The organism is Pseudomonas benzopyrenica, from assembly GCF_036884265.1.
GTDB lineage: Bacteria > Pseudomonadota > Gammaproteobacteria > Pseudomonadales > Pseudomonadaceae > Chryseomonas > Chryseomonas benzopyrenica.
Window position 1 is genome coordinate 4,972,941 of record NZ_CP145723.1, and the last position, 87,368, is coordinate 5,060,308.

The 87,368-nt window shown below is 65.3% G+C and carries 87 protein-coding genes (1 of these 87 only partly in view); 30 read left to right on the forward strand and 57 right to left on the reverse strand.

From position 1 onward, the window contains the following. Positions 1 to 421: the 3' portion of a hypothetical protein gene (locus V6W80_RS23440; RefSeq protein WP_338545504.1), read on the forward strand. Its footprint begins 101 nt before the window's first position; the window shows 421 of its 522 coding nt (coding positions 102-522); its start codon lies off the left edge, out of view; its stop codon occupies positions 419 to 421. A gap of 88 nt (positions 422 to 509) precedes the next feature. Here the strand turns inward: V6W80_RS23440 and V6W80_RS23445 are convergent, their stop codons facing one another. Further along, on the reverse strand, positions 510 to 1,181 hold the full coding sequence (locus tag V6W80_RS23445; protein ID WP_338545505.1) for a uracil-DNA glycosylase family protein: 672 nt from the start codon (positions 1,179 to 1,181) through the stop codon (positions 510 to 512). A 141-nt stretch (positions 1,182 to 1,322) separates the two neighbouring features. Here V6W80_RS23445 and V6W80_RS23450 point away from each other — a divergent pair, with 141 nt between their 5' ends. Further along, entirely contained in the window at positions 1,323 to 1,700 is a 378-nt protein-coding gene (locus V6W80_RS23450; RefSeq protein ID WP_068384497.1) for a glutaredoxin family protein, read from the forward strand. 96 nt (positions 1,701 to 1,796) lie between these two features. Here V6W80_RS23450 and V6W80_RS23455 read toward each other — a convergent pair whose 3' ends face one another. The 11 genes from V6W80_RS23455 to V6W80_RS23505 all read right to left on the reverse strand — a co-directional run bounded on the left by V6W80_RS23455 (position 1,797) and on the right by V6W80_RS23505 (position 11,025). After that, positions 1,797 to 2,345 (reverse strand): DUF3299 domain-containing protein, encoded by a 549-nt coding sequence (locus tag V6W80_RS23455; RefSeq protein ID WP_173148841.1) that lies wholly within the window; start codon positions 2,343 to 2,345, stop codon positions 1,797 to 1,799. A 166-nt stretch (positions 2,346 to 2,511) separates the two neighbouring features. Then, a complete protein-coding gene (locus V6W80_RS23460; protein WP_007160058.1) occupies positions 2,512 to 2,760 on the reverse strand; it encodes a GlsB/YeaQ/YmgE family stress response membrane protein in 249 nt (82 codons plus the stop codon). A gap of 129 nt (positions 2,761 to 2,889) precedes the next feature. Beyond that, positions 2,890 to 3,972, reverse strand: coding sequence for a 5-(carboxyamino)imidazole ribonucleotide synthase (locus V6W80_RS23465; RefSeq protein WP_338545506.1), 1,083 nt, complete (start codon positions 3,970 to 3,972; stop codon positions 2,890 to 2,892). After that, positions 3,969 to 4,463, reverse strand: coding sequence for a 5-(carboxyamino)imidazole ribonucleotide mutase (gene purE, locus V6W80_RS23470; RefSeq protein ID WP_007160060.1), 495 nt, complete (start codon positions 4,461 to 4,463; stop codon positions 3,969 to 3,971). Before purE ends, V6W80_RS23465 begins: the two co-directional genes overlap by 4 nt. A 332-nt stretch (positions 4,464 to 4,795) precedes the next feature. Further along, entirely contained in the window at positions 4,796 to 5,716 is a 921-nt protein-coding gene (locus V6W80_RS23475; protein ID WP_338545507.1) for a dihydrodipicolinate synthase family protein, read from the reverse strand. Further along, positions 5,713 to 6,504 (reverse strand): AraC family transcriptional regulator, encoded by a 792-nt coding sequence (locus V6W80_RS23480; protein ID WP_017639212.1) that lies wholly within the window; start codon positions 6,502 to 6,504, stop codon positions 5,713 to 5,715. Before V6W80_RS23480 ends, V6W80_RS23475 begins: the two co-directional genes overlap by 4 nt. Then, complete coding sequence (locus tag V6W80_RS23485; protein WP_338545508.1) at positions 6,501 to 7,736, reverse strand: FAD/NAD(P)-binding oxidoreductase; 1,236 nt, start codon at positions 7,734 to 7,736, stop codon at positions 6,501 to 6,503. The genes V6W80_RS23480 and V6W80_RS23485 overlap by 4 nt, the downstream gene beginning before the upstream one ends. Beyond that, positions 7,733 to 7,969 carry a (2Fe-2S)-binding protein gene (locus V6W80_RS23490; protein ID WP_064307664.1) on the reverse strand — a complete coding sequence of 79 codons (237 nt, stop codon included), beginning with the start codon at positions 7,967 to 7,969 and terminating at the stop codon, positions 7,733 to 7,735. The genes V6W80_RS23485 and V6W80_RS23490 overlap by 4 nt, the downstream gene beginning before the upstream one ends. Further along, a complete protein-coding gene (locus V6W80_RS23495) occupies positions 7,963 to 9,078 on the reverse strand; it encodes an NAD(P)/FAD-dependent oxidoreductase (protein WP_338545509.1) in 1,116 nt (371 codons plus the stop codon). The genes V6W80_RS23490 and V6W80_RS23495 overlap by 7 nt, the downstream gene beginning before the upstream one ends. Further along, on the reverse strand, positions 9,075 to 10,013 hold the full coding sequence (locus V6W80_RS23500) for a 4-hydroxyproline epimerase (RefSeq protein WP_338545510.1): 939 nt from the start codon (positions 10,011 to 10,013) through the stop codon (positions 9,075 to 9,077). Before V6W80_RS23500 ends, V6W80_RS23495 begins: the two co-directional genes overlap by 4 nt. A gap of 106 nt (positions 10,014 to 10,119) precedes the next feature. Further along, positions 10,120 to 11,025: a LysR substrate-binding domain-containing protein gene (locus V6W80_RS23505; RefSeq protein ID WP_184289401.1), complete on the reverse strand. Its 906-nt coding sequence runs from the start codon at positions 11,023 to 11,025 to the stop codon at positions 10,120 to 10,122. 154 nt (positions 11,026 to 11,179) lie between these two features. On the opposite strand from V6W80_RS23505, the gene V6W80_RS23510 reads away from it, so the two are divergent. The 6 genes from V6W80_RS23510 (at position 11,180) to V6W80_RS23535 (ending at position 17,738) form a co-directional block, all read left to right on the forward strand. Then, complete coding sequence (locus V6W80_RS23510) at positions 11,180 to 12,613, forward strand: aspartate ammonia-lyase (RefSeq protein ID WP_017639206.1); 1,434 nt, start codon at positions 11,180 to 11,182, stop codon at positions 12,611 to 12,613. Between the two features lie 98 nt (positions 12,614 to 12,711). Further along, positions 12,712 to 13,713: an AraC family transcriptional regulator gene (locus V6W80_RS23515; protein WP_338545511.1), complete on the forward strand. Its 1,002-nt coding sequence runs from the start codon at positions 12,712 to 12,714 to the stop codon at positions 13,711 to 13,713. 45 nt (positions 13,714 to 13,758) lie between these two features. After that, positions 13,759 to 14,118 (forward strand): cupin domain-containing protein, encoded by a 360-nt coding sequence (locus tag V6W80_RS23520; RefSeq protein WP_338545512.1) that lies wholly within the window; start codon positions 13,759 to 13,761, stop codon positions 14,116 to 14,118. A 114-nt stretch (positions 14,119 to 14,232) separates the two neighbouring features. Next, positions 14,233 to 15,264 (forward strand): histone deacetylase family protein, encoded by a 1,032-nt coding sequence (locus V6W80_RS23525; RefSeq protein WP_338545513.1) that lies wholly within the window; start codon positions 14,233 to 14,235, stop codon positions 15,262 to 15,264. 23 nt (positions 15,265 to 15,287) lie between these two features. Continuing rightward, a complete protein-coding gene (locus V6W80_RS23530; protein ID WP_338545514.1) occupies positions 15,288 to 16,388 on the forward strand; it encodes a polyamine ABC transporter substrate-binding protein in 1,101 nt (366 codons plus the stop codon). Between the two features lie 144 nt (positions 16,389 to 16,532). Beyond that, positions 16,533 to 17,738: a GGDEF domain-containing protein gene (locus V6W80_RS23535; RefSeq protein WP_338545515.1), complete on the forward strand. Its 1,206-nt coding sequence runs from the start codon at positions 16,533 to 16,535 to the stop codon at positions 17,736 to 17,738. On the opposite strand, the gene V6W80_RS23540 is transcribed toward V6W80_RS23535, so the two are convergent. Continuing rightward, positions 17,735 to 18,523 carry a helix-turn-helix domain-containing protein gene (locus V6W80_RS23540; RefSeq protein ID WP_271653444.1) on the reverse strand — a complete coding sequence of 263 codons (789 nt, stop codon included), beginning with the start codon at positions 18,521 to 18,523 and terminating at the stop codon, positions 17,735 to 17,737. The two genes, V6W80_RS23535 and V6W80_RS23540, sit on opposite strands and share 4 nt — an antisense overlap. Before the next feature lie 276 nt (positions 18,524 to 18,799). On the opposite strand from V6W80_RS23540, the gene V6W80_RS23545 reads away from it, so the two are divergent. Continuing rightward, positions 18,800 to 20,254, forward strand: coding sequence for an alanine/glycine:cation symporter family protein (locus tag V6W80_RS23545; protein ID WP_338545516.1), 1,455 nt, complete (start codon positions 18,800 to 18,802; stop codon positions 20,252 to 20,254). An 87-nt stretch (positions 20,255 to 20,341) separates the two neighbouring features. Beyond that, positions 20,342 to 21,325, forward strand: coding sequence for an asparaginase (locus V6W80_RS23550; protein WP_338545517.1), 984 nt, complete (start codon positions 20,342 to 20,344; stop codon positions 21,323 to 21,325). Positions 21,326 to 21,705: 380 nt separating this feature from the next. Here the strand turns inward: V6W80_RS23550 and V6W80_RS23555 are convergent, their stop codons facing one another. After that, the gene (locus tag V6W80_RS23555; protein WP_338545518.1) at positions 21,706 to 22,608 is read right to left on the reverse strand and encodes a D-hexose-6-phosphate mutarotase; all 903 of its coding nucleotides are present in this window, start codon (positions 22,606 to 22,608) and stop codon (positions 21,706 to 21,708) included. A gap of 170 nt (positions 22,609 to 22,778) precedes the next feature. Here V6W80_RS23555 and ampC point away from each other — a divergent pair, with 170 nt between their 5' ends. Continuing rightward, positions 22,779 to 23,927: a class C beta-lactamase gene (gene ampC, locus V6W80_RS23560; protein WP_338545519.1), complete on the forward strand. Its 1,149-nt coding sequence runs from the start codon at positions 22,779 to 22,781 to the stop codon at positions 23,925 to 23,927. 206 nt (positions 23,928 to 24,133) lie between these two features. Here ampC and V6W80_RS23565 read toward each other — a convergent pair whose 3' ends face one another. The 4 genes from V6W80_RS23565 to V6W80_RS23580 all read right to left on the reverse strand — a co-directional run bounded on the left by V6W80_RS23565 (position 24,134) and on the right by V6W80_RS23580 (position 29,530). Further along, entirely contained in the window at positions 24,134 to 25,804 is a 1,671-nt protein-coding gene (locus V6W80_RS23565; RefSeq protein WP_338545520.1) for a Na/Pi cotransporter family protein, read from the reverse strand. Positions 25,805 to 25,968: 164 nt separating this feature from the next. Continuing rightward, the gene (locus V6W80_RS23570; RefSeq protein WP_338545521.1) at positions 25,969 to 26,721 is read right to left on the reverse strand and encodes a TerC family protein; all 753 of its coding nucleotides are present in this window, start codon (positions 26,719 to 26,721) and stop codon (positions 25,969 to 25,971) included. A 116-nt stretch (positions 26,722 to 26,837) separates the two neighbouring features. Further along, the gene (locus V6W80_RS23575; RefSeq protein ID WP_007160081.1) at positions 26,838 to 28,172 is read right to left on the reverse strand and encodes a CitMHS family transporter; all 1,335 of its coding nucleotides are present in this window, start codon (positions 28,170 to 28,172) and stop codon (positions 26,838 to 26,840) included. Positions 28,173 to 28,627: 455 nt separating this feature from the next. After that, positions 28,628 to 29,530: a homocysteine S-methyltransferase family protein gene (locus V6W80_RS23580; protein ID WP_017639193.1), complete on the reverse strand. Its 903-nt coding sequence runs from the start codon at positions 29,528 to 29,530 to the stop codon at positions 28,628 to 28,630. A 100-nt stretch (positions 29,531 to 29,630) separates the two neighbouring features. On the opposite strand from V6W80_RS23580, the gene V6W80_RS23585 reads away from it, so the two are divergent. From V6W80_RS23585 to V6W80_RS23600, 4 genes are all read left to right on the forward strand, one after another. Beyond that, positions 29,631 to 30,452 carry a transporter substrate-binding domain-containing protein gene (locus V6W80_RS23585; protein ID WP_338545522.1) on the forward strand — a complete coding sequence of 274 codons (822 nt, stop codon included), beginning with the start codon at positions 29,631 to 29,633 and terminating at the stop codon, positions 30,450 to 30,452. Continuing rightward, the gene (locus tag V6W80_RS23590; protein ID WP_093253017.1) at positions 30,449 to 31,255 is read left to right on the forward strand and encodes an amino acid ABC transporter permease; all 807 of its coding nucleotides are present in this window, start codon (positions 30,449 to 30,451) and stop codon (positions 31,253 to 31,255) included. Before V6W80_RS23585 ends, V6W80_RS23590 begins: the two co-directional genes overlap by 4 nt. A gap of 63 nt (positions 31,256 to 31,318) precedes the next feature. Continuing rightward, positions 31,319 to 31,531, forward strand: a complete 213-nt coding sequence (locus V6W80_RS23595) for a DUF6434 domain-containing protein (protein WP_017639190.1) — start codon at positions 31,319 to 31,321, stop codon at positions 31,529 to 31,531. Between the two features lie 61 nt (positions 31,532 to 31,592). Beyond that, positions 31,593 to 31,886, forward strand: coding sequence for a hypothetical protein (locus V6W80_RS23600; RefSeq protein ID WP_153015330.1), 294 nt, complete (start codon positions 31,593 to 31,595; stop codon positions 31,884 to 31,886). 138 nt (positions 31,887 to 32,024) lie between these two features. Here V6W80_RS23600 and V6W80_RS23605 read toward each other — a convergent pair whose 3' ends face one another. The 4 genes from V6W80_RS23605 to V6W80_RS23620 all read right to left on the reverse strand — a co-directional run bounded on the left by V6W80_RS23605 (position 32,025) and on the right by V6W80_RS23620 (position 37,661). Further along, entirely contained in the window at positions 32,025 to 32,858 is an 834-nt protein-coding gene (locus V6W80_RS23605; RefSeq protein WP_026083629.1) for a hypothetical protein, read from the reverse strand. A 1-nt stretch (position 32,859) separates the two neighbouring features. After that, a complete protein-coding gene (locus V6W80_RS23610; protein WP_064307060.1) occupies positions 32,860 to 34,530 on the reverse strand; it encodes a hypothetical protein in 1,671 nt (556 codons plus the stop codon). 15 nt (positions 34,531 to 34,545) lie between these two features. After that, entirely contained in the window at positions 34,546 to 36,015 is a 1,470-nt protein-coding gene (locus V6W80_RS23615) for an OmpA family protein (protein ID WP_338545523.1), read from the reverse strand. 227 nt (positions 36,016 to 36,242) lie between these two features. Next, entirely contained in the window at positions 36,243 to 37,661 is a 1,419-nt protein-coding gene (locus V6W80_RS23620) for a PLP-dependent aminotransferase family protein (protein WP_338545524.1), read from the reverse strand. 90 nt (positions 37,662 to 37,751) lie between these two features. On the opposite strand from V6W80_RS23620, the gene V6W80_RS23625 reads away from it, so the two are divergent. From V6W80_RS23625 to V6W80_RS23645, 5 genes are all read left to right on the forward strand, one after another. After that, positions 37,752 to 38,384 carry an FMN-binding negative transcriptional regulator gene (locus tag V6W80_RS23625; protein WP_338545525.1) on the forward strand — a complete coding sequence of 211 codons (633 nt, stop codon included), beginning with the start codon at positions 37,752 to 37,754 and terminating at the stop codon, positions 38,382 to 38,384. 14 nt (positions 38,385 to 38,398) lie between these two features. Then, positions 38,399 to 38,848 (forward strand): GNAT family N-acetyltransferase, encoded by a 450-nt coding sequence (locus tag V6W80_RS23630; protein ID WP_338545526.1) that lies wholly within the window; start codon positions 38,399 to 38,401, stop codon positions 38,846 to 38,848. After that, positions 38,845 to 39,510: a GNAT family N-acetyltransferase gene (locus tag V6W80_RS23635; RefSeq protein ID WP_338545527.1), complete on the forward strand. Its 666-nt coding sequence runs from the start codon at positions 38,845 to 38,847 to the stop codon at positions 39,508 to 39,510. The genes V6W80_RS23630 and V6W80_RS23635 overlap by 4 nt, the downstream gene beginning before the upstream one ends. A 68-nt stretch (positions 39,511 to 39,578) precedes the next feature. Continuing rightward, a complete protein-coding gene (locus V6W80_RS23640) occupies positions 39,579 to 40,307 on the forward strand; it encodes a response regulator transcription factor (RefSeq protein WP_338545528.1) in 729 nt (242 codons plus the stop codon). Next, complete coding sequence (locus tag V6W80_RS23645) at positions 40,304 to 41,659, forward strand: sensor histidine kinase (protein ID WP_338545529.1); 1,356 nt, start codon at positions 40,304 to 40,306, stop codon at positions 41,657 to 41,659. Before V6W80_RS23640 ends, V6W80_RS23645 begins: the two co-directional genes overlap by 4 nt. 418 nt (positions 41,660 to 42,077) lie before the next feature. Here V6W80_RS23645 and V6W80_RS23650 read toward each other — a convergent pair whose 3' ends face one another. The 9 genes from V6W80_RS23650 to V6W80_RS23690 form a co-directional block, all read right to left on the reverse strand. Continuing rightward, positions 42,078 to 44,021 carry a TonB-dependent receptor domain-containing protein gene (locus V6W80_RS23650; protein ID WP_177344799.1) on the reverse strand — a complete coding sequence of 648 codons (1,944 nt, stop codon included), beginning with the start codon at positions 44,019 to 44,021 and terminating at the stop codon, positions 42,078 to 42,080. Positions 44,022 to 44,103: 82 nt separating this feature from the next. Beyond that, positions 44,104 to 44,538, reverse strand: coding sequence for a CBS domain-containing protein (locus tag V6W80_RS23655; protein WP_017639179.1), 435 nt, complete (start codon positions 44,536 to 44,538; stop codon positions 44,104 to 44,106). 66 nt (positions 44,539 to 44,604) lie between these two features. Beyond that, complete coding sequence (locus V6W80_RS23660; RefSeq protein ID WP_093252975.1) at positions 44,605 to 45,450, reverse strand: metal ABC transporter permease; 846 nt, start codon at positions 45,448 to 45,450, stop codon at positions 44,605 to 44,607. Beyond that, positions 45,450 to 46,304: a metal ABC transporter permease gene (locus V6W80_RS23665; RefSeq protein ID WP_338545530.1), complete on the reverse strand. Its 855-nt coding sequence runs from the start codon at positions 46,302 to 46,304 to the stop codon at positions 45,450 to 45,452. Before V6W80_RS23665 ends, V6W80_RS23660 begins: the two co-directional genes overlap by 1 nt. Continuing rightward, positions 46,304 to 47,074 carry a metal ABC transporter ATP-binding protein gene (locus V6W80_RS23670; protein ID WP_338545531.1) on the reverse strand — a complete coding sequence of 257 codons (771 nt, stop codon included), beginning with the start codon at positions 47,072 to 47,074 and terminating at the stop codon, positions 46,304 to 46,306. The genes V6W80_RS23665 and V6W80_RS23670 overlap by 1 nt, the downstream gene beginning before the upstream one ends. After that, a complete protein-coding gene (locus V6W80_RS23675; protein ID WP_338545532.1) occupies positions 47,071 to 47,964 on the reverse strand; it encodes a metal ABC transporter substrate-binding protein in 894 nt (297 codons plus the stop codon). Before V6W80_RS23675 ends, V6W80_RS23670 begins: the two co-directional genes overlap by 4 nt. Positions 47,965 to 48,151: 187 nt before the next feature. After that, positions 48,152 to 48,283: a hypothetical protein gene (locus V6W80_RS23680; protein WP_257704930.1), complete on the reverse strand. Its 132-nt coding sequence runs from the start codon at positions 48,281 to 48,283 to the stop codon at positions 48,152 to 48,154. Between the two features lie 147 nt (positions 48,284 to 48,430). Beyond that, complete coding sequence (gene oadA, locus V6W80_RS23685; RefSeq protein ID WP_338545533.1) at positions 48,431 to 50,236, reverse strand: sodium-extruding oxaloacetate decarboxylase subunit alpha; 1,806 nt, start codon at positions 50,234 to 50,236, stop codon at positions 48,431 to 48,433. A gap of 10 nt (positions 50,237 to 50,246) precedes the next feature. Continuing rightward, positions 50,247 to 51,662: an acetyl-CoA carboxylase biotin carboxylase subunit gene (locus V6W80_RS23690; protein WP_064307073.1), complete on the reverse strand. Its 1,416-nt coding sequence runs from the start codon at positions 51,660 to 51,662 to the stop codon at positions 50,247 to 50,249. Positions 51,663 to 51,800: 138 nt separating this feature from the next. On the opposite strand from V6W80_RS23690, the gene V6W80_RS23695 reads away from it, so the two are divergent. Further along, entirely contained in the window at positions 51,801 to 52,775 is a 975-nt protein-coding gene (locus V6W80_RS23695) for a LysR family transcriptional regulator (RefSeq protein ID WP_338547502.1), read from the forward strand. Here V6W80_RS23695 and V6W80_RS23700 read toward each other — a convergent pair. Continuing rightward, positions 52,705 to 52,926 carry a PA3496 family putative envelope integrity protein gene (locus V6W80_RS23700; RefSeq protein ID WP_081594569.1) on the reverse strand — a complete coding sequence of 74 codons (222 nt, stop codon included), beginning with the start codon at positions 52,924 to 52,926 and terminating at the stop codon, positions 52,705 to 52,707. The two genes, V6W80_RS23695 and V6W80_RS23700, sit on opposite strands and share 71 nt — an antisense overlap. A gap of 74 nt (positions 52,927 to 53,000) precedes the next feature. Beyond that, the gene (gene hexR, locus V6W80_RS23705) at positions 53,001 to 53,870 is read right to left on the reverse strand and encodes a transcriptional regulator HexR (protein WP_017639169.1); all 870 of its coding nucleotides are present in this window, start codon (positions 53,868 to 53,870) and stop codon (positions 53,001 to 53,003) included. Between the two features lie 340 nt (positions 53,871 to 54,210). Between hexR and V6W80_RS23710 the strand changes: the two genes are divergently transcribed. The 3 genes from V6W80_RS23710 (at position 54,211) to V6W80_RS23720 (ending at position 57,462) form a co-directional block, all read left to right on the forward strand. Further along, positions 54,211 to 54,729: an Hcp family type VI secretion system effector gene (locus tag V6W80_RS23710; RefSeq protein ID WP_017639168.1), complete on the forward strand. Its 519-nt coding sequence runs from the start codon at positions 54,211 to 54,213 to the stop codon at positions 54,727 to 54,729. Between the two features lie 132 nt (positions 54,730 to 54,861). Beyond that, positions 54,862 to 57,030 (forward strand): DNA helicase II, encoded by a 2,169-nt coding sequence (gene uvrD, locus V6W80_RS23715; protein WP_017639167.1) that lies wholly within the window; start codon positions 54,862 to 54,864, stop codon positions 57,028 to 57,030. A 3-nt stretch (positions 57,031 to 57,033) separates the two neighbouring features. Continuing rightward, positions 57,034 to 57,462, forward strand: a complete 429-nt coding sequence (locus V6W80_RS23720) for an EamA family transporter (protein WP_017639166.1) — start codon at positions 57,034 to 57,036, stop codon at positions 57,460 to 57,462. Between the two features lie 180 nt (positions 57,463 to 57,642). On the opposite strand, the gene V6W80_RS23725 is transcribed toward V6W80_RS23720, so the two are convergent. Further along, positions 57,643 to 59,403, reverse strand: a complete 1,761-nt coding sequence (locus tag V6W80_RS23725; RefSeq protein WP_026083623.1) for a cation:proton antiporter — start codon at positions 59,401 to 59,403, stop codon at positions 57,643 to 57,645. A 272-nt stretch (positions 59,404 to 59,675) separates the two neighbouring features. On the opposite strand from V6W80_RS23725, the gene V6W80_RS23730 reads away from it, so the two are divergent. From V6W80_RS23730 to ybaL, 5 genes are all read left to right on the forward strand, one after another. After that, the gene (locus V6W80_RS23730) at positions 59,676 to 60,533 is read left to right on the forward strand and encodes a Tim44 domain-containing protein (RefSeq protein WP_017639164.1); all 858 of its coding nucleotides are present in this window, start codon (positions 59,676 to 59,678) and stop codon (positions 60,531 to 60,533) included. 179 nt (positions 60,534 to 60,712) lie between these two features. Then, positions 60,713 to 61,114 carry an SMI1/KNR4 family protein gene (locus tag V6W80_RS23735; protein WP_017639163.1) on the forward strand — a complete coding sequence of 134 codons (402 nt, stop codon included), beginning with the start codon at positions 60,713 to 60,715 and terminating at the stop codon, positions 61,112 to 61,114. Between the two features lie 68 nt (positions 61,115 to 61,182). After that, positions 61,183 to 61,941, forward strand: coding sequence for an SDR family NAD(P)-dependent oxidoreductase (locus V6W80_RS23740; protein WP_007160108.1), 759 nt, complete (start codon positions 61,183 to 61,185; stop codon positions 61,939 to 61,941). Positions 61,942 to 62,002: 61 nt separating this feature from the next. Beyond that, a complete protein-coding gene (locus V6W80_RS23745; RefSeq protein WP_007160109.1) occupies positions 62,003 to 62,485 on the forward strand; it encodes an acyl-CoA thioesterase in 483 nt (160 codons plus the stop codon). Positions 62,486 to 62,559: 74 nt separating this feature from the next. After that, entirely contained in the window at positions 62,560 to 64,278 is a 1,719-nt protein-coding gene (gene ybaL / locus V6W80_RS23750; protein WP_338545535.1) for a YbaL family putative K(+) efflux transporter, read from the forward strand. Positions 64,279 to 64,282: 4 nt separating this feature from the next. On the opposite strand, the gene V6W80_RS23755 is transcribed toward ybaL, so the two are convergent. Both V6W80_RS23755 and V6W80_RS23760 read right to left on the reverse strand, forming a co-directional pair. Further along, on the reverse strand, positions 64,283 to 65,233 hold the full coding sequence (locus tag V6W80_RS23755) for an energy transducer TonB (RefSeq protein ID WP_338545536.1): 951 nt from the start codon (positions 65,231 to 65,233) through the stop codon (positions 64,283 to 64,285). A gap of 131 nt (positions 65,234 to 65,364) precedes the next feature. Beyond that, positions 65,365 to 66,321 carry a GTP-binding protein gene (locus V6W80_RS23760; protein WP_184289333.1) on the reverse strand — a complete coding sequence of 319 codons (957 nt, stop codon included), beginning with the start codon at positions 66,319 to 66,321 and terminating at the stop codon, positions 65,365 to 65,367. Positions 66,322 to 66,387: 66 nt separating this feature from the next. On the opposite strand from V6W80_RS23760, the gene V6W80_RS23765 reads away from it, so the two are divergent. Beyond that, complete coding sequence (locus V6W80_RS23765; RefSeq protein WP_371913868.1) at positions 66,388 to 66,723, forward strand: NADH:ubiquinone oxidoreductase; 336 nt, start codon at positions 66,388 to 66,390, stop codon at positions 66,721 to 66,723. Between the two features lie 18 nt (positions 66,724 to 66,741). Here V6W80_RS23765 and glmS read toward each other — a convergent pair whose 3' ends face one another. From glmS to rpmH, 21 genes are all read right to left on the reverse strand, one after another. Then, a complete protein-coding gene (gene glmS / locus V6W80_RS23770; RefSeq protein WP_338545537.1) occupies positions 66,742 to 68,577 on the reverse strand; it encodes a glutamine--fructose-6-phosphate transaminase (isomerizing) in 1,836 nt (611 codons plus the stop codon). A gap of 67 nt (positions 68,578 to 68,644) precedes the next feature. Next, the gene (locus tag V6W80_RS23775) at positions 68,645 to 69,415 is read right to left on the reverse strand and encodes a DeoR/GlpR family DNA-binding transcription regulator (protein ID WP_338545538.1); all 771 of its coding nucleotides are present in this window, start codon (positions 69,413 to 69,415) and stop codon (positions 68,645 to 68,647) included. A 54-nt stretch (positions 69,416 to 69,469) separates the two neighbouring features. Beyond that, positions 69,470 to 70,837 carry a bifunctional UDP-N-acetylglucosamine diphosphorylase/glucosamine-1-phosphate N-acetyltransferase GlmU gene (gene glmU / locus V6W80_RS23780; protein ID WP_338545539.1) on the reverse strand — a complete coding sequence of 456 codons (1,368 nt, stop codon included), beginning with the start codon at positions 70,835 to 70,837 and terminating at the stop codon, positions 69,470 to 69,472. Positions 70,838 to 70,991: 154 nt separating this feature from the next. Continuing rightward, a complete protein-coding gene (locus V6W80_RS23785; protein WP_007160117.1) occupies positions 70,992 to 71,417 on the reverse strand; it encodes a F0F1 ATP synthase subunit epsilon in 426 nt (141 codons plus the stop codon). Positions 71,418 to 71,455: 38 nt separating this feature from the next. Beyond that, entirely contained in the window at positions 71,456 to 72,832 is a 1,377-nt protein-coding gene (gene atpD / locus V6W80_RS23790; RefSeq protein WP_017641466.1) for a F0F1 ATP synthase subunit beta, read from the reverse strand. A 30-nt stretch (positions 72,833 to 72,862) separates the two neighbouring features. Beyond that, on the reverse strand, positions 72,863 to 73,726 hold the full coding sequence (gene atpG, locus V6W80_RS23795) for a F0F1 ATP synthase subunit gamma (protein ID WP_007160119.1): 864 nt from the start codon (positions 73,724 to 73,726) through the stop codon (positions 72,863 to 72,865). A 48-nt stretch (positions 73,727 to 73,774) separates the two neighbouring features. Beyond that, the gene (atpA, locus tag V6W80_RS23800; protein WP_017641467.1) at positions 73,775 to 75,319 is read right to left on the reverse strand and encodes a F0F1 ATP synthase subunit alpha; all 1,545 of its coding nucleotides are present in this window, start codon (positions 75,317 to 75,319) and stop codon (positions 73,775 to 73,777) included. A gap of 18 nt (positions 75,320 to 75,337) precedes the next feature. Further along, complete coding sequence (locus V6W80_RS23805; protein WP_017641468.1) at positions 75,338 to 75,874, reverse strand: F0F1 ATP synthase subunit delta; 537 nt, start codon at positions 75,872 to 75,874, stop codon at positions 75,338 to 75,340. A 12-nt stretch (positions 75,875 to 75,886) separates the two neighbouring features. Then, positions 75,887 to 76,357, reverse strand: coding sequence for a F0F1 ATP synthase subunit B (locus tag V6W80_RS23810; protein WP_007160122.1), 471 nt, complete (start codon positions 76,355 to 76,357; stop codon positions 75,887 to 75,889). A gap of 55 nt (positions 76,358 to 76,412) precedes the next feature. Then, a complete protein-coding gene (gene atpE / locus V6W80_RS23815) occupies positions 76,413 to 76,670 on the reverse strand; it encodes a F0F1 ATP synthase subunit C (protein ID WP_003097235.1) in 258 nt (85 codons plus the stop codon). Between the two features lie 139 nt (positions 76,671 to 76,809). After that, positions 76,810 to 77,673, reverse strand: coding sequence for a F0F1 ATP synthase subunit A (gene atpB / locus V6W80_RS23820; RefSeq protein ID WP_007160124.1), 864 nt, complete (start codon positions 77,671 to 77,673; stop codon positions 76,810 to 76,812). A 16-nt stretch (positions 77,674 to 77,689) separates the two neighbouring features. Next, entirely contained in the window at positions 77,690 to 78,094 is a 405-nt protein-coding gene (locus V6W80_RS23825) for a F0F1 ATP synthase subunit I (RefSeq protein WP_017641469.1), read from the reverse strand. Positions 78,095 to 78,240: 146 nt separating this feature from the next. Continuing rightward, positions 78,241 to 79,113: a ParB/RepB/Spo0J family partition protein gene (locus V6W80_RS23830; protein WP_338545540.1), complete on the reverse strand. Its 873-nt coding sequence runs from the start codon at positions 79,111 to 79,113 to the stop codon at positions 78,241 to 78,243. A gap of 9 nt (positions 79,114 to 79,122) precedes the next feature. Further along, entirely contained in the window at positions 79,123 to 79,917 is a 795-nt protein-coding gene (locus V6W80_RS23835) for a ParA family protein (RefSeq protein ID WP_007160127.1), read from the reverse strand. Between the two features lie 8 nt (positions 79,918 to 79,925). Then, positions 79,926 to 80,570: a 16S rRNA (guanine(527)-N(7))-methyltransferase RsmG gene (gene rsmG / locus V6W80_RS23840; protein ID WP_338545541.1), complete on the reverse strand. Its 645-nt coding sequence runs from the start codon at positions 80,568 to 80,570 to the stop codon at positions 79,926 to 79,928. Then, the gene (mnmG, locus tag V6W80_RS23845) at positions 80,570 to 82,462 is read right to left on the reverse strand and encodes a tRNA uridine-5-carboxymethylaminomethyl(34) synthesis enzyme MnmG (RefSeq protein ID WP_338545542.1); all 1,893 of its coding nucleotides are present in this window, start codon (positions 82,460 to 82,462) and stop codon (positions 80,570 to 80,572) included. Before mnmG ends, rsmG begins: the two co-directional genes overlap by 1 nt. 444 nt (positions 82,463 to 82,906) lie before the next feature. Continuing rightward, entirely contained in the window at positions 82,907 to 84,271 is a 1,365-nt protein-coding gene (mnmE, locus tag V6W80_RS23850; RefSeq protein WP_338545543.1) for a tRNA uridine-5-carboxymethylaminomethyl(34) synthesis GTPase MnmE, read from the reverse strand. A gap of 63 nt (positions 84,272 to 84,334) precedes the next feature. Beyond that, positions 84,335 to 86,050, reverse strand: a complete 1,716-nt coding sequence (yidC, locus tag V6W80_RS23855) for a membrane protein insertase YidC (protein WP_064307087.1) — start codon at positions 86,048 to 86,050, stop codon at positions 84,335 to 84,337. Positions 86,051 to 86,052: 2 nt separating this feature from the next. After that, the gene (gene yidD, locus V6W80_RS23860) at positions 86,053 to 86,301 is read right to left on the reverse strand and encodes a membrane protein insertion efficiency factor YidD (protein ID WP_081594596.1); all 249 of its coding nucleotides are present in this window, start codon (positions 86,299 to 86,301) and stop codon (positions 86,053 to 86,055) included. After that, positions 86,294 to 86,695 (reverse strand): ribonuclease P protein component, encoded by a 402-nt coding sequence (gene rnpA / locus V6W80_RS23865; protein WP_026083891.1) that lies wholly within the window; start codon positions 86,693 to 86,695, stop codon positions 86,294 to 86,296. Before rnpA ends, yidD begins: the two co-directional genes overlap by 8 nt. Before the next feature lie 12 nt (positions 86,696 to 86,707). Then, positions 86,708 to 86,842, reverse strand: a complete 135-nt coding sequence (gene rpmH / locus V6W80_RS23870; protein WP_017641476.1) for a 50S ribosomal protein L34 — start codon at positions 86,840 to 86,842, stop codon at positions 86,708 to 86,710. Positions 86,843 to 87,368: the final 526 nt, after the last annotated feature.

An 87,368-nucleotide genomic window follows, 5' to 3' on the forward strand; every position in this document is an offset into this window, starting at 1 on the left:
ATGCCAAAATAAAGAAAATATCATTTTATCGTTCAAAATGGCTCAAAGGCAAAAGCTCGTCTCTATTTGTGTAGGCCCTGAAAACAGCTACCTGGTCTACAGGTATGGGAACCCAGACCATGTAGAGCTTAGCTATCCTACAGCGCTGGATATCGAGTCATGGAAGAGATTCTCCTACAATAGCTATGCAAGAGCATCAGGAGAGTCGAATGACCCTAAAGGAAGTTACGAACTTTCCTTCTTCAACAACGATACAGAATACTTTGTCTATCAAGACTGGGGATCAGGAAACGATTATGAGGTCGGCATTATAATCGCCGATAAAGGTAAGAATTATAAAATATTAGGCATTCCTGAAAGCCAAACAGGATCTCTTTCACGACTCTATGCCTTTAAATATTTAACAATCAACCAGCAATAGAAAACAATAGGCATTTTAAACCAAAACTTTAATCATTTATAGCGTAAAAAACAACTACAAACATCATTTTCCGATGACCTTTGGAAAATTATTTTAGAAGCATCTTGATTCTGCTTTCTAACAACCCCGGAAACCTCGTATACCACGTCTGATTCAACGGCGACGGATGCGGTAGTGGATAGAGGGTCAGCGTCTTGCGGATGCCCTCCTCCGTTTCCAGGGTGACCTCGATGCTGCTTTCGAAGCGGTCTTCGCTCTTCCAGAAGGCTTCCAGGCGGGCGCGTTCTTCCTTGGGTTGGCCGATGCTGAACCAGAGGAAGGCCTCGCGACCGAAGGTGATGAGCTGGGTGCCGTGCCAGTGTTCCACCAGCAGGCGGCGCATCAGGGGGTGGAAGGTCTTTTTCACCCGCTCAGACCAGGCTTTGTTGCCGAGCGGCTTGTAGGGCACGGTGTTGGCCCAGAAAAATTGCTGGCTCAGGCTGCGACTGGCTTCGAAGTCGGCTGGGGGCTGGCCGTGCAGGTGGGTATAGAGGACCTTGCGGGCGATCTGGCCGCCGCTGCCGATGAAGGGCTCGCCGTACTTCACTTCCTCCCGCCCCGGATCGCGACCGAAGAAGCCCAGGGGAGCATCGGGATCGCCCAGACCGATGATGGGGTCCAGCGGGTCCTTGGCGAATTGTTGATAGACCGGAAGATCGACACCTGGAAGATCGGCAGCGAGCTGGCGAAAGGATTCGCGCTCTGCGGAAGACAGCGGCATGCAACAGCTCTCCATCGAGGAATTAATCCCTCTAGTAGAGCGCTGCCTGGCGGTTGACGTTCCGTAACGACTGGCGGAGCGGCAGCCCTGGGGCGATAGGGTAAACTGCCCGGCTCGAACGACCCCTCAAGGTGAATCCCGTTGATCAATCTGCTACGCAACGGCCTCGGCCAGGTGATCGTCGGCCTGGATCTGGTGACCCGGCCGCGCAAGCTCCAGCGCCCTGAGCAGGCTCAGGCTGCCATCGAGGCGGAGCTGGCAAATCTGTCGCTCTATCAGTTCCAGGCCTGCCCTTTTTGCGTGAAGACGCGGCGGGCGCTGCATCGGCTGAACCTGCCGATCCGCCTTAAGGACATCAAGAAGGATCCACAGCTGCGCGCCGAGCTGGAACAGGGCGGTGGCCGGGTGAAGGTGCCTTGCCTGCGCATCGACGAAGGCAGCCAGAGCGTATGGATGTACGAGTCGGACGACATCATCGCCTATCTGGAGCAGCGCTACGGCGAGCGGCAGCCGGGGTAACGTTCAGGTAGCGACTAGGATGGACAAGGCGGCGGCGTTGCTCAGGCTGACGCCTTGGCGTGTTGGGCTTCGCTGCGCTCAACCCAACCTACGGGGCTAGAGGTCGCTTTCTTCGACCTTGCGGACCTTGCTGGCGTCCAGGGTGTAGGAGGCTTCGGCGAGATCGTTGTCGACCGCCTCGGTGTGCAGGGTGCCGATGACCCAGTAGGGCTCGTAGATGTCAGGTAGCGGCACGCCCTTGGGGTAGCGCACCAGCACGATCTGGTTCGGCGGCGGCGGTGGCACGTGGATGCAGGCACCCGGATAGGGCACCAGGAAGAATTCACGGAAGTTGCCCTTGGCGTCGGTCTCAAGTGGCACCGGAAAACCACCCAGACGCACGTTCTTGCCATTCAGGGCGGCCACGGTGCGGGTGGAGTGCATCACCTCCGGCAGGCCATTGTCTTTCTGCTTGAGCCCGCCCGGCGAGCCGAAGCCGCCCGGCGCCTCCGGGCTGTTGTGGGTGATCTCGGGCATGGTCTCCAGGGCCCGACGATCTTCCGCGGTGAGCAGGTCCAGCCAGTTGGTTTCGGGCGGTTCGCCCTTGGCGGCGTGAGTCAGCAGGGGCAGGCTGGCGAGCAGCAGGGTGATGAGCAGTCTGGGCATGGTCGGCAGGCTAGGCGCAAAAGTCCGAGTGTGCGGCGCGGCGGTCCAAGGGTCCAGACCCACGACCGCCAACCAGAGCCTCTTCCATAAAAAAGCCCCCGGGTCGACGGGCGACTCCGAGGGCTGAAAACTGTGTAGCTAGGCTTCGCCGAGGCGAAGCGGCGTCTTAGCGACGCTTGGTCACCATGCCGTAGATGAACAGCACGATGATGGCACCGACCACGGCACCAATGAAGCCTGCGCCTTCACCGGCACGGTAGATGCCCAGTGCCTGGCCCAGGTAGGTGGCGACCACGGAGCCGACGATGCCCAGAATGATGGTCATGATCCAGCCCATGCTGTCGTCGCCCGGCTTCAGAAAGCGGGCAACCAGGCCGACGATGAGACCGATGATGATGGTTGCGATGATGCCCATGTGAAGAATCCCCTGTTTGAGTGCTGGTAAGACAACGCCGGTCAGCAGGCGTCGTTGTACTCTCCGACCACCGGTGATCGGCTGAGGTTCAGGGGGAAAACGGCTTCCGTACACGGAAGCCGTTTGGCATCAGTCCTGGATTAGGGCTTCCAGGGCGGCGATGCGGGTCTGCAGGGTCGCGGCGTCAGCACTGCGCAGGGTGGCGTGACCGACCTTGCGGCCGGCCTTGAAGGCCTTGCCGTAATGGTGCAGGTGGCAGTCTTCCAGAGCGGTGACGGCCGCTACCGGCGGCACCGAACCGATGAAGTTGACCATGGCGCTCTCGCCGACCTTGGCGGTGGAGCCCAGCGGCAGGCCAGCCACGGCGCGCAGGTGGTTCTCGAACTGGCTGCACTCGGCGCCTTCGATGGTCCAGTGCCCGGAGTTGTGCACGCGCGGCGCGATCTCGTTGGCTTTCAAGCCACCCTCGACCTCGAAGAACTCGAAAGCCAGCACGCCGACATAGTCGAGTTGCTCCAGCACGCGGCGGGCATAGTCTTCGGCCAGGGCCTGCAGCGGGTGGTTGGAACTGGCCACCGACAGGCGCAGGATGCCGCTTTCGTGGGTGTTGTGTACCAGCGGATAGCAGGCCACCTCGCCGTCACGACCGCGCACGGTCACCAGGGACACCTCGCCGGTGAAGGGCACGAAGCCTTCCAGCAGCAGGGGCACGCTGCCCAGTTCGGCGAAGGCGCCGGTGACGTCTTCCAGCTGACGCAGGACCTTCTGGCCCTTGCCGTCGTAGCCCAGGGTACGGGTCTTGAGCACCGCCGGCAGGCCGATACGGGCCACGGCGGCGTCCAGGTCGGCCTGGGAGAGCACGTCGGCGAAGGCTGGGGTGGGGATGCCCAGGTCGCGGAACATGGACTTCTCGAACAGGCGATCGCGGGCGATGCGCAGGGCTTCGGCGGACGGATAGACCGGCACGAATTGCGAGAGGAAGGCCACGGTCTCGGCCGGGACGCTCTCGAATTCGAAGGTCACCAGATCGACCTCGTCGGCCAGCTGGCGCAGGTGGTCCTGGTCGCCGTAATCGGCGCGCAGGTGCTCACCCAGGGCGGCGGCGCAGGCGTCCGGCGCCGGATCGAGAAAGGCGAAGTTCATGCCCAGCGGCGTGCCAGCCAGGGCGAGCATGCGGCCCAGCTGGCCGCCACCGATGACCCCGATCTTCATGCCTGCTCCCTCGGATCGGGATTGTCCAGCACGGTGCGGGTCTGCTCGTCACGGAAGGCGTTCAGCCGCTCGTGGTACTCGGGATACTTGCCGCCGAGGATGCTGGCGGACAGCAGCGCGGCGTTGATGGCGCCGGCCTTGCCGATGGCCAGGGTGGCGACCGGTACACCGGCGGGCATCTGCACGATGGACAGCAGGGAGTCGACGCCCGAGAGCATGGACGATTGCACGGGCACGCCGAGCACCGGCAGGTGGGTCTTGGCGGCGCACATGCCCGGCAGGTGGGCGGCGCCACCGGCACCGGCGATGATCACCTCGATACCGCGACCGGCGGCCTCTTCGGCGTACTGGAACAGCAGATCGGGGGTGCGGTGGGCGGAGACCACCTTCACTTCGTGGGGAATGCCCAGCTTGTCCAGCATGTCGGCGGTGTGGCTCAGGGTGGACCAGTCGGACTTGGAGCCCATGATCACGCCTACGAGTGCGCTCATCGTCGTGCCTCTGAAATGAAGAAGCCACGCGGCGGACGTGGCTTGGGAAATGAGCGGGACAGTATAGACGAAAGCGTGGCAGAGCGTGCCCCTGCGCCGGGTATCGCCTGTCGGTTGCAGGACAGGCTGTGGCGCCCTTGGGATGGGTGGTGGTGTGGGATGAAAGGTACGGGCCAGAGGCCTGGGGTGGGGCGTGGCGTTAGGGGGTTGGCTTTTATCGCGGCCATGGGCCGCTCCTACAGCAGCAGCCCCTACCGTATGAGCGGCCCATGGCCGCGATTAATGCAGAGCGGGCGCGTTAGCGGATCACCTTGGCCGCGATAAGCCCTGCCTCAGATCCCCACGTCCGGCAGTTGCGGGCGGGTTTCCAGGGCCTTGGCCATCAGGCGTTCGACGAAGGCGCGATCCGCGTCGGGCAGGGCCAGGCGGGGTGGGCGGGTCAGGGCGCGGCCGCGGCCGGCGAGTTCTTCGCAGAGTTTGATGCACTGCACCAGGTCCGGACGGGCGTCCAGGTGCAGCAGCGGCATGAACCACTCGTAGAGCGGCATGGCGTCGGCGAAGCGGCCAGCCTTGGCCAGGCGGAAGATGGTTTCGCCTTCGGTGGGGAAGATGTTGGACATGCCCGAGACCCAGCCCTCGGCGCCTACGGCGATGCTTTCCAGCACCACGTCGTCGAGGCCGGCGAAGAGCACGAAGCGGTCGCCCACCTCGTTGCGCACGTCGATGAAGCGACGGGTGTCGCCGGAGGAATCCTTGAAGCAGACGATGTTGTCGACATCGGCCAGGGAGATGAGGATGTCCGGGGTGACGTCGTTCTTATAGATCGGCGGGTTGTTGTAGACCATCAGCGGCAGGTCGAGGGCGCTGGCCACGCTGCGGAAGTGGGCGGCGGTCTCGTGGGGCTTGGCCGAGTAGACCAGCGCCGGCATCAGCATGATGCCATCGGCGCCGGCGCGACCCACCGCCTGGGCGGTGCGGGTGGCGTCGAGGCTGGTGAATTCGGCCACGCCGCAGATCACCGGCACGCGACCACCGGCGGCGTCCTTGGCGACCTCCACCAGGGCGATCTTCTCTTCCAGGGTCAGGGAGGTGTTCTCGCCCACGGTGCCGCACATCACCAAACCGGAGACGCCATCGCGCACCAGGTTGCTGATCACGCCATGGGTCTGGTCCAGATTGACCGAGAAGTCATCGTTGAATTGGGTGGTGACGGCGGGAAAAACGCCGCTCCAGTTGACGCGGGGAGTGCTCATGCAGGGGTTTCCTCCAGACGCAGACGGGGCTTGAGAGAGTCGCGGTATTGCCGGGGCGACAGGCCGGTGAGACGGCGGAACTGGCGGCTGAAGGCGCTGTGGTCGGTATAGCCACAGGCCAGGGCCACTTCGGTGACGGGCAGATCGCGGGCCAGCAGGCGCGAGGCGGCGTCGAGCCGGGCCTTATGCAGCAGTTGCTGGGGCGTGAGGCGCAGGATGCGTTTGCACTGGCGTTCGAGCTGGGAAACCGACAGGCCCACCCGCTGACTCAGTTCGCCCACCGAAAGCGGCTGGGCATAGTGTTCGCGCAGATAGCGATCGACCTCGGCCACCTTGGCGTGGGCCGGATGATCGGCAGCCGGCGCCTGCAGATCGTGGGAGATGCCCGCCATACCCATGAGTCGGCCCTGGGCATCGTGCAGCGGCAGCTTGCGGGTCAGGCACCAGCCGGGGGTACGGCCGGCATAGAGGTGCAGCTCCAGCTGGTCGTCCAGCGCCAGGCCCTCGCGCAGCACACGGCGATCCTGTTCGGCGTAGGCCCCACCCAGGGGGGCGGGAAAGACTTCCTCGGCAGTCTTGCCGAGCAGTTCGCTGACGTCTTCATAGCCGCAGCGCTGGGCCAGGGTCAGGTTGACCAGCACATAGCGCGCCTCCAGGTCCTTGACGAAGAACACCACGCCGGGAATGGCGTCGAGCAGCGGCGCCACCAGGCTCAGGCTCGCCAGCAGCGCGGGCAGGTCGGCGGGCCGGGCGCGGTTCAGGGCGTCCAGGTGGGCAGCGGCGTTCATCTCTCGTCCTCGGTCAGGGCCAGCAGGCTGTCGATACGGGTGGGTTGCAGGGGAAAGCGCGGCACCGGGGGCGTCCAGCCCAGCAAGACGCGGGTGGCCTGGCCGCAGATGCGGCCCTGGCAGGCACCCATGCCGCAACGACTGCGCAGCTTGGCCTGGGTCCAGTCGGCATGGCCAACCAGGGCACCAAGGGCCACGTCTTCGCAGCGGCAGACCAGGGTATCCGGCTGGGCCAGCCGGGCAATGGCCGGATTCAGAGCGAAGATGCGGGCCAGCTGGGCGGCGAAGCGGCGCCAGGCACGGGCCTCGGTCTGCACCCCAGCGATGGCGTCGAGCTGGCTGGTGGCGACCAAGCCAGCGATCCGCCCGGTGACCTGGGCCAGTTCGTTGCCGCCGATGCCGGTGCATTCGCCGGCCGCCAAGATGTGTGGCTGGCTGGTGCGCTGGTGTTCATCTACCGCCACAGCGCCGTCCAGGGTGGCGCAGCCCAAGCTCTGGGCCAGTTCGACATTGGGCACCAGGCCGTAGCCACAGGCCAGGCGGTCGCAAGCGATCTCCCAGCGACGCTCGCCCTGGCGCAGGCGCACGGCTTCGAGACGCTCGGTGCCGAGCGCCGCCTCGACCCAGGTGTCGGGGCTATAGCGGGAAGTGGCCAGCGTCAGCGCCTGGCGCAACTTGTTCGGCCAACGCCAGAGCCCCAGGCCGAAGTCGAGCACGGCGCGGCGCCTGGCCTGTTCGGCGACCAGGGCGATGCGGGCACCCGCTTGGCGCGCCGTGGCGGCACTGGCCAGCAGCAGCGGACCGGTACCGGCGACGACGATGCGTTCATCGGCGACTTCGACTCCACCCTTGATCAGTGCCTGCAGGCCGCCGGCACCGGTCACGCCGGGCAGGGTCCAGCCGGGAAACGGCAGCAGCAGTTCGCGGGCGCCGGTGCAGAGGATGAGCGTTTCGAACGCCAGGGTACGACTGCCACTGGCGTCTTCCAGCAGCAACTGGCGAGGCCCCAGAACCGCCGCGACCCGGGTGCCGCTCAGTAGCGTCACGTCGGCCGGCAAGCTGCCGACCTCGGCCGCAACCTGCCCGACTCTGGCACGCCAGATCTGGCCGCCGGGCAAGGGATTGTCGTCCAGCAGCACCAGGTTCAGGCCGCGGCCACTGGCGGCGCGGGCAGCGGCGAGACCGGCCGGGCCGGCGCCGATGATGAGCAGATCGCAGCGCGTGGCTTTCATGACAGGCGCTCCACCTGCATGCCGTCCTGGCAGCAGGTCTGGCACGCCAGACGGCGTACGCCATCGACCTGCACCCGGCATTCCTGGCAGACGCCCATGCCGCAGAAAGGTGCTCGGGCCTCCCCGGTCACCGAACGGCGCGCGGCGGGGTTGCCGCTCTTGGCCAGGGCGGCGGTGAGCAGGCTGCCGGGGCGGACCTGCAGGCGCTCACCATCGATGAACAGGGTCAGCATGCCTGGCTCCTCGGCGCGGTAGTGAAACGCGCCGGTGCGAAGGGTTCCACGTGGAACGTCGAAGACTCGCCGAACAGTCCATTGGCAATGGCTTCGGCAGTGGCTAGCGCGGTGGTGACGCCCAGGCCTTCGTGACCGACCGCCAGCCACAGACCGGGCTGGTCGGGGTGGGCGCCGATCAGCGGCAGGCCGTCGGGACTGGCGGCGCGCTGGCCGGTCCAGCCCCGGATCAGCGAGGCATGGGTCAGGCCCGGCAGGAAGTCCAGGGCGCGGCGCAACAGCTGGCCAACCACCGCGGGTTCCACGGCCATATCCGGACGCTCGAATTGCCGCGACGAACCGATCAGCAACTGGCCGGTGGGCCGCGGCTGGACATTGAAGGCCACCGAGGCGCCGCTGCTGGCGTGAGCGCTGGCGCCGTAACCGATTTCCACCAGCTGGTGGCGGACCTGCTCGGGATAGCGGTCGGTGATCAACAGATGCCCCTTCTTCGGCACCAGCGGAAGGTCCGGGCAGAGACTGGCGGCCTCCAGGCCGGCGGCGAGCACCACGGCATCGGCGCTCAGCCAGCGACCGTCGTCCAGGCGCACGCGCTGGCCTTCGACGGCAATCACGCGGGCGCGTTGGAATTCGATCAGCGGCGAGCGCTGCAGCAGCCAGGCGGCGACTACCGGGGCATAGAGCAGTCCGTCGCCCGGCACTTCCAGGCTGCCGGCCAGGGCAGTCAGTGCCGGTTCGGCGGCGGCAGTCGCCGCAGCGTCGAGTGGCTGGTTGGCGACGCCCTGGGCGTCCAGGCGCTGACGTTTTTCTTCGATCAGCTCCAGTTCGGCGGCGTCGCGGGCCAGCCAGAGGGTGCCGCAGTTGCGGTAGTCGGCGGCGCTGGGCAACTGGGGCACCAGCTCACGCCAGAGTGCCAGGGAGCGGGCGCTCAAGGTCAGTTCGGCGGGGTCGTCGTCCATCACCACCAGGTGGCCCATGCCAGCGGCGGAGGCGCCGGGCAGGCCGGCGTCCAGCACCCGCACGCGACAGCCCCGCGCGGCCAGGGCCGCGGCGCAGCTGGCCCCGACGATGCCGCCGCCGACGACGAGAACCTCCGCTACCGCCTTCACCCCGGGATGCCCCAGGAGAAGGGATCGTCGGCGGCCAGCAGCAGGGTCGCTTCGGCCATGACATGGGCGCGCCCACGGATCACTGGCAGGATGCGGCCCTCGTCGCCCGGCTGATAATGGGCCTCGAAACGACTGCCGATGACGCTGGCCTGCTGCCAGACGGCGCCGGGTTCGAGATCGCCGTCCGCCGCCAGGCACGCCAGCTTGGCGCTGGTGCCGGTGCCGCAGGGCGAGCGGTCATAGGCGCGGCCCGGGCAGAGCACATAGCTGCGGCTGTCGGCGCCGTCCGGGTCGTCGGCGAAGAGTTCGATGTGATCGATATGGCCGCCCTGCTCGCCAGTGATCCCCGCGGCCTCCAGGGCGCCCCGCAGGGCCAGGCTGAAGGTGAGCAACTCTTCAAGGTTATCGGCGGCGACGCGCTGGCCGTGATCGGCACAAAGGAAGAACCAGTTGCCACCCCAGGCGATGTCGCCAGTGACCGGGCCATGGCCGGGAATCTCCACCTGCACGCCCTGCCGGTAGCGATAGGCCGGGACGTTGCGCACGCTGACGCTGCCATCGTCGTGCAGGGTGGCGGTGACATCGCCCACCGGCGTCTCGATCAGATGATCGCCAGGGCCGATCCGGCCAAGATGGGCCAGAGAGACGACCAGGCCAATGGTGCCGTGGCCACACATCCCGAGGTAGCCGACCTCGTTGAAGAACACCACGCCAGCGCTGGCGGCAGGAGATACTGGCTCACAGAGCAGGGCGCCGACCAGCACCTCGTTGCCGCGCGGTTCACGCATGCAGGCCCGGCGGAAGGCGTCATGCTCCCCGGCCAGCCGGGTGCGGCGCTCGGCCATGCTGCCCTGGCCCAGATCGGGAAAACCATCGAGGACCAGGCGGGTGGGTTCACCGCCGGTGTGGGAGTCGATGACGCGGATGCGCTGCATGGCTGACCTCCGTGAGAGAGGCTCCAGTGTCGCGCAGACAGGCGTAAAAGGCTTGCAGGACGTCGGCTAGGTAAAAGCCGATATCGGCATAATCGCCTGCCGTCGATCAGCCGCCGTGGCTTTGACTTTCGAGATGTCGCCAAACCTGCTGCACCAACCGCTTGCGTAACAGGGCACAGCGGTAGAGGCGGATCTCCAGGCCGACCTGCCAGGCGGCGTCGCCGCAGATGGCCAGCTCGCCGCGGGCCAGTTCCGCCGCTACCGACAGCTGTGGCACCCAGGCCACGCCCAGGCCTTGCAGGGCCATGGTCTTGAGGCTGTCGGCCATGGCGGTTTCGTAGAGGGTCACGGCGCGCAGCTTGCGCTGGCGCAGGAGCAGATTCACCGAGCGGCCGAGAAAGGCACCGGCGCTGTAGGCCAGCAGGGGGACGCTGCTCTGCCCGTCCAGCTGGAACATCGGTCGGCCTTCGCCATCGGTGGCGCAGACCGGCAGCATGGCGGTGTGTGCCAGGTGCAGCGAAGGAAACAACTCCGGATCCATCTGCAGGGCGGCATCGGGATCGTGGAAGGCCAGCATCAGGTCGCAGGCGCCATCGCGCAGGGCATGGATGGCATCGCCGACGTTGGTGGCCACCAGTCGGCTGGCCAGCGCCAGGCCCTGGCCGCGCAGGCCGGCGATCCACTGCGGAAAGAAGCCCAGGGCCAGGGAGTGGGCGGCGGCGAATTGCAGCACCTCGCCCTGCCCGCCTTCCAGGTGATGCAGATGGCGCACCGTCTCGCCCAGTTGCTCCACCACGCTGCGCGCCGTGACCAGAAACAGCTGACCGGCCTCGGTAAGGCTGATCGGGGTGTGGGATCTGTCCACCAGGGTCAGGCCGACGCTTTCCTCCAGCGCGCGGATGCGTCGGCTGAAGGCGGGCTGGGTGACGAAACGTTTTTCGGCGGCCTGGGAAAAACTGTAGGTGGCCGCCAGGGCCACGAAGTCTTCCAGCCATTTGAATTCGATGTTCATGGCGCCCATACGTCGTCTGATCTCGCGAGGTCACAACCAGAGTTATGCCGATCCGGCATGAGGCTTGGCAGATCGGCATTGGCCGGGATCGGCTGGCAAGCCTAGATTCTAGGGCATCGCGGCGTCCGCCGCTCGATCGAAGCCCAACGCTATCATGTCCGACTCTGCATCATCCGTCCGCCTCGAAAAAGATCTCCTCGGTACCCTCGACGTCCCCGCCGATGCCTACTACGGCATCCAGACCCTGCGCGCCGTGCAGAACTTCCGCCTCTCCGGCGTACCCCTCGGTCACTATCCCAAGCTGGTGGTGGCCCTGGCCATGGTCAAGCAGGCGGCGGCCGACGCCAACCACCGGCTCGGCCACCTGCCAGCGGCAAAGCACCAGGCGATCAATGAGGCCTGCTCGCGCATCATTCGCGGCGAATTCCACGACCAGTTCGTGGTGGACATGATCCAGGGCGGGGCTGGCACCTCGACCAACATGAACGCCAACGAGGTGATCGCCAACGTCGCCCTGGAGCTGCTCGGCCATGCCAAGGGTGAGTATCGCCACCTGCACCCGAACAACGACGTCAACATGGCGCAGTCGACCAACGACGCCTACCCCACCGCCATCCGCCTGGGCCTGCTGCTCGGCCATGACGCCCTGCTCGCCAGCCTGGACAGCCTGATCACCGCCTTCGCCGCCAAGGGCGTGGAATTCGCCGAGGTGCTGAAGATGGGTCGCACCCAGCTGCAGGACGCGGTGCCCATGACCCTCGGCCAGGAATTCCACGCCTTCGCCACCACCCTGGGCGAAGACCTGGCGCGGCTGAAGAGCCTGGCGCCGGAGCTGCTCACCGAGGTCAACCTGGGCGGCACCGCCATCGGCACCGGCATCAACGCCGACCCCGGCTACCAGCTGCTGGCCGTGCAGCGCCTGGCGGACATCAGCGGCCAGCCGCTGACCCCGGCCGCCGACCTCATCGAGGCCACCTCGGACATGGGCGCCTTCGTGCTGTTTTCCGGCATGCTCAAGCGCACCGCGGTGAAGCTGTCGAAGATCTGCAACGACCTGCGCCTGCTCTCCAGCGGCCCGCGCACCGGCATCAACGAGATCAACCTGCCGCCGCGCCAGCCGGGCAGCTCGATCATGCCGGGCAAGGTCAATCCGGTGATCCCCGAGGCGGTCAACCAAGTGGCCTTCGAGATCATCGGCAACGACCTGGCGCTGACCCTGGCAGCCGAGGGCGGCCAGCTGCAGCTCAACGTCATGGAGCCGCTGATCGCCTACAAGATCTTCGACTCCATCCGCCTGCTGCAGCGCGCCATGGACATGCTGCGCGAGCACTGCATCACCGGCATCACCGCCAACGTCGAGCACTGCCGCCGCCAGGTGGAGCACTCCATCGGCCTGGTCACCGCGCTCAACCCCTACCTGGGCTACGAGACTTCCACCCGCATCGCCAAGACGGCGCTGGAAACCGGTCGCGGCGTACTGGAGCTGGTGCGCGAGGAAAACCTGCTGGACGAGGCGACCCTGGACGACATCCTGCGCCCGGAAAACATGATCGCCCCGCGGTTGGTGCCCTTGAAGGCCAAGGCCTGAGTCCCGCACGCCAGACTTGAGCGGTAAGCGCGGCAACTCCCCGTGGGCGCGGTATCCTTCTTGCTTGGAAGGCTGCCACCGCCCCGGGGAGTTTGCCCATGCGTCAGTCCGGTCTGATCAATCTCAACCTGGTGTCCCTGGTCCTCCAGCAACTGGCGGCCGACACGCCTGCCCGGGCGGAACCGCTGCTGGCCGGTAGCGGCCTGCAGCTGGACGACCTCGAACAGCCCCATCGCCTCATCACCCTGGCCCAGGAACAGCGGGTCATCGCCAACGCCCTGCCCGTCGCGCCACCCGAACTGGGCCTGCTGCTGGGCTGGCGGCTGCGGGTCTCCGGCTACGGTCTGCTCGGCTATGCCCTGCTCAGCGCTCCAACTCTGGGCGCGGCGCTGCAGGCAGCCCTGGCCCACCAGGGCCTGCTCGGTGCCTATTTCACCCTGCGCCTGGAGCGCCACGGCGAGCTGGCCTGGCTCAGGGCCGACGACCATCCCTTCGCGCCGGAACTGGAGCGCTGCAACGCCGAGTGCTGCCTGGCCTCGCTGCGGGCGATCTGCTGCGACCTCCTGGGGACGCCCTTGCCCTTGGTGCAGGTGGCCTTTCGGCACGCCGAGCCGGCCTATCGCGCGCGCTATGGCGACTGCTTCGGCGCCATACCCCTGGCCTTCAACGCGCCCTTCAATGGCCTGGCCTTTCCCGCCACCTGGCTGGAGCGCGGCCTGCCGCTGGCCGATCCGGTGACCCATCGCGACGCCCTGGAGCAGTGTGGTCGCCTGGCTCCGGAACAGGATCGCCAGCGCGCCCTGCTCGCCCGCATCCGCACCCTGCTGGGCGCCGACCTGGCTGCACCACCCTCCTTCGCGGCCCTGGCCGGCCACCTCGGCATGGCCCCGCGCAGCCTGCGCCGTCACCTGCAGGCCGGCGGCAGCGGCTATCAGCAACTGCTCGACGAGCTGCGCTTCGCGCGGGCGCGTGATCTGCTGGCCCAGGAACGCCTGCCCATCTATCGCATCGCCGAGGCGATGGGCTTCAGCGAGACGGCCAGTTTCCGCCATGCCTTTCGCCGCTGGAGCGGACAGTCGCCCCGGGGTTATCGGCTCTAGCGGCTGGCGTATGCTGGCGGCTCCTGCACAACGAGAGGCTCTGCCATGCCAGCCCTGCACCTGCTCGCCGCACGCGGCCAACCCACCGACCAATACCGCCTGCCGGCGGAAAAGCGCCTGGCAGGCGATCCGCTGCAGAGTCTCTGGCTCGACTACGAAGATGGCAGTGGTGTCTTCGCCGTCGGCCACTGGCACAGCGAGGTGGGCAAGTGGCGGGTGAGTTACACCGAGGAGGAGTACTGCCAGATCCTCGAAGGGGTGAGTCTGGTCACCGATGACCAGGGCCACGCCACCCGCCTCGAACCGGGCAACAGCTTTGTCGTGCCGCGTGGCTTCCAGGGGACCTGGGAGGTCGTGGAGCCGACCCTCAAGCGCTTCGTGGTCTACGAAGCCAAGGGCGGTTGATGGTCGACGCCGGGCACAATCTGGCCGGATCTATCCCCTTTTGGCCGTTGCGCCTCTCGTCGCGGGTCGCCGGGCTGGCAAGAATCTGGAGAGAGCCCGCCGCCCGGAGTCGCCATGCGCATCCACCACAGTCCCGATCACGCCCTGCACCACGGTCGCTGCGAATTGATCGACGGCCAGTTGCAGCCCTGTTTCGAAAAGCCCCAGCGCGTCGAATTCATCCTCGCCGAGTGTCACCGCCGGCAGCTCGGCGAGGTGGTGGCGCCCAGGGACTTCGGCCGGGCGCCTCTGGCGCGCATCCATAGCGCGGCCTATCTCGACTTTCTCGCCAGCGCCTGGGACGAATGGGCTGCCGCGGGCGAGACCGTGGACCTGCTGCCCTACACCTGGCCGGCACGTACCCTGCGCCAGGTGCTGCCGCCCACCAGCCTGCACGGGCGCCTGGGCTACTACAGTTTCGATGGCGGGGCGCCCATCACCGCCGGCACCTGGTCAGCCGCCTACAGCGCCGCCCAGGTGGCCTTGAGTGCCGGGGCCGAGATCGCCAGCGGCGCGCGCAGCGCCTTCGCCCTCTGCCGTCCGCCGGGCCATCACGCCGCGGCCGATGTCATGGGCGGCTACTGCTATCTGAACAACGCCGCCATCGCCGCCCAGGCCGCCCTCGACGGCGGCGCCCGGCGGGTCGCCATCCTCGATGTCGACTACCACCACGGCAACGGCACCCAGGACATCTTCTATGCCCGCGACGACGTGCTGTTCCTCTCGCTGCACGGTGATCCGGGTTTCGAATTCCCCTTCTTCCTCGGCTATGCCGACGAGACCGGCACCGGGGCGGGCCAGGGCTTCAACCTCAATCTGCCGCTGCCGGCCGGCAGCGCCTGGGACAGCTGGAGCGCCGCCTTGGAAGTAGCGCTGGCGCGACTCCAAAGCTATGCCCCGGACCTGCTGCTGGTCTCCCTGGGCGTGGATACCTTCAAGGCCGATCCCATTTCCCAGTTCAAGCTGGAGAGCGACGACTACCTGCGCCTGGGCGAACGCCTGGCGCGGCTCGGCCTGCCGACCCTGTTCGTCATGGAGGGCGGTTACGCCGTGGCGGAGATCGGCATCAACACGGTGAACGTCCTGGCCGCCTTCGACGGCGCCTGATCCCTATCGCGAGGAATCCGACCATGCACAGCCTCCTGCGTCCGCTCACCGCCCTGCTCGGTGGCGCCCTGCTCGCCACCGCCGTCCAGGCCGCCGATCCTGGCGAACTGCGGGTCTACAACTGGGCCGACTACATCCTGCCCGAGACGCCCAAGGACTTCGCCAAGCAGACCGGCATCCGTGTCACCTGGGACACCTTTGACAGCAACGAGTCGCTGGAGGCCAAGCTGCTCACCGGCCGCTCCGGCTACGACCTGGTGATCCCCTCCAACCAGTTCCTGGAAACCCAGATCAAGGCCGGAGTGTTCCAGAAGCTGGACAAGACCAAGCTGCCCAACTGGCAGAATCTCGATCCCGAGTTGCTCAAGCTGCTGGAGGTCAACGATCCGGGTAACCAGTACGGCGTGCCCTACATGTACGGCACCATCCTCATCGGCTTCAATCCGGCCAAGGTCAAGGCGGCGCTGGGCGCGGATGCCCCGGTGGACAGCTGGGACCTGGTGTTCAAGCCGGAGAACATGGCCAAGCTCAAGAGCTGCGGCGTGGCCATGCTGGATTCGCCTTCGGACATCCTGCCGGTGGTACTGCACTACCTGGGCCTGGACCCCAACAGCGCCAACGCCAAGGATTACGAAAAGGCCACGGCGCTGATGCTGAAGATCCGTCCCTACATGGCCTACTTCAATTCCACCAAGTACATGACCGATATCGCCAACGGTGACATCTGCGTGGCGGTGGGCTATTCGGGCAGCTTCTACCAGTTCGGCAACCGCGCCAAGGAGGCCGGCAACGGCGTGGTGGTGGACTGGCGCCTGCCGCGCGAGGGCGCGCCCATCTGGTTCGACACCTGGGCCATTCCGGCCAGCGCCGCCAACGTCGACCAGGCCCATGCCTTCATCGACTACCTGCTCGAACCGAAGGTGATCGCCGGGATCAGCGACTACCTCGGCTATCCCAACGCCAACAAGCCAGGCATGCCGCTGGTGACGCCCACGATCCGCGACAACCACGACCTGGTGCCCACCCCGGAAATGCTCAAGAAGCTCTATGTGGTGCAGCCCTTGCCACAACCCATCGAGCGGGTCCGCACCCGTGCCTGGAGTCGCATCAAGGCCGGCAACTAGCGGCAACGGCGTCCACAACCATCCGAATGGTAGCCAATGGCTACCATTCGGCGGTTACATCCCCGCGTCCGGGAACCCTCTATCGCGCTAAGGGACTTACTGTGCTGAAGTGACCCATTGGATTTACCTGCCAGGTACGGCGTCATGTCCCTCAGTCTCGCCCTCACCCGAGCGCTGGCTCGCCCTTTCTGGGCCCTGCGCTTCGAATCGGTATTGGAACGGCATTACCAGCACGACATCGCCCGTTCGCGCCGGCGGCACCTGCGCATCAGCCTGACCGTGGCCATCCTCGCCTACGCCAGCTTCTCGATCTGGGACTGGATCCTGATGAACGAGGCCTTCTGGCTCATCAGCCTGCTCAGCGCGCTGGTGGTGATTGGCGGCGGGCTGGTCTTGCTGGCGCTCGGGGTGATACCCGCCGAACATCCCGCGCGCGAGTGGCTGGGCATCCTGCCCTGTCTGCTGGCCTATCTCCCGCCGCTGCTCGACGTCGAGGCCACCGATGCCGCGCACCGCGCCCTCTGGCTGGCGACCATGCCGCTGATGACGCTCTTCACCAACAGCTGCATCGCGCCGCCCCTGCGCCAGGCCGCGGTCCACAGCCTGTTCGCCCTGCTGGCCATCGGCCTGGCCACCCAGATGCATACCCTGCCGCCTCTGGAGGCTTCGCTGGTCATGACCCTGGCGTTCGCCACCGCGAGCTTCACCCTGCTCAACAACTTCTGGATGGAGCGCGCCCGCCGTCAGGGCTATCTGCTGATCCTGCGCGACCGCTTACGCAACGAAGAGCTGGCCGCCACCAATCGCGTTCTGGAACAGCAATCGGCCACGGACCCCCTCACCGGCGTGGCCAACCGCCGGGCGCTGATGCAGGCCCTGGCCACCGCCCTGGCCCATCCCCCGCCCCGGCCATTGCTCCTGCTGATGATCGACGTCGATCACTTCAAGGCCTTCAATGACCGCTATGGGCATCCGGCCGGCGATCGCTGCCTGCAACAGGTCGCCACCGCCCTGGCCAATGAATTGCGCGCCGGCGACTGCCTGGCCCGCTACGGTGGCGAGGAGTTCGCCATCCTCTGCACCCCTTCGCGCGAGGAGGATGCCGGCAAACTGGCCCAGCGCCTGCTCGATGCGGTACGGCGCCTGGAGATTCCCCACCTCGGCCCCCCTGCCGGTCCGCGCGTGACCGTGAGCATCGGCGGCGCCTGCGCCCGACTGGACCACGACTGCGCCGAAACCTTTATCGAAGCCGCTGATCGCCAGCTCTACTGGGCCAAGCAGGCCGGGCGCGACCGCGCCATCCTGGAGGATTGCGATCGCTGCCAGACCCAGGTCGCTGAACCCAGCTAGCCCAGGCGATAGACCCGATCGACCAGAGTCGCGCTGGCCAGGCGCTGGCGCAGATCGTCGTCCAGGTGAGGGTCCTGCCAGTCGTAGAGACCGATGCGGCCATAGGCCTGACCGCGCCGGGGGCGGGTGCCCAGGTACTCCCAGACCACCCGGGTGCAGGCCGGCTCGCGACGGTCGGAGGCGCTGACGCCCAACTTGAGGCCGTTGAGGCGATCGATGCGATTGCGCGCGCTGGGCAACAGCACCGTCTGCGACAGCTCGTTGCCGGTGAGGGATTCGTAGTCGGTGAAGAACAGCCGGCTTTCCAGGCTCATGGCCAGGCCCAGGTAGCGAAAGCGTGCCTGGCTCGTGGCCTCGCCCTGACGACGCAGGCGTTCGAAACGCACATAGCGAAAGACGCCTTCCTCCTCGAACAGCCGCACCAGCCCACAAAGCACTACGCCTGGCGTGGAGAGCGACGGATAGTATTCGTGGTAGTAGCCCTGGTAACGGGCCAAGCCTTCCTGGCGTTCGCCGAACAGGGCCAGCGCCTGCCCCGCCCACCCCGTCTCCTGGCTGACCGGTGCCCCCAGGCGCGCCGCGAATTGCCGTTGCGGCAGCTGCAGATCACTGGCCGGCAGCCCGAAGAACTCCGCCAGTCGCTGCAGGTTGTAGGGCGACGGACGGCTCTGGCCGTTGAGGTAGCGATTGAACTGGGCACGGTTGATACCGACGGCGCGACAAACGGCGGCAATCGAGCGGTGGCGCTGGCAGAGCAGCTGCAAATTGGCGGAAAAATCGCTCATGAACCCTGCCCAAGCTTGACAGACGGCCGGAAAACTAGCATCAAGTCGCGCCATTTTGAAGCGAGGCGCGGAATTGTCCACGCCGGTGGGATAGCCGAACCTAGGCGGCCCGGTCCGTCTTACTGCCCGTTCCACCCGGACCGATCCGTCCCAGCGCCCTGTCCCGGTCGTCTCCCCATGATCGGGCGCGGTGTCGGGAGCGGGATATTCCACAATAATAGCCCCAAGGCTTGCGAGCCGGCCTTGGAGCATCACTAGCATGCTCGAGGATTCTTCATGCACTACCTAGAAATGCTCAATGACTTCCTGTCCGGCCACGTGCTCATCGTGCTGATCGTCGGCCTGGGCAGCTATTTCACCCTGCGCTCGCGATTCGTGCAGGTGCGTCATTTCCCGCACATGTTCACGGTGTTCAAGGACTCCCTGCGCAACAGCGGCGACGGCCTGAGTTCCTTCCAGGCGCTGATGCTCAGCCTGGCCGGCCGCGTGGGTGCCGGCAACATCGCCGGTGTGGGCCTGGCCGTGACCCTGGGTGGCCCCGGTGCGGTGTTCTGGATGTGGGTGACCGCCCTGGTCGGCATGGCCAGCAGCTTCTTCGAGTGCACCCTGGCGCAGGTCTACAAACGCGCCGATGGCGACGGCCTCTACATCGGTGGTCCGGCGTACTACATCCAGCACGGCCTCAACAAGCGCTGGATGGCGCTGATCTTCTCGGGCCTGCTGCTGGTAACCTACGGCTTCGCCTTCGTCGGCCTGCAGTCCTTCACCGTGACCCACTCGCTGGAAAACGCCTTCGGCCTGCCGGTGCAGTACACCGGGATCGCCCTGGCCATCCTGCTGGGCCTGGTGTTCATCGGTGGCATCAAGCGCATCGCCGCGGTCTCCGACGTCCTGGTGCCGGTCAAGACCCTGGCCTACATCGCCGTCACCCTCTATGTGATCGTCACCCAGATCGACCTGGTGCCCGGCACGCTGCTGACCATCGTCAAGAGCGCCTTCGGCCTGGAGCCGGCCTTCGCCGGTCTGCTGGGCGCCGCTATCACCATGGGCGTCAAGCGTGGCGTCTTCGCCAACGAAGCCGGTCTGGGCGCCGCGCCCAACGTCGCCGCCGTGGCCGCGGTCAAGCACCCGGCCGCCCAGGGCGTGGTGCAGGCCTTCAGCGTCTTCCTCGACACCTTCGTCATCTGCACCTGCACCGCGTTGCTGATCCTGCTCTCCGGCTTCTACGCCCCGGGCTTCGACGGCGACGGCATCGTGCTGACCCAGAACTCCCTGGCCGCGGTGGTCGGTGACTGGGGCCGCATCTTCATCAGCGTCGCCCTGTCGCTGTTCGTCTTCACCTGCATCCTCTACAACATCTACCTGGGCGAGAACGGCCTGCGCTACCTGCTCGGCCGCGGCAAGGCCGTGCTGCTGGGCTATCGCGGCCTGGTGCTGGTGCTGATCTGCTGGGGCTCCATGCAGAACCTGACCACGGTGTTCGCCTTCGCCGACATCACCATGACCTGCCTGGCCTTCGTCAACCTGATCGCCCTGGCCATGCTGATCAAGGTCGGCATGCGCATCCTCAACGACTACGACGCCCAGCGCCGCGCCGGTGTCGATCAGCCGGTGTTCGATGCCGACCAGTTCCGCGACCTGGACCTGGATCGCCAGGCCTGGCCGGCGCTGGATCGTCTGGAAGACACCATCGCCGAAGCCCGCGCCGCGCAGCCGCGCCAGGCGCACTGACCGCCGCCACCGGGTCGCCCTGACCCGGATCGCGACCGCTCTCCTGCCCCCACCTCGCGTGGGGGCAGTCTTATCAGGAAGTCCCCCATGACCTCACCCTACCTGCACATCCTCTACACCGGCGGCACCATCGGCATGCAGGCGACCGCCGCCGGCCTGGCTCCGGCCGCCGGGTTCGAGGCGCGTATCGAAGCCCTGCTGGCCAGCCGTCCGGAACTGGGCGATCCGGCCTGGCGGCTGCAGGAGCTGCTGCCGCTGATCGACAGCGCCAACATGACCCCCGCCGCCTGGGAGCGCATGGCCCAGGCCATCGTCGCCGCGGCCGCGGACCCGGCCTGTCGTGGAGTGCTAGTGCTGCACGGCACCGATACCCTGGCCTACAGCGCCGCCGCCCTGGCCTTCCGGCTGCTGGGCCTGGCCATTCCGGTGCTGCTGACCGGCTCCATGCTGCCGGCCGGCGTGCCGGACAGCGATGCCGACGGCAACCTGGCCGACAGCTTCGCCGCCTTTGCCAGTGGCCTGGCGCCGAGCGTCCAGGTGCAATTCCATGGCGAGCGCCTGCCGGCGGCGCGCTGCACCAAGCAGGCCAGCAGCGGCTGGAAGGCCTTCGTGGCAAGTGCCCGACCGCGCAGTGGTGACGCCCTGGTCGCCGCACCTGCGGCCCTGCGCTTCGACCAGCCGCGCCAGGCGGTACGGGTAGCGGTGCTGCCGCTGTTTCCGGGCGTCGATGGCGCCACCTTGCGCGGTCTGGCGGGCAGCGGCGTGCAGGGGCTGGTACTGGAGTGCTATGGCAGCGGTACGGGCCCCGCCGACGACGCCGACTTCCTCGCGGCGCTGGCCGAACTGCGCGATGCCGGGGTACCGGTGGTCGCCCTCAGTCAGGGTGCTCGCGGCACGGTGGAACTGGGCACCTACGCCGCCGGCAGCGGCCTGGCCGACGCCGGGGTGATCTCCGGTCGCGGCATGACCCGCGAAGCCGCCCTGGGCAAGCTGCACAGCCTGCTCGGCTGCGGGCTGGATCGTGCGGCGGTGGCCGAGTGGATCAGGCGTAATCTGTGCGAGGAGTTGTGATCTTCGGCTAGGTGCCGGCTGCTCCCTCACCCCGGCCCTCTCCCAGGGGGAGAGGGGGCGTTTGGGTAGACGCCGCAGCAAGGCAGTGACCCTGCCAAACCAGGAGTGAGTCCTGCGCACGCTCCAATATCCAACACGCCAAAGCCTATCGGAGCCTCCCCTCTCCCTCTGGGAGAGGGCCAGGGTGAGAGTCCGCTTGACGCCTGACAGCCCCAAGCCCTTCGCACCAAACTCCCCTGCGCGCCCCCTCTCCCCCCGGGAGAAGGCCGGGGGAAGGGCCCGCTTGACGCCTGACACAACGCACCAAGCTCCCCTTGAGCGCCCCCTCTCCCTTTGGGAGAGGGCGGGGGTGAGGGCAAACCCTGACGCCAAAATAGCCCCTACAGCGCCTCGCGCCACAGGCTCACCGCCATCTCGACCGAGGCGCCCGGCGCCACGGTCAGGACGTCGTCCATTACCCGGGCGGTCTCGATGCAGAGCATGCCGGTCCAGGCGTCGTCGGCGAACTGGCTCAGGCGCGCGGCCTTGTCGATCCAGGGATTCCACAGCACCGCCGAATGGCTGTTGCGGGTCTCCACGAACAGTCGGCGCTGCCACTGAGTATCGCGGATCGCCAGACGCGCCGGCAGACCGACATAGACCCGGTCGGTCTCGGCGGTGATGGTCGGCTCGCCGTTCTGCCGCTTGCGGGTCCAGCCGTCCAGGCAGTCGTAGTAGTCGGCGTTGGCCAGGCCTTCGATGCCCACTTCGCGCACGTCGCTCACGGCGAAATAGGTGTGTAGCGCCTGGCTCAGCACCAGCGGGTGATCTTCCAGATTGCGCACGCTTAGGGTCAGCTCCAGGCGTTCGCCCACACTCAGGCTCAGGGTCAGCTCGGTGGCATGGGGCCAGCCCGGAGTGGTCTCGGCGGAGGTGCGGTGGTGGAAGTCCAGGCGCACCCGGTCGGTATCCACCTCGACGCCACCGGCCTGCCAGGCGACCTGGCGCGCCAGGCCGTGAGCCGGGGCGTCCGCGGTGGTGGTGCACATCGCCTGGACTTCGGCCGGATTCTTCAGCAGGTCGCCGAACCAGGGCCAGCAGACCGGGATGCCGCCACGGATCGGGGTACCGGGCTCGAACACGGCTTCCGGATTGCCCCAGACGATGTCCGGCTCGCCGTCGAAGCCGTAGCGCAGCACATGGGCGCCCTGGCAGGCCACCAGGGCTTCGGCCTGGCCGACGCGGATGCGCCAGACGGGCAATTGGCCCAGTTGGATCTGTTCGACGAGGGGGGCAGCGGACATGGGATGACTCCTGGAAAAGGTGAGAGGCGACTGTAGTCCAGTCGAGGACCGGGCTCCAGCCAGCCATGGACAGCGCCGGCGGCAAAAGCTTCCAACGTCGCCCGCGTCTCATACCCGCGCGGCGGCGCTCGGCTAGACTCCTGGCCTCGTCCCCCAGGAGCCGCTCCGCCATGTTGGCTTTCCCGCGCCTTTCCGTTCTGCTCGGCCTGACCCTGCCGCTCCTGGCCAACGCGGCGACCTCTCTCGACGACGAGGTCCGCACCGCCGCCCGCGCGGTGATGGCCGAGCAGGACATCCCGGGGCTCGCGATAGGCGTCAGCGCCCCGGGGCTGCGCCGGCTCTACTACTTCGGCGTGGCCGACCGCCGCAGCAACCAGCCGGTGGACGCCGCCACCCTGTTCGAGATCGGCTCCCTGAGCAAGACCTACACCGCCGCCCTGGGTGGCTACGCGGCAGCGACCGGCCGCCTGCGGCTGGACGAAACGGTTGCGCAGGTTCGCCCGGCCCTGGCCGACAGCGCCATCGGCCAGGCCAGCCTGCTGCAACTGGCCACCTACAGCGCCGGCGGCCTGCCGCTGCAATTTCCCGACAGCGTCACCACAGACGACCAGACGACGGCCTTCTACCGCGCCTTCCAGCCGCCCTTCCCCGTCGGCAGCCGCCGCCTCTACTCCAATCCCAGCATCGGCCTGTTCGGCGCCCTGGCGGCCCAGCGGCTCGACGAGCCCTTCGCCCCGGCTCTGCAGCGCCACGTACTGACGCCCCTGGGGCTCAGCCATACCTATCTGCAGGTGCCGGCAGCGGCGCAGGACCACTACGCCTGGGGTCATGGCAAGAAAGGCGAGCCGCTGCGGGTCAATCCCGGCGTCTATGCCGAAGAGGCCTATGGCATCAAGACCACCGCGGGCGATCTGCTCGCCTTCGTCGAGGCGAATCTGCATCCCGGCCGGTTGCCGGCGCCCCTGGCCAAGGCGCTCGACGCCACCCAGCAGGGCTACTATCGCAGCGGCCCCATGACCCAGGGTCTGGCCTGGGAGGCCTACGCCTATCCGCTGCCCAAGGCCCAGCTGCTGGCCGGCAACACCCCGGCGATGGCCCTGCAGCCGCAACCGCTGGACTGGCAGCACCCGCCACTGCCGGCGAGCGGCGCCCGGCTGTTGAACAAGACCGGCTCCACCAACGGCTTCGGCGCCTATGCGCTGTATATCCCGGAGCGGCAGCTCGGCCTGGTGATCCTGGCCAATCGCAACTACCCGAATTCCGCGCGGATCGAGACGGCGTGGCGAATCTTGCAGAAGCTCGATAGCCGGGTGCAGTGAGCGAAGGGGTTATCGCGGCCATGGCGCTCCGCCGATGCGGCCGTAGGTTGGGTTGAGCGCAACGAAGCCCAACATCGCCTCAGGCCCAGGCAATGTTGGGCTTCGACGATGGTGCTGTCTCAACCCAACCTACGGCCCATGACCGCGATGATCGAAACAGCCCCGTAGCGTGGATGACGGCGCAGCCTCATCCACGAAACCCAACCTCAGGCCCCGTCCGCCTCCTCCCGCCCTTCCACCGGCAGTTCGTGCTCGGTGGCGTAGCCGGCATCGGCCGCCTCCAGCACGCCATGGGCGATGCTGCAGAACAGCGAATTGACCCGGCGCATGTCGCTGAGCAGGCCCAGGTGCAGGGAGCTGGTCTCGAAGCTCTCCACCACCTGCTGGTGCAGCCGCTCGACGTGGGCATGGGCATAGCGCCGCTCCAGCAGGCGGAAGCGCTGCTTGAGCCGGCGCAGGCGGCGCGCCGCGTCCAGGTCGCCGGAGAGATAAACCGACAGGCACAGCTTGAGGCTGTCGACCAGCAGCCGGTGCAGCGCGGAGAGTTCATCCACCCCGGAGGCCGAGAAGGACCGCCGCGCGGCGATCTTCTTGCTGTCCACGTCGCTGGCCATGCGCTCGATCAGATCGCCGGCTTGCTCCAGGTTGATCGCCAATTCGATGGTCTCCGCCCAGCGCCGGCTGTCGCGCTCGTCCAGGTCATCGCGGGGCATGCGCGCCAGGTACAGCTTGATCGCCGTGTAGAGGGCGTCGACATCGTCATCGAGGCGGCGCACCTCGCGGGCCAGCTGCTTGTCGCCGGCGTTGATCAGCACCAGCAGGTGCTGCAGCATCTGCTCGACGACGTCGCCCATGCGCAACAGTTCGCGGGAGGCGTTGGTCAGCGCCAGGGCCGGGGTGTCCAGGGCGGCGGTGTCCAGGTGGCGCGGCCGCAGGATGGTCTCGGCGCTGTCCTTGGCCGGCAGCATGGCGGTGCAGAAGCGCGCCAGGGGCCCGGTCAGCGGCAGGAACAGCAGGCAGCGCACCAGGTTGTAGGCGACGTGGAAACCGATCACCACCTCGGCGTCGTTGAAGTCGTAGCCCTGCAGCCAGTCGGCCAGCAGGCCGATCCAGGGCAGCACCAGGATGCAGCCGGCCAGCTTGAACAGCAGGCTGCCCACCGCCACCCGCCGCGCCTCGACGCCCTGCTTGGCGGCGCCCATCAGCGCCAGTACGCCGCTGCCCAGGTTGGCGCCCACCACCAGGCACAGCGCCACCTTGAGCGAGATGACCCCGGAGCCAGCCAGGGTAGCGGTGAGCAGCACCGCTGCCAGGCTGGAGTAGGACACCATGGCGAAGACCGCGCCGGTCAGGGCATCCAGTAGTTGATCACCGGTCAGCGAAGAGAACAGCACCTTGACCCCAGCGGCGTGGGTCATGGGCGAGGCCGCCTCGACGATCAGCTGCAGCGCCAGGATGATCAGGCCCAGGCCGATGGCGACCCGGCCGAGCTGGCCGGCGCGGGTCTGCTTGCGGCCGAGAAAGAACACCACGCCGAGAAAGATCAGCAGCGGCGACAGCCAGGACAGGTCGAAGGTCAGCACCCGCGCCATCAGCGCGGTGCCCACGTCGGCGCCGAGCATGATGGCCAGCGCCGGGGTCAGCGGCACCAGGCCCTGGGCGACAAAGGAAGTCACCAGCAGCGCGGTGGCGTTGCTGCTCTGCACCAGGGCGGTAACGGCGATGCCGGAAAGAAAGGCCAGCGGCATGCGCTGCATGCTGCGGCTGAGCACCCGGCGCAGACTGGCGCCGTATACCCGCAGGATACCGGTGCGCACGATATGGGTGCCCCACACCAGCAGGGCAACGGCGGATAGCAGATTGAGCAGTGTCAGCATCGTGGCGCCCTCCCGGCGCGTGTCCAAGAGCTCCTGGCGAGCTTGTCACAAAATCGTAATGACCGTTCTGCACAGACGCACGAGCCCGAAGGCAGGGCACCTTCGGGCTCGTGGGGACTTGCTGGATTAGGCGGCGGAGAGCCGGGTGGGTTCCGCCGCGGCGATCAGATCTGCTCCTTGCGCAGCTTGACCGCGTCGCGGGCCTTGGCCTTGCCGCGCAGGCGGATGTTGATGGCTTCCACCGCCAGCGAGAAGGCCATGGCGAAGTAGACGTAGCCCTTGGGCACGTGGACTTCGAAGGCTTCGGCGATGAGCACGGTACCCACCACGATCAGGAAGGACAGCGCCAGCATCTTAAGGCTCGGGTGCTTGTCGATGAAATTGCTGATGGCCCCGGCCGCCAGCATCATCACTAGCACCGCGACGATGATCGCCGCCACCATCACCGGCACATGGCTGACCATGCCGACCGCGGTGATCACCGAGTCCAGGGAGAAGACGATATCGATGATGGCGATCTGGATGATGGTGCCGATGAAGCCGCTGCCCTTCTTCTGGGGCGCGTTCTCGTCCTGCTCTTCCTCGCCTTCCAGGCCGTGGTAGATCTCGGCGCTGCTCTTCCACAGCAGGAACAGACCGCCGAAGAAGAGGATGAGGTCACGCCCGGAGATGCCCTGGCCGAAGACAAAGAACAGATCGGCGGTAAGGCGCATCACCCAGGTGATGGACAGCAGCAGCAGGATGCGGGTGACCATGGCCAGGGCCAGGCCGAAGAAGCGGGTCCGCGCCTGCATGTGCTTGGGCATGCGGCTGACCAGGATGGAGATCATGATGATGTTGTCGATGCCCAGAACGATTTCCAGGGCCGTCAGGGTAAAGAAGGCGACCCAGATTTCCGGGTTGGTCAGCCAGTCCATTGCAAATCCTCTTTTAGCTGAGACGCGCTCGGGCGCGCGCTCTAATGGAAAAGGCGCGTCGGACGACGCGCCGTTTTCGAACAGCCGGCAAGGCTAGTCGTACATTTGGTAAAACTCTAGCGGCTGTACAGCGGAAACACACCCAGTAACAAAGCGCCGACCAGCAGGAACATGCAGGTCACGGTGGCCCATTTCAGGGTGAAGCGCTGATGGTCACCGAACTCCACCTTGGCCAGGCCCACCAGCAGGTAGGTCGAAGGCACCAGGGGGCTGAGCAGGTGCACGGGCTGACCGACGATGGAGGCCCGGGCGATCTCCACCGGACTGATGCCATAGGCCGCCGCGGCCTCGGCCAGCACCGGCAGCACGCCGAAGTAGAAGGCGTCGTTGGAGATGAAGAAGGTGAACGGCAGGCTGACCAGGGCGGTAATCACTGCCATGTACGGGCCCAGGGCGTCCGGAATCACCGCCAGCAGGCCCTTGGACATGGCGTCGACCATGCCGGTACCCGAAAGGATGCCGGTGAAGATGCCCGCGGCGAAGATCAGCGAAACCACTGCCAGGACGTTCTCGGCATGGGCGGCGATGCGCTGCTTCTGCATGTTCAGGCAACGGTAGTTGACGGTCATGGCGATGCCGAAGGCGATCATGAACAGCACTGGCATCGGCAGCACGCCGACGATCAGCGCGGCCATCAGCGCCAGGGTCAAGAGGCCGTTGAACCAGCGCAGGTGCGGGCGCCGGGCCTCGGCGCACTGGGAGACGGTGACGTCGGCGCCTTCGGTCTCGCCGATCTGCAGGATGCCCAGACGGGCGCGCTCGCTGCGACCATAGAGGTAGGCCAGGAAGAACAGCCAGGCGATGGCCAGCAGCATGGGCGCAATCATGGGCACGAAGACATCGGCCGGATCCACGTGCAGGGCACTGGCGGCGCGGGCGGTCGGACCGCCCCAGGGGGTCAGGTTCATCACCCCGCTGGAGAGCAGCATCAGGCAGGTCATGATCAGCGGATTCATGCCCAGGCGCCGGTACAGCGGGAACATGGCCGCCACGCAGATCATGTAGGTGGTCGAGCCGTCACCGTCCAGGGAGACCACCAGGGTCAGGAAGACGGTGCCCATGGCCACCTTGAGCGGATCGCCCTTGACCAGCTTGAGGATCCAGCGCACCGCCGGATCGAACAGACCGGTGTCGATCATCACGGCGAAGTAGAGGATCGCGAACAGCAGCATCACGCCGGTGGGCGCCAGCTTGCGGATGCCGTCGAGCATCATCGGGCCGAGGGCGTCGAGCTTGACGTGGCCGAGGCTGGCGAATTCGCTGGACAGCGCCCAGGCCAGCACGGCGAAGGCGATCGGCACCATGGTCAGGGCGATCAGCGGAGACAGGCGCTTGGTCATGATCAGGTACATGAAGGTCATGACCATGGCGAAGCCGAGGAAAGTCAGCATGGGAATACCTCTGAATTTTCGCGAAGAGAAGGAGGGTTCAGCCGCGGCGCAAGGGCGCGGTGAGGGCGAAAATCCAGGGGAGGCGGGCGCGCGGGGACGCCTGGAAGGACAGATACGACATGGCAAGAATCCTGGTTATTTTTGTAGGCACGTCGCCCGCTCACGGGGGCGGGTCTTGAGCGGATCCTAAGAGGTCAACCTTTCGCCAGCCTTGCGTGGTGGCGAATGGATGTTGCCGGATGTCACGAAGCGGACATGAAGGAAGGGGTTAGCCGCCCCGCTGCCAGTACAAAACGCTCAGCTGCTCGATGCAGCAATCGAGCGGGCTCTGGATCCTGGTGGACCACCTGCGCGCCGAGAGGGCCCAGGCGCCGATCTGAATGACACCTGGCGGCAAGAAAAAAGCGGACCGCGCTCGGGGCACGGTCCGCTTTTTCACTGACTGAATGCGGGCGTCAGCCGCGCAGTCGCGTGTTGAGCACGGCGATGTGCTCCGGGCCGATGCCGCAGCAGCCGCCGATCAGGCTCGCGCCACGCGCCTGCCAGTCCTGGGCGAAGCTCAGGTAGCCGGGCGGATCCAGGTCCGGACGCAAGGGGTCGAGGCCGTCGTTGGCGGTGGCCTCTTCCGGCTGGGGCGGGAAGGCGTTGGCATAGGCGCCAAAGGGAATCTCGACACCCGCCGCGGCAAAGGTCGCCCGCGCGGTATCCAGCGCCGCGGCCATCACCTCGGGCTGGCTGCAATTGAACAGCAGTGCCCCAGCGCCCAGTGCCACGGCCAGTTGCGCGGCCTCGGCCACCGGCTCGCCGGATCTCAGCCGTGGGATCTCGTCGACGTCTTCGTCCTTCAGGGTAAAGGACAGCCACAGCGGCTTGCCGTCGTCGGGCAGGCCGGCGGCGATGGCGCGCACCTCGGCCAGGGAGCTCTGGGTTTCCGCCAGCCAGAGATCGACATGGGGCGCCAGGCCGCGGATCAGCGGCTGCAGCAGCTCGTCCACCCGCGCCGGCTCGAACAGATCGGGGCGATAGGAACCGAACAGCGGCGGCAGGGAGCCCGCCACCCGCACCGGCTGACCGCTGGCTGCCACGGCCTGCCTCGCCAGTTGGCCGGCGCGCGCGGCCAGGCTCTCGCCTTCGGTGGCGAAGCGCTCCTCGCCAATATGGAAGGGCACCACCGCATAGCTGTTGCTGGTGATCACCTGGGCACCCGCCTCGATATAGGCCCGATGCACCGCCTCCACCTGCTCCGGCGCCTCGCTCAGGGCCAGGGCCGACCACTCCGGCTGGCGAAAGGGCGCGCCACGGCGCTGTAGCTCGCGGCCCATGCCACCGTCGAGCAGAACAAGATTCATGTTGGCCATATAGCTATTTCACTTTTCCTTATAACCAAAACAGAGTTCAATATCGGTTCTCATATCTCTCTAATACCAGGCCCTCTTTCCCTTTGCAAAGGACGCCCCCATGAGAACCGCTCTGCTATCGGCCCTCGGCCTGACCCTGGCGCTGGCCGCCACCTCGGCCTCGGCCGGCGCCACTCTGGACCGCATCAAGGCCAAGGGCGAGCTGGTCAATGTGCTCATGGAGAGCTATCCGCCCTTCTCCCAGCTCAATGCCCAGAATCAGCTGGAAGGCTTCGACGTCGACGTGGCCAAGGCCGTGGCCGACAAGCTCGGCGTCAGGCTGCGCCTGGAAACCCCTTCCTGGGACGTGATCGCCGCCGGTCGCTGGAGCGGCCGCTACGACGTCTGCATCTGCTCCATGACGCCCAGCCAGGCTCGCGCCCAGGTGTTCGATTTCCCGGTCAACTACTACGCCTCGCCAGCGGTGATCGTGGTCAACGCCGGTGACGACCGCATCCACGGCGCCAAGGATCTCTCCGGCAAGAAGGTCGGCGTCACCAGCGCCTCCTCCTACGAAGGCTACCTGAACAAGGACCTGACCATCGAAGGCCAGGAGGACAAGCCGCTGAGCTATCCCTTCGACCAGGTGCAGGTGGTGCCCTTCCCCGACGACAACGTCGCCTTCCAGGACCTGGGCCTGGGCGCCGGCAAGCGTCTGGACGCGGTGCTGACCAACCTGGTGACCGCCCAGCCGCGCCTGGCCCAGGACGCCAAATTCAAGCTGGCGGGCGCGCCGCTCTATGCCGAGCCCAACGCCGTGGCCATCGAGAAGGGTGATGCGGAATTCGCCGCCAAGCTGCGCGAGATCATCGAGGGGCTGCGCCAGGATGGCACCCTCAAGCGGATCTCCGACAAGTGGATCGGTGCCGACATCAGCCAATGAGTCAGCTACCACCCCCGGTCAAATCGCGTCCCCTGTTGAGCTTTCGTACCCGCGTCTGGCTGACCTGGCTGGCGCTGCTGGCCGGGGGTGTGTGCTTCGTGCTCGGCTTCGACCTCAAGTTCGCCAGCGTCTGGCCGCGCCTGCCCAACCTGGTGGGCTGGCGCCTGGGGCCCAACGGCTTCCTGCAGGGCGCGGCCCTGACGCTGTTCCTCAGCCTCAGCTCCATCCTGGTGTCGGTGCTGCTGGGCTTCGCCGCGGCCCTGGGGCGGCTGTCGTCCAGCGCCCTGGCCTATGGCGTGGCGACCTTCTACGCCTCCTTCTTTCGTGGCACCCCGCTGCTGATCCAGATCCTGCTGATCTACCTGGGCCTGCCGCAGATCGGCGTGGTGCCCGGCGCCATCAGCGCCGGCATCCTCGCCCTGTCGCTGAACTACGGCGCCTACCTCAGCGAGATCTTTCGCGCCGGCCTGCTTGGCGTCCCCGCCGGTCAGCGCGAGGCGGCCCTGGCCCTGGGCCTGTCGCCGCGGGTGATCTTCTGGCGCGTCACCCTGCCCCAGGCCATGCGCAGCATCATCCCGCCCACCACCAGCCAGTTCATCTCCATGCTCAAGGACTCCTCCCTGGTTTCGGTGATGGGTGTCTGGGAGGTGATGTTCCTCGCCCAGTCCTATGGCCGCTCCAGCTATCGCTATCTGGAAATGCTGACCACCGCGGCGGTGCTCTACTGGCTGATGTCCCTGGCCATGGAATTCATGCAGTCGCGCTTGGAGCGGCACTATGGGAAGGCGTATCGGGGGCGTTAGGGCCTGTGGCTAGGCTGCGAAGCACTGACGTCCGATCGACGCCTCACCACCGGAGTAGCCAGGATGAAAGTGGATTGGCATGGTGCCGAGCTGACTCGTGCCGCCGTTATTGATCGGCACTACAGGCACACGCAGAACGTTCGCCGCTTCATGCTCGCGGCCTGTGGCGAGGCCTTCCGCTTCGATCGCGACCTCATGGCGTGGATCCGCAGGGGAGTACCCAAGACCCTGGGCGATGTGGTGGATGAATGGCACCGTCGGCAACGCGGTCGATAGCGTCTTGCTGTCTCTAGTCACTCGCTGATCCTCGCTGTTTATAAGCGGAAGCGGAGGCCACATGACTGAAACGGAAACCACTACTCAAAAGCTGTCCCGTTTTGAAACGGCGCGTTTTTGTCTTGAATCGCTGATGGCCAACTGTTCGCGGTTGATCCAGGCAGAAGAGGCGAAATCAGAGCCGGATCAGGCCTGTATCGATCAATTGAAGGCCAGGCGTCGCGAATACCGCAGACTTCGTAACGATCTGGATTTCGACGATCGAAGACAGGTCGAGGACGCCATAGCCACCTATGGCCCTCAGGCAAAAGCCGCTATGCAACAGACAGCGAGACAGGATCCTGGTGCGAGCTGATTGACTGGGCGCCAACCGGGATGAATGCCGATCGTGCTGGATGACGTCAGCGTAGGAAAAGCTGCTCCTCAAAGGATCGCACCCGGTACAGGCGGAGTGATCCTTTGAAATCGCAATTATGGCAGCAGGATCCAGCCACTACTTGAGATCGGTCGTCAGCTCCGGCGTACCGAAGCTGACGAGCCTGGCATTGGAACGTTCGAAATAGCCCTGCCAGAAACGTTCGAGACTCTGCAGTACCTTGCCAGAACGATAGGCACCCTTGGCATCGTCACCGATCAAGCCCGCACCCATGACATACACCCGGGCGCCGTCCAGTTGGGCGAACAGCTCCTTCTTCTCTACCTTGGCCAGCTCAGCTGCAGGGTCGATTCCACGAATGCGGTTGGCTTGATAGAAGCTGCCGAAGTCGCTGTTCTCCAGCATGTCTGATACCAGCAGAATGATCTGATCCTCGCTAGGCTCCTGGCCTAGGTCTTCGCCAATCTTCTTGAGGCTGGCGAAGATTTCACTGCGCGATATCTCCTCGTTAGGCTTGCCGAAACTCTCGACGAATTGCTTGCCGAACGTCTTCTGGAAAAAAGCGGCCTGCTGTTGCAGACAGGTATCGAGCTTCTTGAGGCTGGCGTTGCCGATATGGTTACGCACCTTCCCAACCAACGGTTTTTCCAGGATGCCGGCAAACTGCAACTTCATGTAGTTGTTCTGCAACAAAGCCGAAAATTGATAGAGCTTGATGCTGTCGCCTGGCTGTAGGTATCTCAGGGTGTGCTCCCAGGCACTGCTTTTGAGCGCCTGGGGCATATTGACCGTTTCATCGATGACCACCGTCAACGCTCGCCCCGAGGGGGCTGGCTGTTCGCTGGCCAATTGCGCATAGCGGTAACAGCTCGGCAAGTCGTTACGTTCAGCCGCCATTGTCGCAGGCGCCAACAATAGGCCCACAATTGCCAAGGTTGTGGTCAGGCGCATTTCAGGCACCCTCTTTCTTGGCACGCTTTATCGCCATCTGAACTTTCTGCTTGCTCAGCAGTGCGGCGCTGTCGACACCCAGTTCTTCGCCGATGGCGGTCAGTTCTTCGGGCGAATAGACCGTGAGGTCGCCCAGGTTGGCGATCAAGGCGTTCTGCTCTAGGGCAGGTGCCGGTGCCGATACAGATGCTGGTGCTGGTGCTGGTGCTGGTGCTTCAACGGTCGCGCTCGACGAACGCTCAGGAGCTGAGGTTTCAGCAACAGCAGCCACGTTGTTGAGCGCAGCCAATTCACGCTGCAACGCCTGTTTTTGCTTGGCGGTATCAAGCGCCTCACGCATCGCTTCCAGCTCGCTGGCAGCCTGATGCGCTTTTTTCTGCCGCTGACTTTCGCTGTTCTGCCGCTCTTTCTCGTTGGCATAGAGCGCAAAGCTCCGACGCAGACCACGGTCGGCACTACCGCCTAGAGAATGACGATGCTCGATCCGCTCTTGCAGACTGCTGAGCTTGGCCTCGGCATCTCGGGCGACTCGATCACGCTGACTCTGCTGATAGGCCGCGAATTCGCTGGCACTGCTGAAGCCGGAGATATAGCCCGCTGCTTCCCGTGACTGGGTGCCGGCGAACGAACGGAAAACGCCGATCAGGATGCCGATGATCTGTACGCCGATGAAAATGACCGACAGGATGAAGAAGGTGAGTTTGTAGGCGAAGATCCGATCGCCAGCCACTTCACTGGCCGCACGCTGGTCAGCCGCCTGACCATCGGCAGTGGCTTCGCTGGGCAACTGGAAAGGCGAAGCGTCTGGGATGAGCGCCGAACTGCTACCCGACGCATAGGGCGAACCGTTTACCTGCTGGGTTTCCAGCTCGTTGATGGTGGACGCTCGGATAAAATAGGCACCAATGGCCAGAGTTAGAATAAGCGCCGTAGCAATGATAGTGGTCCACCAGGTCGGGGAGACCGTGGCGTTGTGCTTTACTCGATTGATGATATGCAGGTACTTGGGCTCTTTATCATCGAGGCCGGTACGGTCCAGATCGACGTTGGCATCGGCCTGAAGATCCTTGGCGTTGTTGTTGCGCCGAGCCTGCCGATGCCATTCGCGGGCTTTGCGGATAAGGCCGTTGCGGTGAATCTCGGCACCCATGAGGTGGGTAGCAGGAACCAGAATGGTACCGATCAGCAGGGAGATGACGATGGCCGAGAATTCCGCCTGATTGGCGGAAATATTGTTGGCAATGAAAGGCGCCAGTACCAGGGCGAAGATGAACGCCTCAAGGATCACCAGAAAGATACTGCCGATCCACAGGGGCAATCCCGTAGGTTTGCGGCCGCGCTCTTCCACCTTGTTCAGATAGTTTGCGCATTTGTCGTAGAAGGTTGCGTCCTTGTTCACGCGCTCATAATAGCGATGGTATTTCGCGCATAGTTCACGCTCGGCCTTGTACCAGGCCGTCCCGCCTTCTTCACGATCCTGCATGAGATCGCGTTTGGACGCCTTGGCGATGAAGCCCACGACCGGAAAACTGACGCCCAGATTGAGAAAGAAGTACTTAACCTCATCCCACCAGCGGATGATTACCACGACCAATACCAGCAGGCTGATCAGCGGCCATATCGCGTAGCGATAAGCCGCCAGCGCTGTTGTCAACGTCTCGAAAAGTTCCATGTTTCGTCCCCGGAATCAGCCGCGCACAGGCGCGTAAGTCGCTATGTAAGGTTTGGTGCCATTGTCGTAAAACAGGTCGCCGTCGATACTCTTGTCGCCGGTCTTTTTAATTAATACATCAATACAACTTACCGGTGCCTGCTCGGGCTTTTCCAAGAAGACCCGGTAGAGAATGGCGTCTTCGCCTTCATAGGTATTGGCGACGGCCGTATAGGCATCGCTGGGTCCGCCTTTGTTTTTTTCATAGTTCTGGGTAATGAAGACTTTCGGATCCTTCACCAGCGCAGCGTTGTCACGCAGCACGGCAACCGGCGACAGGGTCACAAGATGGCCATTGACCAGACCGGCCCAGGCGCGCCCGTTCATGCCGGGCAGGTATTCGCGCGTGACATGGTCAGATAGCGCAGCGCCGGTCGCGAAGCTTTTGACCTCGCCGCTGACGCGCGGGGCGTCCTGCTGACAGCTGCTCATGGGTACCTGGGCATAGGCACTGGAAATCAGCGCGAATCCGCCACTTTTCGGACGCAGGGCCTGACCGAGCTTCCAGGCACCGCTATCAACCGGCTGACCGCCGAAATCGATTTTCGCCAAGCTCGGCTTCGTCTGCCGAGGCGCCTCGGCATCTGTCGTCTTGGCCGCTTTCGACGGCGCAGTGGCAACAACCGGTTTTTTACCCTCGGGCTTGGCCACGGACTCCGTGGCGGTGCCATGGGCCAGATACTTGGCGTTGTTCTTTTCCGCGTTGATGCGCTTGACCAGCATGGCCTTGTCATTCAACTCGACGATCTCGACGCGGCGGTTCTTGCCGCGTTCGAGCGGATTGCTGTTGTCGGCGATGGGGCGCGAGGCGCCGGCACCCTGGAAGTACATGCGGTCTCGCGAAATGCCCTGCTCGACCAGAATGCTCGCCACTGCCCGCGCGCGCTGCTCCGACAGTGCCTGGTTAATGGCCGGCGTACCGGTGGCATCGGTGTGGCCGACGATGAGGATCGGCGTGGCTTCCTTGCCCACATAGGCACTGGCCAACTTGCCGATCTTGCGGCGACCTTCGTCGTTGAGCTGAGCACTCCCTATCGGGAACATACCTTCGTCGGCGATCTGGGCCACCAGGCCCGCCTCTTGCGGCGCGGCCGAAGGTGTAGCGGCGGCGGTCTGCAGCGTTTCCACCTGTAGCGGGATCTTTTCCTGTTCGGCGATCTGCTTGAGTCGCTCAAGACGATTCTTGTAGGCCAGAGCCGCGCCACAACCCACCGAGGCACCGACCACGGCCCCGGCGATCAGCGTCGCACCATCGCCCTTGGCCAGCGCAGCCGCGGCTACGCCCGTAGCGGCACCAAGGAAACCGCCGGCCAGGCAGTTGACGGTGCGACTCTGGCCGCTGGAAAAATTATCGACGGTGGCGCAGCCGGTAACGCCCAAGGAAATGGCTACGGTCAGCACAGCAAGGCGTACTGGCCGGGAAGGAAGCAAAGAAGCCTGACTCACGTAAGTGACTCCTGGTTACTGGAGATAACGGATAACCAGGATGAAACGACCTATGATGTTTCATCCATGAAAACGGCGGGTGCTCTATCTAGCAGGATAGAAGCCTGGATTATATCCCGATATTACGGGTGGAAAGTGAAGAAGTGGGTTCGATGCAATGACAGACAACTTGAGTCGGGCCTAACAATCTCAAGGCAATATCATAACTAACGTTATTGCCTGCATAACTACTCCATCCAGGCCCGCCGCAGCCTGGCCAGCGCCTCGACGATCCGCGCCTCCGGTACCGCTGCAAAACCCAGCACCAACCCGGCGCGGGCGTCGGGCGGGGTCGGGCCCTCGGGCAGCCAGTAGCGCGACAGCGCATTGAGCTCCACCCCGACCGCGGCTGCCCGGGTCACCAGTTCGGCTTCGCGGGCCAGGTGGGTGACCGGCAGGCACAGATGCAGGCCGGCCACCGGGAGGCCCGGCGGGGCGCAGCCGGCGACCGCGGGCCAGCCGGCCAGCAGGGCATCGCGGCGACTGCGCGCGGCCCGTCGCATGCGCCGGATGTGGCGCTGGAAATGGCCCTGCTCGATGAAGTCGGCCATGACCGTCTGGGTGGCGCTGTCGAGATGGCGGATGCCGGCCCGTTGCAGCTCCAGCAGCGCCGGCAGCAGCGCGGGCGGGGCCACCAGATAGCCCAGGCGCAGGCCGGGAAAGGCGATCTTGGAAAAGGTGCCGACATAGAGCACCCGACTGTGGCGATCCAAGGCGGCCAGGGGCGCCAGCGGCGCGCCCTGGTAACGGTACTCGCCGTCGTAGTCGTCCTCGATGATCCAGCCGTCCCGCTGGCGCGCCCAGTCCAGCAGCGCCAGGCGGCGCGGCAGGGACAGTACCGCGCCGGTGGGATACTGGTGCGACGGGGTGACATAGACTAGCCGGCAGTCCGGCAGCCCTGCCAACTGCTCCACCATCAGCCCGGCCCCATCCACCGCAACGCCCTGCAACCGCGCCCCGCCACTCTGCAAGGCCAGGCCCGCGGCGCGATAGCCAGGGTCCTCCATGGCCGCCAGGGCTCCGGGCGCCAGCAGCAGCCGGGCGCAGAGTTCGATGGCCTGCTGGGCACCGCTGGTGATGAGGATCTGCTCGGGTGCGCAGACCAGGCCCCGCGCCTGGCGCAGGTAAGCGCTCAGCAGGCGGCGCAGCCGCGGTTCGCCGCCAGGTTCGCGATAGCCCAGCAGCGCCGGCTCCGGCTGGCGCCAGAAGCGCTGCTGCAACCGCGCCCAGGTGGCGAAGGGAAACAGGTCCACCGCCGGCAAGCCGACCCGAAAGGCGCACGGCGCGCCGGGCGGCACGCTGGCCAGGGGCACGGGTGTCGCACTGGCCGTGGCTTCGGGAGCAGCCAGCACCCGGGTCACGGGCGCGACATAGGTGCCGTCACCCGGACGGCTGTCGAGAAAACCCTCGGCCAGGAGCTGCTCGTAGGCGGCGGTCACGGTATTGCGCGACACGCCCAGCAGCCGCGCCAGTTCGCGACTGGCGGGTAGCCGCACTCCAGCGGCCAGTTCGCCGGCCAGGATGCGCTCGCGCAGGCCCTGGTAGAGCTGGCGCGCCAGGCCCTGACCCGATTCCAGCAACAGCCCCGACGGCTCGAATCCCAGCATGGATTGGCACCTTGAAAGTCATGGAAATTGGCTCTTACAGGGAGCCAAAGCCGACCTTAGCATGGCCGGACGTCACTGGAGTTCCTGCCCATGTATCCCAATCCCGCCTTCCGCCTCGACGACCTGCCCAGGCTGCACCAGCACCTGCGCGATCACGCCCTGGCGCTGCTCATCAGCCAGACCGACACCGGTCCGCTGGTGAGCCATCTGCCGCTCTGGCTGGAGCCCGACGAGGGCCCCTATGGCACCCTCTACGGCCACCTGGCGCGCAGCAATCCCCAGGCCCAGGCGCTGGTCGAGGCAGGCCAGGCGCTGGCGGTGTTCCAGGGCCCCCAGGCCTATGTCAGCCCGGCCTTCTATCCCGCCAAGGCCGAACATGGCCGGGTGGTGCCGACCTGGAACTACCAGGCCGTGCACGCCCGCGGCAGCGTCGAGGTATTCGATGACCCCGAGCGGCTGCTACAGCTGCTGGAACGCCTCACCGACCAGCACGAAGCCGGGCGTGCCCGCCCCTGGCAGGTCGCGGATGCGCCCGCGGATTATGTCCAGGGCATGCTGCGCGCCATCCGCGGCCTGCGCCTGCCGCTGAACAGCCTCCAGGGCATCGCCAAGCTCAGCCAGAATCGCACCGCCGCCGACTGCGAAGGCGTCCGCCAGGGACTGGCCGCCAGCCCGGTACCCGGCGACCAGGCCCTGGCCGCCCTGATCCCCTCTCCCGCCTGACCTTGGAGCCACCCATGACCATCCGCCCCCTGAGCGAAGCCGATCACGCCGTCTGGCACACGTTGTGGCAGGCCTACCTGGCCTTCTACGAGACCCGGCTGCCGGAAACCACCTATGCCCGCACCTGGCAACGGCTGCTCGATCCCGCCCAGCCCCTGCACGGCGCCCTGGCCTGGGACGGCGAGCGCCCCCTGGGCCTGGTGCATTTCATCTATCACCCGTCCTGCTGGACCGAGGGCGACTACTGCTACCTGCAGGATCTCTATGTCGCTGAAGGCCATCGTGGTGGCGGCCTGGGCCGCGCCCTGATCGAGCACGTCTATGCCCGCGCCAGAGCCGACGGCTGCGACCGGGTGCACTGGCTGACCCAGGAGACCAATCAGGCGGGACGCCAGCTCTACGATCGCATCGCCACCCGCTCCGGTTTCATCCAGTACCGCCACCTGCTAGGAGACAGACCATGACCCCGCTCGACTGGACCCCGGCCCAGCTGCCCCAGCCCCGCTTGCTGCAGGGTCGCCATGTACGCCTGGAACCCCTGAACCCCCAGCGTCACGGCGACGATCTCTGGGAGGCCCTGCACGACCAGGACCCGGCCCTGTGGGACTTTCTGCCCTATGGCCCCTTCACCGAGCAGGCGGCCTTCGACGGCTGGCTAGCGGGCCTGGCCGAAGGTCGCGATCCACTGTTCTACGCCGTGGTGGATCCCCGCGACGGCCGTGCCCTGGGGCAGCTCAGCCTGATGAGCATCGTCCCTGAACACGGCAGCATCGAGATCGGCCATGTGGCCTTTGGCGGGCGCTTGCAGCGCACGCCCCTGGCCACCGAGGCCTTCTATCTGCTGATGCAGGAAGCCTTCGCCCTCGGCTATCGCCGTCTGGAGTGGAAATGCGACAACGCCAATGTCCGTTCCAAGCGCGCCGCCGAGCGACTGGGGATGCGCCCTGAAGGTCTGTTCCGCCAGCACCGGGTGGTCAAGGGTCGCAACCGCGACACCGCCTGGTTCAGCCTGCTGGATCACGAATGGCCCGCGGTGGACGCAGGCTTCAGACGTTGGCTGGCGGCGGAGAACTTCGATGCGACAGGACGCCAGCTGAGCGCCCTGGCAGTCACCTTCAGCAAATGAGAAGCAATACCAAGGATGCAGGCAAAGCGCTATCCTAGAGAGGTTGCTACCACCAGACTTCCTTCGCCGTGACCGCCATCCACGTCCTACTCGTCGACGACCACCGCAAGCTGCGCGAACCCCTGGCGATCTACCTGCGGCGCCAGGGGTTCGAAGCCACCACCGCGGCCGATGCCACGCGAATGAAGGCGCTGCTCACGCAGCAGCGCTTCGATGTCATCGTCCTCGACGTGATGCTGCCGGATGGCGACGGCTTCAGTCTCTGCCGTGAGCTGCGCCAGCGTGACACGACGCCGGTGATCCTGCTCACCGCCCGGGGCGAACTGGACGATCGGGTGCTGGGCCTGGAACAGGGCGCTGACGACTACCTGACCAAGCCGTTCGAACCGCGTGAATTGGTGGCGCGGATTCGCACCCTGCATCGTCGCTCCCAGACGACCGCGCCGCCGCCTCCGCGCGAGCCGGTACTGGCGGCAACCTATCGTTTCGCCGGCTGGCACTACGCCGCCGTCAGTCAGCGCCTGCAGTATCCCGACGGCAGCACCCGCCGCCTGGGCCAGGCGGAGGCCCGCCTGCTGCTGGCGTTCCTGTGCCAGCCCCAAACCGTGCTGCATCGCGATCTCTTGCTGGACCGGGTGCGACCGCCCGATCGCGAGCTGGAAGACCGCAGCCTGGATCGCCAGGTCAGTCGGCTGCGCCTGCGCCTGGCCGATCCGACCGGCGAGTCGCCGCTGCGCACCGTCTGGGGCCGCGGCTATCTGCTGGACTGCCCGGTAGAGGCACTGGACGGGCCATGATCGCTCCCTGGCGGCGCTGGCTGCAGGGCATCACGCCGCGCCTCTGTCTGCTGTTCTGCGCCGCCTTGCTGCTGGCGCACGCGGCCGCGGCGCTGGTCCTGCACCAGACCGGCGCGCTGGTCCATCCGCTGTCCTATGGTCAGGCCTTGGAACGCCTGGCGGTGGCCCGTACCGCGGTCGAACGCCTGCCGGCGGTACAGGCGCAGGCCCTGCTGCGAGTGCTGGCCGAGGCACCGGCGCAGGTCTGGGTGGCCGCGACGCCTGAGGTGACGCCCTTCGCCATGCTCGCCGAGGAACGTCGCCTGACCCGGGATCTGGCGCGACGCCTGGGGCAGACCGAAGACGGCCTGGTGATGCAGTTGGAAGGCCTGGCGGGCGACGCCGCCCGCGCCTCACCGCTGACCCCGGCCGGCTGGGCCCCCCTGCGCTTGCGCAGCAGCGTGCGCCTGCCGGACGGTCGCTGGCTCAATGCCGTGCAGTATCCGGCGCGCAGCGACGGCTGGCTGACCGCCCTGGGCTGGTCGCTGCTGCTGGGCGCCCTGCCGGTGCTGCTGCTGGCCTGGCTGTTGATCGGCCAGCTGGTACGGCCGCTGCAACGGCTCACCCGCGCCGCCGAGGGACTCAGCCGGGGCGAGCGCAGTCGACTGGAGGTCCGCCAGGGCCCGCGCGAGGCCAGGGAACTGGCCGCGGCCTTCGAGCTGATGCAGGAGCGGCTGCTGCGCCACCTGGACGATCGGGTGCGCATGCTGGCTGCCATCAGCCACGACTTCAATACCCCGCTGGCCGCACTGCGGGTGCAGCTGGCCCTGCTGGAGTCCTCGACCGAACGCGACGACATGGAGGAAAGCCTGGCCGAACTGGACGCCATGGTGCAGGAAACCCTCGACTTCATCCGTGGCGAACGCCAGACCGAAGCCCATCAGGAAGTCGACCTGAACGCCCTGCTGCAGGACCTGCACGGGCGTTACCGGGCGCTGGGTCAGCCGGTGACCTGGTCGGGCGCCGCCGCGGCAACGCTCCGTGGTCGTCCGCTGGCGCTCAAGCGCGCCCTGGGCAATCTGCTCGACAACGCCCTGCAGCACGGTGGCAGCGCCGCCCTGGAGCTGTCGCAGCCCACGCCACAGCTGCTCCGGCTGGACATCCTCGACGACGGTCCCGGCTTGTCGGAGGATCAGCTGGAGCAGGTCTTCGAGCCCTTCTACCGGCCCCCGGGGCAGGACTCCGCCCGCGGCCTGGGTCTGGGCCTGGCCATCGCCCGCGCCTGCATCCTCGCCCATGGCGGGGAGCTGCAGCTGCACAATCGCCCGCAAGGCGGCCTCTGCGCGCGGATCCTGCTGCCATCGGCCACCTAGTTCGGGTCGCGCACAACGAAGTCCAACGGCCCTTTGGTTAGGGCAGGCAATGCCGGACTTTGAAGTTTGGATACTCTCAGCTGATCGCGGCCATGGCGGTCCGCCGATGCGGCCGCTCCTACGGTAGCTTCCGTGCCTGTAGGAGCGGCCCATGGCCGCGATAGTCCAAACAAAAGGCCTTGTCGTGCCAGAACAATGACTTCCAAGGTAGCAATACCTTGATCGTTCAGGATCTGGCTGATGCTGGAGATGAACGCCTGCTCGAATAGCCCCCTCTCCCTCCGGGAGAGGGTTGGGGTGAGGGCGCACCGCACGGCGGATTTCCCGGTGGAAAAGGCTCCGCCGTTTCCCACGCTACGGTTCCGGCACCAACGCGCGTCCACCACAGTGGAGGTTCCACGTGGAGCATCTGGCTCCCCTAGAAACTCAAGGTCGCACTCACCCAGAGATGCCGGCCGTAGTTCACCGTGCCATAGGTCTCGTCGTCCAGGCGGCGGTCGTTCAGGTTGCGGATGGCGGCATTGAAGCTCAGGTTGCGCGTCGCCACGAAGCCACCGCCCACGTCCCAGGTGGTGTATGCCGGGGCGGCCTCGCCGGTCAGGGTGGCGTCGTACTCCTCACCGTAGTAGTCCAGCGCCGTCCACAGGTTGAGGCGGTCCGACAGGGTCCAGTCCAGGCGGACGTTGGCCTTGCGCTCCGGGGTCAGGGCCAGGGGCGCACCCTGGTTGGGGCCGCTGCGCTGCTCCGAGTCGAGATAGGTGAAGTTGCCGCCCAGACGCAGGGCCTCGGTGATGTCCCAGCCACCGCTGAGCTCCACACCGCGGATCACCGCCTCGTCGACATTGATGCGGTCCATGCGGATATAGCCATTCCAGCGCTCGGTGGTGGTGACCGTGGACAGCTTGTCCTGGAAGTCGTTGTAGAACAGCGTCGCCGCCGCCTCCAGATTGCGCCGGTTGGACCAGAGCGCCGCCACCTCGTAGTTGGTGCTGGTTTCCGGCTTGAGATCCGGATTGCCGAGCATGACGAAGCGGTTGCGCCGCAGATAGGCATAACCCGGCGCCACGGCGCGGATTTCCGGTGCCTTGAAGCCACGCGAGACGCCGCCCTTGAAGGTCCACTCAGGGGTCGCATGCCAGACCCCATAGAGCCGCGGACTCCAGTGATTGCCATACAGCTCGTGGTGATCCAGGCGCAGCCCGCCGGTGAGGGCGAAGCTGTCGGTGATGGCCCACTCGTCCTCGGCGAACAAGGCCTGCTGGGTCACCGCGAAGGAGTACTGACGGCGATCGTTCAGCCCCTGGTTCCAGTCCTGCACCTCCCCGCGGTTGTATTGCAGACCGGTGGTGAGCAGGTGGTCGTCCAGTGGCGTCACCAGCTTGGCGTCGAACACGGTGTTCTCGACCTGCGGCTTGCGCCCATAGACATCGGTCTGCGCCGGCGTGGCCAGGCCTTCGCGGGAGGTCTCCTCGTGCAGCAGCGACACGTCCGAGCGCAGCCCGCCGGCCCAGTGGCCAGTGTGACTCAGCGACCAGTGATCGCGGTCGTTGTCCTGTTGGCGGGTCGCCCAGTTGTCGCTCAGGCCGTCGCCGTTGCGCAGGCGTGTCTGCCCGGCTTCCAGCAGGAATTCATGATTCTCGTTCGGGGTGAAGGCCAGGCGCCCGGTCAGGTCGCGATGGCGCGCCTTGCTGAAGCCCTGGGTCCGCTCGATGTCGTCGTCGGCCTGGCGATCCAGGTAGCGGCCCCACAGCTGCAGGCCGAGCAATTCGCTGTGCAGCGGCCCGCTGAGAAAGAACTGGCCCTGGCGCGAATTGCCCTGGTCGCTGTGCTGCTGGGCGATGTAGTCGGTGGTCAGGGCGCCATGCCAGGTGGCGGTGTTCTTCTTGGTGATGATGTTGATCACCCCACCGATGGCATCGGAGCCGTACAGCGAGGACATGGGCCCCCGCACCACCTCGATGCGCTCGATGGCCGCGGCTGGCGGGATGAAGCTCTGCTCGTAGCCGCGATTGCCGTTGACCCGTGACTCCCGCGCGCTTTGCCGCTTGCCGTCGACCAGGATCAGGGTGTAGTCCCCCGGCATGCCGCGGATGGAGATGTCGGTCTCGTTGGCCGCGCCGTTGACCACCACCCCCTCGACGTCGCGCAGGGCATCGCCCAGATCGCGGATCGGGCGCTTGCGCAGGGTCTCGGCGTCGATCACCGTGACCGAGGCCGGGGCGTCCTCCAGCCGCTGTTCGAAGCCGGAGGCGGTGACCACCGTGGTGTCAAGATCGGTGATCTCTTCGGCCTGGATCGCCAGGCTGGCCACAGCCAGGCCGAGCGCCAGGGGCGTAGGGATGAAGCGTTGCAACCTTGCCATGCAGCGTACCCTCCAGACGGGAAAGGGCACGGATGGTAATGATTGACGTTACGCAAATTGGGACAGGTTGGGACAGCTGCCCTCACTCGCCGCGGATGTAGCCTTCCAGGTGGCGGATCAGCTCCGCCTGCTGCACGGTGGTCGCCTTGACCAGGTCACCGATGGACAGCAGTCCGATCAGCTTGCCATTGCCCATCACCGGCAGGTGGCGCAGGTGGTGGTCGGTCATCATCTGCATGCAGTCGCCCACGGTCTGCTGCGGCAGCACGATGATGACCGCCTCGGTCATGATCTCGCTGACCGGGGTGGCATAGGAGGAACGCCCCTCCAGCGCCACCTTGCGCGCATAGTCACGCTCGCTGACGATGCCCACCAGCTCGCCGTCGCGCATCACCGGCAGGGCCCCGACGTTCTTTTCCGCCATCAGCCGCAGGGCGTCGAGCACCCAGGCGTCCGGAGCGATGGTGTAGACGTCCTGCTGGGTCTTGAGGGCGAGCAACTGGGCGACGGTTTTCATGGTGGTTCTCCTGAGGTGCGGCGAGCGTGACCGGCGACGCCTGGCAGAGCCGGTCAGCTGATTACATCAGGCCGCTTGAACGCCCTTGTCGCCCGAACGACGTCGATCCCGCCACAGGCGCCATGCCAGGGCCAGCAGGAAACCGACCGTCAGCAGCAGCACCATGGTCGGTGCTGGCGCGCTGTCCCAGACCAGGCTCAGCAACACCCCGCCCAGGGCGGCCGCCACGGCCAGCGTCGTGGCCACCAGCAGCATCCAGCCAAAGGAGCGGGTCAGCAGGAAGGCGGTGGCACCAGGGGCGATCAGCAAGGCCACTACCGGCACCATGCCCACTGCCTGCAGGGCGCCGACCACGGTCAGGGCGATGAGTCCGAGCAGGCCGTAGTGCAGCAACTCTACCCGCAGGCCCAGGGCCCGTGCCTGGGCGGCATCGAAGGCCAGCACCAGCAGGTCGCGCCAGCGACAGACCAGCGCCAGCAGCACCAGGGCGGCGATCACCGCCATCTGCCAGAAGGCCTCCGGGGTCACTCCCAGCAGGTCGCCGAGCAGGATGTGGTCCAGGTGCAGCTCGGTGGGCAGCCGGGCGTGCAGCACCAGGCCCAGGCCGAACATGCCGGAGAAGACCACGCCCATGAGGGTGTCCTGCTTCACCCGGCTGTGGCGCTTGAGATAGCCGGTGGCTAGGGCGCAACCCAGTCCCGCGACGAAGGCGCCCACGACCAGGGGCGCCCCCAGCGCCGAAGCCAGCACCAGGCCGGGAAACACCGCGTGGGCGATGGCGTCGCCCAGCAGCGCCCAGCCCTTGAGCACCAGAAAACAGGACAGCAGCGCCGTGGGCACCGCCACTAGCACGGCCATCAGCAGCGCCTGGCGCATGAAATCGACTTCCAGGGTCAGCAGCAGCCAGTCCATCAGCCCGCCTCCGCCGTCCGCCGCGCCCGGCGCCGATTGGCCAGCAGGCCGTGACGCGGCGCCAGCACGAAGGCCAGCAGAAAGATCAGCGTTTGCAGGACCACCACGCAGCCTCCGGTGGCGCCGTCGAGGAAGTAGCTGAGATAGGTGCCCAGCAGGCCGCTGCCGACGCCGATGGCCACGCTGATCAGCACCACCCGCGAGAAGCGATCACTGAGCAGATAGGCCGTCGCCCCCGGCGTCACCACCAGGGCGATGACCAGGAAGGCGCCCACCGTCTGCATGGCCGCTACGGTGCTCAGCGCCAGCAGGGTAAAGAACAGCAGCTTGTAGCCGGTGGGATTGAGGCCGCAGGCACGCGCCTGGCCCTCGTCGAAGAACACCAGCAGGAGGTCGCGCCACTTGAGCAGCAGCACCAATAGGGAGACGGCGGCGATGATCAGCAGCTGGCGACTGGCCTCGGGGGTGATGGCCAGGATGTTGCCGAAGACGATGGTCTGGATGTCCACCGCCACCGGCGCCAACGAGACCAGGAACAGGCCGCCACCAAAGAAGGCGCTGAAGATCAGGCCGATGATGACGTCTTCCTTGAGCCGAGTGTATTGCCGCAGCCCCAGCATGGCCCCGGCCGCCGCGCCGCCGGCGAGAAAGGCGCCCAGGGCCAGCGGCAGCCCGAGCAGATAGGCGCCGGCCACCCCCGGTACCACGGCATGGGACAGGGCATCGCCGATCAGCGACCAGCCCTTGAGCATCAGATAGGCGGAGAGAAAGGCGCACAGCCCACCCACCAGGGCCGCCGCGCCCAGGGCGTTTTTCATGTAGCCGTAGGCCAGGGGTTCCAGCAGCCACTCCATCAGGCACGCTCTCGCCACTGGGGCGGTTGCGACGCCTGGCGTCCCCCCTCGAACAGGCGCAGGGCGCCACCGAAGGTCCGCTCCAGATTCTCCCGGGTAAAGACCTCGGCCGTCGGCCCCTGGGCCAGCACGGTGCGATCGAGCAGCACGGTGCGGTCGCAGAAGCGCTCGATGCTGGCCAGGTCATGGGTCGAGACCAGCATCGAGCGACCCTCGGCGCGCAGGGCCTGGAGCAATTCGATGATGGCGCGCTCAGAGGTCGCGTCCACCCCGGTGAAGGGTTCATCCAGCAGGATCACCCGGCTGTCCTGGGCCAGGGCGCGGGCGAGGAAGACGCGCTTCTTCTGGCCACCGGAGAGTTCGCCGATCTGCCGTTTGCGCAAGTCGGTCAGCCCTACCCGGGCCAGGGCGGCGGCCACCGCCTGGTGATCGGCGGCGCGCGCCAGGCGCAGGAAATTCATCCGGCCATAGCGCCCCATGAGCACCACGTCTTCCACCCGCACCGGAAAGTCCCAGTCGACGTCTTCGCTCTGGGGCACATAGGCGACCAGATTACGCTTCAGGGCCTGGGTCACCGGCAGGTCATCGACCCGCACCTGACCGGTGCGCAGGGGCACGAAGCCCATGATCGCCTTGAACAGGGTGGACTTGCCGCTGCCATTGACGCCCACCAGGGCGGTGATGGACCCGCCGGGCACCACCAGGCTGGCGTCGCGCAGGGCGGTATGGCCATTGCGATAGGTCACGCCGACCCCGTCGAGAGCGATCATGGCGCCAGCCCCTTGACCAGGGTTTCGGTGGTGACCCGCAGCAGGTCGAGATAGGTGGGCACCGGACCGTCGGCGGCGCTCAGGGAATCCACATAGAGCACCCCGCCGTAGCGGGCGCCGCTCTCCCGCGCCACCTGCTCGGCCGCTGCGGCGGACACGGTGCTCTCGCTGAACACCGCCGGAATCCGCTCGGCGCGCACTGTCTCGATCACCCGGCGCACCTGCTGCGGGGTGCCCTGGGCATCGGCGTTGATTGGCCAGAGATAGAGTTCCTTGAGGCCCAGGTCACGCGCCAGATAGCTGAAGGCACCCTCGCTGGAGACCAGCCAGCGGCGCTGCTCGGGAATCCCCTGCAGCTGCTGGCGCAGGGGATCGAGGGTGGCGGTGATGCGCGTTTTGTAGGCCTCGGCGTTACGGCGGTAGGTCTCGGCATTGGCCGGATCGTGCTGCACCAGCGCATCGCGGATGTTGTCGACGTAGACCAGCGCCGCCTGCGGCGACATCCAGGCATGGGGATTGGGCTTGCCGGCATAGGGGCCCTGGGCGATGACGATGGGCGCGACGCCCTGGGAGACCACCGCGCTGGGCACGTCCTTCATGCGGCTGAAGAAACGCTCGAACCAGAGCTCCAGATTCAGGCCGTTCCACAGCACCAGCTGGGCATCGCGAGCTTTGAGCAGATCGCCCGGGGTGGGCTGGTAGTTGTGGATCTCGGCACCGGGCTTGGTGATGGACTCCACCTGAGCGGCGTCGCCCGCCACGTTGCGCGCCATGTCGGCGATCACCGTGAAGGTGGTGACCACCTTGAACGGCTCCGCCGCCTGGACAGGGTTGCCCAGCAGCAGTCCCAACAAACCCATCAGGGTCCAGCGTTTCGTCTTCTCCAGCATCCGGCCAGCCTCTCGGTAGTTATAGCCTTGGCTAAATTAGATAGCACAACCTATCAGAGGTGCAGGGAGACTTTGTAACCTGGGATGAGAACGCTCGACAGGGATACGAGCAGGGAAAGGCGCCTCGGCAGGAACGCACGCGAGGCAGCGCGGCAGGACCAAGCGGCCCTGCCTACTAGGTAGAAGGTCAGTGCGCGGTGTGCGCCAGGGTAACGCGCGACCGCTCGGGCTGGGGCTCCAGCGGACGACGTTCGGCAGGCTGGTCGAGCAGCTTGTCCAGCAGACCACGCAAGGCACGTCTCTTCAGATCTTTCAGCATCGCGAATCCTCCCGGGATCGTTATAGCCTTGGCTATATTAAATAGCAGACCCTATCGAGAGGTGTTAGTGCTTTTTCTCAATCGAATGGATAGAAACCGCCCATAAAAAAGGGGGCCTAGTGGCCCCCGAGGGAAATCGAAGTGATCTCAGCCTTCGATTTCAATCAAGACTTCACCCGGATTGACCCGGTCGCCCTTGGCCACCCGCACCGCGATGACGGTGCCGGCGATGGGCGCCTGGATCTCGGTCTCCATCTTCATGGCTTCGGTGACCAGCACGCCCTGCCCGGCCTTGACCTGATCGCCTTCCTTGACCAGCACCTCGACGATGTTGCCCGGCATGGTGGTGCTGACATCGCCCGGACGCTCCGCCTGGCGCCGCCGCTGGCCGCCTTCGGCGACGAAATCGCCGCTGGCCTCGAACACCACCTCTTCCGGCACCCCGTCGATGGACAGGTAGAAGTGCCGCTTGCCCTCGCTCTTGAGGCCGATGCCGGTGATGTCCACCTGGTAGGTCTCGCCGTGCACATCGACGCTGAAGGCGGTCGGCACACCCTGGCCACCCACCGCGGCCACGCCATCGGCCGACGGCATGGGCAGCAAGGCTTCCGGCACCAGGGTGCCGGCAGCGCGTTCTTCGAGGAATTTGCGTCCGATATCGGGGAACATGGCGAAGGTCATCACGTCCTCTTCGCGCTTGGCCAGGTCGCCGATCTCGGCACGCAGTCGCGCCAGCTCGGGGCTGAGCAGATCGGCCGGACGTCCCTCGATGACCTCTTCCTGGCCGATGGCCTGCTTGCGCAACTGCTCGCAGATGGCGCCCGGCGCCTTGCCATAGCGACCCTGCAGATAGAGCTTCACCTCGTTGGTGATGGTCTTGTAGCGCTCGCCGGCCAGCACGTTGAAGAAGGCCTGGGTGCCGACGATCTGCGAGGTCGGCGTCACCAGGGGCGGATAGCCCAGGTCCTTGCGCACCCGCGGGATCTCCTCCAGCACCTCGTTCATGCGATTGAGGGCGCCCTGCTCGCGCAACTGGTTGGCCAGGTTGGAGATCATGCCGCCCGGCACCTGGTTGACCTGCACCCGGGTGTCGACCCCGGTGAATTCGCTCTCGAACTGGTGGTACTTCTTGCGCACCGCATGGAAGTACAGACCGATCTCCTGCAGCAGTTCCAGGTCCAGCCCGGTGTCGTAGGGCGTATCGCGCAAGGCGGCGACCATGGATTCGGTACCCGGGTGGCTGGTGCCCCAGGCCATGCTGGAGATCGCCGTGTCGATGCGGTCGGCGCCGTTCTCCACCGCCTTGAGCTGGCACATGGCGGCCACCCCGGCGGTGTCGTGGGAGTGCACCACCACATCCAGCGTCAGGGCCTCCTTGAGCGCCCTGACCAGCTCGCCGGTGGCATAGGGGGTGAGCAGACCGGCCATGTCCTTGATGGCGATGGAATCCACGCCCAAGTCGGCCATGCGCTTGGCCTGGTCGACGAAGGCCGCCACGCTGTGTACCGGGCTGGTGGTGTAGCAGAGGGTACCCTGGGCGTGCTTGCCGCTGGCCTTGACCGCGCGGATGGCGGTCTCCAGGTTACGCACATCGTTCATGGCATCGAAGATACGGAAGACATCGATGCCATTGGCTGCCGCGCGCTCGACGAAGGCCTCGACCACATCATCGCTGTAGTGCCGATAGCCCAGCAGATTCTGCCCACGCAGGAGCATCTGCAGGCGGGTATTGGGCAGCGCCTGGCGCAGCTGGCGCAGACGCTCCCAGGGGTCTTCCTTGAGGAAGCGCACGCAGGCGTCGAAGGTGGCGCCACCCCAGACTTCCAGCGACCAGTAGCCGACCTGGTCGAGCTTGGCGCAGATCGGCAGCATGTCTTCGGTACGCATGCGGGTCGCCAGCAGCGATTGGTGGGCGTCGCGCAGGATGGTGTCGGTGATCTGGATGCTTTTCATTGTTCTGTCCTTACAAACCGGCATGGGCGGCGATGGCGGCGGCGATGGCGATGGCCAGGTGCGTCGGGTTGCGCTTGATCGAGTACTGGGTCAGCTCCGGATGACTCTCCACGAAGCTGGTGTTGAAGCGCCCGCTGCGGAATTCGGGATCGCGCAGGATGGCCTGGTAATAGGGCGCGGTGGTCTTCACCCCCTGCACGCGCATGTCGTCCAGGGCGCGCAGGCCACGGTCCATGGCCTCTTCCCAGGTCAGCGCCCAGACGATCAGCTTGAGGCACATGGAATCGTAGTACGGCGGGATCACGTAGCCGGTGTAGATGGCGGTGTCGGTACGCACCCCCGGGCCGCCCGGCGCGTAGTAGCGAGTGATCTTGCCGAAGCTCGGCAGGAAGTTGTTCTTGGGATCCTCGGCGTTGATGCGGAACTGCAGGGCGAAGCCGCGGTGCTGGACGTCTTCCTGGGCAAAGGACAGCGGCAGCCCGGAGGCGATGCGGATCTGCTCGCGGACGATGTCGATGCCGGTGATTTCCTCGGTGATGGTGTGCTCCACCTGCACCCGGGTGTTCATCTCCATGAAATACACCTCGCCCTCGGCGAGCAGGAATTCCACGGTACCGGCGTTCTCGTAGCCCACCGCCTTGGCGGCACGCACGGCGAGATCACCGATGTAGGCGCGCTGCTCGGGAGTCAGCTGGGGGCTGGGGGCGATCTCGATCAGCTTCTGGTTGCGTCTCTGGATGGAGCAGTCGCGCTCGAACAGATGCACGGTGTTGCCGTGGCTGTCGGCGAGGATCTGCGCCTCGATGTGCTTGGGATTGACGATGCACTTCTCGAGAAACACCTCGGCCGAGCCGAAGGCCTTGGTCGCCTCGGAAATCACCCGCGGATAGGCCTGCTCCAGCTCCTCACGCGAGTTGCAGCGGCGGATACCGCGCCCGCCGCCGCCGGAGGTAGCCTTGAGCATCACCGGGTAACCGATACGATCGCCTTCGCGCAGGGCCTCGGCGATGTCCGCCACGTTGCCTTCGGTGCCCGGGGTGCAGGGCACGCCGGCGGCGATCATGCTGCGCCGCGCTTCGGTCTTGTCGCCCATGCGGCGAATGACCTCGGCGGACGGTCCGATGAAACGGATACCGCGCTGGGCGCAGATTTCCGCCAGTTCGGCGTTTTCGGAAAGGAAGCCATAGCCGGGATGCAGGGCATCGCAGCCGGTCTCCACGGCCAGGTTCACCAGCTTGCGCGGGTTGAGATAGCCCTCCAGCGGATCGCTGCCGATCCCATGGGCTTCGTCGGCACGTTTCACGTGGAGCGCTTGGCGATCGGCGTCGGAATAGACCGCTACCGAGCGGATGCCCATCTCGGCACAGGCACGCACGATGCGCACGGCGATCTCGCCCCGATTGGCGATAAGTATCTTCTTGATCACACCTGGCTCCTTGTCTGCTGCAACCTGCAGCCGCTTGTTATTGCCGGTGATCCGAAGCTACGCCAGGGCCTCTCTTATGGAAAATAAATAATTGTTGGATACTCCATAAGTCATCACTTATGGATATCGCCGATGCCCATGCGTAAGCCCTTGATGCGACTCACCTTCCGCCAGTTGCAGGTGTTCGAGGCCGTCTGCGAGGCCCGCTCCTACAGCCGCGCGGCCGACATCATGGCGCTTACCCAGCCGGCGGTGAGCCTGCAGGTGCGCCAACTCGAAGAGGTGGTAGGCGCGCCGCTGTTCAACTACGTCAATCGCACCCTCTATCTCACCGAGGCCGGCGAGGCCTTGCGCCAGACCGGGCGTGATCTCTTCGCCCGGCTGGGCAGCCTGGACATGCAGCTGTCGAATCTGCGCGGTGCCCTGCACGGCCAGTTACGCCTGGGGGTGGAGAGCAGCGCCCAGTACCTGGCACCGCACCTGTTCAGCCAGTTTCGTAGCAGCCATCCCCAGGTCGATCTGGCGCTGACCGTGGGCAACCATGCCCGGGTGCTACGAAGGCTGACGGAGAATCGCGAAGACGTGGCGCTGATGTCCGGCGTGCCGAGCGGCACGGATCTGGAGTTCCTGCCGCTGCTGGACAACGCCATCGTCGCCGTGGCGCGCCCGGGCCATGCGCTGGCCGGGCGCCGCGGGCTGAGCCTGCGCGACCTGACGACCTATCCGCTGCTGGTGCGCGAAGTCGGCTCCGGCACGCGCCAGGCCTGCGAGGACTATCTCAAGCAGAAGCGCGCCCACTTCGCCGAACAGCTGGAGATCGGCGCCTTCGAAGCGCAACGCGAAGCGGTCCGCGCCGGACTCGGGCTGGCCCTGCTGCCGCGCCAGGCCATTCGTAGCGATCTCGCCGCCGGCAGCCTGGTCGAGCTGGACGTCGCCGAATTGCCGCTGCGACGTTCCTGGTGCGTGGTCCAGGTCCGTGGCAAGCCGCTGTCGCCAGTGGCTCAGGCCTTCGTCGACTATCTGCGCGGCCAGCGCAGCCTGATCAATGCGTTAGGTATTGCCCTGGAGCCTGCTGCCGGCGCTGGGCCTGGCGTTCGTCCAGCAGCTGATTGAGAAACAGCAGTTCATCGAGTTCCACGGCAAGCCGCTGTTCTTCGGCTCGGGCCTCGATGGCACGGCGGAATTTCATCCGCCGTTGATCCTGTAGCTTTCTGCGAGTCTTGCTGTCGAGACGAACGCTGGATTGCTGGATGAGAGCGGTCATGCCAATTCCTCCGGGCTGGGATCGGAATGGCCAGCTTCACCCTAACAGGTGACGGTTTGGCGACAGCGAGACGACTATTGGGTGTCGCTGTGCTTGGTCGACTTCGACGACAGCCGCAGACTGCGCAGGCTGCGCTTCACGCTCTTGAGATGCTCGACCAGCGCCGGACCACGGGACATGGCCACGCCCATGGCCAGCACATCGATCACCACCAGGTGGGCGATGCGCGAGGTCAGGGGCACATAGATGTCGGTGTCCTCGTGCACGTCGATGGCGATGTTGACCGTGGACAGATCGGCCAGCGGCGTCTGCCCCGGGCAGATGGTGATCAGCGCGGCGCCATTATCACGAACCAGATTGGCGGTGATCAGCAGGTCCTTGGAACGCCCCGACTGGGAGATGCAGATGGCCGCATCGGAAGGCGTCAGGGTCGCCGCCGACATCGCCTGCATGTGCGGATCGGAATAGGCAGTGGCGCTGAGCTGCAGGCGAAAGAACTTGTGCTGGGCGTCGTTGGCCACCGAACCCGAGGCGCCAAAGCCGTAGAACATCACCCGCTGGGCCTTGGCGATCGCCTCGATGGCCGTTTCCAGGGCGCGCATGTCCAGGCGCTCGCGCACGTCCATGAGGGTGTGCAGGGTGGTGTCGAAGATCTTCAGGCTGAAGTCTTCCACCGCATCGTTCTCATGGATGGCGAACTGGCCGAAACTGGCCCCCGCCGCCAGGCTCTGGGCCAGGCGCAGCTTGAGATCCTGGAACCCATCGCAGCCGATGGCCCGGCAGAAACGCACGATGGTGGGCTCGCTGACGCCAACGTTGTGGGCGAGGTCGGCCATGGAGCTGTGCATGACGGCAGCCGGATCCACCATGACCTGCTCGGCGACCTTGAGCTCCGACTTGCGCAGCAGGTGGCGGGATTGAGCAATGTGTTGCATGAGGTTCACAGGCATGTCTCGTCTAGCGGGCGGATGTAGTGCGCCGTACTTATACTACATAACGGTCGCCAAGGCTCTTGGTCATTACGATTCAGCAGGGCCCTTTTCACGGTCGTACCGGCACCAGGTAGTCGCCTGAACAAGCCACTACCGGAAACTGGGCAGCTTTTGAACCGCTCTGCGCAAGGCCTTGCGCAGATTTCCGCGCAGGAGCGCACAGTCGCTCCGCCCGTGCTCTGTAGTCTTTTTTCAACCTACTGATCAGAAAGGATTTTTCAGTTCTGGCACAACCCTTGTTAGGTCTTGGTACCCGGGCCATGAAGCCCTATCACCAGGCAAGGAGAGCACCATGCCAACCCCCGCGTACCTGTCCCTCGAAGGCACCAAGCAAGGCCTGATCACCGCTGGCACCTTTACCGAGGACTCAGTCGGCAACATCTTCCAGGAAGGCCACGAAGACCAGATCCTGGTCCAGGCCTTCAACCATCAGGTGATCATTCCCCGCGATCCCCAGTCCGGTCAGCCCACCGGCCAGCGCGTGCACAAGCCGCTGATGATCACAAAGGTCTTCGACAAGGCCTCGCCGCTGATCTTCAACGCCCTCACCTCCGGCGAACGCCTCGGCAAGTGCCGCCTGGAGTGGTACCGCACCTCGGCCACCGGTACCCAGGAGCACTACTTCACCATCGAGCTGGAGGACGCCATCATCGTCGACGTCCAGTCGCGCATGCCCAACTGCCAGGACCCGAGCATGGCGCACTTCACCCACCTCGAAGACGTCTACTTCACCTACCGCAAGATCGTCTGGACCCATGAGGTCTCCGGCACCTCCGGCTCCGACGACTGGCGCTCGCCGATCGCCGCCTGACGCATCGATCACAGGCGTCCTTTCGAACCCCGGCCAGACCCGCTGGCCGGGGTTCGGCTGTCCTGCCCTGCCCGCTTCGCCTCCCATCCGTCCGGTTTGGCGCTCCTTTCACCGCATCGGTAGAATGCGGCGATGAACGACGACATCTCCCTGCTGCTCAATTCCCTCAACGATGCCCAGCGCCAGGCCGTAGCCGCGCCCCTGGGTCGCCAACTGGTCCTGGCCGGTGCCGGCTCGGGCAAGACCCGGGTGCTGGTGCACCGCATCGCCTGGCTGATCCAGGTCGAGCGCGCCTCGCCGCACTCCATCCTCTCGGTGACCTTCACCAACAAGGCCGCCGCCGAGATGCGCCACCGCATCGAGCAATTGCTGGGCATGAGTCCGCAGGGCATGTGGGTCGGCACCTTCCACGGCCTGGCCCACCGTCTGCTGCGTGCCCACTGGCAGGAAGCGGGGCTGTCGCAGAATTTCCAGATCCTCGACAGCGATGACCAGCAGCGCATCGTCAAGCGGGTGATCCGCGAACTGGGCCTCGACGAGCAGCGCTGGCCAGCGCGCCAGGCGCAGTGGTTCATCAACGGCCAGAAGGACGAAGGCCTGCGGCCGCAGCACATCCAGGCCGCCGGTGACCTCTTCCTCAGCACCATGCGCAGCATCTACGAAGCCTACGAGGCGGCCTGCGCCCGTGCCGGGGTGATCGACTTCTCCGAGCTGCTGCTGCGCGCCCTGGATCTCTGGCGCAACAATCCCAGCCTGCTGGAACACTACCAGCGGCGCTTCCAGCATCTCTTGGTGGACGAATTTCAGGACACCAACGCCGTCCAGTACGCCTGGCTCAAGCACCTCGCCCAGAACGGCGCCAGCCTCATGGTGGTGGGCGACGACGACCAGTCCATCTATGGCTGGCGTGGCGCCAAGATCGAGAACATCCAGCAATTCAACGAGGATTTTTCGGCCGAGATCATCCGTCTGGAGCAGAACTACCGCTCCACCGACACCATCCTCAAGGCCGCCAACGGTCTGATCGCCCACAACTTCGGCCGGCTCGGCAAGGAATTGTGGACTGATACCGGCGAAGGCGAGGCCATCACCCTCTATGCCGGCTTCAACGAGCACGACGAGGCGCGCTACATCGTCGAGACCATCGAGAGCGAGTTCAAGAAGGGCACCCGGCGCAGCGAGATGGCCATCCTCTACCGCTCCAACGCCCAGTCACGGGTGCTGGAAGAGGCACTGCTGCGCGAGAAGATCCCCTATCGCATCTATGGCGGCCTGAGGTTCTTCGAGCGTGCCGAAATCAAGAACGCCATGGCCTACCTGCGGCTGATCCAGCATCGCCACGACGATGCCGCCCTGGAGCGGGTGATCAACGTGCCGCCGCGGGGCATCGGCGAAAAGACCGTGGAAGCGCTGCGCACCGCCGCGCGTGCCCAGAACACCTCGCTGTGGCAGGCGTTGCACGACCTGGTCGGCGCTCGCGCGGTGTCCGGTCGCGCCGCCTCGGCGCTCAACGTCTTCGTCGAGCTGGTCGATACCCTGGCGCTCAAGGCCGAGGACCTGTCCCTGCACAATCTGGTGCAGCAGATCATCGAACAGACCGGCCTGGTCACCTTCCACAAGGAAGAAAAGGGCGAAAAGGGGCAGGCTCGGGTGGAAAACCTGGAAGAACTGGTCAGCGCCGCCCGCTCCTTCGACTTCAGCGGCGACGAGGAGATGACGCCCCTGGCGGCCTTCCTCGACCATGCGGCGCTGGAATCCGGCGATACCCAGGCCGACAGCCATGAAGACAGCGTCCAGTTGATGACCCTGCACAGTGCCAAGGGCCTGGAATTCCCGCTGGTGTTCCTGGCTGGCATGGAGGAAGGGCTGTTCCCGCACAAGATGAGCCTGGAAGAGCCTGGCCGGTTGGAAGAGGAACGCCGCCTGGCCTATGTCGGCATAACCCGCGCCATGCGCCGCCTGGTGATGAGCTATGCGGAGACCCGCCGGCTCTATGGCAGCGAGACCTACAACAAGGTCTCGCGCTTCGTCCGCGAGGTACCGGACGGGCTGATCCAGGAGGTGCGGCTGTCCAATGCGGTCAAGCAGCCCTTCGCCGGCAGCCGTCCCAACCTCTTCGCCCAGGCACCGGTGCCGGAAACCACCTTCAGCCTCGGCCAGCCGGTGCGTCATGCCCTGTTCGGCGACGGTGTCATCCTCAACTACGAGGGCTCCGGCGCCCATGCCCGGGTGCAGGTGAACTTCAAGTCCGAAGGCAGCAAGTGGCTGATGGTGAGCTACGCCAAGCTTGAACCGCTCTAGGCGATGACCAGTTCCTGGCTGTTCTGGGCGCTCCTGGCGGCGGCCTTCGCTGCGCTCACGGCCATCTTCGGCAAGTTAGGCGTGGAACAGGTCAACGCCGACTTCGCCACCCTGTTGCGCACCCTGGTGGTCGTGGTGGTCCTGGCGGCCATCGTCCTGGCTACCGGGCAGGCGCAACCCCTGGCCAGCATCGCCGGCCGTAGCTATCTGTTCCTGCTGCTCTCGGGCGTGGCCACCGGCCTGTCCTGGCTGTGCTACTACCGGGCGCTCAAGCTGGGCCCGGCCTCGCTGGTGGCACCGGTGGACAAGTTGAGCGTGGTGCTGGTGGCGATCTTTGGTGTGGCGCTGCTGGGCGAGCGCCTGGACCTGCGCCAGTGGTGCGGCATCGCCGCCATTGGCGGAGGCGTACTGCTGCTTGCCTGGCGACCTTGAAGGGGCGCAGGAAAAGGGCCTGACCGCCGGTGGGAGATTGCCGGAAGGCAGAAAGCGGCCAAGCCCATTTCCTGCATTGCGCATTCCTTTGCCATCGACCCGCTTATTCAAACGAGCGACTTAGAGCGATTCTGCCGCGTCGATCCCCAGCCGGCAATGGCTGGATTGCGCAAAAGCGGCCTAATGATGTCCGCCCTTGTCCTGCTCCAGGGTTTCGATGAAGGCGATCTGCAGCCGCGAGTGGACGCGAATGAACCAGCGCCACAGCACCGCGATCACCACCACCGCGACCAGGCCGATCAGCAGCAGCAGCTCGCCGCGCGGCAGGATGCTGCTACTCAAGGCCGCGAGCAGCACCAGGATGCCGGCCAGCGACAGTAGCGGGATGAATTCACTGACCAGTCGCCGTACCGGCTGGGTATAGCGCCCGGCCTGGTTCTGTCGCACGCTGAGTTCGGCCATCAGCATGGCCAGCGCCTTGAGCTTGCGATAAGCGGCGATCAGGCAAGGCAGTGAGAGCAGCAGCGCCCCACCCCAGATGCAGGCCTTCTGCAGATCGGGATCGGCGATCCAGGTGCTGAGCCAGCCCGCCAGCCCGCCGGCGAAATAGGCGCCGCCCAGGAAGATGGCGATGACCAGCGACAGGTTGATGCCGACCTGCAGCAGGATGCGCCTCATCATGCCGGCCAGGACCGCCTTCTCGCCCTGAGGCTGGATGCTGCGCAGCCATTCGCCATAGATACCCAGCACCCGTTGCATGGGCTGCGGCAGCCAACGCCCGATCCACAGCGCCAGTGGATCGGCGGCCTTGATCAGATAGGGGGTGAGCAGCGTGGTGACCGCCGAGACGGCCACCGCCACCGGATAGAGGAAGTGGCTGGTGACACCCAGGGTGATTCCCAGGGTGGCGATGATGAAGGAGAACTCGCCGATCTGCGCCAGGCCCATGCCGACCCGCAGCGAGGTCCGACCGTCGTTGCCGGCGATCAGGGTCCCCAGGCTGCAGGCAAGGATCTTGCCCAGCACCACGACGACACTGATCACGGTGATCGGCCAGGCGTATTCCACCAGCACCTTGGGATCGAGCAGCAGGCCGATGGCGACGAAGAAGATGGCGCTGAACATGTCGCGCAGCGGCTCCACCAGCTTCTCGATCTGCAGCAGCTGGCGCGACTCGGCCATGATGGCGCCGATCAGGAAGGCGCCCAGCACCACGCTGTATTCCAGCTTGGCCACCAGCAGGCAGAAACCGAAGCACAGCCCCAGCACCGTGATCAGCAGCATCTCGTTGCTTTCGAAGGTGGCCACGTAGGCCAGCAGGCGCGGTACCAGCAGGATGCCGACCACCAGCGCCACGATCATGAACAGACTCAGTTTGCCGAGGGTCGAGGCCACTGCGCCCGGCTCCACCGAGCCGCTCACCGCCAGGCCCGACAGCAGGGCGATGATGCCGATGCCGAGGATGTCCTCGACGATCAGCACGCCGAAGATCTGCTGGGCGAAGCGCTCGTGCTTCATCTTCAGTTCGTTGAGCGCCTTGACGATGATGGTGGTCGAGGAGATGGCCAGGATGGCGCCGAGGAACAGCGAATCCATGTGCGACCAGCCGAACATCTGCCCCACTTGGTAACCCAGCCAGAGCATCAGGCTGATCTCGAGGAAGGCGGCGATGAAGGCCGTGGCGCCTACGCGGAACAGCTTGCGCAACGAGAATTCCAGGCCGAGGCTGAACATCAGGAAGATCACCCCCACCTCGGCGAGGGTCTTGATGCTTTCTTCGTCGTGGATCAGACCGAATGGCGGTGTATGGGGTCCGATGATGAAGCCGGCGAGGATGTAGCCCAGGACCACGGGTTGCTTGAGGCGGTGGAAGAGGATGGTCACCACGCCGGCCACCAGCATGATGACGGCCATGTCCTGGATAAAAGCTAGAGCATGCATCGGCCGGGCCCTCCTATGACGGGCCGGGTTATCTCCCGACACCTGCGCTGACTGGAGTCCAAGACTAGCATCTGCAAACTCTTGTGACGGATTTTGCAAAAATCTGTAATAGATTGATGTGGCTAGAGATTTTCCGCTGTCTGCGGGGGCGACGTTGGTCGCCAAGGCGGCGAGCGCAAAGGGCAAAATACCGAAACAATTCACGCTGGCTGTACTTGACCGGGCAGCGCAAGATGTATCCAACACCAGACTCTTCACAGAGAGAACACCACATGCAACGCCTGATGAGCTTCTTCATGATCCTGTGCCTGGGCCTCACGCTCAGCCTGGACGCCAACGCCAAGCGCATGGGCGGCGGCAAGTCCGCTGGCGCCGCGCCCATTCACCAGACCCGCCAGGCCGCGCCGCCGCAGCAGCCGGGCATGGCCGCGCCCGCTGCTGGTGCTGGCGCCGCCGCTGCCGCCCGTCCCAGTGGCGCCTCGCGCTGGCTCGGCCCGCTGGCCGGTATCGCCGCCGGTGGCCTGCTGGCCTCCATGTTCATGGGTGACGGCTTCGAAGGCTTCCAGTTCTTCGACTTCCTGATCCTCGCGCTCATCGCCTTCGTGATCTTCCGCCTGATCGCCCGTCGCAAGCAGCAGGCCGGTCCGCAGCCTGCCGTGGCCGGTCATGCGCCCATGCAGCGTGAGATGCCCAACCAGCCCACCAATGGCGGTCTGTTCGGGGGTGCCACTGCTGGCGCCGCGCCGGTGATCAACGCGCCGAGCTGGTTCAATGCCGAGCGCTTCGTGGCCGCCGGTCGTGATCACTTCATGAGCCTGCAGCAGCACTGGGACGCCAACGAGATGGACAAGATCTCCGAATTCGTCACCCCGCAGATGCTGCAATGGCTGCGTGACGAGCGCGCCGCGCTGGGCGAAGGCTTCCAGTCCACCTACATCGAGAACCTGAACGCCACCCTGGACGGTGTCGAGGATCTGCAGGGCAAGACCATCGCCACCATCACCTTCAACGGTGTGTCCAAGGAATCGCGTTTCGATCAGGGCCAGCCGTTCAGCGAAAGCTGGCGCATGGAGCGCATGGCCGGCGAGAACCAGCCTTGGCTGCTGGCCGGTATCCGCCAGAACGCCTGATAACGGCGCTTTACCCGAAAGCCCGGCTCTACGCCGGGCTTTTTCATGGGCGTCGCCTGCCGAACATCTCTCGAAACCGCTATCAAGTCCGTACGGAAGCTGCCGTTATCCCGGACTGAACTGCTAACCTTGCGCGCCTCTTTTCCTTTATCCGGCGCGCATTCCGAGAGAGGCCTGCTATGGAAGACGTCATCGAACGCCTGCGTGAAGAAAACGAACCCGTTCCCGTACCCCTGGAGCTGCCCGACGAAGACCTGCTGGTCGAGATCGAGGAAGAACTGCTCATCAGCCTGCCACCGGAATTCCGCGAATTCCTGCTGACCGTCAGCGACGTGGTCTATGGCCGTATCGAACCGGTGACCGTCACCGATCCCCAGTCCCATACCTATCTGCCGGAAGTGGCTGCCACCGCCTGGGACGAAGGCCTGCCGCGGGAGTACATCCCTCTCTGCGCCAGCGACGATGGCTACTACTGCGTCAGCCAGGAAGGCGAGGTACTGTTGTGGGAAGACGGTGACCTGACCGACGAGTCCTGGGATTCGGTCTGGATCTGGGCTCGCGACGTCTGGTTGGAAAGCTGACCGAGCCGGTACTGAACGACCTTGCCTGACACGGGTCTGGATAAGGCCATCACTCCGGAGGAAGCGTCATGAGCACTCCCGTCGTCCTGATCACCGGCGCCGCGGGCGGCCTCGGCCGCGCCCTGGCGCAACGCTTCGCCCAGAGCCGCTGGCGCGTCGCCGCCGCCGACCGCGATGCCGAAGGCCTGCATGGGCTCAACGGCATCGTCGGCCTGGATTCCAGCGTGACCGCCGATATCTCCAGCGCCGAAGGCTGCCGTTCCCTGGTCAGCAAGGTCATGGCCCGCACCGGGCGCCTGGATGCCCTGATCAACGCGGCCGGCATCTGGCGCGAAGGCGAGGTGGAGACCTTTACCGAGGACGATTACGACCTGGTGATGGCGGTCAATCTCAAGGCCACCTTCTTTATGTGCTCGGCGGCCATTCCCTTCCTCAAGGAAAATCGCGGCGTGATCATCAACGTCGCCAGCGGGGCCGGGCGCCAGCCCATCGCCGGCGCCGCGGCCTATGGCGCCGCCAAGGCGGCAGTGCGTTTCTTCAGCCAGAATCTGGCGGTGGAACTGGCACGCGATGGCGTGCGGGTCAATGCCGTCTCGCCGGGCGACATCGATACGCCCATGCTGGACTTTCAAGCCGCCCACTATGGCAGCGGCGACCCGGCCGGTTATCGTCGCAATCTGCTCAATCGCTACCCCCAGGGCGATACCGCTCGCTTCATCCAGCCGGAGGAAGTGGCCGAGTTCGTCTATTTCCTCTGTCAGCCCCAGGCGGCGGCCATTTCCGGTGCCGACCTGCCCATCGACTTCGGGCTCTCCGCCGGCCGTTGATGGCTGTGACAGACGGCGCCGTTGCGCCGTCTACAGGATTTTCCCCCTCGAGGATTCGCCCATGGAAGCCGGCAACCACCAGTTGAGCATGACCATCCTGATGACCCCGGACCTGGCCAACTTTTCCGGCAATGTCCACGGCGGCGCCCTGCTCAAGCACCTCGACGAAGTGGCCTACGCCTGTGCCAGCCGCTATGCCGGACGCTATGTGGTGACCCTCTCGGTGGATCAGGTGATCTTTCGCGAGCCGGTGCATGTCGGCGAATTGGTGACCTTTCTCGCCTCGGTGAACTACACCGGGACCACCTCAATGGAAATCGGCGTCAAGGTCATCACCGAGAACATCCAGCAGCGTTCGGTGCGCCACACCAACAGCTGTTTCTTCACCATGGTGGCGGTGGACGAGAACGGCAAGTCCTGCCCGGTCCCGCAGCTGGAACCGGTGACCGCGGACGAGAAGCGACGCTGTGTGCAGGCCCAGCAGCGCCGACAGATCCGTCGGGAACTTCAAGAGCGCTATCAGGCACTCAAGGAAACCTTTTGAGTTTTGCCGGCTAGGTCGCCGTCGTTCGACGGCAGCGGCTCCAGGATCTGGCAATCCAAATCCTTGGAGCCAGCATGTCCCATGACACCCCTCTGATATCCACCCTGGCCATCGGCCTGGTCCTGGCCTTCGCCTTCGGCACCCTGGCCACCCGCCTGCGCCTGCCGCCCATCGCCGGCTATCTGCTTGCCGGCGTGGCCGCCGGCCCCTTCACCCCCGGCTTCGTCGCCGATCCCGAGCTGTCCAAGGAACTGACCGAAATCGGCGTCATCCTGCTGATGTTCGGTGTGGGCCTGCACTTTTCCATCAAGGATCTGCTGGCGGTCAAACGCATCGCCATTCCCGGTGCCATCGTGCAGATCGCCGCCGCCACTCTCATGGGCATGGGGGTCAGCCACTTCCTGGGCTGGGGCCTGGGCAGTGGCCTGGTCTTTGGCCTGTCGCTGTCGGTGGCCAGTACCGTGGTGCTGCTGCGGGCCCTGGAAGAACGCCAGATGGTGGAAAGCCGGCGCGGACGGATCGCCGTCGGCTGGCTGATCGTGGAAGACCTGCTGATGGTGTTGGCCCTGGTGATCCTGCCGGCGCTGGCCGGGCCCCTGGGTGGCGATAGCGGCGAAGAGCCGGGCCAGAGCCTGGGGCTGGAACTGGGCCTCACCGCGCTCAAGGTGAGTGCCTTCATCGCCCTGATGCTGCTGGTGGGCCGACGGGTCATTCCCTGGCTGCTGGCCCGGGTGGTGCGTACCGGTTCGCGCGAACTCTTCACCCTGGCGACCCTGGCCATTGCCATGGGCATCGCCTATGGCTCGGCCTCGCTGTTCGGGGTGTCCTTCGCCCTGGGCGCCTTCTTTGCGGGCGTGGTGCTCAACGAATCGGAACTCAGCCATGACGCTGCGGAAAATTCGCTGCCCCTGCGCGAAGCCTTCGCCGTGCTGTTCTTCTTTTCCGTAGGTTGCCTGTTCGATCCGGAGATCCTGCTGGAGCAGCCCCTGGCGGTGCTGGCGACGGTGGCGGTGATCGTCCTCGGCAAGTCCATCGCCGCGACCCTGATCGTCCTGGCCTATCGCCGCCCCCTGAGCGTGGCCCTGACCATCGCCGCCAGCCTGGCGCAGATCGGCGAATTCTCCTTTATCCTGGCCAGCCTCGGCCTATCGCTGAAACTGCTCGACCAGGGCGCCCACGACCTCATCCTGGCCGCCGCCATCATCTCCATCATCCTCAATCCCCTGCTGTTCCACGGTATCGATCGCCTGCAGCCGTGGATGGAGCGCCGCGAAGGTCGTCGGCTGATCAATACCAAGGGCAAGCACGCACCGGAACTGGACGACGAACCCGAGCCGATCGAGCAGAGCGGCCACCTGGTGCTGGTGGGCTATGGACGGGTGGGTCGCTACATCTGCGATCGCCTGGATCGCCAGGGACCGCCGCTGATCGTGATCGCGGACGAGCCGGAACACGTCACGGCGCTACGCCAGCAGGGCTTCACCGCGATCCTGGGCAACGCGACCCAGGACAAGGTGCTGTCGCGGGCCAAGCTCAAGGAGGCACGCGCCCTGCTGCTGGCGATTCCCAACGGCTTCGAGGCCGCCGAGATCGCCCGCCGCGCTCGCGAGCTGGCGCCGGACCTGCATATCCTCGCCCGTGCCCATCACGATGACGAGATCCGGCATCTGGAGAATCATGGCGTGGATGAGGTGATCATGGGCGAACGCGAGATCGCCCATGGCATGTTCCGCTATCTGGGCCTGGAGCGGCCCGGGGAACATGAGGCGGCGCCCAAGGGCTCCGCCGCCTAGCGACCTAGCGGCGCTGGATCTTGAAGTTGAAGGTCTTGGTGGCCTTGCGCGGCACGATCTGACCGCCGGAAACCCGGGGGGCGAAGCGCCATTCGCCCAGCACGTCGAGCACGGCGCGCTCCAGTTGCTTGTTGGAGGCTTCCAGTACCTGGATGTCAGCCAGTCGACCGTCGGCGGTCACGGTGAACATCACCCTTACTTCGCCGCCCACGCCGCGGCGACGCAGCATTTCCGGATACTCCGGCGGTGTCATCTTGATCGGCCGGATGTCGGCGTCGTCGATACTGCCAGTGGGCAGGCCGGCGGTCTTTGGCGGACCGGAAGGCGCGGCGGCCGGTGCCGGCTGACTGGGCGCAGCTGTTGCCGCCGGTGCTGGTGACGGCGTCGCCTGGGCCACGGGCTCCGGGGCCGGTTCGACCTTTTTCGGCAGCGGCTTCTGCTGGCTGTGCTCGACCGGCTTGGGCTTCGGCTTGGGTTTGGGCTTTTCCACTACCGGCTTGGGTGGCTCCACCGGTTTCGGCGGTTCCACGGGCTTGGGCGGCTCCGGTGGCGGCGGTTCGGGTTGCGGTGGCGCGGGCGGTGCCGGGGTTGGCGCAGGCGGCTCGGGAACCGGCTTGGGCAATTGGATGAAGCTGACCTGCATGGGCTCATCGCCCTTGGCGATCTTCAACTCCGGCGGCGCCTGAACCACCATGAACAAGGCCCCCGCCATGCTGGCGTGCATGATCAACGACAGCGCCGAGGCAGCGCCCCAGCCGCGGCCGCGCGGTGGCTGCTCGCCCGGCTCGGCCGCACCAACCGGGGTCAGCACCGGCGTCACGATCTCTTCGTTACGCTCGGGCATGCGGAACGACAGGATGGTGGCCGAGGGTTCGCTACGCTTGGCATTGACCCCCGCCACGGGCTCCACGTCACCTGCCAGGGCGGCCCTGACGGGACCCTGAACGGATTCCACCTCATCACCATCGGAACGCGCAGCAACTACGAGAGGTTCAGGCTTGGCAAGGGACGTTGGAGCCATGGGAGCTATACGCAGAGGAAGTAAATTTAATAATCATTATCATTAACTGAAAAGATTTGGCAACCTCAAATGTCGCGAATGGTGCCGCGCAGGCCTTTTTCGAGCGCCTCTAGGTCCGGCATCTCATCCAGGATCAACTCCAGCCGATTGTCGCGGCGCCACAGGGTCGACTCCCAATCGCCCTGCCCAGCTACACCATTGTAGGCCTGCCAACCATCCGCCAACTGCAGGACCGCCTTCAGCCTGAGCAGCCCGGGGAGACCACCCAGCAGGCCCAGCAACGCCGGGCCATCGAAGCGGTGGCTGGGATGCCAGCGCCAACCGACGGCATGGTGTCCTTCCTGGGTATGGCTGAAGCGCAGCGGGCGCCCGGGCAGCAACAGTGCCTGGGGACTGGAAGCCACTCCGAGCTGGGGTAGCTCATGGTCAGCCGACGCCTCACCGCCAACCAGAGGCAGTTCGGCCAGGGTGATCCGCCCGCCTTCGGTCCAATACAGTGGCCGGTCGCCCAGTCGCGCAGGCAAGCCCGTCCGATCCAGGCCGGCGCTCTTGTTGAGCACGATCAGACCAGCCTGCTCCAGTGCCTGTTGTTGCGCCTCAGGCAAGGCCTGTTCTGCCAGTAGTTGTCCGGCATCCACCACCCAGATCAGGGGTTGCAGAGTCAGTACCCCGGTCCAGGGCGGCGCCTGGAGTTGCCGATAGAGGCTGACGGGATGGCCCAGGCCGGAAGGCTCGATGAACAGCCGCTGCGGTCGCGCGCGCCGGAGCAACCGGGTGAGGGCTACCTGCAGGGGCACGCCTTGGACGCAGCACAGGCAACCACCCGGGACCTCGGCGATACTCAGGCCCGCGTCATCGCGAGTCATGAGCGCAGCGTCGAGACCGACCTGGCCGAATTCGTTGACCAGGATCGCCCAACGCTCATTGGCGGGACGCTGGGCGAACAGCTGGCGGATCAGGGTGGTCTTGCCGGCGCCTAGGGGACCGGCGATCACATGGGTCTTGATATCGGCGAGGCGCATGGCGAGAGGTCGGATGCTAGAGTGGCGATTTCATCAGGGAGATGGGCTGGAATGTGGCGATTGCTGATGACTCTGCTGCTGTTGCCGTCGTTGGCGCTCGCCGATGCCTGCGTGATCCGCAGTCGCCAGGGCAGTGTGGACGTGCAGGTCTGCCAGAGCAATATCGACATCCCCGCCCAGCTGTTCCGCGACGGCTTCTGCCAGCCGCAACTCAAGGACCAGCAGACCGAGGTCCGCTTCGTCGACCGCTGCCCGGTCGGTGAGATCGGCATCTGTCAGGGCGCACGCAGCCCAGGCGTGCCCTACCGACAGGATATCCACTACTACGGCGAACCTGGCGACGGCCGCTTCCTGGCCGTCGCCTGCCGGCAGCAGAATCAGGGCAACTGGCGCGTGCCCTGAGGTTCCACGTGGAACCGTTTATTCCACGGTCACCGACTTGGCCAAGTTACGCGGCTGGTCCACGTCGGTGCCCTTGAATACGGCTACGTGATAGGACAGCAGCTGCAGCGGTATGGTGTAGAGGATCGGCGACAGGGCATCGTGGATATGCGGCATGGGCACGATGCGGGTGCCTTCGCCTTCCTCGAAGGCCGCGCGCTCGTCGGCGAAGACGATCAACTGACCGCCCCGCGCCCGTACCTCCTGCAGGTTGGACTTGAGCTTTTCCAGCAACTCGTTGTTGGGCGCCACCGTCACCACCGGCATATCGGCGTCGACCAGGGCCAGGGGACCATGCTTGAGCTCACCGGCCGGATAGGCCTCGGCGTGGATGTAGGAAATCTCCTTGAGCTTGAGCGCGCCCTCCATGGCCACCGGGTACTGCTCGCCACGTCCGAGGAACAGGGTGTGGTGCTTTTCGGCAAAGGATTCCGCCAGCTTTTCCACGGTCTTGTCCATGGCCAGGGCTTCGTCCAGGCGCGCCGGCAGACGGCGCAACTCGGCCACCAGTTCGGCTTCGATGCCGGCATCCAGGCGTTGCTGGCAGCGGCCCAGGCTCAGGGTCAGCAGGAGCAGCGAAACCAGCTGGGTGGTGAAGGCCTTGGTCGAAGCCACGCCGATCTCGGGACCGGCCTGGGTCAAAAAGCTCAACTGGGATTCGCGCACCAGCGAGCTGGTCGCCACGTTGCAGATCGCCAGGCTGCTCAGATAGCCGGATTGCTTGGCCATGCGAAGGGCCGCCAGGGTATCGGCGGTCTCGCCGGACTGGGAGATGGTGACGAACAGGGTGTCCGGGCTGACGGCGACGCGGCGATAGCGGAATTCGCTGGCCACCTCCACCTGGCAGGGAATGCCCACGTATTCCTCGATCCAGTAGCGCGCGACCGAACCGGCATGGAAGCTGGTGCCGCAGGCGACGATCTGGACCTGACGGACCTTGGCGAACAACTCGGAGGCCACCGGACCAAAGGCTTCGGGCAGCACCTGACCTTCGCCGAGGCGCCCTTCCAGGGTGCGCTGGACCACGCTGGGCTGCTCGTGGATCTCCTTGAGCATGAAGTGGCGATAGGCGCCCTTGTCGGCGGCCTCGCTGCCTTCATGGTACTGCACCGTCTCGCGCTGTACCGGCTCGCCATCCACATTCCAGAGATTGACCTGATCCAGGCGGATCTCGGCCACGTCGCCCTCTTCCAGGTAGACGAAGCGATCGGTGACCTGACGTAGCGCCAGTTGGTCGGAGGCCAGGTAGTTCTCGCCCAGGCCGAGGCCGATCACCAGGGGACTGCCGCTGCGGGTCGCCACCAGGCGATCCGGCTGCTGGCGCCAGACCGCCGCCAGGCCGTAGGCACCGTGCAGCTCCTTGACCGCTGCCTTGAGCGCCGTGGTCAGGTCGCCACTGTCCTGCAGCTTGAGGTGCAGCAGGTGGACGATGACCTCGGTATCGGTCTGGGAGGTGAAGACATACCCCTGAGCCTTGAGCTGGGCGCGCAGGGTTTCGTGGTTCTCGATGATGCCGTTGTGCACCACCGCCACGTCACCCTGGGAGAAATGCGGGTGGGCATTGGCTTCGGTGGGTGCACCATGGGTAGCCCAGCGTGTGTGGGCGATGCCCAGGCGACCGGCCAGGGGGTCCGCCAGCAGGGCCGCTTCCAGTTCGCTGACCTTGCCGATACGGCGCAGGCGCTGCAACTCGCCCTGGGCATCCAGCAACGCCAGGCCGGCACTGTCGTAACCGCGGTATTCCAGGCGCTTGAGACCCTCGACCAGAATGGCGGTGATGTTACGCTCGGCAATGGCGCCGACGATTCCACACATGCTTACCTCCCGTTGCCGGTCTTATCCACAGCGACCCGACTGGGCCGGCTGTGGATGACCTGATTGTCTAGTTGTCCACCGGGGCGCAGATGACCTGCACCCCGCGGGTTTCGATCGCCCGAGCCGCTTCGGCGGGCAGTCGCTCATCGGTGATGAGCACATCCACTCTTTCCCAAGGTAGTTCCAGATTGGGAATTCGCCTGCCCAACTTGCTCGCTTCGGCCATGACCACTACCTCCCGCGCCACCTCGGCCATCACCCGCGACAGCGACAGGTGCTCGTTGAAGGTGGTGGTGCCCCGCTCCGGATCGAGGCCGTCGGCGCCGATGAACAGCTGGTCGAAATCGTAGGATCTGAGCACCTGCTCGGCGACCTGGCCCTGGAAGGATTCCGAATGCGGATCCCAGGTGCCACCGGTCATCAGTAGCATGGGCTCCTGTTCCAGCTCGCGCAGGGCCATGGCGACCTGCAGGGAATTGGTCATCACCACCAGCCCGGGGCGGCGATCGAGCTGGGGAATCAGCGCCGCCGTGGTGCTGCCACAGTCGACGATGATCCGCGCGTGTTCGCGCAGGCGCTGCGCCGCAGCCCTGGCGATGGCCTGCTTGAAGGGCGAGGCCTGGGGCGGCGCTTCCACCAGCAACTCCTGGGGCATGGCCACTGCGCCGCCATAGCGACGCAGGAGCAGGCCATTGCGCTCGAGGGCGGCCAGGTCCTTGCGGATGGTGACCTCGGAGGTCTCCAGCTGCCGGGCCAGCTCGTCCACGCTGACCTCGCCCCGCTCCTGGAGCTGAGCAAGGATGGTGTGGCGACGCTGGGCAGTATTGCGACGAGTCATAAATTTCGATTCGAAAGATAATGGATCGAATCAAAACCTAATAGCGGCGTGTCGTCAAGCCTTGGGGGCCTTCTTCGGTCGCTGCCAGCCAGTCTTGTTGACCTGCCTAGCCCGCCCCAATGCCAGGGCGTCGGCCGGCACGTCCGCCGTGATAACCGAGCCCGCCGCTGTGGTCGCACCAGCGCCCAGGGTGACCGGCGCCACCAGGGAGCTGTTGGAACCAACGAAGACATCCCCACCAATTTCGGTTCGAAACTTGTTGGCTCCGTCATAGTTGCAGGTGATGGTGCCCGCGCCTATGTTGCTGCCTGGACCGATGCTGGCATCACCCAGGTAGGTGAGGTGACCGGCCTTGGCGCCGTCCTGCAGATGGGCGTTCTTGAGCTCGACGAAGTTGCCCACATGGGCCTTACTGCCCAGTTCGCTGCCGGGACGCAGACGGGCGAAGGGACCGACGTCGGCGCCCTCCCCGATCACGGCGCCGTCCAGATGGCTGTTGGCCTTGATGATGGCGCCGCGCTTGAGGACGCTGTCCTTGATCACACAATTCGGACCGATGCTCACCCCATCCTCCAGCACCACCCGACCTTCGAGGATGACGTTGACGTCGATGGAGACGTCGCGGCCGGCCTCGACCTCGCCGCGCTGATCGAAGCGCAGGGGATCCAGCAGGGTCACGCCCTGCAGCATCAGGCGCTCGGCGGCACGCTGCTGGAAGTGCCGCTCCAGCTGCGCCAGTTGCCGGCGATCATTGGCGCCCTGGACTTCCATGGCGTCCGCCGGCTGGCTGGTGGCGATGGTCAGGCCATCCGCCACTGCCAGGGCGATGACGTCGGTCAGGTAATACTCGCCCTGAGCGTTGCTGTTGGACAGGCGGCCCAACCAGTCCGCCAGCCGCCGACCCGGTACCGCGAGGATGCCGGTATTGCCTTCGCGAATGGCACGCTGGGCGTCGCTGGCGTCCTTGTGCTCGACGATGGCGGTTACCCGCCCCTGGTCATCGCGCAGGATGCGGCCATAGCCGGTGGGATCGTCCAGCTCCACGGTCAAAAGCGCCAGGTGCTGGTCATCCACCTGCTGCAGCAGGCGTTGCAGGGTCTCGGTCTGGATCAGGGGGACATCGCCATAGAGGATCAGCACCCGCTCCGCCGTCAGCGCCGGCGCCGCCTGGGCCACGGCATGGCCGGTACCGAGCTGCTCGGCCTGGACCACGAAGCTCACGTCGTCGGCGGCCAGCTGGCTGCGAACCTGGTCGGCGCCATGGCCGATGACGACGTGGATGCCCGCCGGCTGCAATTCACGGGCGCGGTCGAGGACATGCCCCAGCATGCTGCGACCGGCCACGGGATGCAGCACCTTGGGTAGAGCGGATCTCATGCGGGTGCCCTGGCCAGCAGCCAGGATGACGATTTCCAGGGACATCGGAACCTCGGAGACAGGAGGAAGAATCGGGCCGGTAACCGAAGGCGACAGGCGCCTTCCGAGTCCGACCACGCGAAATTTCTCGCCCACTTTTTGGGCGACAAAAGAAAAGGGTAGCCGAAGCTACCCTTGTCGTTACAGCCTGACCTTGCGCTTAGCGCTTGGCTTGCCGCTTGAGCTGCTGGATGGTGCGCAGCTGGGCGGCGGCTTCGGCGAGCTGAGTGGCGGCAGCGGTGTAGTCGAACTCCGTGCCCTTGTCGCTCAGGGCTGCCTCGGCGCGCTGCTTGGCTTCCAGAGCGGCAGCTTCGTCGATGTCACCGGCGCGGCTGGCGGTATCGGCCAGCACTTCGACGACATTCGGCTGCACTTCCAGAAAACCGCCGGAGATGTAGAACACCTCCTCGGCGCCCCCGGCCTTGACCAGGCGGATGGGGCCCGGTTTCAGATCGGTGAGCAGCGGCGCATGGCCCGGGGCGATACCCAGATCACCCAGGTGGCCGTGGGCGATGATCATCTCCACCGCGCCGGAGAAGATTTCCCCTTCCGCGCTGACGATGTCGCATTGGACTGTCTTGGCCATAGCGTGCCTCTAAGAGCGCCCGTCGCCGGGCGCGGCAGTTACAGTTTCTTGGCTTTCTCGATGGCTTCGTCGATGCCGCCGACCATGTAGAACGCCTGCTCGGGCAGGTGATCGTAGTCGCCGCGCAGGATCCCGGAGAAGCCGGCGATGGTGTCCTTGAGGGACACGTACTTGCCGGGCGAACCGGTGAAGACCTCGGCCACGAAGAATGGCTGGGACAGGAAGCGCTGGATCTTACGCGCGCGGGATACCAGCTGCTTGTCGGACTCGGACAGTTCGTCCATGCCCAGGATCGCGATGATGTCCTTCAGCTCCTTGTAGCGCTGCAGCACGTACTGGACGCCGCGAGCGGTGTCGTAGTGCTCCTGGCCGATCACGTTCGGGTCCAGCTGGCGCGAGGTGGAGTCCAGGGGATCGACCGCCGGGTAGATACCCAGGGAGGCGATGTCACGGGACAGAACCACGGTGGCGTCCAGGTGGGCGAAGGTGGTCGCCGGGGACGGGTCGGTCAAGTCATCCGCAGGGACGTAAACGGCCTGTACGGAGGTGATCGAACCCAGCTTGGTGGAGGTGATGCGCTCCTGCAGGACACCCATCTCTTCGGCCAGGGTCGGCTGGTAGCCCACCGCGGACGGCATACGACCCAGCAGCGCGGACACTTCGGTACCGGCCAGGGTGTAGCGGTAGATGTTGTCGACGAACAGCAGGACGTCACGGCCTTCGTCACGGAATTTCTCGGCCATGGTCAGACCGGTCAGGGCCACGCGCAGACGGTTGCCCGGCGGCTCGTTCATCTGGCCATAGACCAGGGCGACCTTGTCCAGAACGTTGGAGTCCTTCATCTCGTGGTAGAAGTCGTTCCCTTCACGGGTACGCTCGCCCACGCCGGCGAACACGGAATAACCGCTGTGCTCGATGGCGATGTTACGGATGAGTTCCATCATGTTGACGGTCTTGCCCACGCCGGCGCCGCCGAACAGGCCGACCTTGCCGCCCTTGGCGAAGGGGCAGACCAGGTCGATGACCTTGATGCCGGTTTCCAGCAGGTCGTTACCACCTGCCTGCTCGGCATAGGACGGGGCCTTGCGGTGGATTTCCCAACGCTCTTCCTCGCCGATGGGGCCGGCTTCGTCGATGGGGTTGCCCAGCACGTCCATGATGCGGCCGAGGGTCTTGACGCCGACCGGGACCTTGATGGCCTCGCCGGTGTTGCCGACGTTCAGGCCGCGCTTGAGGCCTTCGGTGCTACCCATGGCGATGGTACGGACCACGCCGTCGCCCAGCTGCTGCTGGACTTCCAGAGTGGTTTCGGCACCCTGCACCTTGAGGGCGTCAAAGACGCGCGGTACCGCGTCGCGCGGGAATTCCACGTCGATCACGGCGCCGATGATTTGTACGATACGTCCGCTACTCATTTCGCGTTCCTCGAATGTTTAAGCTGTCCGTCAGACCGCGGCGGCGCCGCCGACGATTTCCGAAATTTCTTGGGTGATCGCAGCCTGGCGAGCCTTGTTGTAGACCAGCTGCAGCTCCTTGATGAGATCGCCGGCGTTGTCGGTGGCGTTCTTCATCGCGATCATCCGCGCGGCCTGTTCGCTGGCAGCGTTCTCGACCACGGCCTGGTACACCTGGGATTCCACGTAGCGCACCAGCAGACCGTCGAGCAAGGTCTTGGCGTCGGGCTCGTAGAGATAGTCCCAATGCTTGCCTTGCAGCTCACCGCCCTCGGCCGGCACCAGGGGCACCAGCTGCTGGATGGTCGGCTTCTGGGTCATGGTGTTGACGAAGACGTTGGACACCACGTACAGACGGTCGATACGGCCGTTCAGGTAGGCATCCAGCATCACCTTGATGCTGCCGATCAGATCGCCGATCGCCGGGGCTTCGCCGAGGTGGCTGATGGCCGCGACCACGTTGCCGCCGAAGCTGCGGAAGAAGGAGGCACCCTTGGCCCCGATCACCGCCAGATCGATTTCCACACCCTTGCCGCGCTGGTCGCTCATGTCGCGGACCAGAGCCTTGAACAGGTTGGTGTTCAGACCACCGGCCAGACCCCGATCGGAGCTGACCACGATGTAACCGACGCGCTTGACCTCGCGTTCCACCATGAAGGCATGGCGGTACTCGGGGTTGGCGTTGGCCAGGTGGCCGATCACAGCGCGGATGCGCTCGGCATAAGGCTTGCTGGCAGCCATGCGGGCCTGAGCCTTACGCATCTTGCTGACCGCAACCTTTTCCATGGCGCTGGTGATCTTCTGTGTGCTTTTGATGCTCGCGATCTTGCCGCGAATCTCTTTTGCGCCTGCCATGTGACACCTATCGGGTTGGCAAACGGGGGCTGGCGCCCCCGTCGCGGCTTACCAGGTTTGCGTGGCCTTGAACTTCTCGATTCCCGCCTTGATGCCGGCGTCGATCTCGTCGTTGAAGTCGCCCTTCACGTTGATCTTGGCCATCAGGTCGGCGTGATCGCGGTTGAAGTAGGCGATCAGGGCCTGCTCGAAGCTACCGATCTTGTCCAGGGACACATCGCTCAGGAAACCACGCTCGGCGGCGTACAGGCTCAGGGACATCTCGGCGATGGACATGGGCGCGTACTGCTTCTGCTTCATCAGCTCGGTGACGCGCTGACCATGCTCGAGCTGCTTGCGGGTGGCTTCGTCCAGGTCCGAGGCGAACTGGGCGAAGGCCGCCAGTTCACGGTACTGGGCCAGCGCGGTACGGATACCGCCGGACAGCTTCTTGATGATCTTGGTCTGGGCCGCACCACCCACACGGGATACCGAGACACCGGCGTTGACCGCCGGGCGGATGCCCGAGTTGAACAGGCCGGCTTCCAGGAAGATCTGGCCGTCGGTGATGGAGATCACGTTGGTCGGAACGAAGGCGGACACGTCGCCGGCCTGGGTCTCGATGATCGGCAGCGCGGTCAGCGAGCCGGTCTTGCCGGTCACGGCGCCGTTGGTGAACTTCTCGACGTAGTCGGCGGAGACGCGGGACGCGCGCTCGAGCAAACGGCTGTGGAGATAGAACACGTCGCCGGGATAGGCTTCACGGCCCGGCGGACGACGCAGCAGCAGGGAGATCTGGCGATAGGCCACGGCCTGCTTGGACAGATCGTCATAGACGATCAGGGCGTCTTCACCGCGGTCGCGGAAGTATTCGCCCATGGTGCAACCCGAGTAGGGCGCCAGGAACTGCAGGGCAGCCGATTCGGACGCACTGGCTGCCACCACGATGGTGTTGTGCAGAGCGCCGTTCTCTTCCAGCTTGCGTACCACGTTGGCGATGGTCGACTGCTTCTGACCAATGGCGACGTAGACGCAGCGGATGCCGCTGTTCTTCTGGTTGATGATGGCATCGATCGCCATGGCGGTCTTGCCGATCTGACGGTCACCGATGATCAGCTCACGCTGACCACGACCAACCGGGATCATGGCATCGACGGCCTTGTAGCCGGTCTGCACCGGCTGGTCGACCGACTGACGCCAGATCACGCCCGGCGCGACCTTCTCGACGGCGTCGGTAGCGCTGGCATTCAGCGGACCCTTGCCATCGATGGGGTTGCCCAGGGCGTCGACGACGCGACCCAGCAGTTCCGGACCAACCGGGACTTCCAGGATGCGGCCGGTGCACTTGGCGCTCATGCCTTCGGCCAGACCCAGGTAGCTACCCAGGACCACGGCGCCGACGGAGTCTTGCTCCAGGTTCAGCGCCATACCGTAGATGCCGCCCGGGAATTCGATCATTTCGCCGTACATGACGTCGGCCAGACCGAAGATCCGCACGATACCGTCAGACACGCTGACGATGGTGCCTTCGTTGCGGGCTTGCGAGGTCACGTCGAGCTTGTCGATGCGACCCTTGATGATTTCACTAATTTCGGAAGGATTGAGTTGCTGCATGCTACTGCCCCTTCAAACTCAAGGTTTCAACGCTTCGGCCAGTTGCGCGAGCTTGCCGCGAACGGAGCCATCGATTACCAAGTCGCCGGCGCGGATAACCACACCACCGATCAGGCTCGCATCCTCGGATGCATTAAGTCGCACGTGTCGACCTAGCCTTGCGCTGAGAGCCTTGGCGAGTTTGTCTTGCTGTTCTTCGCTCAGGGCGAAAGCACTGGTGACTTCCGCCTCGATGGATTTTTCCTGCTCGGCCTTGTACGCCTCGTAGATCTCGGCGATGGCCGGGAACAGGTCGATCCGGTTGTTTTCTGCCACGGTCCGAACGAAGTTCTGGGACTGTGCATCCAGCTGATCGCCACATACATCGATGAGCAATCCGGCCTTGGCGTCCGCAGTCAACTGCGGCTGCTGAAGCAGCTGGCGCACGGTCCCATCTTGGGATACCGCGGCGAGCAGCCCGAGCGCGGCCGACCATTGGGTCAGCTGCTGCTGGGACTGTGCGAACTCGAAAGCCGCCTTGGCATAGGGCCGGGCCAGCGTGTTCAGTTCTGCCATTGGTGGCCTCGCTTAGATTTCCGCTGCCAGTCGGTCGACCAACTGGGCATGAGCATTGGCATCAACGGTCGATCCGAGGATCTTCTCGGCGCCGGCCACGGCCAGCACGCCGACGCGAGCACGCAGAGCGTCCTTCGCGGTGTTGATTTCCTGCTCGATTTCCGCCTGAGCCTGCGCCTTGATCCGGTCGCCTTCGGCACGGGCCTTGGCCTGTGCGTCCTCGACGATCTGAGCGGCACGCTTGTTGGCTTGCTCGATGATCTCGGCTGCTTGACCCTTGGCTTCGTTCACTTTCTGGTTGGCTTGCTGCTGTGCCACTTCCAGATCACGAGCCGCGCGGTTGGCAGCGTCAAGGCCATCGGCAATCTTCTTCTCACGCTCACGCAGCGCCGAGATGATCGGCGGCCACACGTACTTCATGCAGAACAGCACGAAGATGAAGAAGGCAACGGACTGGCCTATCAGGGTTGCATTAATGTTCACGCCAACACCTCGCTCGTTCGTTGTCCATCAGTCCTGCCTACACCCGCGAGGGTGATCAGCCGGCGATCTGACCAACGAAGGGGTTAGCGAAGGTGAAGAACAGGGCGATACCAACACCGATCATGGTCACGGCGTCGAGCAGACCGGCGACGATGAACATCTTGACTTGCAGCATCGGAACCATTTCCGGCTGACGAGCGGCGCCTTCGAGGAACTTGCCACCCAGCAGACCGAAGCCAATGGCGGTACCCAGAGCGCCCAGGCCAATCAGCAGAGCAACGGCGATCGCGGTCAAACCAACTACAGTTTCCATCTTTCCTCCCGACTTTTTTAGTCGTCTTGGTTAAGGTTGAAGCGAAAAAGTTTTCCCAAGTTACCCGGCGGACGAGGTCCTCCGGGACTCACGGCAGAACCGCCCCCGGACGCCGTCAGCAGCGTCCGGAAGCCATTCCTTAGTGACTTTCTTCGTGCGCCATCGACAGGTAGACGATGGTCAGCATCATGAAGATGAAGGCCTGCAGGGTGATGATGAGGATGTGGAACACCGCCCACGCCCACTGCAGCACGATACCCAGACCGCCCAGTGCCAGACCGTTGGCGAACATGATGGCGATCAGAATGAAGATCAGCTCGCCCGCATACATGTTGCCGAACAGTCGCAGTGCCAGCGAGATCGGCTTGGCGATCAGGGTGACGAATTCGAGCAGGAAGTTGATCGGAATCAGGATGATCTGCAGCAGCGGATTCTTGCTGCTGAAGGGGTGCAGGGTCAGCTCGCCGAAGAAACCGCCGAGACCCTTCATCTTGATGCTGTAGAAGATGATCAGGCCAAACACCGACAGGGCCATGCCCAAGGTTGCGTTCGGGTCGGTGGTGGGCACCACGCGGAAGTAGGTGTGCTCGCCGAACAGCATGCCGGCCACGGACGGCAGCCAGTCCACCGGCACCAGGTCCATCAGGTTCATCAGGAAGATCCAGACGAAGATGGTCAGGGCCAGGGGCGCGATCAGGGCGTTCTTGCCATGGAAGGTGTCACGGACGCTGCCGTCGACGAATTCCACCAGCACTTCGACGAAGTTCTGCAGGCCGCCGGGCTGACCGCTGGTGGCCTTCTTGGCGATGCTGCGGAACAGCACCAGGAAGATCAGGCCGAGGGCGACCGACCAGCCCAGGGTGTCCACGTGGAAGGCCCAGAAGCCCATTTCCTTAGCTTCAGCGGGGGTGTGGGCGAAGCTCCAGCCGTTCACCGGATGCATACCATAGGTCAGGTTCTGCAGGTGGTGCTGGATGTAGCCCGAAGCGGAGTCTGCTGCCATGTGTGCCTCGAATGCCTTAAGGTCTAGTCGGTTTTTTCAGTAGCAGGGGCGCGCCGGCATTGACCATCAGCGTCAACAGATAGACGCCGAACAGTGCAGGAGCCGAAAGCGGTTTTACCCCGGCAAACGTCAGTGCAAAGAGCACTGCCGTGAGAATCAGTTTGCCCGCCTCGCCCGAGTAGAAAGAACGGACGATGTCTCGGGCGGCATGGGCGCCGCGATAGCGGAACGCCTTGAACGAAAAATACAGATTGGGCAGCCAGGCAATCAGCCCACCCAACAATCCGGAATAACCGGCGACCTTACCGACGAAGCAATACAAGACAACGGCGGCACACGACGCGACAGCCAGTTGGACGAGCAGCAGGCGAAAGGCAGGCTGATGATGGAAGGGCAGGCGTTTGGGCGTGCGGCGGTCCATCGGCTCGAAGTCCTCTGGTGTCGGCTTAATAGTTGTTTTCACTGGCATGCTTTGTGCCGACAAAAAGCGGGCAAAGTATAGGGGCGCGCCAGGGGTGGTTCAAGCCACCCCGGACAGATTGCCTTTATTGCCGGAAGGCATTTGTGTCAGCGAATGTGCGCCAGTACGCCTTGAAGTTCGTCCAAAGAGGTATAGCGGATCACCAGTTGACCCTTGCCCTTCTCGCCATGGCGGATCTGCACGTTGGCGCCCAAACGCTCGGCCAGACGCTGCTCCAGACGGCTGATGTCCGGATCCACGGCTGGTGCCTTCTCAACCGGCTCCGTTCCGCTGAGCCACTGGCGCACCAGGGCCTCGGTCTGGCGGACGGTGAGACCCCGTGCGACAACGTGCCGCGCCCCTTCGGCCTGGCGGGTCTTGGGCAGACCGAGCAGCGCCCGGGCATGGCCCATTTCCAGCTCGCCCTTGGCCAGCAGGTCCTTGGCGTCCTCGGCCAGCGCCAGCAGGCGCAGCAGATTGGTCACGCCCGAGCGCGACTTGCCGACGGCTTCGGCCACCTGGGCCTGGGTCAGCTCGAATTCGTCCTGCAACCGCTGCAGGGCCATGGCCTCTTCCAGCGGATTGAGATTCTGCCGCTGGATGTTCTCGATCAGCGCCAGGGCGATGGCCACCTGGTCGGGGACGTCGCGCACCAGGGCGGGGATGCGGTCCAGGCCGGCCTGCTGGCTGGCACGCCAGCGGCGTTCACCGGCGATGATCTCGTAACGGCCTTCGCCGATGGCACGCACCACGATGGGCTGCATCAGCCCTTGGACGCGAATGGAGTTGGCCAGCTCTTCCAGAGCGGTCGGATCCATGTGCCGGCGCGGCTGGTACTTGCCGCGCTGGATGATGTCCACCGGCAGCGATTGCAGTTCGCTGACCGGGGTGGCGGCGGCCTGCTCCTGCAGGACCTTGACGCTGGCACCGCCGAGCAGGGCGTCGAGACCGCGGCCCAGACCTCGTTTCTTCACAGCCATGGGGATTCCTTAGGCAGTCTTGGCGACGCGAGCCGCCTTGCGCTGACGTTTGACCAGCTCGCTGGCCAGCTCCAGATAGGCCGCGGCCCCCTTGGAGCTCTTGTCGTAGACCAGCGCGGGCATGCCGTAGCTGGGTGCTTCGGCCAGGCGGACGTTGCGCGGAATGATGGTTTCGTAGAGCTCGTCGCCGAAGTGCTGCTTGAGCTGGGCGGCGACGTCGTTGGCCAGGCCGATGCGCGGATCGAACATGGTGCGCAGCAGGCCTTCGATCTTGAGCTGCGGATTCAACCGCTGGGCGATGTGCTGGATGCTGCCGATCAGATCGGTCAGGCCTTCCAGGGCGAAGTATTCGCACTGCATGGGGATGATCACGCCGTCGGCGGCCACCAGCCCGTTGATGGTCAGCATGGACAGCGACGGCGGGCAGTCGATGAGCACGTAGTCGTAGTTGTCCCGCACGGGGGCCAGGGCGTCGCGTAGGCGACTCTCGCGCCCGCTCATCTCCAGCAGCTCGACTTCCGCGGCGGTGACGTCGCGGTTCGAGGGCAGCAGTTGGTAGCCGCCATGCTCGGAGAAGTGCATGGCATCGAGTAGACCGCAGGCGCCGGTGAGGACGTCCAGCACCGAATGCTCCAGGGCATGCTTGTCCACCCCACTGCCCATGGTGGCGTTACCCTGGGGATCGAGGTCGATCAGCAGCACCTTGCGCCGGTTGGTGGCGGCCAGAGAAGCGGCGAGATTGATGCACGTGGTGGTCTTGCCCACCCCGCCCTTCTGGTTGGCTATCGCGTAAACCTTGGCCATGTACCGCCTTACCCCTCTCCGTTCGTGCGGCGCAGTATCAGCAAGTGCCGCTGGCCTTGGCAACCGGGAACCGCGAGGACGTGCGCCGCCGCAACTTGGAAATCCGCTGGTAGCTTGGCCAGTTCGTCGTCGGGGTGCAGCCCCTTCATCGCCAGCCACTGTGTTTGGTTGTCGCCCAGGTGGCGCGTCCAGGTGGCGAAGTCGTCGATGGCGCTGAACGCCCGCGAGACGATGCCGGTGAAGGGCGCGGCAGGCTGGTAGGCCTCGACGCGGGCGTGGACCACGTCGAGATTGGCCAGGCCCAGTTCGATCCTGGCCTGGGTCAGGAAGCGGGTCTTCTTGCCGTTGCTGTCGAGCAGGGTGAAGCGCGACTCGGGAAAGAGGATCGCCAGGGGAATGCCCGGCATGCCACCACCGCTGCCGACATCCAGCCAGTGTCCGGCGCCCACGTGGGGGACGATGCTGAGGCTGTCCAGCAGGTGCCGCGAGACCATCTCGTTGGGATCGCGCACCGCGGTGAGATTGTAGGCCTTGTTCCACTTGACCAGCAGGTCCAGGTAGCCCAGCAACCGCTCTTCCACGGCGGCGGTCAGGGCCACGCCGAGGGTCTCGGCGCCCTGACGCAGTTCGTTGGCTTGGATCGCGCTGGCCATCAGGCGCTGTGCTCCAGGCTGCGACCGGCGCTGCGCTTCTTGAGGTGGATCAGCAGCAGCGAGACCGCCGCTGGCGTGACGCCGGGAATGCGCGAGGCCTGCCCCAGGGTCTCGGGACGGGTCTGGGCCAGCTTGTGCTGGATCTCCTTGGACAGTCCGGAAATGCTGGCGTAGTCGAGCTCCGCGGGCAGCGCCACGGCATCGCTGGCGCGCAGTCGCTGGATCTCGTCCTGCTGGCGATCGATGTAGCCGGCGTACTTGGTCTTGATCTCGATCTGCTCGGCGACCTGGGTCTCGGCCGGCGTCTCGCCCACCGCGGCCATCAGGCCGGCATAGTCGATCTCCGGCCGGGCCAGCAGGTTTTGCAGGTTGTATTCGTGATTGAGCGGCGTGCCGAAACGCTCGGCGACCGCCGTGCCCTGGGGCGTTCCCGGACGGATCCAGGTGGCCTTGAGACGCTGCTCTTCCAGGACGATGCCCTCGCGCTTGGCTTCGAACAGCGCCCAGCGCTGGTCGTCCACCAGGCCCAGCTCGCGGCCCTTTTCGGTCAGGCGCAGGTCGGCGTTGTCTTCGCGCAGGATCAGCCGGTACTCGGCGCGCGAGGTGAACATCCGGTAGGGCTCCTGGGTGCCCAGGGTGATGAGGTCATCCACCAGGACGCCGAGGTAGGCCTCGTCGCGGCGCGGACACCAGGCTTCACGGCCCTGGGCGCGCAGCGCGGCGTTGGCCCCGGCGAGCAGACCCTGGGCGCCGGCTTCTTCGTAACCGGTGGTGCCATTGATCTGGCCGGCGAAGAACAGCCCGGCGATGACCTTGGTCTCCAGGCTGTACTTGAGATCCCGCGGATCGAAGAAGTCGTATTCGATGGCGTAGCCGGGCCGCAGGATGTGGGCGTTCTCCATGCCACGCATGGAACGCACCACCTCGAGCTGCACATCGAAGGGCAGCGAGGTGGAGATGCCGTTGGGATAGAGTTCGTGGGTGGTCAGGCCCTCGGGTTCGAGAAAGACCTGATGGCTGTCCTTGTCGGCGAAGCGATGGATCTTGTCTTCGATGGACGGGCAGTAGCGCGGCCCTACCCCTTCGATCACGCCCGAGTACATGGGCGAACGATCCAGGTTGGCGCGGATGATGTCGTGGGTGCGGGCGTTGGTGTGGGTGATCCAGCAGCTGACCTGCTGGGGATGCTGCTCGCGATTGCCGAGGAAGGACATCACCGGCAGGGGGGTATCCCCGGGCTGCTCGGTCATCACCGAGAAATCCACCGAGCGGCCGTCGATGCGCGGTGGCGTACCGGTCTTCAGCCGCGATACCCGCAGTGGCAGTTCCCGCAGGCGCTGGGCCAGGGCGATGGCCGGCGGATCGCCCGCTCGTCCACCACTGTGGTTCTGCAGGCCGATGTGTATAAGACCACCGAGGAAGGTCCCGGCGGTCAGCACCACGTTGTCGGCATGGAATTTCAGGCCCATCTGGGTGACCACGCCGGCGACGCGATCGCCTTCGACGATGAGGTCGTCACAGGCCTGCTGGAATATCCACAGGTTCGGCTGGTTTTCCAGCGTATGGCGGATGGCCGCCTTGTACAGCACGCGGTCGGCCTGGGCGCGAGTGGCGCGCACGGCAGGTCCCTTGCGGCTGTTGAGAATGCGGAACTGGATGCCGGCGAGGTCCGTGGCCGCGGCCATGGCGCCGCCCAGGGCATCGATCTCCTTGACCAGATGGCTCTTGCCGATGCCGCCAATGGCGGGGTTGCAGCTCATCTGGCCGAGAGTTTCCACATTATGCGTGAGCAGCAGGGTGCGCACACCCATGCGAGCGGCCGCCAGGGCCGCTTCGGTACCGGCATGGCCGCCGCCGATCACGATGACGTCGAAACGGGAAGGAAAGTCCACCACGCACCTCGTGCCTGTTGGCAGGAATTCAAAGGAAAGCCGGCAAGTATAAGGCCTGAGCGGCTCTTGCAGAAGGGGTTCTGGCCAAAAAATGACCAGCCGTCAAGAGAGACCTCCAATATAAACAATAGGGAAGAAAGTTTTAAAAGGACTGATATAGAGCTTATGTATATGCAGGCCCTTCGCTGTGGATAAGCTTATCCAGCCCTTGGCAGGTCTGGGCTGGGGAAAAACTGAACCCGGTGTACGTCTTGTGCTGTGGATGAACACAAGCTATCAGCATCCTGTGGACCCTTTGCCCGCTTATCCACAGTGGCAATCATGGATAGGTCGTGCACCGATTTATGGGCAGACCTCAGGCGGGGTTATCAACAGGGCTCTGGAAGGGGGAAGTGAGGACAGACAAGGCCTGCATTGCACAGGCCTGCTACAGCGGAGCGGGAGTTACTTGCCGATGCAGAAGCTGGAGAAGATGCGGCCGAGCAGATCGTCGGAGCTGAAGGCACCGGTGATCTCGCCGAGTACCTGCTGAGCCTGGCGCAGATCCTCGGCCAAGAGCTCGCCGGAACCAGCCAGGGTGAGCTGGCGATAGCCGTGGTCCAGGGCGCTGGCCGCCCGCTGCAGGGCATCCAGATGGCGGCGGCGGGCGCTGAAGCCGCCCTCGGTGGTCTGCTCGAAGCCCATGCAGGCCTTGAGGTGCTCGCGCAAGGCTTCGACACCGCCGCCATCGGTGGCGCTGAGGGCGATCTCCACCGGTTCGCTGGTGGCCAGCAGGCCGGTAACCTCGCCGGTGAGATCGGCCTTGTTGCGGATCACCGTCAGCTTGTCCAGCGGCGGTCGGGTGCTCAGCAGCTCCGGCCAGAGCGTCTGGGGATCCCGAGCTTCCGGCGCGCTGGCATCCACCACCAGCAGCACCCGGTCGGCGCCGGCGATGGCGTCCAGGGCGCGCTGGACGCCAATCTGCTCGACCCGGTCGGTGGTGTCGCGCAGGCCGGCGGTATCGACCACATGCAGCGGCATGCCGTCGATGTGGATATGTTCGCGGAGGACATCCCGGGTAGTGCCGGCGATGTCGGTGACGATGGCGGCTTCGCGACCGGCCAGGGCATTGAGCAGGCTGGACTTGCCGGCATTGGGACGGCCGGCGATCACCACGGTCATGCCATCGCGCAGCAGGGCGCCACGATTGGCTTCGCGCTGGACCTCGTGCAGCTCGGCCTGGACGCCCTCCAGCAGGCCCTGCACCCGACCGTCGGCGAGGAAGTCGATCTCCTCCTCGGGAAAGTCGATGGCGGCCTCGACATAGATGCGCAGGCGGATCAGCTGTTCGACCAGGCTTTCCACCCGGCGCGAGAATTCGCCCTGTAGCGAGCGCAGGGCATTGCGCGCCGCCTGTTCGGTGCTGGCCTCGATGAGGTCGGCGATGGCCTCGGCCTGGGCCAGGTCGAGCTTGTCGTTGAGAAAGGCGCGTTCGCTGAATTCCCCCGGGCGGGCCAGGCGTGCGCCCTCTTCCAGGGTGCGGCGCAGGAGCAGGTCGAGGATCACCGGACCTCCGTGGCCCTGGAGTTCCAGCACGTCTTCGCCGGTGAAGGAGTTGGGGCCGGGAAAGAACAGGGCGATGCCAGCGTCCAGCACGCTGCCGTCGGCGGCGAGGAAGTTGCCGTAGTGGGCATGCCGAGGCGGCAGCTCACGGCCGCAGATCGCCCGCGCCAGGGGGGCGGCCAGGGGACCGGAGACGCGGACGATGCCGACCCCGCCGCGCCCGGTGGCGGTGGCGATGGCGGCGATGCTGTCGGAAGGCAGAGACATGACGATCCTCCAGAAAGCACGACGCCCCAATCAAGGGGCGTCGTGTGGACAGGGTGAGCGAGGTCAGGCCTTCTTGCTGGCCGCCTCGATCTTCCGGGTAATGTACCACTGCTGCAGGATCGACAGGCAGTTGTTGACGATCCAGTACAGCACCAGACCGGCCGGGAACCACAGGAAGAAGAAGGTGAAGACGATGGGCATCATCTTCATGACCTTGGCCTGCATGGGATCCGGCGGTGCCGGGTTGAGCATCTGCTGCACCAGCATGGTGGCGCCCATGATGATCGGCAGGATGAAGAAGGGATCCTTGGCCGACAGGTCGGTGATCCAGAACATCCAGGGCGACTGGCGCATCTCGACGCTTTCCAGCAGCACCCAGTACAGCGCCAGGAACACCGGCATCTGCACCACGATGGGCAGGCAGCCACCCAGGGGATTGATCTTCTCCTTGCGGTACAGCTCCATCATCGCCTGGGACATCTTCTGGCGATCGTCGCCATGCTGCTCCTTGAGCGCCTGCAGTCGCGGACCGACGGCGCGCATGCGCGCCATGGAGCGGTAGCTGGCGGCGGACAGCGGGAAGAACAGCAGCTTGATGATGATGGTCAGGACGATGATCGACCAGCCCCAGTTACCCAGGATGCTGTGGATATGCTGCAGCAACCAGAAGATCGGCTGAGCGATGAACCACAGGAAACCGTAGTCGACGGTCAGCTCCAGACCGTGGGACAGGGTCTTGAGGTGCTCCTGGATCTTCGGACCGGCATAGAGGGTCAGCGAGGTCTCGCCCTTGCCACCCGCCGGCACGCTGAACTGCGGACCGGTGAAGCCGACGATGTAGTTGCCCTGGGCGTCCTTGCGGGTGGTGATCTGGTGCTGCTCGTCCTTGTTCGGCACCCAGGCGGTGACGAAGTAGTGCTGCAGCCAGCCGACCCAACCACCCTGCACGGCTTCCTGCAGGCGATTCTTGTCCATGTCGCTCATGGACACCTTGCGATAGGGCTCGGCCGGGGTACCGACGGCGGCGCCCAGGTAGGTGGACACGCCGGTGGCGGTGGTCGCCGAGGGATCGCCGCTCTTGTCCCGCTTGAGCTGGGCGTAGAGCACGCCGTTCCAGGCGTTGGCGCTCTGGTTGTCGATCAGGTAGCTGACCTGGATCTGGTAGGCGTTCGGGTTGATGCAGGTGATCTTCTTCTGCGCCTTCTCGGCGTCCGAGCAATCGACCTTCAGGCCCCGGTGGAAGGTGAATCTCTTGGTGTAGTCGACGCCGTTGGCCTGGTACTTGAGATCCACCACCAACTGCTGCTGGCCATCGGCGAGCACGTAGCTGGACTGGGCCGAGGTGTACAGCGGACGCCCGGCGCTGTTGGCGTCGGGACCGTTGGCACCGGTCAGGCCGCTCTGGGCCAGGTAGAGACGCTCGTTGCCGTTGTCGAACAGCATGAAGGGCACGTCGGGATGATCCTGACGGCGGGGGTACTGCACCAGACCGAGCTGGACGATGTCGCCGCCGCGAGGATCGATGGCCAGATCCAGGACGTCGGTACGTACCTTGATGAGCGCAGTGCTTGCCTGAGCGGTCGAGTTGTCCACCGGCGCCGCAGCCTTGGCGTCAGCGGGAACATCGGTGGGCACGTTGGGAGTGTCACCCGGCAGGACGCTGGTCTGCGTCTTGGCCGTGGGCAGATCGGCCTGGCCGTAATCCTTGTTCCACTGGAAAACCAGGGTGTAGGACACGATCGCCAAGGCGGCAATGAGTAGCGGGCGCTTGATATCCATGTTTACTCGGCCATCGAAGAGGTCGGGGCTGGGGTCTTTGCGGGAGGAACGGGATCATATCCGCCTGAGTGCCAGGGATGGCACCGGCACAGTCGCCGTGTGGTCAGCCAGCCACCACGCAGCAGCCCGTGGCGCTCGATGGCTTCGAGGGCGTAACCGGAACAGGTCGGATAGAAACGACAGTGACTGGCCATCATGGGGCTGATGGCATAACGGTAGAAGCGAATCAGCAGCAGGGCCGGTTTACGCATGAGCACCGTCGGGACTGTCGGTTGGGTGGGCAACGGTCTTGCTCGCCTGGCGATTGAGACGTTTCCACAGTTGCAGCAGCTGATCGTGCAATTCGGGATTGTCGACTTCGCCAAGTCCCTTGCGGGCGACGAAGACCAGATCGAAGCTGCCCAGGCGGTCCTGATTCAGACGGAAGGAATCTCGGATGACCCGCTTGATGCGATTGCGCTCGACAGAAAGCTTGACGCTCTTCTTGCCGATGACCAACCCCAGACGGGAATGGTCGAGCCCATTGGCATGGGCGAGCAGCAGCAGGTGCTTGCCGGATGCCTTGTGGGTGGGAGAGTCAAAGACCGCTTGGAACTGTTGGGAGCTCAGTAAGCGCCTGTCCCGACCGAAACCCTGACTCACCACCTGACCGGGCAATCAGATCGCCAGACGCTTGCGGCCTTTGGCACGGCGACGGGCGAGAACCTGACGGCCGTTCTTGGTTGCCATACGAGCACGGAAACCGTGGACACGGGCGCGCTTCAGGGTGCTGGGTTGGAAGGTGCGTTTCATGGACTTTTACCTAGGTGAAAGCGGCAAGGCATGAGTGCCCCGCGCAAAGAGACCGGCGATTCTAGAGAAAGCCTCGATGCAGGTCAATTTCCAACCAGCACCGGCTGACAGGAGACCAGCCAAATAAAATCAACAGGTCAGAAGGTTTTAAAAGACTGTTGAAGTGAATATGTATGGTGCAGCGGATTTCTGTGGATAGATCGTGCCAGGGCAGATGGCCTCTGCGCTGAGCGGGAACGGAAAGTCTGTTTTCAACAGGTGCAATTCGGGTGCTCTGCCTGCTGAGAGGCTGTGGATAAGCAGACCTGTTACGCACAGCACGATTATCCACAACAAAAAGCCCTGGGATGTCCAGAGAGGTCAGACGGCGTTATCCACAGAGCTGACGGTCATGGGTCCGCCCCTGATGGCCGTGACGGCTATCTACCGGGAAACTGCGTGGCCATGTGGATAACCTGGGTGGGGAGGGATACAATGGGCGTTTGCTCATGGCCCGTCCGGGCCGCTCCAGTTCTTGGGAGACGCT

Coding starts and splice junctions, on each gene's coding strand:
- V6W80_RS23445 (WP_338545505.1), bottom strand. CDS start 1,181: ATGCCGCTGTCTTCCGCAGAGCGCGAATCCTTTCGCCAGCTCGCTGCC.
- V6W80_RS23455 (WP_173148841.1), bottom strand. CDS start 2,345: ATGCCCAGACTGCTCATCACCCTGCTGCTCGCCAGCCTGCCCCTGCTG.
- V6W80_RS23460 (WP_007160058.1), bottom strand. CDS start 2,760: ATGGGCATCATCGCAACCATCATCATCGGTCTCATCGTCGGCCTGGTT.
- V6W80_RS23465 (WP_338545506.1), bottom strand. CDS start 3,972: ATGAAGATCGGGGTCATCGGTGGCGGCCAGCTGGGCCGCATGCTCGCC.
- purE (WP_007160060.1), bottom strand. CDS start 4,463: ATGAGCGCACTCGTAGGCGTGATCATGGGCTCCAAGTCCGACTGGTCC.
- V6W80_RS23475 (WP_338545507.1), bottom strand. CDS start 5,716: ATGAGCACTCCCCGCGTCAACTGGAGCGGCGTTTTTCCCGCCGTCACC.
- V6W80_RS23480 (WP_017639212.1), bottom strand. CDS start 6,504: ATGAACGCCGCTGCCCACCTGGACGCCCTGAACCGCGCCCGGCCCGCC.
- V6W80_RS23485 (WP_338545508.1), bottom strand. CDS start 7,736: ATGAAAGCCACGCGCTGCGATCTGCTCATCATCGGCGCCGGCCCGGCC.
- V6W80_RS23490 (WP_064307664.1), bottom strand. CDS start 7,969: ATGCTGACCCTGTTCATCGATGGTGAGCGCCTGCAGGTCCGCCCCGGC.
- V6W80_RS23500 (WP_338545510.1), bottom strand. CDS start 10,013: ATGCAGCGCATCCGCGTCATCGACTCCCACACCGGCGGTGAACCCACC.
- V6W80_RS23505 (WP_184289401.1), bottom strand. CDS start 11,025: ATGAACATCGAATTCAAATGGCTGGAAGACTTCGTGGCCCTGGCGGCC.
- V6W80_RS23510 (WP_017639206.1), top strand. CDS start 11,180: ATGTCCGACTCTGCATCATCCGTCCGCCTCGAAAAAGATCTCCTCGGT.
- V6W80_RS23515 (WP_338545511.1), top strand. CDS start 12,712: ATGCGTCAGTCCGGTCTGATCAATCTCAACCTGGTGTCCCTGGTCCTC.
- V6W80_RS23520 (WP_338545512.1), top strand. CDS start 13,759: ATGCCAGCCCTGCACCTGCTCGCCGCACGCGGCCAACCCACCGACCAA.
- V6W80_RS23525 (WP_338545513.1), top strand. CDS start 14,233: ATGCGCATCCACCACAGTCCCGATCACGCCCTGCACCACGGTCGCTGC.
- V6W80_RS23530 (WP_338545514.1), top strand. CDS start 15,288: ATGCACAGCCTCCTGCGTCCGCTCACCGCCCTGCTCGGTGGCGCCCTG.
- V6W80_RS23535 (WP_338545515.1), top strand. CDS start 16,533: ATGTCCCTCAGTCTCGCCCTCACCCGAGCGCTGGCTCGCCCTTTCTGG.
- V6W80_RS23540 (WP_271653444.1), bottom strand. CDS start 18,523: ATGAGCGATTTTTCCGCCAATTTGCAGCTGCTCTGCCAGCGCCACCGC.
- V6W80_RS23545 (WP_338545516.1), top strand. CDS start 18,800: ATGCACTACCTAGAAATGCTCAATGACTTCCTGTCCGGCCACGTGCTC.
- V6W80_RS23550 (WP_338545517.1), top strand. CDS start 20,342: ATGACCTCACCCTACCTGCACATCCTCTACACCGGCGGCACCATCGGC.
- V6W80_RS23555 (WP_338545518.1), bottom strand. CDS start 22,608: ATGTCCGCTGCCCCCCTCGTCGAACAGATCCAACTGGGCCAATTGCCC.
- ampC (WP_338545519.1), top strand. CDS start 22,779: ATGTTGGCTTTCCCGCGCCTTTCCGTTCTGCTCGGCCTGACCCTGCCG.
- V6W80_RS23565 (WP_338545520.1), bottom strand. CDS start 25,804: ATGCTGACACTGCTCAATCTGCTATCCGCCGTTGCCCTGCTGGTGTGG.
- V6W80_RS23570 (WP_338545521.1), bottom strand. CDS start 26,721: ATGGACTGGCTGACCAACCCGGAAATCTGGGTCGCCTTCTTTACCCTG.
- V6W80_RS23575 (WP_007160081.1), bottom strand. CDS start 28,172: ATGCTGACTTTCCTCGGCTTCGCCATGGTCATGACCTTCATGTACCTG.
- V6W80_RS23580 (WP_017639193.1), bottom strand. CDS start 29,530: ATGGCCAACATGAATCTTGTTCTGCTCGACGGTGGCATGGGCCGCGAG.
- V6W80_RS23585 (WP_338545522.1), top strand. CDS start 29,631: ATGAGAACCGCTCTGCTATCGGCCCTCGGCCTGACCCTGGCGCTGGCC.
- V6W80_RS23590 (WP_093253017.1), top strand. CDS start 30,449: ATGAGTCAGCTACCACCCCCGGTCAAATCGCGTCCCCTGTTGAGCTTT.
- V6W80_RS23595 (WP_017639190.1), top strand. CDS start 31,319: ATGAAAGTGGATTGGCATGGTGCCGAGCTGACTCGTGCCGCCGTTATT.
- V6W80_RS23600 (WP_153015330.1), top strand. CDS start 31,593: ATGACTGAAACGGAAACCACTACTCAAAAGCTGTCCCGTTTTGAAACG.
- V6W80_RS23605 (WP_026083629.1), bottom strand. CDS start 32,858: ATGCGCCTGACCACAACCTTGGCAATTGTGGGCCTATTGTTGGCGCCT.
- V6W80_RS23610 (WP_064307060.1), bottom strand. CDS start 34,530: ATGGAACTTTTCGAGACGTTGACAACAGCGCTGGCGGCTTATCGCTAC.
- V6W80_RS23620 (WP_338545524.1), bottom strand. CDS start 37,661: ATGCTGGGATTCGAGCCGTCGGGGCTGTTGCTGGAATCGGGTCAGGGC.
- V6W80_RS23625 (WP_338545525.1), top strand. CDS start 37,752: ATGTATCCCAATCCCGCCTTCCGCCTCGACGACCTGCCCAGGCTGCAC.
- V6W80_RS23630 (WP_338545526.1), top strand. CDS start 38,399: ATGACCATCCGCCCCCTGAGCGAAGCCGATCACGCCGTCTGGCACACG.
- V6W80_RS23635 (WP_338545527.1), top strand. CDS start 38,845: ATGACCCCGCTCGACTGGACCCCGGCCCAGCTGCCCCAGCCCCGCTTG.
- V6W80_RS23645 (WP_338545529.1), top strand. CDS start 40,304: ATGATCGCTCCCTGGCGGCGCTGGCTGCAGGGCATCACGCCGCGCCTC.
- V6W80_RS23650 (WP_177344799.1), bottom strand. CDS start 44,021: ATGGCAAGGTTGCAACGCTTCATCCCTACGCCCCTGGCGCTCGGCCTG.
- V6W80_RS23655 (WP_017639179.1), bottom strand. CDS start 44,538: ATGAAAACCGTCGCCCAGTTGCTCGCCCTCAAGACCCAGCAGGACGTC.
- V6W80_RS23660 (WP_093252975.1), bottom strand. CDS start 45,450: ATGGACTGGCTGCTGCTGACCCTGGAAGTCGATTTCATGCGCCAGGCG.
- V6W80_RS23665 (WP_338545530.1), bottom strand. CDS start 46,304: ATGGAGTGGCTGCTGGAACCCCTGGCCTACGGCTACATGAAAAACGCC.
- V6W80_RS23670 (WP_338545531.1), bottom strand. CDS start 47,074: ATGATCGCTCTCGACGGGGTCGGCGTGACCTATCGCAATGGCCATACC.
- V6W80_RS23675 (WP_338545532.1), bottom strand. CDS start 47,964: ATGCTGGAGAAGACGAAACGCTGGACCCTGATGGGTTTGTTGGGACTG.
- V6W80_RS23680 (WP_257704930.1), bottom strand. CDS start 48,283: ATGCTGAAAGATCTGAAGAGACGTGCCTTGCGTGGTCTGCTGGACAAG.
- oadA (WP_338545533.1), bottom strand. CDS start 50,236: ATGAAAAGCATCCAGATCACCGACACCATCCTGCGCGACGCCCACCAA.
- V6W80_RS23695 (WP_338547502.1), top strand. CDS start 51,801: ATGCGTAAGCCCTTGATGCGACTCACCTTCCGCCAGTTGCAGGTGTTC.
- V6W80_RS23700 (WP_081594569.1), bottom strand. CDS start 52,926: ATGACCGCTCTCATCCAGCAATCCAGCGTTCGTCTCGACAGCAAGACT.
- V6W80_RS23710 (WP_017639168.1), top strand. CDS start 54,211: ATGCCAACCCCCGCGTACCTGTCCCTCGAAGGCACCAAGCAAGGCCTG.
- uvrD (WP_017639167.1), top strand. CDS start 54,862: ATGAACGACGACATCTCCCTGCTGCTCAATTCCCTCAACGATGCCCAG.
- V6W80_RS23720 (WP_017639166.1), top strand. CDS start 57,034: ATGACCAGTTCCTGGCTGTTCTGGGCGCTCCTGGCGGCGGCCTTCGCT.
- V6W80_RS23725 (WP_026083623.1), bottom strand. CDS start 59,403: ATGCATGCTCTAGCTTTTATCCAGGACATGGCCGTCATCATGCTGGTG.
- V6W80_RS23730 (WP_017639164.1), top strand. CDS start 59,676: ATGCAACGCCTGATGAGCTTCTTCATGATCCTGTGCCTGGGCCTCACG.
- V6W80_RS23735 (WP_017639163.1), top strand. CDS start 60,713: ATGGAAGACGTCATCGAACGCCTGCGTGAAGAAAACGAACCCGTTCCC.
- V6W80_RS23740 (WP_007160108.1), top strand. CDS start 61,183: ATGAGCACTCCCGTCGTCCTGATCACCGGCGCCGCGGGCGGCCTCGGC.
- V6W80_RS23745 (WP_007160109.1), top strand. CDS start 62,003: ATGGAAGCCGGCAACCACCAGTTGAGCATGACCATCCTGATGACCCCG.
- ybaL (WP_338545535.1), top strand. CDS start 62,560: ATGTCCCATGACACCCCTCTGATATCCACCCTGGCCATCGGCCTGGTC.
- V6W80_RS23760 (WP_184289333.1), bottom strand. CDS start 66,321: ATGCGCCTCGCCGATATCAAGACCCATGTGATCGCCGGTCCCCTAGGC.
- V6W80_RS23765 (WP_371913868.1), top strand. CDS start 66,388: ATGACTCTGCTGCTGTTGCCGTCGTTGGCGCTCGCCGATGCCTGCGTG.
- glmS (WP_338545537.1), bottom strand. CDS start 68,577: ATGTGTGGAATCGTCGGCGCCATTGCCGAGCGTAACATCACCGCCATT.
- V6W80_RS23775 (WP_338545538.1), bottom strand. CDS start 69,415: ATGACTCGTCGCAATACTGCCCAGCGTCGCCACACCATCCTTGCTCAG.
- glmU (WP_338545539.1), bottom strand. CDS start 70,837: ATGTCCCTGGAAATCGTCATCCTGGCTGCTGGCCAGGGCACCCGCATG.
- V6W80_RS23785 (WP_007160117.1), bottom strand. CDS start 71,417: ATGGCCAAGACAGTCCAATGCGACATCGTCAGCGCGGAAGGGGAAATC.
- atpD (WP_017641466.1), bottom strand. CDS start 72,832: ATGAGTAGCGGACGTATCGTACAAATCATCGGCGCCGTGATCGACGTG.
- atpG (WP_007160119.1), bottom strand. CDS start 73,726: ATGGCAGGCGCAAAAGAGATTCGCGGCAAGATCGCGAGCATCAAAAGC.
- atpA (WP_017641467.1), bottom strand. CDS start 75,319: ATGCAGCAACTCAATCCTTCCGAAATTAGTGAAATCATCAAGGGTCGC.
- V6W80_RS23805 (WP_017641468.1), bottom strand. CDS start 75,874: ATGGCAGAACTGAACACGCTGGCCCGGCCCTATGCCAAGGCGGCTTTC.
- atpE (WP_003097235.1), bottom strand. CDS start 76,670: ATGGAAACTGTAGTTGGTTTGACCGCGATCGCCGTTGCTCTGCTGATT.
- atpB (WP_007160124.1), bottom strand. CDS start 77,673: ATGGCAGCAGACTCCGCTTCGGGCTACATCCAGCACCACCTGCAGAAC.
- V6W80_RS23825 (WP_017641469.1), bottom strand. CDS start 78,094: ATGGACCGCCGCACGCCCAAACGCCTGCCCTTCCATCATCAGCCTGCC.
- V6W80_RS23830 (WP_338545540.1), bottom strand. CDS start 79,113: ATGGCTGTGAAGAAACGAGGTCTGGGCCGCGGTCTCGACGCCCTGCTC.
- V6W80_RS23835 (WP_007160127.1), bottom strand. CDS start 79,917: ATGGCCAAGGTTTACGCGATAGCCAACCAGAAGGGCGGGGTGGGCAAG.
- rsmG (WP_338545541.1), bottom strand. CDS start 80,570: ATGGCCAGCGCGATCCAAGCCAACGAACTGCGTCAGGGCGCCGAGACC.
- mnmE (WP_338545543.1), bottom strand. CDS start 84,271: ATGTCTCTGCCTTCCGACAGCATCGCCGCCATCGCCACCGCCACCGGG.
- yidC (WP_064307087.1), bottom strand. CDS start 86,050: ATGGATATCAAGCGCCCGCTACTCATTGCCGCCTTGGCGATCGTGTCC.
- yidD (WP_081594596.1), bottom strand. CDS start 86,301: ATGCGTAAACCGGCCCTGCTGCTGATTCGCTTCTACCGTTATGCCATC.
- rpmH (WP_017641476.1), bottom strand. CDS start 86,842: ATGAAACGCACCTTCCAACCCAGCACCCTGAAGCGCGCCCGTGTCCAC.